The following is a 113,530-nucleotide window of genomic DNA, read 5'->3' on the forward strand; positions in this document are numbered from 1 at the left end:
TAGATGTGCTTGCCCGGTGCGTCGTAGCGCGGGGCGAAGCGTTCACGATGGCCCTGGCAGCGCTTGGCCCAGGCCTCCTGCGTGGCCGGTGCGGTGGCCGCGGCGGTCAGTGCGCGCAGCGCCGTACCGACATTGCCCGGCACCGCGATGTCGGCGGTGCGCAGCTTGGAGATCTCGTACGCATCGGCATCGATATGCACGACGCGGGCAAACGGGGCGAACTCGTTCAACTTGCCGGTCGCGCGGTCATCGAAGCGCGCGCCGACCACGACCAGCAGATCGCTTTCCTGCACGGCCATGTTGGCCGCGCGGGTGCCGTGCATGCCCAGCATGCCCAGGTAGTGGGGATGCTGCGGCGGCAGCGCACCCAGGCCGCGCAGGGTCAGCACGGTCGGAATACGGGTCGCCTCGACGAAGGCACGGAAGTCCTCCACCGCATCGCCCAGCGCCACGCCACCCCCGGCATAGATCACCGGCTTCTCGGCCCCGGCGATGGCGGCGATGGTCTGCGCGATGGCGTCGTCATTCGGGGCAGGCGGTGCGACCACCGTGGACGGCACGTGGTCCGGCAGGTGCGACGCATCGGCCACCTGCACGTCCTTGGGCAGATCGATCAGCACCGGCCCCGGGCGACCCTCGCGGGCGATACGGAACGCATCGGCGACCACCTGCGGCAGGTCATCGACCGAGCGCACCAGCCAGCTGTGCTTGACGATCGGCAGGGTCAGCCCGAACACGTCCAGTTCCTGGAACGCGTCGGTGCCGAGCAGCGGGGTGGCGACCTGGCCGGTGATGCAGACCATCGGCACCGAATCCAGCATCGCATCGGCGATGCCGGTAACCAGGTTGGAGGCGCCCGGGCCGGAGGTGGCGACGCACACGCCGACCCGGCCGCTGGCACGGGCGAAGCCGTTGGCGGCCAGGGCGGCGCCCTGCTCGTGGCGGACCAGGATGTGCTTCAGCCCGGAATCCACCAGGGCGTCATAGAACGGCATGATGGTGCCGCCCGGATAGCCGAACAGCGTATGCACGCCCTCGGCTTCCAGGGCCTGCGTCAACCAGCGTGCGCCGTTGCGGGGCGCGGTGCTGTGTGCGGAGGTATTCATGCGGTGACCTTTACGAAAGCGGGTGGGGGAGCCGCGCGTTTACGCGGCTTGACTTTGCAACCAGACCATCTTGGCGCGCAGTTCTTTGCCTACCTTTTCGATCGGGTGCTCCAGGTCGGCCTGCTTGAACTTGTTGTAGTTCGGCAGACCCGCTTCGTACTCGGCCACCCAGTTCTTGGTGAAGGTGCCGTTCTGGATATCGGTCAGTACGTCCTTCATACGCGCCTTGGTACCGGCATCGATCACGCGCGGGCCGCTGACGTAGTCGCCGTACTGCGCGGTCTCGGAGATGAATTCCAGCATGCGGGTGATGCCGCCTTCGTAGAACAGGTCCACGATCAGCTTCAGTTCGTGCAGTACTTCGTAGTAGGCGATTTCCGGCTGGTAGCCGGCTTCGACCAGGGTTTCGAAACCGGCCTGCACCAGTGCCGAAGCGCCACCGCACAGCACGGCCTGCTCGCCGAACAGATCGGTCTCGGTCTCTTCCTTGAAGGTGGTCTGGATCAGGTTGGCGCGCGCGCCGCCCAGCCCACCGGCGTAGGCCAGGGCGAACTCGGCGGCCTTGCCGCTCTTGTCCTGGTAGACCGCCCAGATGCACGGCACGCCGCGGCCGATTTCATACTCGCGGCGGACCAGCGCGCCCGGGCCCTTCGGTGCGACCAGCACCACGTCCAGATCCTCGCGCGGTTTGATCATGTCGAAATGCACGTTCAGACCATGCGCGAACAGCAGCACCGCGCCCTGTTTCATGTTCGGCGCGAGCACATCTTCGTAGAGCTTCTTCTGCACCATGTCCGGGGTCAGCACGGCGACCAGATCAGCATCCTTCACCGCCTCGGCCGGGGCTTTGACGGTGAAGCCGTCGGCCTGGGCCTTGACCTCGGTGGGACCGCCCGGGCGCAGCCCGACGACGACATCGAAACCGGATTCACGCAGATTCAGCGCGTGCGCGCGGCCCTGGCTGCCGTAGCCGACAACAGCGATCTTGATCTGGGGCAGGTCGTTGGTGCTCATGGGGGAGGTCCTTTGGAGGCAAGAAAAAAGAGGGCCGACGGTCAGCGACGCGTCGGCCCATCAGGGGAAGGGGTGGCGCCGGCCTGGCCGCGAGCACACGCGAACGCACCCGCCGTGGGGGCGGTGGGCATTGGCTGGCTCGAGGTGGGCTGGCGGGTCATGGTGGAAGGCAACTCGGCGGGGAGGATGGAAATCGACGGGTTCTGAAACGAAAAAACCCGCACCTGGTCGGGTGCGGGTTTTGATGGATACCTGGCAGTCTTGCTTACACGCCGGTCCGTCCCGCACCTGTTGGTTGGGTAATAAGTACGAGGACGAGAAGCGAATGGATGGAGGCCGCGCCGTGGTCGGCGTGCTCGATGGATTCGCGGGTGGCTGTGCGCTGCAACATGAGATCGAGAAAACCACATGGGTTTTGGCGGTGTCAACCCTGGAAAGACAATTTCCATCGGTTTCGCCTGCATCCACCGCAAGGCCCCGCCGTACAAGGATGGTTGCGGCTGAAAGCGTTCCGATGAACCCGAATTCAGCATTTTGCCGCGCGCGATTGCGCGGATTCGGGGCGGATTTGTGCGAGGTGCATGACCATAGTGGGATGTCCTCCGGCAGCATCTGCCGCCACCATCAGCTTGCTACCACCTCTCAGGAACCACCCCGTGTCCTCACGCCTTGCCCGCGGCCTGCTCGCCGCCGCCGTCCTGTCTACGCTGCCGGCCGCCGCCATCGCCGCCGACCGGATCACCGGCCACACCTTCGCCACCCGCTCGGAGGTGATCGCCCCGCACGCGATGGCCGCCACCTCCCAGCCCCTGGCTACCCAGATCGCCCTGGACGTGATGAAGTCCGGTGGCTCGGCGGTGGATGCCGCGATCGCGGCCAATGCCGCCCTCGGTTTGATGGAGCCCACCGGCAACGGCGTGGGCGGTGATCTGTTCGCGATCGTGTGGGACCCCAAAACCGAGAAGCTGTATGGCTACAACGGCTCGGGCCGCTCGCCGAAGTCGCTGACCCTGGCCGAGTTCCAACGCCGCGGCCTGAAGGAGATCCCGGCGACCGGCCCGCTGCCGGTCTCGGTGCCTGGCGCGGTGGATGGCTGGTTCGCCCTGCACGACCGCTTCGGCCGCAAGCCGATGGCCGACAACCTCGCGCCCGCCATCCGCTACGCCCGCGAGGGCCACCCGGTCGCCGAGGTCATCGCCTACTACTGGGACCGCTCGGTCCCGCGGCTGTCCAAGTACCCCGGTTTCACCGAGCAGTTCACGATCGACGGCCATGCCCCGCGCAAGGGCGAGATGTGGAAGAACCCGAACCTGGCCTACACGCTGGAGCAGATCGCCCAGGGCGGCCGCGATGCCTTCTACAAAGGCGAGATCGCCCGCACCATCGGCACCTACTTCAAGGCCAACGGTGGCTACCTGAGCTATGAGGACATGGCCAGCCATCACGGCGAATGGGTGGAGCCGGTCAGCAGCAACTACCGTGGCTATGACGTATGGGAACTGCCGCCGAACAGCCAGGGCATCGCCGCGCTGCAGATCCTCAACGTGCTGGAAGGCTACGATTTCTCCAAAATCCCCTTCGGCTCGCCCGAGCATGTGCACCTGTTCGTGGAAGCCAAGAAGCTGGCCTTCGCCGACCGCGCGCGCTTTTACACCGACCCGGCGTTCCACCCGGCCCCGGTCGATAAGCTGATCTCCAAAGGCTACGCCGCCGAGCGCCGCACGCTGATCTCGATGGACAAGGCGCTGAGTGAAGTGCAGCCCGGGACGCCGAAGCAACTGAAGGAAGGCGACACGATCTACCTGACCGTTGCCGACGCCGACGGCATGATGGTCTCGCTGATCCAGTCCAACTACCGCGGCATGGGCAGCGGCATGGCGCCTCCGGGCCTGGGCTTCATCCTGCAGGACCGCGGCGAGATGTTCGTGCTGCGCAAGGATCACCCGAACGGTTATGCGCCGGGCAAGCGCCCGTTCCAGACCATCATTCCGGGCTTCGTCACCAAGGACGGCAAGCCGTGGATGAGCTTCGGTGTGATGGGTGGTGCGATGCAGCCGCAGGGCCATGCGCAGATCGTGATGAACATGGTCGACTTCGGGATGAATCTGCAGGAAGCCGGCGATGCGCCGCGCATCCAGCATGAGGGCTCGACCGAGCCGACCGGGCAGGCGACGGCGATGAGCGATGGCGGCGAGGTGAATCTGGAAACCGGCTTCCCGTATGAGACGGTGCGCGCGTTGATGCGCAAGGGTCACCGGGTGGTGTTCGCGGATGGTCCGTACGGTGGGTATCAGGCGATCCTGCGGGATCCCGAGTCCGGTGTGTATTACGGGGCGTCGGAAAGCCGAAAGGATGGGCAGGCGGCGGGGTACTGATTCCCCAGTGCTTCGTAGCGCCGACCGCTGGTCGGCAGAAGCGCAGGGCAGGGCGTAAAGCAGGGCGTAAAGCAGGGCGCTTTGGGGGTGCGGGTAGTTGGCCGGCCTGGGTGGGTTTGCGGGACACGCCGTGAATCCGTCCATGGAGGCTCATGTCGCCGCATCCATGCGGCTCATGGTCCCGCCAACCCACCCAGGCCGACCCACCCACAGTGGGTCGGTGCGCATGGCAAAAGCGGTAGAGCCACGCCATGCGTGGCTCCTTTTACTCAACGATGATCCGATGCGTCGGGTGCACGCTGCTGTGCCGAGCGTTGCTCGGCTGCTCGCGTTGGAACCACCCTGAAACTGTGAGTGGGGCGCGCTGACCCAGGCTTTGCTCAGGGCTCTCCTCAGAACCACCGTGAAGCTGTGAGCGGGACGGGGCGGGTGGGTTGTCGGGACCATGAGCGCCATGGATGGCGCGACATGAGCCTCCATGGACGGATTCACGGCGTGTCCCGCCAACCCACCCGTCCCGGCCCGCCCACCGATAGCCCGGGAAGCGTGCCGCTCTAAGCGACCAACCCGACCACCCTAAGGCGCCCGAGCCGCCTCATCGCGCGTCTCTTCCTGCGCCGCGATCTCCCGCTCGATCCACTCGTCCATCAACCGCCGCGCGCGCTGCGCACGGCGCCGCTGCAGCGCATGCTCCATATCGAGTACCCGGTACAACGACCACATCACCGCCAGCATCAACAACGCAAACGGCAACGCGGCGATCGTGATCATCCCCTGCAGCGCATTGAGACCGCCGGCCAACAAGAGCACGCCCGCGATCAACGCAATCGCCACGCCCCACACCATCCGGCGCGCCAGGGGCGGATCACCGGATTCCTCCGTCGACATCGTCGCCAGCACCAGCACTGCCGAATCGGCCGAGGTCACGAAGAAGATCATCAACAGCACCAGCGCGATCACCGACAGCACCGTCGGCATCGGCAGGCTGTCGAACATCGTGAACAGCACCGTCTCGTAGCCATTGCCCAGCGCCTGCGCCAGATCCACGTGGCCGAAGATCTGCGACCACAGCGCCGTGCCACCGAATACCGAGAACCACAGGAAGCCCAGCACGCTCGGCGCGATCACCACGCCCAGCACGAACTCGCGGATGCTGCGCCCACGCGAGACGCGTGCGATGAACGAGCCCACGAACGGCGCCCACGCGATCCACCACGCCCAGTAGAAGATCGTCCAGTCCGCCACCCACGTGCTGCCCGAGAATGGGGACATGCGCAGGCTCATCGTCACCAGTGAATTGAGGTACGAGCCGATCGTGGTGGTGAACGTATCGAAGATGAAACCGGTCGGTCCCAGCACGAGGATCAGCGCGAGCAGCAACGCCGCCAGACCGAGATTGAAATTGGACAACCACTTGATGCCGCGGTGCACGCCGCTGGTGGTGGAGGCCATGTACAGCACGAACGCCACCGCGATGATGGTCAGCTGCACCGGCACCGAGGCCTGGATGCCGAACACGCGCTCGAGGCCGGCAGCGATCTGGATCGTGCCGAAGCCCAGCGTCGTGGCCACGCCGATCGCCGTGGCGACCACGGCGGCGACGTTGACGACGGTGCCCATCCAGCCGCGATGCCGGGCGCCGATGATCGGCTGCAGCAGATCGCTGATCAGCCCGCGGCCGTTGCGGTTGAACTGGAACCAGGCCATCGCCAGGCCGATCAGCGCATAGATGGCCCACGGATGCAGGCCCCAATGGAAGAAGGCATAACGCATTGACGCGCGTGCCGCCTCCATGCTCTGCGGCGCCAGTCCCTCGGGCGGCTTCACGAAGTGCGAGATCGGTTCGGCCGCGCCCCAGAACACCAGGCCGATGCCCATGCCGGCGGCGAACAGCATCGACATCCAGCTCGCATTGGAAAAATCAGGCTCGGCATCCTCGCCGCCGATGCGCAGCGAACCGAAGCGGCCGAAGGCCAGGTACATCAGGAACGACAGCGTGATGAACACCACCAGCAGATACAGCCAGCCGGTACTGCGGATGATGGTGGACAGGCCGCTCTGGACGACCTCGTTGAAAGGGCCCGGCGCGAGGCCGGCGATCAGCACCAGCAGTGCGACAAGTGCGATGGAAATGCGGAACACCATGCAGGCGTGTCTCCGATCAGTAGGGGCGAGCCGAGGCTTGCAATCTCCAGCGGCACAACGGCAACGACTGGGGCGGATCAAGCCGGTCGAGGCCGGTCAGTACGGACGTCAATGGCGTCGAGCAGAGCGAGGTGCGCGCACGATCGGAAGGCTACCCCTGACCGCACCGCATACCGCGCTGCAGCATGGTAGTGCATGGCGTGTGGGTGCTCCGTTCACATGCAAAGGCCGATCACGTCACTCCGGGGCCTGGCCGTGCGCCCGTGGGCGTCGCTTTGTGCTCTAATTCGCCCCGAAGCGGGGGTACCGCGGCCCAGTGGCCAAGGTTGAGACAGTCCCTTCGAACCTGATCCGGTTTATACCGGCGTAGGGAAGCTTCGCATCTGCAGATGCATTGCGCCGTAGGGCCACCGCGCCCGGAGACCGCCCGCAATCCGTCCGTCGAGCGCCGCCGTTTCGTCCCTCCCATGCGAATCCCTCGCATAGAACCGCACAGTCCCTGTGCGGGGATTGAACCTAGGACGATGCCTCGATGAACGCACAGCTCTCCGCCCTGCAGCAACAGGCCCAGCAACTCTCCGAATCGGTCACGCGACCGATTCCCGGCTCGCACAAGATCCACGTGCAGGGCTCTCGCAGCGACCTGCAGGTGCCGATGCGCGAGATCACGCTGACCCGCACGCCCACCTTGTTCGGCGGCGAAGAGAATGCGCCGGTCACCGTCTACGACACCTCTGGCCCGTACACCGACCCGGCTGTCGCTATCGATCTCTCCGCCGGCCTGCCTGCGCTGCGCGCCGCCTGGGTGGCCGAGCGCGACGATACCGAGGTACTGGATGGATTGAGCTCCGCATTCGGACGCTCGCGTGAAACCGATGCCCGCCTGGATGCGGTGCGCTTCCCCTCGCGGTTGCAGCCACGCCGTGCACGGGCAGGCGCCAACGTCACCCAGATGCACTACGCGCGCCGCGGCATCATCACGCCGGAGATGGAGTTCGTGGCGATCCGCGAGAACCAGCGCCTCGATGCGATCCGCGACGCCGCACTGCTGAAGCAGCATCCCGGCGAGTCCTTTGGTGCCTCGATCCCCGGGATCATCACTCCCGAGTTCGTCCGCGATGAGATCGCGCGTGGCCGCGCCGTGCTGCCCAACAACATCAACCACCCGGAAAGCGAGCCGATGATCATCGGTCGCAACTTCCTGACCAAGATCAACGCCAACATCGGCAACAGCGCGGTGTCCTCGGGCATTGCCGAAGAGGTGGAAAAGCTGGTCTGGGCGATCCGCTGGGGCGGCGATACCGTGATGGACCTGTCCACCGGCAAGCACATCCATGAAACGCGCGAGTGGATCCTGCGCAACTCGCCGGTGGCGATCGGCACCGTGCCGATCTACCAGGCCCTGGAGAAGGTCGATGGCCGTGCCGAGGAACTGAACTGGGCGATCTTCCGCGACACGCTGATCGAGCAGGCCGAGCAGGGCGTGGACTATTTCACCATCCACGCCGGCGTGCTGCTGCGCTACGTGCCGCTGACCGCCAAGCGCGTCACCGGCATCGTCTCGCGTGGTGGCTCGATCATGGCCAAGTGGTGCCTGGCCCATCACAAGGAGAACTTCCTCTACACGCACTTCGAGGACATCTGCGAGATCATGAAGGCCTACGACGTGACCTTCTCGCTGGGCGACGGCCTGCGCCCGGGCTGTATCGCCGATGCCAACGATGCCGCGCAGTTCGGCGAGCTCGAGACGCTGGGCGAGCTGACGAAGATCGCGTGGAAGCATGATGTGCAGACCATGATCGAAGGCCCCGGCCACGTGCCGATGCAGCTGATCAAGGAAAACATGGACAAGCAGCTGCGCGAGTGCGGTGAAGCACCGTTCTATACGTTGGGCCCGCTGACCACCGATATCGCGCCGGGCTACGACCACATCACCAGTGCGATCGGTGCGGCCATGATCGGCTGGTACGGCACGGCGATGCTCTGCTATGTCACCCCGAAGGAACACCTGGGCCTGCCCAACCGCCAGGACGTACGCGACGGCATCATGGCCTACCGCATTGCTGCGCACGCCTCGGACCTGGCCAAGGGCCACCCCGGCGCGCAGGTCCGCGACAACGCGTTGAGCAAGGCGCGTTTTGAATTCCGCTGGGAGGACCAGTTCCACCTTGGGCTGGATCCGGAGAAGGCCAAGGAATTCCATGACGAGACGCTGCCCAAGGATGCGCACAAGCTCGCCCACTTCTGCTCGATGTGCGGCCCGCACTTCTGTTCGATGAAGATCACCCAGGATGTGCGTGACTATGCGGCGGGGCAGGGCCTGGATGCGCAGCAGGCGTTGGAGGCCGGCATGGCCGAGAAGTCCGCGCAGTTCCGGGATCTCGGGGCGCAGGTGTATCGCCAGGAGTAAGGCACCGGCCGTGGCGGGGCGCGCCGCCACGGCCATCATCCGCCGGCGGCGTGATTCCCGCTAAGCTCGGCGCGACCAGGCAGGGGCGGGGACGACGATGGCGATAGCACGCAGCACCAAATGGCTGGCCATCGCGCGCCGGCATCCCTCTGCCTGGCTGTTGGCCGTGCAACTGCTCGGCGTGTTGTTGTACCCGGCGATGGATGAGGCCGGCGCCAGTCGCGCGCTGTTTGGTGCGTTCGGCATCGCCGTGCTCGGCCTGGCCTTGTGGGTGGTCCGACGCAGCCCGCTCGGGATGTGGGTGGCATTGCTGCTGGCGATCCCCTCGGTGGTGTTCTCCATCGCCGGCGCCCTGTTGGATCGCCCGGCGCTGGTCACCACCGCGCAGCTGCTCGAATGCCTGCTGTATCTGTATACGGCCGGTAGCCTGATCGCCTACATGCTCCAGGACCACAAGGTGACCCGTGACGAGCTGTTCGCCGCGGGCGCGACCTTCACGCTGCTGGCGTGGGCCTTCGCCTTCGCCTTCTCGGTGTGCCAACAGTGGTATCCCGGCAGTTTCATGGCCACCAGCGAGACAGAACTGCGTACCTGGATGGAGTTGCTTTATCTCAGCTTCAGCTTGCTGTCCGGGGTGGGACTCAGTGATGTGATTCCTGTCCATCCGCAGGCGCGGGCATTGGTCATGCTGGAGCAGTTTGCAGGCGTGATGTACGTCGCATTGGTGGTTTCGCGCCTGGTCGGATTGACCATGATCCGGCGCATACAAAACTGAATCGCACATAAAAAATTCGCGCCCGAAGGCGCGAATGCTGAATCAGTTTATGTAATTTCGTCGGCGAGAGAGAGCCTGATGTTGGCCGCACGCACAGCTGCGGTTAACCCACATAGGCTAGTATTCGCGGCCTTCAGTTGTTTTGCGCTTTGCGCTGATGGTTTGTGCGGAATCTGGCGGTTCGTTCGATCGGTGTCGATTGTGATGAATGCTGCGTTCCAGTAGTCCTGCATTCACTCGTGTCACCGGAATGATCAACAACGACAGTGAGCGCCCCGCCGCCGATGTAGTCCGAATCGGCGATTGCACCGTAGTACTTTCCTCCCGGGAAGTCATGGTGGTGGGCGTGCGTCGCCCGCGTCGTCTCACTCCGAAGGCACTGGGTGTCTTGAAGGCGCTGATGCGCTCGCCCGGTACCGTGGTGACGCGCGATGAACTGTTCGCCGAGGTGTGGCCCGATACGCTGCCGACCAATGACGTGCTGACCCAGGCCGTCACCCAGTTGCGCAAAGCCTTCGCCACTGACGAAGACGCCGGCACCACCTACATCGAGACCATCGCCAAGACCGGTTACCGCCTGCTGGTACCCGTGAGCGTGGTCGACGAGGCGCGCGGCCTGGCCGAGGCGGAAGAGACGGGCGCGGACGTCATCAGCGACGACGGTGCACCTCGCCCCGTCACCGGTGTTCCCGCCAAGCGCGTCGACAGCCCGATGCGCCGGCGCTGGCGCCGCATCCGCCGGTATGTGCTGCTGGCGATCGGCCTGACGATGATGATCGCGCTGCTGGTCATGGCCGCCCTGCTGGTGCAGCGCGAGCGGCCTGCAACGGCGGTGGAAGCGGCGGTGGAAGACGGCACGCGCGTGATCGGCAGCCCGGAACGGCCCTATCGCCTGATCACCGCCTCGGCCGGCTTTGAAACGTACCCCACCTTGTCTCCGGATGGTTCGCAGGTTGCCTACGAAGCCGGCATGCCGTCGCGCGAAGGCAACGTCATCAAGGTCCAGACCTCAGGCAATGCGCCGGCGCGGGTGCTGATGGATACCCCGGATACCTACTCGGACCGGTTCCCCAACTGGTCGCCCAATGGCCGTGATATCGCCTTCGCGCGGTTCGGTCCGGACGGCAGCTGTGAAGTCCTCATCGCCAGTGCCACCGGCGGCGCACTGCGCCACGTCACCCGTTGCGATGGTACCGAACTGCTCAGTTTCGATTGGACGCCGGACGGCCGCGGCCTGCTGTTCGGCTCACTGTCGGGCAAGTACGCGCACCGTGGCATCCGTACCTTCAACCTGGCCAGTGGCAGTTGGAGCGCCCTGGACTACGACATGGATCCGGACAGCTTCGAATACGCCCCGCGCTATTCGCCGGATGGGCGTTGGATCGTGTTCGTGCGCAATCCCCAGGTCGGCGATCTGTGGCGGATTCCGGCCGGGGGTGGGGTGCCGGAACAACTGACCAACGATTCGGCGGAGATCCGTGGCTGGGCCTGGCGCAGCGACAGCCGCCACATCGTGTTCGGCCGCCGCGTCGACAGCGAAGCGCGCTTGTATGAACTGGATACGCGCACCCATACGCTGCGTGACCTGGGGCTGGACGATGCGCAGTCACCGGCGTTGTCGCGCAGCAACAACATGTTGGCCTTCATGCACCGGCGTGCGCAGTTCGGCTTGTTCAAGGTGCCTATCGGCGCCGATGGCCCAGGCGTGCCCGAACGGCTGTTCGCCTCCGGTGGCCGCGATGCGCAGCCGATGATCGCGCCGGATGGTCGCCAATTGGTCTTCAGTTCCAATCGCTCCGGCAGCTACTCCTTGTGGTGGGCCGATCTGCAACGTCCCGAATCACTGCGCCCGATCGAGGGCCTGCGCCCGGAAACCCGCCAGATTCCGGACTGGTCGCGCGACAGCCGCCATCTGTTGGTGCTGGGGCGCGATGAACATGCCAATCCGGCCGTGTTCGAAGTCTCACCGCGTGACGATCAGATCGTGCGGCTGGCGGTGCCGGCAGCGCAGCCGCTGCAGGCGCTGTACGGGCAACTGCCCGGGCAGATGCTGGTGGTGGAGCGCGATGAGGATGAGCGGATGCGCCTGTCCCTGTTTGATCGGACCACCACGCCGTGGCGCCTGTTGGGCAGCATCGATGGTGTCTCCCAGGCACGCTACGACGTGGCCGGGGAGCGCGTGCTGTTTACCCGCCTGTCGGCCAGTGGTCTGTGGTCGGCCGATGCGGCACTCACCCCGCAGAGTATCCGCCAGGTGCGTGACGACCAGCCGTCGCGGTGGCGTTATCGGGCGTGGGCCGTGTCGGGTAGCGGTCAGATCGATTACCTGTCCAATCGTGCCGACTGTGCCACGGCGTTCGCGCGACTCAGTGCGGCCACCACCGACACCGGTGCCTGCCTGGACGCCGAGCGGCTCGGCACGGGCAACGGATTCAGCGCCAGCCCGGACGGCAGTGCCGTGTATGTGGCCCTGGCGGTGGCCGACGGCTCCGACATCGGCATCATGAACCTGCCCGAGCCGACCTCCTCGTTCTTCCCTGCATTCTCCAACCTCATGTTTATGAAGGGAAAAGATCCTTCGTAAGTTCTTCGTGAGGTTGTCGTGGCGAATTCGGATCAATCTCGCCAAGACGTCCTGAGAGAAGTGGCCTGACTTGGCAAAACTGCACGCCAGCAAAGGCAAACACACGGTGCAGTCATGCGTCAGCTCTCCTTGGCCGATCGCGGTCAATCTCTCTCCCTGGACAAGATCGCCGACGACGGCGTGCTGCCGAGTTGTCTCGGGGTTGCCCGCCTGGGCAGCCTGCAGACGGCCGGCACGACGTTCACGGTGTGGATGCAGGTGCGTGGCAGCGCGTGGGTTGAATCCAAGGAGGGCAAGTTCCGCCTGCGCCAGCGCGAGTGGATCGCCTTCGAGAAAGACTCCAAGCCGATGGTGCAGGCCGGACGTGACGGGCTGTGCATCGGCCTGAGCCTGTCGCCCGATGCCCTGCGTGCGCTGGGTGAACTGGTCGACTGCAACCTCTATGCCGGGCGCGGGACCATGACGCGCGGTGAGATGCGGGTGGCGATGCGCCTGTGGCGCGATGCGCTGGACAGCGACCGCCCGATGCAGGCCCTGCGTCCGGCCCTGCTGCACCTGGCCGCCCTGCAGCAGGGCATGGCCACCGGCGTGCAGCGCTGCCCGGGCCGTTCGCGCAGCCGCAAGCGTCAGGTCTTCGGTCGCATGCAGCGTGCGCGCCTCTATCTGGAAGGCAACAGCCACCGCGTGGTGCGCATCGGTGAACTGGCCGAACTCACCAACTTCTCCAGCTGGTACCTTTCCAAGACGTTCCAGAGCCTGTATGCAGAGAGTCCGCAATCGCTCTCCGCACGGCTGCGACTGGAGCGTGCGGCCGATCTGCTGCGTGACACCGACATGATGGTGGGTGAGGTTGCCGCGGCCAGTGGATTTGACAACTGCTGCAGCTTCGCACGGGCGTTTCGAGCACGTTTTGGGCTGTCCGCGTCACGCTACCGTGAGGCAGGTGCGAACCTGTCGCCAGATTCGGCAAAGCCATTGGTTGCATCACGCAAATAATTAACTGCAACGCAATCGTAACTTTCCGAGGCGGTTTAACACGCTACTAACGTACCTCGGAGAGATAAATGAATTTTCGTACTCCCGCAGTGCGGCTGGGCCTTCTGCCCGCCGGCATTGCGCTTGCGCTGACGCCGACCTTCGCTTCCGCACAGGAAGCCAAGGGCGCGACCGACCTGGATCGCATTGAAGTCACTGGTTCGCGCATTCGTGGCGCCAACATGGAGACGCAGCAGCCGATCCTGACCATGACCCGTGAAGCCTTGGAAAAGCAGGGTTACACCTCCGTCGCCGACGTGCTGCAGAACATGACCTCGGCCGGTTCCCCGGCCATCTCGCGTTCGGAATCGCTGGCATCGGGCGAGGACGTGGGCGGTTACTACGTCGACATCCGCAACCTCGGCGCGCAGCGTACGCTGGTGCTGATGAACGGCAAGCGCCTCGGCGCGTCCACCTCGGGTCTGCAGGACCTGAGCCAGATCCCGATGGCCGCCATCGAGCGCATCGAGATCCTGAAGGACGGTGCATCGTCCATCTACGGCTCCGACGCCATCGCCGGCGTGGTCAACGTGATCACCCGCAAGCGTGTGGACGGCGGCGAAGCCAGCGTCTACTTCGGCCAGTACGGCCAGGGCGACGGTTCGACCAATCAGTACTCCTTCACCCTGGGTTCGCAGGGCGAGCGCGGCGGCGTCACCATGGCCGCCGAGTACTACAAGGCTGATCCGGTCTGGGCGAAGGATCGTTTCTTCAGCCGTGACGGCAATGCCGGCCCGAACTACCCGGGCTCGGGCAACAGCCCGATCAACCAGAACGGCGCGTTCTGCGATCCCTGCCTGACCCCGGACCTGGAAGAAGGTCAGCCGGGTTACGTCGGTTCGGCCGACCAGCGCTGGTTCACCCTGCGCGAAGGTGGCGATCCGACCAACCGTGCTGATTACCGCGCCGAAACGTCGGCCGACCGCGTCAATGCCAACCAGCAGATGATGGTCCAGACCGGTATCGAGCGTAAGTCCGTGTACGTCAACGGCAACTACGATCTGACCGATTCGATCACCTTCAACGCCGACGTGCTCTACAACGAGCGCACCACGGACCAGCAGATCGCCGGTTACCCGTACCAGTCGCAGGCCTTCGGCACCCCGCTGTCGGCTGACAGCGCCTTCAACCCGACCGGTGCAGACGTCGATTTCCGTCGTCGCCTGTGGGAAATGCCGCGTACCACCGAGAGCCAGCTGAAGACCCTGCGCTTCGCGCCGACCGTCAGCGGCTACTTCGAATTCGCCGGCAAGACCTGGGATTGGGACGTCGGTGCGCTGTGGAACCGTAACGAATCGACCAAGACCGGTCATGGCGACATGAGCCTGATCGCGTCGCGCCAGGCCCTGGGTGCTTCGTACATCGACGCCAACGGCGTTGCGCAGTGCGGTTCGCCGGGTGATGCCGTCGGCAGCTGCCGTCCGTGGAACCCGCTGCTGCCGTACGGCGTCGCAGGCCCGGGCTCGCTGGCCGATGCGGCCACGCAGGCCTTCCTGTTCCCGTACTTCACCGACACCGGTTACACCAAGACCACCAGCTACACCGCCAACCTGTCCGGCTCGCTGTTCGAGCTGCCGGCCGGCGAAGTGGGTATCGCGATGGGCGTGGAGCACCGTAAGGAAGAAGGCCGCTTCTCGCCGGACGCGTTCGCGCAGTCGGGTGAGTCGACCGGTCTGGGCGCTCAGACCACCCAGGGCAACTACGAGCTGGACGAGTTCTACCTCGAACTGAACGTGCCGATCCTGGCGGACGTGCCGTTCGCCAAGGAACTGACCCTGAACGCTGCCAGCCGCTACTCGGACTACAGCAACTTCGGCGACACCATCAACTCCAAGTTCGGCTTCACCTGGCGTCCGATCGACGAACTGCTGGTCCGCGGCACCTACGCCGAAGGCTTCCGCGCGCCGTCGATCAACGATCTGTACGGCGGCCTGAACAGCAGCTTCGAGTCGTACACCGATCCGTGCGGCATCACCGCGCCGGGCAGCGTCAACGGCAATGCTTCGTGCTCCGCCGCTGGCGTGCCGGTCGGCTACACGCAGGTGGGCCAGGGTCTGACCCCGTGCACCGCGACGCCGTGCGCCACCCCGGATCAGTTCATCTCGGGCTCCAACGAGAACCTGAAGCCGGAAACCTCGAAGAGCACCACCTTCGGTATGGTCTGGAGCCCGCGTTGGGTGCAGGGCCTGGACATCTCGCTGGATTGGTACAAGTACGAAATCAGCGACATGATCATCGCTGACAGCGTCGACCGCATCCTGCGTGAGTGCTACGTCGCCGGTGATGCATCGCGTTGCGCCAGCCACACCCGCGCAGCCGATGGCCACATCAACTCGATGACCTACGGCCTGGCCAATCTGGGCCGCATGGAAACCGAAGGCTACGACCTGGGTATCAAGTACCGCCTGCCGGAACTGTCCATCGGTCAGTTCGCCATCGATTGGCAGACCAGCTACCTGTCCAAGTACGACGAAGAAACCCAGAACGGTGAAGGCAACACGGTCATGCAGGGTCGCGTTGGCGATGCCGGCCTGTTCCGCGTCCGCTCGAACGTTGGTGTCACCTGGTCGCGCGGCGATTTCGGCGTGTCCTACATGGCCCGTTACTACTCGGGCATGAAGGAAGACTGCGTGGCTGCACGTCCGTGCACCCTGCCGGACCGTTACGTCGACGGCGATGCAATGCCGGTCCGCAAGACGGGTTCGAACACGTTCCACGACCTGCAGGTCAGCTACAACGCGCCGTGGGATGCCACGATCGCGGTGGGCGCGAACAATCTGTTCGACAAGCAGGGTCCGATCATGTTCACGCAGCCGAACTCGAGCTTCGCCTACTACGGTGGCTTCGACATCGGTCGCTTCCTGTACATGAAGTACACCCAGCGCTTCTGATCCATCGAAGCATTGGTGCAGACAAAGGAGGGCGGACCGCAAGGTCCGCCCTCTTTTCGTTGTGGATCCACCAACAGGTGTGGATCAGCGAACCGCTGAAACGACGATGGCGCGCCACCTGGGCGCGCCATCGTCGTCACATCCCGTTGAATGTTCAGGCGTCGCTGGCGACCAGCCCCATCAGTGCATTGGCATGCTCCCGCCACAGTGGCAGCTTGTTGAGCACGCCTGCGCGCTGCAGGTACTCCTCATCGACCGGGTCGCCGTTGATCAGCGCCAGCGCCACGTGCACCGCACCGGTGACCCAGAAGCTGCGGGTGTTGGACTTCTGCGGCTGCAGGTGGAACGCCACCGCCTCGATGATCGGCATCGGCAGGCCCCACAGGCCGAGCAGGTAGGCACCGGCCTCGGCGTGACCGGGACGGTCGTCAGCGGCATCGGCCGGCTCGCCACGCTCGTTGCGTACGCCCGGCAGCAGCAGGCCGATGTCGGCCAGCAGGGCCGCGGTGGCACCCAGTTCCGCGCTGGACTCCGGCAGCAGCTTGGCTGCCAGACGGGACGCCAGCAGTGCCCGCTGCTGCAGCGAGTTGCGTTCGGCGCCGGACAGCGGCGGTGCAGAGAACACCTCGCTGGCCAGGACCAGGTCGCGCAGGGTCGACAACCCAAGGCGGGTCACTGCGGTGCGCAGGTCGGAAATGATCCGGCCATTGTTGAAGAACGCCGAATTGGACAGCTGCAGTACCTTGGCGGCGATCGCCGGGTCGGCTGCGACCAGCTTGGCCACGTCCGCGGTGTTGGTGTCGTCGTCGTGTTCCAGCGCCTGGGTCAGCGACAGGTAAAGGTGGGGCGGGGAGGGCAGCTTCTCGATCCGGCCGATGGCGCTGCGCAGTCGCGCGCTGTCGAGCAGTTCGCGCAGCTCTTCCAGGCTGGTCAGTGCTTCCAGCAGGACTTCCGGGGCCAGCGGCATCGGCAGGAAGCGATGGGCCACGCCGATCAGGCGTGCCGGTGGCGGGCGGTTGCCGTGTTCGGCGTCCACCAGGGCGATGCGGATGGTCTCAGGGCGCAGCGTACGGATCTGGCCGAGCAGCGTGGTGGCGTTGAGATCCGGCAGCTGCGGGCACACGATCACCGCATCGACCGGCAGGCCGGCCACGATGCCCATGGCGCTATGGCCATCGACGGCAGTCAGCGGTTGCCACTCTTCCCCAAGATCGGCAATGAATTCCAACAGCTCAGCCGACAGGCTGGCTTCGTCCCCAACAAGCAGAATGCGCACGACACGGTCCCCTGGCTGACCACGGTGAAACCCACCGTGGACGGTGTGAAGAGACGCAATGTACCCAATCCGGCACGAATAGTGATGTGCCGCATTGAAAAAACGTGATGCGCATCGCTCCGGCAGCGGTGTGCCGGAGCGATGTGGTTCAGTCTCAGGCGATGTTGCCGAGGTAGCGCTGGTGCGCTTCAACCAGGATTTTCTTGGCTTCGGCGGCGCCGCCCCAACCATCCAGCTTGACCCACTTGCCCTTTTCCAGGTCCTTGTAGTGCTCGAAGAAGTGGCCGATGCGCTCCAGCCAATGGCTGGACACCTGCTCGATGTCTTCGACGTGGGCATAGCCACTGAACACCTTGGAGATCGGCACGGCCAGGATCTTCTCGTCGCTGCCGGCCTCGTCGCTCATCTTGAGCACGCCGACCGGACGGCAACGCACCACCGAGCCCGGGACCAGCGGCAGCGGCAGCACCACCAGCACGTCGGCCGGATCACCGTCGCCGCACAGGGTGCTCGGCACGTAGCCGTAGTTGCAGGGGTAGCGCATCGGGGTGGAGAGGATGCGGTCGACGAAGATCGCGCCGGTTTCCTTGTCCACTTCGTACTTCACCGGCTCGGAATCCTTCGGGATTTCGATGATGACGTTGATTTCTTCCGGCGGGTTCTTGCCGGGCGAGACGAGTTCCAGACCCATGGGTTTACTCCGAGAGGGGGTAGGGGCGCAAAGTCCGACATTTTAGGCCCTTTGCCGGCCGCCGTGCAGCGGCCGGTGGCTCGAAGGGCGTTTCACCGACCCGGCCACAGGCAGGTGAGCACGGGCCGTTGCTGGAAATGCTCACACAGAGGCGGGGTTGGCGCCGATATCTGCCGTCAGCGGACCTGACGATCATGGCAGCCAACCCGTCTGGAGCCTGGTGATGAAGCTGATGACCCCGCTGGCCACCCTTTCCCTGGCCCTGCCATTGCTGGCGGCCGGCATCTTCAGCGCCGCCGGGCGCGAGGGGCCGTATGTCGATCTGGTCGACTTCCCGCACAAGGAGGCCAACTGGGATCGCTTCTATGATCTGGAGGATCACCTGATCCGGGAATTCCACGATCTCTGTGGTGATACCTACTGTGAGGGCGCGTACAGCAATCATGTCGCGCTGCAGTTCCGTTGCTCGGTCCATGCGGCCAGCGGCACCGTCCAGGCCTGCACGCTTGTGGTCGGCGCCGGCAACCTCGAGGTGGAGCCTGGCAGCGGCCGGGTGGTCCCGGACAGCCGTACCTGGGCCTGCGCTGCGCCACTCGGGGCCAATACCCCCGTGGAAACCCTGCACGTGGCCCTGGCACGCCGCGACGCGCTGCGCAGACCACTGCCTGGCTCGGACCGCTCGATGCATGACGCCCTGGTCGACTGCCTCAATTGACCTGCCACCCCTTTTCAATCTGCACTGGAGACTGCCGATGAAGACCCTCATTGCGGGCATGCTGCTGCTTGCCAGCTGCACGGCCATTGCCACCGGCCACGCTGCCGGTCCCTATGTCGATGCACGTGAGTACCCCAGCGAGGCCGAGGGCTGGGAGCGCTTCCGCGCAGTGGAGGCGCGGCTGGTGCGCGGCTTCGACGCGATCTGCGGGGACACATTCTGCGAAGGCGAGTTCCACAACCTGCAGCCGCTGCGTTTCCGGTGTTCGGTGCAGGCGGCCTCGGGCCGTGTGGGTGAATGCCTGTGGACATTCACCGGCAGCACGGCGCGCGTGGACACTGCGACGGGCCGTATCGCGGTGGACGCCCAGACGTGGGCCTGCCGCGCACCGCTGGCGGCCACCACGCTGCTGCCCGTCCTGCTGCAGACGCTGGAGCAGGACGACGCCTTGCATGCGGCGTTGCCCGCAACCCCGGACAGCATCTACGACGGACTGACGGCGTGCCTCTAAGGGCGCATCGTCACGTCGAGATCCTGCACGACTCAAACGTGACTCATTCTCATTTGCGGAGTAACATGCCGCGGCTCACGGATGGCCGTCTTCCTGCGGTCCCGCTACGTGCATCGGCCCATGTCCTCCAACGCCACCACTCTTACCGACCTGTTGATCCGCGAGCGCCCGGCGCTGCTGCGCCTGGTCCAGCGCATCCTGGGCAGTGACGGCGGTGCCGAAGATGTGATCCAGTCCATCTGGTTCAAGGCGCGTGGCGTGGATAGCGGCCAGCCGATCAGCAATCCCCGCGCCTACCTCTATCGTTTGGCGGCGAATCTGGCCACCGATCACGGCCGTGAGCGCACGCGGCGCACGCGCCTGCTTGCCGAGCATTACCTGTGGGGGCCGGACGAAGTGCTCTCCACCGAAGAGCAGGTCATGGCGCAGGACGAACTGCAGCGCGTGCTGGAGGCGGTCGAGCATCTGCCCGAGCCGACCCGCACCCTGTTCCGGCTCAACCGCCTGCAGGGCATGACCCAGGTGGACGTCGCCAAGCGCCAGGGGGTGTCGGTAACGACCGTGGAGAATCATGTGCGCAGCGCACTGCAGCGACTGGCCTGGGCACGCAGGGGGCGCTGAGCGCGCTGATATCCCGCTTGGGGATACACGTCTGCCGACCGTCTTGATCATAATGACGTGTTGACTGCGTCCTTCCCTTGCCCGCGCGTGACTGCGCCACCCATCGCCAGCCATGAGCCCGCACCCACCTTCTTCCTCTCCCTGCCCGTCACCGTCCGACGCTGTCGCTGTCCAGGCGCGGGCCTGGATTGCCTGGCTGGCCTCCGGCGCGACCGATGCGGGGCAGATGCAGGCCTTCGAGCAGTGGCTGGGAGAGCCCGGGCACCGGCATGCCTTTGAACACGAACGTCAGCTCTGGCGCAGTCTGGGGCCACGCCCCCCCGCGGCGGCAGCGGCCGTGCCGCGTCGACGGCGGGTCCGTTGGTCCGCGTGGAGCGTGGCGACGGCCGCAGTGCTGGCCTTGGCGTGGGTCGCGCCCGACGCGTGGCTGCGGCTGCAGGCCGATCACCGCAGCACGCGTGCGATCGAGACGGTATCGCTGCCCGATGGCAGCCGTGCGGTACTGGATGCCGACAGCGCCATCGCCGTCCACTACGACGCTCATACGCGCCGTATCGCGCTGCTGCGTGGCCAGGCCTGGTTCGAGGTGGCGCACGAGGCGTCCCGTCCGTTCCAGGTGGAAGCGCAGGGCGGCGTGGTTGAAGATATTTCCACTGCATTCGCGGTGTCCCGCTGGAACGACCAGGTCGAGGCGGTGGTCGAGCAGGGGCGCGTGCGGGTTGCGGCCACTGAACAAGGCGGCTGGACCTATCTCGATGCGGGCCAGCGTGCACGCTTTGCGCCAGCCGGCCGGGTCACGCGGCTGGATGATGTCACCCTGGACCGCATTGCGGCCTGGCGCGACGGCGAGCTGCTGCTGGAGACGGCCAGCGTGGATGAGGCGGTGCAACGCATTGCGCGCTACCGCTCGGGTGCCACCTTTGTGCGTGGCGATCTGTCGGCCTTGCCGGCGGTCAACGCGGCGTTCCGCATTGATCGCCCGGAGCAGGCGCTCGATGCACTGGCCGTCAGCGCCGGGCTGAGCGTCACCCGCCTGCCGATGGGCGTGGCGATCGTGGCACCGGCGCAGTAGCGCAACCGGCCTTGGGGATGTGCCCGGTTCGTTCGTCTTACTCGGCATAACGTACCCGCCGCCGCCACGTACGTCCGCTGCATCCGCACCCGTGTGCGGGTGACCCGCCTCTGCGGCACTGATCTTCTGACAGGTTTTTCCATGCGTATTTCTCCTCGCGCGGGCCATCGTCCGCGCCCGTCACGTCTCTGCATCGCTCTGCTCACTGCTGGCCTGGCGGCCGCGCCCAGCCTGCCGGCATTCGCCCAATCCAGCCAGGTACCGGCTGCGGTGACGCTGCGCTTCGACATTCCCGCCCAGCCGCTGTCCGATGCGCTGCGCACTTACATGCGTCAGTCCGGGGTGCAGGTTGCCTATCCGGCGGCGCTGGCCGAGGGCGTGACGTCCGCCGCCGTCGTCGGGCAGATGGATGCGCAGGCGGCCTTGCTGCGCCTGCTGCAGGGCAGCGGGCTGAGCCTGCGCCAGGTCGGTCCGGACGCGGTGACGCTGGAGGGCGCTGCAGTGGCATCCAGCGACGATGGCCTGATCGTTACTGACGCGCTGAGCGTGGCCGGTGACCGCATCGAGGGCGGCAGCGACGCCGAACGTGCGCTGGAGGTGTACCGCACGGCGGGGTCCAGCGCCTACATCGCGCGCGCCACCATCGAGCGCTTCCGCGGCACCTCCACCGCGGACATCGTCAAGGGTGTGGCTGGCGTCACCGCGGGTGATCCGCGTACCGCCAACGCGCTGGACGTGAACATCCGTGGCCTCCAGGGCCAGAGCCGCATCCCGGTGATCATCGACGGTGGGCAGTCCACCATGGATACCTACCGTGGCTACGCGGGCCAGTCGCAGCGCACCTATCTCGATCCGGACCTGATCTCCAACATCACCATCACCAAGGGGCCGAGCCTGGGCGTCAATGCTTCCGGTGGCATCGGCGGCGTGGTCGAGATGGAAACGCTGAAGATCGAGGACGTGCTGCGTGATGGTCGCGACGCCGGGCTGCGCGTGCGCACCGGCATGGCCAATGCCAGCGCCAACAACGTGCCCGCCTATGACGCCGCACCGCGTACCGACCGCAGCGCGCTGGGCAGCCAGTTCTTCAACATCGCCACCGCCAAGCATTGGGATCGCGTCGACCTGGTCGCGGCGTACGCATGGCGCGAGAACGGCAACTACTTCTCGGGCAAGCACGGCTACGACGATTTCCCGCAGACCCGGCGTACCTTGGCGCCGTTGAATCCGCCCGATACCGAGGTGTTCAACACGTCCTCGCGCTCGGAGTCGTTCCTGCTCAAGGGCACCTGGCGCATCGACGACAACCAGACGCTGGAAGCCGGCTACCGCCGCTATGAAGGCACCGCCGGCGAAATCATGGCCTCGCAGATCATCCGCGTGGACCGCGACCGCGTGCCGCAGTGGGATCCGGGCCATGTCGACATGGACGCCTACAACCTGCGCTACCGCTTCAACCCGGACAACGCGCTGATCGATCTGAAGGCCAACCTCTGGTACACCGACGCCGACAGCCTCATGTACAACGGCCTGACCGGCATCACCCCGTGGTACTTCGACCGCCGCACCGAGTGGTATGACGGCCCGTCGTTCAACACCGATCCGGGCTACAAGGACGCCTACCGCAATGAGCTGACCCAGACCCGGCTCGGCTTCGATGTGGGCAACACCACGCATCTGGATACCGGCGCCGGGCTGTTCACGCTGGACTACGGTCTGTCCTTCAGCGATGAGGACGTCGGCCCCGGCCCGCACTCGCCGGTCATGCACGACGACCTGGTGAACAACCGTTTCCTGCGCAACGCCGAGCGCAAGGAATACAGCGCCGTGGCCTCGGTCAAATGGCAGCCGGACGAGCATTGGGAAGTGGTGGTCGGTGGCCGCTACAACCGCGTCAACGTGCACGACCGCAACCGCCTGGCCACGCCGGACACCTACGGCGTGATCGGTCAGTACCGCTACACCCAGCTGCTCAATGGCAACCCGAACCTGCCGGCGTGGCGCGCCAAGCGCATCGCGATGCTGAACTGGTATCCCGATGCCAATGGCCAGTTCACCGAGGCCTCGTTGCTGGCCTCCCCGTATGAGAAGGGCACGGTTGCCGACATCACCGGCTGGAACTTCCACGATGTCACCCGAACGCAGGACCTGAGCGTGCCGGTCAGCTGGACCTGGTCGCAGCCGATCCGTCGCCGCGACAGTGCCTTCATGCCGAGCGCCAGCGTCGCCTACCGCTTCGACGAAGACACCATGGTGTACGTGAAGTACGCCGAAGGCGTGAAACTGCCCAGCCTGTTCGAGACCACGCTGGGCCTGTTCACCGCGGCCAAGCCCACCGGCGAGCTCAAGCCGGAGCGGGCAGGGACCTGGGAAATCGGCGCGAGCACGGTGCGCCACAGCCTGTTCACCGAGGGCGACCAGGCCGGCTTCAAGCTGGCTTACTTCAACACACGCATCGATGACCTGATCACCCGCGACTACCGCACCCTGTCGGCCGGCCTGATCCGCAACGTGGACCGTTTCAAGGTCTCCGGCGTGGAGTTCCAGTCCAGCTATGACAGCGGCACGGTGTTCGCCGATCTGTCCGCGCATTACTACATCCAGGCCAAGACCTGCGCGCCGGACATCGCCGCCGAGCGCCGCGCCTACGGGATCCAGCGGAAGATCGAGGAACTGAAGAACACTCCGGACTGCGTGGATGGTGGCTTTGAAGGGTCCTACAGCAACACCCAGAACCCGCCGCGCTACAACGTCAACCTGACCCTGGGCTCGCGCCTGTTCGACCAGCGTTTCAGCGTCGGCACCCGGGTGATCCACAACGCCGGCCCGATCAGTACGCTGGACAAGGAATGGAATGTCGGCCTGTCGGCGATCCAGCAGCTGTACCGCCCGGCGACCATCGTGGATCTGTTCGCCAGCTGGCAGGCCAGCGAGCAGTTCGCGGTGGACCTCAATGTGGACAACCTGACCGATCGTTACTACCTCGATCCGCTGGCGCTGGGCGTGATGCCCGCACCGGGCCGGACCGTGCGGCTGGCGCTGACCTACCGCTACTGATGCCCGGACACGACAGGGGCCGGCATTGCCGGCCCCTGCGTGCATCCGGCCGGCGCATCAGGCGGCCGGACGGCATTTCGTTCAACCCAGCGCTCAGCTGGCGTTGGCCTGTACGGTCGCATCGGCGTGCAGCGCTTCACTGAGCTCATCGACCACGATCGCCCACTCCGCATCCGAGCGCAGCTGCTCGGTCAGGAACTGGCGCTGCCCGTCGTTCCAGTACGGCGCTTCGATCAGGCGGATCTCGTTGGACAGCTGGTGATCGCGGATGAAGGCGGCAATCGCCTCCTCGCTGGCGTCCAGGCCGAGCTGCAGGAACAGATTGGTCATGCGCGGTTCGGTGGTGATCATCGTGTCATTCCAGTGGCAGGGCGTGGTCCGTATTATCAGGGCAAGGCCGTGACGGTGGCATGTGACGTTCGCACCCGCTGATCACGCGACACTGGGCTTGGGGTTACCCCCGTGCCAGACGTCTTCAACAGAGAACCGTGCCCCACTTCCCCATCCAAGCAGTGCCATGATCGTCATCGATACTCCCGAAGCCACCCGCAGCCAACGCCTCAAGGCAGCCACCCGTGACAGCCACGGCGCGCTGGACAAACGCATCATGGCCGGCGACATTTTCGCCAGCCGCGACCTGTTCGCCAGATTCCTGCGCGTGCAGTACCGCTTCCATCGTGACATCGATGCGCTCTACGGCAGTCCCGCGCTGGACGCGCTGCTGCCCGATCTGGACGAGCGCCGACGGCTGCCGCTGATCGCCCGTGATCTTTCCGACCTGGAACAGACCCTGCCGCCACCTGCGTCCATCCGGTTGGATGGTGATCTGCCGCTGCCCGCGGCGCTGGGCTGGCTGTACGTGGCCGAAGGCTCCAATCTCGGTGGCACCGTGCTGTACAAGATGGCGGCACGTCTCGGCCTGGACAGCAATTTCGGCGCCCGCCACCTGGCCGCCCATCCCGATGGTGCCGCCCGCCACTGGCGTGAGTTCACCGCCGCGCTGGATGGCGTCGCGCTGACCGAGGCGCAGGAGCAGCAGATGATCGATGCGGCCGATGCGGCGTTCCGCAGCGTGCACGGGCATGTCGAGGAAGAATTCGCATGACCGCTGCGCCTCCCAGGCATGTCGCGCCGGGCCGCAACCACCGCCCATGATGCGCTGGCTCTGGTTCGGCCTGGGCTGGATCATGGTGGCGCTGGGCGTCATCGGCGCATTGCTGCCGGTGATGCCGACCACGATCTTCCTGATCCTGGCGGTCGGCTGCTTCGCGCGCAGCTCGCCGACGTTCGAACGCCGCCTGCTCGAGCACCCCCGTTACGGTCCATCGCTGCGGCTGTGGCGCGAACAGGGCGCGATCAGCCGCAAGGGCAAAGCCTTCGCGGGCGCCGGCATGGCGTTCGGCTTCGTCATGTTCTGCTGGGGCGCGCATCCGTCCTGGCCGCTGCTGCTCGGCGTCGGCCTGTTCTTCGTGGCCAGCGCGGCGTATGTCCTGTCACGGCCTGGGCCGCAGCCGTCGGCCACGGCCGATCGCCCGCCGCAGCGCTGAACGTGCTGTCCGCCCGGTACTGATTCCCACCGCCTCACCCCCGATACTTTCCGCCCCTTTCCCGCTTCCGGCCCTGCTCCGTGCCGAGATGCCCCTGACCGACGACTCCGCCCATGACCTTGCCCATCGCTCTTCCTGCCGCCGTGGCGGCACTGCCGCACGACCTGACCCCGTGGGGCATGTACCAGGCCGCCGATGGCGTGGTGCAGACCGTGATGATCGGGCTGGCGCTCGCCTCCATCGCCACCTGGACAGTGCTGGTGGCCAAGACCTGGGAGCTGGGCCGGCAACGCACGCGGCTGCGCCAGGCACGCGCGCTGCTGCTGCAGGCCGCGCACCTGCCGGTGGCGCAGACCCATGCGTTGCTCGACGACGGCGCGGCACACGACCTGATCGACGCCGCCCGCACCGAGCTGCACCTCTCGCAGGATGCGCAGGATCCGGTCGGGATCAAGGAGCGCGTCGCTTCGCGCCTGGAACGCATCGAACTGGCGCATGCGCGGCAGCTGCGTACCGGGGTGGGCCTGCTCGCCAGCATCGGCGCGATCGCGCCGTTCGTCGGCCTGTTCGGCACGGTGTGGGGGATCATGAACAGTTTCATCGGCATCGCCCACGCCAACACTACCAATCTGGCCGTGGTCGCGCCGGGTATCGCAGAGGCGTTGCTGGCCACCGCGCTCGGCCTGGTCGCGGCGATCCCCGCCGTGGTGATCTACAACCACTTCACCCGTGTGCTGGCCGGCATCCGCGGCTTGCTCGGTGATCTGTCCGCCGGCGTGCAGCAGCTGGTCTCGCGTGATCTGGACCGGCTCGGCAATGCGCCGGCCGTGCGCGACGCGCGCTGAGGACCGGCCATGGCCATCAAGACCGCCCGCCACGACGACGACGCACTGGAAGAAAGCCACGAAATCAACGTCACCCCCTTCATCGACGTCATGCTGGTGCTGCTGATCATCTTCATGGTGGCCGCGCCGCTGGCCACGGTGGATACGCCGGTGGATCTGCCGGCCAGCACCGCGCAGCCGCAGCCACGCGATGCCGAACCGGTGTTCCTCTCGGTGCAGGCCGATCTGTCGCTGAACGTCAACGATGTGCCGGTCGGCACTGACGGGCTGAATGCCACGCTGGAGCGGCTGACCGCTGGCGACCGCGAACAGCGCATCTACCTGCGTGCCGATCAGACCGTGCCCTATGGCGACCTGATGCAGACCATGAACGCGCTGCGCGCGGCCGGGTATCGCCGGATCGCGCTGGTGGGCGTGGAGCAGCGCAGCGAATGAGCCGCGACACCGCCGCAATGCTGCGCTGGGTAGGCAGTCTGGCGCTGGTCCTTGCCGCGCATGCCGTGCTGATCGGCGGCGCGCTGTGGTGGGAGCAGCGAGCGCCGGTGCGGGTCAGTGATACGCCGGTGGAAGCGGTGATGGTGGAGTTGGCGCCGGTACCGGAGGCGCCGTCCGCACCGCCGAAAGAGATCCCACCCGGGCCGTTGCAGCAGGAACAGCATCTGCCCGAACCGACGCCGGTGCCAAAGATCGATCTCCCGCCGGACGACACCCCGGACGCGCAGGACGTCCTGCGCCGCGAGACACCGCGCGACGCAGCGCCGACGGACCAGCACAACGTGGACCAGACGCTGGCCCCGCCGGAGGTGTCCGCACGGCCATCCGAGCGCTATGCCGCCACGCAGACGGTGGCCGGCCGCCAGGGCAGCGCGGCCGTGACCTGGCAGGGCCTGCTGCTGGGCCATCTGGAACAGTATCGCCGCTACCCGCGCCAGGCCGAACGTCTGCGCCAGCAGGGTGTGGCCTATGTGCGCTTCTCGGTGGACCGGCAGGGCAACGCCTCCAACATCCGGCTGGGCCAGAGCAGCGGCCATCCGCTGCTGGATGAGGAAACGTTGGCTACGGTGCGGCGCGGCAGCCCGTTGCCGCCGCCGCCAGCAGAGATCACCGGCGACCCGGTGGAGGTGATGGTGCCGGTGACATTCTTCCTCCGGCGGCGTTGAGGCGCGTGTCACGTCGGCAATGACTTTCGACCCGCGTGCCGTTGGTGATTGCGTTGCCAAACTCGAGCAACACTGGCACGCCCGGATCAATAGCAAGGAGCACGTCGTATGGCATGGAGGCACACCGTCACATCAGTCATTTTTGCTGCCGCACTCATGAGCGGCGTGGCTCATGCAAAAAGCACTGACGGCCGTCCGATTGCGGACTACCTGCTGATCGGTAGCTATCACATGAGCAATCCGGGCCGTGATCTGGAGAACATGACGGCCGACGACGTATTGGGCGAAAAGCGCCAACAGGAAATAGCCGACGTCGCTCGGCTGTTGGAACGCTATCGACCCACCAAGATCATGGTCGAGGTCGATTCAGCGCGCCAAGCTGAGCTTCAGCACAACTTCGCCGCTTCCTGTAAGGGCAAGCGCACGCTATCACGCAGCGAATCCGAGCAGCTGGGCTTCCGTATCGCCTGCGCACGCGACTTGGGCAAGGTGTATGCCGTGGACTGGAACGGCCAAGGGCCGATTACCGACAAGGCGCGCATCGACTACGCCGCCGCGGCAGACACGTATGGCCAACAGGAGGAGTACGCTGCCTTCAAGGCGATGGTGAAGGCACAGGTCGAAAAGGATCAACGCCTGCTCGGCAACGTAACCGTGGCGGAGGCGTTGCGCCACTTCAATGGCGCGCCGTGGCTGGATTGGAACGCCGCCACTTATTACCGTCTCGGCCTGCTGGGCACGCCGGAAGATCCGGTCGGCGCCAACTGGGTGCAGTCGTGGTACGGGCGCAATCTGATGATCTTCAATGCGATCGCGCGTGCCACCAACGCTGGTGATCGCGTGTTGGTGATCTATGGAGCGGGGCACGGCAACTTGCTTCGTCAGTTGGCGGAGGATTCGGGCCTTTACCGTATCCACGACCCCGCCGGTTGGCTTTCGGACACGAAGCCGGCTGAATCGCCCTGACTGGAGCGGCACGCACGCGCTGCACGGACGCGCTGGCATAAGGCCAGCGCGCCCGACTCGACTCACAGCAGTGGCACCAGCAGCAATGCCACGATGTTGATGATCTTGATCAGCGGGTTGATCGCCGGGCCGGCGGTGTCCTTGTAGGGATCACCGACCGTATCGCCGGTCACCGCGGCCTTGTGCGCCTCGCTGCCCTTGCCGCCGAAGTGGCCATCCTCGATGTACTTCTTGGCGTTGTCCCACGCGCCGCCGCCGGTGGTCATCGAAATCGCGACGAACAGGCCGGTGACGATGGTGCCGATCAGCAGGCCGCCGAGCGCGCGTGGCCCGAGCAGCAGGCCGACCACCACCGGTACCGCGACGGGCAACAGCGAGGGGATGATCATTTCGCGGATGGCCGAGCGGGTCAGTAGATCCACCGCGCGGTCGTACTGCGGCTTGCCGGTGCCGTCCATGATCCCGGGGATCTCGCGGAACTGACGGCGCACTTCCTCCACCACCGCCCCCGCCGCGCGACCCACCGCTTCCATCGCCATCGCACCGAACAGGTAGGGGATCAGGCCGCCGATCAGCAGGCCGATGATCACCTCATGGTTGGACAGGTCGAAGGCGAAGACCTCGCCGGGATTGGCTGCCTGCAGGTTGTGGGTGTAGTCGGCGAACAGCACCAGCGCGGCCAGCGCCGCCGAGCCGATCGCGTAGCCCTTGGTCACCGCCTTGGTGGTGTTGCCGACGGCATCGAGGGGGTCGGTGATGTCGCGGATTTCCGGCGGCAGTTCGGCCATCTCGGCGATGCCGCCGGCGTTGTCGGTGATCGGGCCGTAGGCGTCCAGCGCCACGATCATGCCGGCCATCGAGAGCATCGCGGTCGCGGCGATGGCGATGCCATACAGGCCGCCGAAGTAGTGCGCCAGCCAGATCGCCACGCACACCGCGATCACCGGCAGGGCCGTGGACTTCATCGAGACACCGAGGCCGGCGATGATGTTGGTGCCGTGCCCGGTGGTGGAGGCCTGCGCCACGTGCTGCACCGGTTTGTACTGGGTGCCGGTGTAGTACTCGGTGATCCACACGATCAGGCCGGTCAGCACCAACCCGATCAAGGCGCAGAAATACAGGTTCAGCGCACCGTATGCGTTGTCCGGCATCAGCTGGGTGGTGATGGGATAGAACGCGATGGCGGCCAGTACAGCGGACACGATCACGCCTTTGTACAGCGCGCCCATGATCGAACCGCCGGGCTTCACCTTGACGAACAGCGCGCCAATGATCGAGGCGATGATCGAGACGCCGCCCAGCACCAGCGGATACAACACCGCATTCGCCCCGGCCTCGGCGATCATCAGGTTGCCGAGCAGCATCGTGGCGATCACGGTGACGGCGTAGGTTTCAAACAGGTCGGCGGCCATGCCGGCGCAGTCGCCGACGTTGTCGCCCACGTTGTCGGCGATCACCGCCGGGTTGCGCGGGTCATCCTCGGGGATGCCGGCTTCGACCTTGCCGACCAGGTCCGCGCCGACATCGGCGCCCTTGGTGAAGATGCCACCGCCCAGCCGCGCGAAGATCGAGATCAGCGACGAGCCGAACGCCAGCCCGACCAGTGCGTGCAGCGTCTGCGCCACATCCAGCCCGAGGCGCAGCAGCAGCGCGTAGTAGCCGGCCACGCCCAGCAGGCCCAGCCCGACCACCAGCATGCCGGTGATCGCACCGCCGCGGAAGGCGACGTCCATGGCCGCACTCAGGCCGTTGCGGGCCGCCTCTGCGGTACGCACGTTGGCACGCACCGAGACGTTCATGCCGATGTAGCCGGCCGCGCCGGACAGCACGGCGCCGATCGCGAAGCCGATCGCGGTGTACCAGCTGAGGAAGAGGCCGACCAGCACGAACAGCACGGCACCGGCGATGGCGATGGTCAGGTATTGACGGTTGAGATAGGCGCGCGCGCCTTCCTGGATGGCGGCGGCGATTTCCTGCATGCGGGCATTGCCAGCCGGTTGCCGGAGGATCCAGCGTGCCGACACGATGCCGTAGAGAATCGCGAGGATGGCGCACAACAGCGCCAGAGAAAGCCCGTAACGTTCCAGCATGTCCCCTCCCGGGTGATGGAATGACATCCAGTGAACGGATGAACGTCTCCACGCGGGGGGCACAACAGGCTGCAACCATGAACCAACCCGTTCAGACCGTGCCGGTCTTCAAGCGTGTGGCGGTGTTCAGCAATCCCTGGTGGCCCGAGTATGCGGGTAAATCCTCGATGCATGCCAGCAAGGATTTCAAACTGCGCGTGCGTGCCCGGATCGCCAACGACGGAGGTAGTGCCGGCCGCTGGCCGGCAACCACGCAGATCCGGACGAAGGACCGCCTTTGCCACGCCGTTCAGCCATTTACTGGCAGCCTCGGCCCATCCCCCGCCGTTGGAGTCCTGCCATGTCCCCCCGTCATCTGTTGTGGCTGGCCCTGTTGCCCGCCGTGTCCGCCTTCGCCGCCGAAACCCCCGAGCTGCAGCGCGCCGCCGGCACACCGCAGGCGGTAGGCGCGGCGCATACCCTGCGCCAGATTCCCGAAGCCTGTGCACGGCTGGAAGGCGTGTTCACCGGCGAAGCGGCACAGCCGTACAAGTTCGCCGTGGTCCGCACCAGCGAGCAGTGCCAGCCGCGTGCCCGCTTTGTCGATTACGACAAGGCGCAGCCCACGGAAGCCACGGGCTGGAAGCTCAATGATGTGATCCGCGTGCCGAATGCCTCCTGCCCGGCGCAGCAGGCGGTGGTGCGCGTGTGGCGGATGCCGGTCACCACCAAGCCCGAGCTCGATGGGCAGGGCCAGTCGCGCATCTATCTGGAGGACGCGAAAAAGCAGGCGGCCGCCGGCAAGATCGCCCAGGTGCCGATGTTTGCCGCGCAGATGAAGGTCGAGGGCAAGGCCTGCAACTGAGCTGACCACACACCGGTAGTGCCGGCCGCTGGCCGGCTCCACGCGGACCGTCAGAGGCGCGATGAAACCGGCCGCTGGCCCGCGCCAGGACGCTGCCGGACAGCGCGGTGCCGGCCAGCGGCCGGCACTACCCGAGCGACGGACAGCCCGCGGTGCCGGCCAGCGGCCGGCACTACCGGGTCGATTACGCCTCGAAGGCAGGCAGCTTCTTCTTCACCGCCACGTTCTTCAGCGTCACGTACTTCGGCAGGCCATCGGGACCGTACGGCAACGGGGCTTCCCCCTTGATCAGCGGGGCGAGATAGGTGCGGGCCTTGTCGGTGATGCCGAAGCCATCGCGGCGGATGAAGCCGGCCGGCATCTTCTTCTCATGGTTGGCCACCTTGTGCAGCGGGGCCGCCTCGATCTTCCAGCGGTAGGGCGTGTCGCTGGTGCGCACGATCACCGGCATCACCGCGTTCTGGCCCTTCAGCGCGAACTGCACCGCCGCCTTGCCCACCGCCTGCGCCTGCTCCCAATCGGTCTTGGAGGCCAGGTGGCGCGCCGAACGCTGCAGGTAGTCGGGCAGGGTCCAGTGGACCTTGTAGCCCAGCCCATCCTTGACCCGCGCGGCCAGCTGCGAGGCCACGCCACCGAGCTGGGTATGCCCGAACGAATCGGTGCCGCCGCCGGCATCGGCGACGAAGCGGCCATCGGCGGTCTGGATGCCTTCGGAGGCAACCACCACGCAGTAGCCCACCCGCTCGACCACCTGTTTGACCTTGGCCAGGAACGCGGCCTCGTCATACGCGCGCTCGGGCAGCAGGATGATGTGCGGGGCGTCATCGGCGCCCTGGCCGGCCAGGCCCGCAGCGGCGGCCAGCCAGCCGGCGTGGCGGCCCATCGCCTCGTAGACGAATACCTTGGTCGAGGTCTCGGCCATCGCGGCCACATCCAGCGCGGCTTCGCGCACGGAGACGGCGGTGTACTTGGCGGCCGAGCCGAAGCCCGGGCAGGTATCGGTCACCGCCAGATCGTTGTCGATGGTCTTGGGCACGCCGATGCAGGTCAGGTCGTAGTCGAAGGCCTTGGCCAGCTGGGAGACCTTCCACGCGGTATCGGCCGAATCGTTGCCGCCGTTGTAGAGGAACCAGCGCACGTCATGGGCGCGCAGCACCTCGAGCAGGCGCTCGTACTTGCCGCGGTCGGCCTCCAGCGATTTGAGCTTGTAACGGCATGAGCCGAACGCGCCGCCGGGAGTATGGGCGAGGGCAGCGATGGCGGCTGCGGTCTCCTTGGAGGTGTCGATCAGGTCTTCGCGGAGCGCGCCGAGGATGCCGTTGCGCGCGGCCAAGACCTTGATTCCTTTGGCCCTGGCCGTGCTGATGACCGCCGAGGCGGTGGCATTGATGACGGCGGTGACGCCACCTGACTGAGCGTAGAGGAGGGTACCTTTGGACATGGTGCGACCTTGGTCTGGGGGGACGGACATTGCAGAGACATTACCCGGATGGGGTAAAGTGCGCGTATTGCGGTGCAGCGTGATTGTGGACATTCCCGGGGCGCGCGCCCTCCGTTTTCTTACCAAGTTGGAGTCAGGTTGATGCGATTGGTTCTGTTGGGACCGCCCGGTTCGGGCAAGGGGACACAGGCGACGCGCCTGAAGGAACACCTCGCCATTGCGCACATTTCCACCGGTGATCTGCTGCGGGCCGAAGTGGCCGCCGGCACCGAGCTGGGCAAGCAGGCCAAGGCCGTGATGGATGCCGGCAATCTGGTGTCCGACGACATCCTGCTGGGCATGCTCGAGTCGCGTCTGGGCCAGGACGATGTGGCCAATGGCTTCATCCTCGACGGTTACCCGCGCAACGTGGCCCAGGCCAATGCGCTGGATACCCTGTTGGCCAAGATCGGCCAGCCGCTGGATGCCGTGGTGCAGCTGGACGTGCCGACCGAACTGCTGGTCGAGCGCATCGCCGGCCGTGCGGCCGAACAGGGCCGTGCCGATGACAATCCCGAATCCGTGCGCCAGCGCCTGCAGGTCTACAACGACCAGACCGCACCGGTGGTGGATTTCTATGCCGGCCGCGGCACGCTTGCACGCGTCGATGGCGTGGGCGAACTGAACGATGTGGAAGCGCGCATCCGCGCCGCGATCCAGGCCTGAGCCGGTCGGTGCCGCTACGGCGGCACCGCACCCGCACCGCGTGTGCAGGGCTGAAAACACACACGCCCGGCCCCCGAAGGGACCAGGCGTGTGGTTTGAAGGTGCCAGCGAGCGGGCTTGCTCAGAGCCCCGCAGCATGAGCCCCCCTGGGGATGGCCTCTTGGGGAGTAGGACCAATGGGGTACTGCGGCTGGCCGAGACAATTGTGTCCGTCTTCACAATACGGCGCTATCGGGAATTCCCCGACATCCCGCTGGACTTTTCTTATAGTCGACCAGGAGTTGTCTGACAGCGATCTCCATCGGCGATGGTGATCGGCGACAATCGCACGCATGAGCACGATCCACATTCTTGGCATTGCAGGCACTTTCATGGGCGGCGTGGCCGCACTGGCGCGCGAGAAGGGCCATACGGTCCGCGGCAGCGACCAGGCGATCTACCCGCCGATGTCCACCCAGCTCGAACGCCTGGGCATCGCCCTGGATCCGGGCTACCGCGCCGACAGCGTGGCGCCGGACTGCGACGAGGTGGTGATCGGCAATGCGCTGTCGCGTGGCAATCCCGCCGTGGAAGCGGTGCTGGATGCAGGCCAACGCTACATCTCCGGCGCCCAGTGGCTGTCCGAGCAGGTGCTGCCAGGCCGCGACACCCTGGCCGTCGCCGGCACCCACGGCAAGACCACCACCACCACCATCCTGACCTGGCTGCTGCACAGCGCCGGGCGTGACCCCGGCTTCCTGATCGGCGGCGTGGCCGAGGATTTCGGCGTCTCCGCCCGCGTCGGCAGCGGCCGTGAGTTCGTGGTCGAGGCGGACGAGTACGACACCGCGTTCTTCGACAAGCGCAGCAAGTTCGTGCACTACCGGCCGCTGGTGGCCATCCTCAACAACCTTGAATACGACCACGCCGATATCTTTCCGGACGTGGCCGCGATTCAGCGCCAGTTCCACCATCTGATCCGCACCGTGCCCGCGCGCGGGCGACTGATCGTCAATGGTGAAGACGGCTATCTCGCCGAGGTGCTGGCGATGGGCTGCTGGACCCCGGTGGAGCGGTTCGGCTTCGATCCCACGCTGGAGTGGCACGCCGAGCTGGTGGAGGCCGACGGCAGTGTGTTCGTCGTGCACCATCGCGGCGAGCGCGTCGGTGAAGTGCGCTGGTCGTTGCTGGGCCGCCACAACGTCCTCAATGGGTTGGCCGCCCTGGCTGCCGCGCATGCGGTCGGCGTCGAGCTGGCCACGGTGATCCCGGCGCTGGCCGCGTTCCGCAGCGTCAAGCGCCGGCTGGAAGTGATCGGCCAGGCGCGCGACATCACCATTTACGACGATTTCGCGCATCACCCCACCGCGATCCGCACGACCCTCGATGGCCTGCGTGCCAAGGTGGGCGATGCCCGCATCGTGGTGGCCATGGAGCCGCGCAGCAACTCGATGCGGCTGGGGGCGCACGCGCAGGCGCTGGCGCCTTCGCTGGACGGTGCCGACGCGGTGGTGTTCCTGCATCGCCCCGAGCTGGCCTGGGATGCGGCCAGCGTGATCGCCGCCGTGCGTGGCCAGGCCTATGCCGTGCCGGACACCGATGCGTTGCTGGCTCAGCTGGGCGCGATCGCAGCGCCGGGTGACCATGTGGTGTTCATGTCCAACGGCGGTTTCGATGGGGCGCCGCGCCGCTTCCTGGCGCAGCTGCGGCAGCCCTGAGGGACGCGGGCCATGACCGACACCGCTTCACTGCCCCTGTTCCCGCTGCACACCGTGCTGCTGCCCGGCGCGGCGCTCGGCCTGCGGGTGTTCGAACGCCGCTACCTGGACATGCTGCGCGAATGCAGCCGTGCGGGGACGGCCTTCGGTGTGTGCCTGATCCTGGACGGTGAGGAGGTCGGTGCGCCGGCGTTGCCTGCCGCCTATGGGGTCGAGGCGCGGATCGAGGATTTCGACGTGGGCGCCGATGGCGTGCTGGTGCTGCGCCTGCGTGGCCAGCGCCGCTTCCATGTGGATCGGACCCGCGTGCGCGACAACGGGCTGATCATTGCCGAAGTGACCTGGTGCGCGGCCGACAGCGACGACGAGCTGCAGCCCGAGCACGCGCTGATGGCGACCGTGCTGGAGCACATCATCGAGCAGGCCGGTGCGGCCTTCGCACCGGTCAGCCCGGCGCAGATGGAGCAGGCCAGCTGGGTCGGCTGGCGCCTGGCCGAACTGCTGCCGCTGCAGGACGCGCAACGCCTGCAACTGCTGCAACACGATGACCCGCACCAGCGCCTGCAGGCGCTGCTGGACTGGATGCCGTAACGCACGGTTCCGCCCCGCGTTACGCCCCATTGGCCGGGTAGCTCCGGCGCTGCATCACTCGGCCGGTGGCATGCGCACGCGCAGCACCGGCATCTCGGTGTCTGGATGGGTATCGACCTGCTGCGGCAGGCCGTCCAGTGCCTGGCGGACCGCATTGAGCGACGGGTCGATGCCACGCATCGGCCGCCACATCCCGATCAGCTTGAAGTGCTGCTGGTAATGCAGCGTCTGCGCACTGCCCAGCCACAGCGGTTCATTGTCCGGCGCCGCCAGGCGTGCCGGTGCCGGCCACAGGCGCAGCGCGAAGATCTCATTGGGCGCATTGCCGGCGCGAAGCATCAGCAGCGATTCGACCTGCGTATCCAGCGTGGCCGGCAGCACCGGTACCTTGTCCTTGTCGGAGGACTTGTCGAGCATCAACAGCGCCTGTTCCCAGCCGGCCTGCGGCTGCACGCGCCAGCCCTGGCTTTCCAGCCGACGCTGCAACGGGGCCAGTGGACCGGCCACCTGCACGTCCAGCGGCCAGCGCTGATCGTCATCGAACTCATTGCGGCGCGACGGCAGGTGCTGCCAGCCGGTCGTCCACCAGGCCTGGGCATCCAGTGGTGCCGGCGTCGGCTGGGCTGGCTCGAAGCGCGCCAGTTTCACCGGAATGTTGCGCGGGGCGTACCAGAGCGCGGCGATGGCGAACGTGCCGTAGAACAGCCATGCCACCGGCTTGACCCAGAACGAGCGGTTGAAGCGGCGGCGGTAGGCGATGCCCAGCACCAGCAGCCAGAACAGGCCGAACAGCATGCCGCCGATCACATCGCTCAGCCAATGCGCGCCGAGGTAGATGCGCGCGAAGCCGATCAGGCTGACGATGATGCCCGACAGCAGGTAGGGCCATACGCGGGTGCGCCCCGGCAGTTCACGGGCGATCAGCACGGCGAAGAAGCCGAAGGTGATCGTAGCCATCGTCACCGACACCGACGGGAAGCCGAAGCCGCTGCTCGCATCCGGCGGGCGGACCACGTCCACCGTCGCACCGAGCAGCTTGCATAGCGCCAGCCCGAAGGCGAGGGCGGCCAGCCAGTGCGCGGCCGCCATCCAGCGGCGACGCCAGAGCAGATAGCCCATGCCGGCGGCGGTGGCGGGCAGCAGGACCTGCCAGGCGCCCAGCGAGGCCAGCGCGGCCATAGGGTAATCGGCCAGCGGATTGCGCAGGGCCAGCATCGCGTGATGCACGGCCAGATCGACCATCAGCGGTTCGCCGTGGGCGACCACCGCCATCAGCAGGGCGAACCAGCCCCAGCCGAGCAACAGCAGCATCACCGCCAGCATCGCCAGCGGCACCGACTCACGGCGCTGCGGGTCGAACACGGCGACGGAGTAACGACCCAGGGTCGGGTGACGCTGCGACCAGGCCAGCAGGCTGGCCAGCCAGCTGTCCATGCGCGAGGCCGACCAGCGGTAGCCATACAGCACGATCGCCCAGACCAGGCCCATGATCACGCCGAGCAGGGCCAGTACCATCACCAGCCGGCCGGCGACCGCCGCGACCGCGTCATACGCCTCGCCGAGCACCCAGCCGGGCGCGAGGAACAGCACCGCCCAGGACAGACTGGCGATGCCGCTGGCCTGGATGTAGCGCGACAGCGGCATCTTCATCATGCCGGCGATGGCTGGCACGAACGGGCGGATCGCGCCGACATAACGCGCCACCAGGATGCTCTTGAAGGCGTTGCGGCGGAACATCGTCTCGCCACGGTCGAGCAGCTGCGGGTACTTGCTGAAGGGCCAGAAGCCACGCAGGCGATCCCCCCAGCGCCGGCCGATCCAGTAGCTGATGCCGTCACCGGCAAACGCGCCCAACGCGGCGCACGCCACCGCGTAAGGCCCGGAGATCTGGCCCAGGCCGATGAACACACCGACGGCGAACAGCAGCGGCAACGCGGGCACGATCGCGCCCAGCACGATGACCGCATCGCAGAAGGCGATGAGGAAAATGACCGCACCGGCAAGCACGGGGTGAGCTGAGATCCACGCAAGCGTGGCATCGATCCATGACGAGTCCATCGGGGGATTATAGAGGGGGCAAAGTGACTGACTGCCCGCCAGACGCCGGGAATGTGCGGCATCTGCAGTGAATGAACGCGATCACCCGCCTAGAATGGCGGCATGACACGCCCTCCCGATCCCGCGCCGACCGCCCTCAAAGCCGACAGTTTCGGCCGCATCCTGCTGATGGAGGAGGACGGCCACCGGTTCGTACGCCGTGATCTGGAGGCCACGCCCTGGTGGCTGCGGCTGCCGGCGTGGTGGTTGGCCCGGCGCGAGGCACGCGCGCTGGCGCATCTGGATGGCATGCCCGCCACGCCGCGGTTGCTGGGCTGGAACGGGCGCTGGCTGGACCGCAGCTTCATGGCCGGTGATGCCATGTACCAGCGTCCGCCGCATGGCGACCTGGCCTACTTCCGCGCGGCCCGACGGCTGCTGCAGCAGGTGCATCGCCATGGCATCGCTCACAACGACCTGGCCAAGGAGGCCAACTGGCTGGTACGCGAAGACGGCTCGCCGGCCCTGATCGATTTCCAGCTGGCGGTGATCGGCGATCCGCGCTCACGCTGGATGCGCCTTCTGGCCCGCGAAGACCTGCGCCATCTGCTCAAGCACAAGCGCATGTACTGCCGGCAGTCGCTGACCCCGGTGGAAAAGCGGCTGCTCAAACGCACCTCATGGGTGCGCGATCTCTGGTTCCGTACCGGCAAGCCGGTCTACCGCTTTGTCACGCGGAAAATCCTGCACTGGGAAGACAACGAAGGGCAGGGCCCCAAGCCGTAGGCGTTGGGATGCTCAGCGCAGATCGAGAATCTGCTTCCCGCTGAAGCGGCGCTGCGCATCGAAATCGTAGGCGACGCGCAGCACCCCATCGTTGGCGCAGGCATGGCAGGTGCGCATCGGTGTGCTGTAGATCAAGCGCACGCCTCCGTCGGGCAGCGCTTCGCTGCCGCTGGCCTGCGCCGGTGCGAAAGGCGTGGCGTCCGGGTGTGCATCCAGGAACGGCTTGACCGTGGCGTCGGCGCGCGACATTTCCGGCAGCACGTCGGCGTCCACATCCTGCGTGTGGCCCGCACTGTCGACCAGCAGCGTGCCCTCGTTGGTATTGGCGCGGAACGGATACTCGATGGTGGCGATGCCGACGCCGTCCTGGTTGCGCCATGCACTCACATAGCCGGGATTGCCCTGCGCACCGAGCTGATGGGCGGCCGCGATCGCCTGCGGGCTCGCCTTGGCGGCCTGCATGACCTTGGCCAGGCAATCATCGGCAACCGGTGCCTGGCCGCGGCAGGCATCCACCTCGCCGTCCCAGATCGCCGCGTCGCTGAAGGGCGAGACGCCACCGGCGGTGCCCGGCACCGTGGCGGCCGCCGACGTGGCGGACGTGGCCGGATCGCCGGCGGGCTGGCAGGCCGCACTACTCAACACCAGGGCCAACGCGGTCAGGGGAAGGCGGATCGCCGTCATGTCGCTCATTCCATGCAGAACGGGAGCGGCCAGTATCGACGTGGCGGATGAATCCGGCGTGTGCGCCGGGGCGGCATAATGCGGGTCCATTGCAATCGCACCGAAGGAACCTGCGCATGGCCAGTCTGCAAGGCAAGACCCTGTTCATCACCGGCGCCTCGCGCGGGATCGGCCTGGCCATCGCGCTGCGTGCGGCACGCGACGGCGCCAACGTCGCGATCGCGGCCAAGTCGTCCGTGCCCAACCCCAAGCTGCCGGGCACCATCCACAGCGCCGCAGAGGCGGTAACCGCCGCAGGTGGGCAAGGGCTGGCGCTGAAGTGCGACATCCGCGAGGAGGACCAGGTGCGCGCGGCCGTCGCCGCCACCGTCGATACCTTCGGCGGCATCGACATCCTGATCAACAACGCCAGTGCGATCTGGCTGCGCGGCACGCTGGATACGCCGATGAAGCGCTTCGACCTGATGCAGCAGGTCAATTCGCGCGGCAGCTTCCTGTGCGCGCAGGCCTGCCTGCCGCATCTGCTGCAGGCGCCCAATCCGCACATCCTCACGCTGGCGCCGCCGCCGACGCTGGACCCGAAGTGGTGGGGCCCGCACACCGGCTACACGCTTGCCAAGATGGGCATGAGCTTCGTTACCCTTGGCCTGGCAGCCGAGTTCGGCCCGCAGGGGGTGGCGGTCAACGCGCTGTGGCCGCGCACGGTGATCGCCACCGATGCGATCAACATGATCCCCGGGGTGGATATCGGTGGCTGCCGCACGCCGGCGATTCTGGCCGACGCCGCACACGCGGTGCTGTGCCGTGAGGCCGCCGGTTTCAGCGGGCAGTTCCTGCTCGATGACGAGGTGTTGGCGCAGGCCGGCATCACCGATCTGAGCGGCTACGCCGTCGATCCATCGCGCCCGCTGATGCCGGATCTGTTCCTGGAGTGACGCGCGTTCGTGGCGCGCGATGACAACAGCTGCACACACTGGGCTGCTATGGTGCGTCCCCCCATTGGTATGGACACTCGCATGTCATCTCGCACACGGACCGCGCCGCTCGCCGCCGCCATCGCATTGATCAGCCTGCTCGGCGCCTGCAGCAAGGGCCCGGGCAGCGTCGCTGATACCCAGGGCGTGGAGAAGGTGAACGCCTACATCGCCTGCTTCAATGCCGTCGAACAGCCGATCCACGAAGGCTTCCAGCAGTACACCGGCTGGATGCAGGACCCGGAGGCCGGCCCGACCGGTAACGAGAAGAAGGTACGTGGCCCGGGCACGGTGCTGTCGCATCGTGTGGACGCGTGCAACGCGCCCATGGTCGCTGCGCTCGCAATGACGCCGGCCGAGCCCGCACTGGATCCGGCAGCCCGCAACTACCAGAAGACCTTCGTCGACCTGTACGCCCTGATCGAGCAGGCCGACCGTTACTACAGCCGCGAGGACTACCTGCGCGATGATCATGCCGGGATGCGCAGCCAGCATGCGCCGTTGATGAAGGCCTATATGGCGTTCTTCGATGCAGGCACCGCGCTGGATGCCGCGCTGGAAAAGCGCGAAGACGAACGCCGTGCGGAACAGCTCAAGGAGATTGAAGCTTCCGAAGGCCGCTCGATGGCGTACTACCAGATCAAGATCCTCGGCGATGGCAAGCAGCTGACCCAACTGCTCAACACCGAGGCGCCGGACCTGACCGTGGCCCGCACTCAGCTCTCCGCATTCCAGGCGTTGCTGCAGCAGGCGCAGGATGACAAGGTCGGCAAGGGCGATGCGATGTGGGGGCACCTGGAGCGTGCGGCCGATACGCTGGCCCGTGATGCCGGTCGCCGTATCGAGCGCGTCGAGTCAAAGAAGCCGTACACCCGCAGCGAGCAGATGCTGATCGAGAGCGGCGGCCGGATCAACAACCCGCAGGGCTCGGCCGAAGCGTTGCTGGTCAGCTACAACGACCTGGTCGACATGAGCAACCGCCTGGCGCAGTCCAGCGGCGCACGCTGAGCGGGCGCGGGGCGGGCTGCGAGGCGGCCCGCCCCGCGTTGATCAGACGTTGAAGACCGGGGGCAGTTTCTCGCCGCAGTGGCGGCAGTGCAGCGCATCCGGTTCGTGGCCTTCCAGCCCGCAGTGCGGGCAGCCGCGCGCATCCCGGCGCGCGGCGTGCTCGGCATCACGCATGGTATTGGCCAGTTCGGCGGTGTAGATGCCGGTCGGCACCGCGATGATGCTGTAGCCGATCAGGATCAGCACCGAGGTGACGAACCGGCCCAGCACGGTCTGCGGCACGATGTCGCCGAAGCCCACCGTGGCCATGGTCACCACCGCCCAGTACATGCTGCTGGGGATGCTGGTGAAGCCGTGGTTGGGGCCTTCGATCACGTACATCATGGTGCCGGCGATGATGGTGATGGTGATCACCGTGAACAGGAACAGCAGCACCTTGCGGCGGCTGCGCCACAACGACTCCATCAACACGCCGCTCTCTTCGATGTAGCGGGTCAGCTTGAGGATCCGGAACACCCGCAGGATGCGCAGCGCGCGCACCACCAGCAGGCTCTGCGCGCCGGGGATGAACAGCGACAGATAGGTCGGCAGGATCGAGGCCAGATCGATGATGCCCCAGATGCTGAATGCGTAGCGCAGCGGGCGCTTGACCACCACCAGCCGGAGCAGGTATTCGGCGGTGAACAGGATGGTGAAGCCCCATTCCAGCACGTAGAGCCCGTCGGCATAGGCCGCATGGAAGCGCTGCACGCTGTCGAACATGACCACCACCACGCTGGCGATGATCGCGTAGACCAGCAGCAGGTCGAAATTGCGCGAGGGCCGGGTGTCGTGGCGGTAGATGATGTCGAACCACTGGCGGCGCCAGCCGGATTCGGTGGCGGGGTTGAGCTGGGGGGCGGTGAACGGTCGCATGGGGCGCATTGTGCCCCACCGGCCCAAAGCGCGAGAATGGGATCTTTCCTGAGCCGTTGACTGCCATGACTGCCGCTGCCACCGATCCGCTGTTGTCCCTGTCGCATTACTACCTGCCGGTCTACAAACCGCGCCAGGTAGTGCTCGAACGTGGCCAGGGCGCGCGCGTCTGGGACAACCAGGGCCGCGAATTCATCGATCTGGCCGCCGGCATTGCGGTGTGTGGCCTGGGCCACAACGATCCGGACCTCACCGCGGCGCTGATCGAGCAGGCCGGCAAGCTCTGGCACACCAGCAACGTGTTCTACAGCGAGCCGCCGCTGCGCCTGGCCGAAGAACTGGTCACCGCCTCGCGTTTCGCCGAGCGCGTGTTCCTGTGCAACTCCGGCGCAGAAGCCAATGAAGTGGCGATCAAGCTGGTCCGCAAGTGGGCCTCCTCGCTGGGGCGCCCGGCACATCAGCGCGTGATCGTCACCTTCCGCGGCAGCTTCCACGGCCGCACCCTGGCGGCGGTGACCGCCACCGCCCAGCCGAAGTACCAGGAAGGTTACGAGCCGCTGCCCGGTGGCTTCCGCTATGTCGATTTCAATGACGAGGTGCAGCTGGAGACCGCGATGGCCGCCGGCGATGTCGCGGCGGTGATGCTGGAGCCGATCCAGGGCGAGGGCGGCGTGATGCCGGCCAAGCCGGGCTTCCTGCAGCGCGTGCGCGAACTGTGCGACCAGCACAACACGCTGGTGGTGCTGGATGAGATCCAGGCCGGCATGGGTCGCACCGGCACGCTGTTCGCGCACTGGCAGGACAACATCAAACCGGACATCGTCACCCTGGCCAAGGCACTGGGCGGCGGTTTCCCGATCGGCGCGATGCTGGCCGGCCCGAAGGTGGCCGAGGTGATGCAGTTCGGCGCACACGGCACCACCTTCGGTGGCAATCCGCTGGCCGCCGCCGTGGCCCGCGTGGCGCTACGCAAGCTGTCCTCGCCGGAGATCGCGCACAACGTGAGCCGTCAGTCGCAGGCGCTGCGCGATGGCCTGGGCAAGATCAACGACGAGTTCAAGGTGTTCAGCCAGGTCCGCGGCCGCGGCCTGATGCTGGGCGCGGTGCTGGACAAGGATTTTGCCGGCCAGGCCGGTCCCATCCTGGATCACGCCGCCGAGCACGGCCTGCTGACCCTGCAGGCTGGCCCGGACGTGCTGCGCTTCGTGCCGTCGCTGAACATCACCGATGAAGAAATCGCCGAAGGCCTGGAGCGTCTTCGCGCGGCCGTGCAGTCGTTCATCGCGACGCGCTAGCCAATGGCGGTAGAGCCGACCGTTGGTCGGCTCTACGTCAGGGCGTATCGCTTCATGACCTTGCCGAACGCGCGGCTGTCCGTCGCGGTCTCGGCCTGCAGGCCGGCCAGCCGAGCCCCGCGCACGTTGACGAACAGGTCATCGATGAACAGCGTGCGCTCGGCGCGCGCCCCCAGCAGCGTCACCGCCTTGGCGAATATCGCTGGATCCGGCTTGCGCCCGCCCAGCGCACCGCTGCACAGGATGCGGCCGTGCAGGGCATCGGCCAGGGGTGGAACGAGCTGTGGAATCGTCTGCGCCATCAGCGCGCCGTTGTTGGTCAGGATGCCGATCGGCAGTGCCTGCGCGATCCGCGCCACGCGTTCGATCACACCTGTTTGCGGTGCGCACGCGGCGATGCGCGCGGCCTGCCACTGCGCGATGTTGATGGTGGTGTGCAGCGCATCGCCCAGTTGCCGCAGGTAGGCGTCGGTCGCCATGCCGTTGTCGTAGGCACGTTCCAGCCCACTGTCGAACAGCGCCGCCTGCACCTGCGCCGCGCTGCAGCCCACGCTCGCGGCCAGATGGCGCACACGCAGGTGCCGCGCATATCGCACCAGTACGCCATCGAAATCCAGCAGCAGGCACTCGATCACACGCGGCATGGGGCCATCTCGTCCAGATCCAGCGCTGACCGTAACCCAGCCAGTGCCTGCGCTGCGACATCGCGTCGCACGTCGCCTGCACGGGCGGTCACTAGAATCGCGGAGACTGCCTGATGGAGATCGCCTTGAAACTGCTTGCCCCCGTGTTGCTTGCCGGCCTGATGCTGGCCCCGGCCGCCCATGCGCGCGTCTGCGCGATCGCCATCGACAGTACCGACCAGATGAGCTTCAGCCAGAAGGAGCTCAAGGTTGCCGCCGATTGCACCCAGGTCAAACTGACCCTGCGCCACACCGGCAAGCTCGCCGCGACCGCGATGGGCCACAACTGGGTACTGACCCGCACCGCCGATTACCAGCCGGTGGCGATGGCCGGCATGCGCACGACGTTGGCCGACAGCTACCTGCCCAAGGGCGATGCGCGCGTGCTGGCGCATACCCCGGTGATCGGCGGCGGCCAGACCACCAGCGTCACCTTCTCCACCGCCAAGCTGACCAAGGGCGGCGACTACACCTTCTTCTGCTCGTTCCCCGGTCACTTCGCGATGATGAAGGGCCGCTTCGTGTTTGGCTGATTATCCGATTAACGGGGACGGAGGTAGTTATTAACTACCCCCGTCCCTGTTGTTTGATCAGCCTTTGACGACCTTGAACGCTTCGCGGGCGGCTTCGATCGTCGCATCGATGATGCTGTCGTCATGTGCGCTGGACAGGAAGCCGGCTTCATACGCGGAAGGGGCCAGGAACACGCCGCGCTCCAGCATCGCGTGGAAGAAGGTGTTGAACGCGGTGATGTCGCACGCAACGGCCTGCGCGTAGGTTTCCACCTTCTGGTCAGTGAAGAACAGGCCGAACATCGCGCCGACCTGGGTGGTGGTCACTGCCACGCCTGCATCCGCTGCCGCCGCTTCCAGCCCCGCGCACAGACGCGCGGCCGACGCACTCAGGCGATCATGGAAGCCCGGCTCCTGCACCAGTTCCAGCATCGCCAGGCCGGCCGCCATCGCCACCGGATTGCCACTGAGCGTGCCCGCCTGGTAGATCGGGCCGGCCGGGGAAATCTGCGACATCAGTTCGCGACGACCACCGTAGGCGCCCACCGGCATGCCGCCGCCGATGATCTTGCCGAAGGTGGTCAGGTCCGGGGTGACGCCGTAATGCGCCTGCGCGCCACCGAGCGCCACGCGGAAGCCGGTCATCACTTCATCGAAGATCAGCACCGTGCCGTACTGCGTGCACAGTGCGCGCAGGTGCTGCAGGTAGCCCTCGCGGGGCGGGATGCAGTTGGCGTTGCCGACCACCGGCTCGATGATCAGCCCGGCGATGTGCTCGCCCTGTTCGGCGAACAGCGCGGTGGCCGCCTCGACATCGTTGTACGGCAGGGTCAGGGTGAGCTCGCTCAGGCCGGCGGGAACGCCCGGTGAGGTCGGCACGCCCAGGGTCAGCATGCCGCTGCCGGCCTTGACCAGGAACGAGTCGCCGTGGCCGTGGTAGCAGCCCTCGAACTTGACGATGCGGCTGCGGCCGGTGGCACCGCGTGCCAGCCGGATCGCCGACAGGGTGGCCTCGGTGCCCGAGTTGACCATGCGCACCATCTCGCAGGACGGCACCAGCCGGGTCAGCGTTTCGGCCATGGTGACTTCGGCTTCGCACGGCGCGCCGAACGACAGGCCGTTGCCGATCGCCTGCTTGACCGCCTGGCGCACGGCGGTGTGGTTGTGGCCGACGATCATCGGGCCCCAGGAGCCGACGTAATCGATGTAGCGGTTGCCATCGACGTCGTACAGGTACGGGCCATCGGCGCGCTGCACGAAGAACGGCTCGCCGCCGACCGATTTGAACGCGCGCACCGGCGAGTTGACGCCGCCCGGCAGCAGCTTCTGGGCGCGGGTGAACAGGGCGTGGGACTGGTCGTGGTTCATGCGGTCGTATCCTGGAAGCAAGCGAGGTAGGCGTGCAGCGTGGCGACCGGGTCGGGCGCGGCGTACACGCTGCTGATGACGGCAACCAGATCGGCGCCGGCAGCGATGAGCGGTGCCACATTGTCCGGGCTCAGCCCGCCGATGGCCACCCGCGGCACCCCGAGTGCGGCGCTTTGCCGCAGCAGGTCCGGCGGGGCGCGGCGGGTGGTGGCCTTGCTGGTGCTGGGGAAGAAGGCCCCGAAGGCGACGTAGCTGGCACCGGCGGCGACCGCGCGCTCGGCCAGCGCCAGGGTGTCATAGCAGGAGGCGCCGATGATGGCCTGCGGGCCGAGCAGGGCCCGGGCGGCGGCGATATCGCCATCGTCCTCGCCCAGGTGCACACCGGCCGCGCCGACCGCCTGGGCCAGGGCCACGTCGTCATTGATGAGCAGCGGCACCGCGTACGGCTGGCACAGGCCCTGCAGCGCAGCGGCCTGGGCGTGGCGCAGGGCTACGTCAGCGGTCTTGTTGCGGTACTGCAGCCAGGTGGCGCCAGCCGCCAGCAGCGGCGCGGTGCGCGCCAGCAGCCGTGCGGTATCGGGCTCGTCGGGAGTGATGAGGTAGACGCCGCGGGGCGGCGTGGGGGCTGAAGCGTGATTCATCAATGGCTACCGGTAGCGCAACGGGAGTGGGACAATGAGCGCTGTCAGCTCTTGTCCTGCCGTGATTATCCGATGACCGACGCAACCGCCACCACCTTCCGCACCTGGATGTGCGTTGTCTGCGGCTTCCTGTACAGGGAAGAGGACGGGCTGCCGGAAGAGGGCATCGCCCCGGGCACGCGCTGGGAAGACATTCCCGATACCTGGACGTGCCCGGACTGCGGCGTGACCAAGGATGATTTCGAGATGGTCGAAGTCGACTGAGGCGCCGTCAAGCGCCGTGTCACGGCACCGTCAGTGCAGGCGCGGCACCACGCCACCGAGGCCGACCAGCTTCTCACGCACGAACTGCGCATCGCTGGCCTTGGCATTGCGCTTGAGGTACAGCCCCAGGTCGCTGCGCGCGCCGGCCTCGTAATCCAGCTGCAGGTAGGCCATGCCGCGATCGCGCAGGGCATCGTCCTGCTCGGGGGCGAGTTTCAGCAGGCGATCGGCACTGCGTGCGGCACGGTCCCATTCCCCCCGTTCGACGTACACGCCATGCAGGTTGCGCAGCATCCGCATCAGGATCGCGCGCGCCGGGGCCGGGTCCAGGATCTGCGCGAGCACATCGTCGTCGGGAACTTCACCGCCCAGGTGTGAGCGTGCGCGTTCGCGCAGTTCCTCCACGCCCAGCGGGCGGCCGCCGTTGAACGGGTCCATCACCAGCACGCCGTCGTTGAGCGGCAGGCGCACCAGGAAATGCCCGGGGAAGGACACCCCGTCCAGCGGGATGCCGAGCCGGCGCGAGACTTCCATCTGCACCAGCGCCAGCGAGATCGGGTTGCCCAGGCGGCGTTCGAAGACCTGGTTCAGATAGCTGTTGCGCGGGTCGTAGTACTCGCCGTGGTCGCCGCTGTAGCCCAGCTCGTCGAACAGGTGGCGGTTGACCGCGGCAATCTTCAGCGGCCACATGTCGATCGTGGCGATCTCGGTGCGCAGGTGGTCGGCGTGGCTCTGCAGGACCGCGTCGTAGACGGCGGGGTCCAGATCCGGGTATTCGTCCCGGGCGATCAGCAACGCGGTCGGCAACAGCGGCAGCGCCTCGTCATCCAGCTCGGCCAGTGAGTCCCACGTCGGCAATGTGATCTGCCCCTGCATGGGACAAGACTGGCGACAAACGCGCCGCGATTCAAGGGCGCGGCGCGTTTATCAGGACAGTTTTATTTGCCGTCGGCGATGCCGGGGCCGAACGTGAGTTCGGTGCCGTCCTTGAGCGCCATCTTTTCGGCCTGCCCGGCGTTGAGTTCCAGCACGTAGCGGGCCGGTTCGCTGCTGGGGTAGGGCGGGCAACGATCGCCGGCCGAACACGGCGGCACATCGCGCTGCTGGCTGACCAGGCGGCGCTGCGCATCGAAGTAGAGGATGTCCAGCGCGATCTTGGTGTTCTTCATCCAGTACGCCTGCAGCTCTTCGCGTTCGTGGATGAACAACATGCCGTGATCCTCGGGCATCTGGTCGCGGAACATCAGCCCGCGGGCGCGGGTGTCGTCGTTGGTGGCCAGTTCAACGTGGTAACGGTTGCCGTCCAGCTCCACCCAGTGACGGGCGTTGGTGCTGGCGCAGCCGGTCAGGGTGAACAGCAGGAGCAGGGGCAGCAGGCGCAACAGGGACATGGGCGTACCTCGTTGGGGTGGTCGGCGCACAGGCCGGCCACGGGGTCAGATCACGATCGGCGGTTCACCGCCGATGATCACCACATCGGCCGGGCGGCGCGCGAACAGGCCGACGGCGACCACGCCCGGCAGCTGGTTGAGCTCGCGTTCCAGCTTCACCGGATCGGTGATCTCCAGGTGGTGGATGTCCAGGATCACGTTGCCGTTGTCGGTGACCACGCCCTCGCGCCACGCCGGCTGGCCGCCGGTCATGTCCATGATGCGGCGGGCGACCAGGCTGCGCGCCATCGGGATCACTTCCACCGGCAGCGGGAACCTGCCCAGCACCTTCACCTGCTTGCTCGGGTCGATGATGCACACGAAGCGCTCGCTGGCCTCGGCGATGATCTTCTCGCGGGTCAGCGCGGCGCCGCCGCCCTTGATCAGGTTCTTGTTGCCGTCGCACTCATCGGCCCCGTCCACATACAGCGACAGATTGCCGGTGTGGTTGAGCTCGAGTACCTCGATGCCATGCTGCTTCAGGCGCGCGGTACTCTGGTCCGAGCTGGACACGGCGCCCTTGATGCGGTGCTGGATCTTGGCCAGGGCGTCGATGAAGTAGGCCACCGTGGACCCGGTGCCGACCCCGACGATCATGCCGTCTTCAACGTATTCAATGGCTTTTTCAGCGGCCAGGCGCTTGGCTTCGGACATGGCGGGCAACTCTTGGAGGAAAGGGGGTCAGTGCTTTTCCAGCGACAGCAGCAGCTTCCACTGCGCGGCCGTCACCGGGAGGATCGAAAGGCGGTTGCCGCGCGCGGTCAGCGGAAAACCCTCGCCCAGCGCATCGGCGTGCAGCTTGATCTCGTCCAGCGAAATGGTGTCGCGCAGTTTGCGCTCGAAGGCGACGTCCACCAGCATCCAGCGCGGTTCTTCGCGGGTCGCCTTGGCGTCGTAATAGTCCGATCCGGGATCGAACTGGGTGTCGTCCGGATAGGCCTCGCTGGCCACCGTGGCCAGCCCGACGATGCCCGGCACCTTGGTATTGGAGTGGTAGAACAACACCCCGTCGCCGACCTTCATGCCATCGCGCATGAAGTTGCGCGCCTGGTAGTTGCGGACGCCGTTCCAGGGCTCTCGGCCCACGCGCTGCAGATCATCGATGGAAAAGGCGTCCGGTTCGGACTTCATCAGCCAGTAGCGCTTGCGTGCGGTCATGCGGAGTCTTTGATTACGGTAGGTGCCGACCGTTGGTCGGTACGCAGACAAGGGTGGAGACGTCGGTGCAGATCGCATCCACCGCGACGTCCCACGGTTGTACCGGCAGATCATCGACCTGCTGGACCGAGAAGCCGACCCCGACCAGCCACGGCGGCGCCGGGCGCTGGTGGCGGAATGCGAAGCTGCGATCATACCAGCCGCCTCCCATGCCCAGCCGCCGGCCCTGTGCGTCGAAACCGACCAGTGGCGCGACCACCAGCGCCATCTGCTCCGGTGCGAGGGTGTCGTCCAGCGCGAGATCGGGCTCGGGGATGCCGAAGCGGTTGGTGGTCAGTGCCTGCCCCGGGCGCCAGGGTGCGAAGCGCAGCGTCTTCTCGTGCAGGACCGGCAGGCAGTAGGTCAGGCCGGCGGGCAACTGCATCTGCCAGCGGTGCAGCGCGATTTCCCCATCCATCGCCCAGTAGCCGGCGACATGGCCCTGCGTGGGCGCGAAAGGAAGGCAGAGCAGGCCATCGGCCAGATGTTCGGCGGCGGCCAGGCGCACGGCGGCGGGGAGATCACGGCGGCGTTGGCGCAGCTGCTGGCGCAGTGCGGAGCGCGGGTCGGTCATGCCTGGGTCCGGAGCGTGCGGGGGAAGCGGATAAAACAAGAGCGACGTCCCAAGGGAACGCCGCTCTTGCTGGAATATTGCATTCTCCGCCGTGACGATGCATGCGAAACGACCTTGAACCCGGGGTTCAAGTGGGTACGCTGGGGTTCCATCGGGCTTCCCGCTACAAGGCGGACTTGCACTCCCGGCGCCGTCGCGCACCCGTGGTCGTAATTAAGGGACAAGGCGAATGTTTGCACACGCCGTCGTTCACAGCAGAGAACGCGACGAGGATTATAGCCCTCTTGTGCGATTCGACCAGTCCGTTCGTCGGTCCAATTGCATGTCAATTCAGATCGATGAAGACCGCGCGATGCACTTGTGCAATCAAACACCGCGTGGAACCGATGCGTGGATCAACCTGCGCCGTCAAACGCCCGATCCAGGCGCCGGTTCAGATCGCTCAGGGTCTGCTGCAGCGCGATCGCCTGGCGTGCGTGCTCGTCGCGCAGCTGCTGCAGCTCGTGCGCCAGGTTCAGCGCGGCCAGCACCGCGACGCGGTCGACCGCGGCCATCCGGTTGCTGCCCCGGATCTCGCGCATCTTGGCGTCCAACAGGCGGGCGGCGGCGGTCAGGCTTTCGCGCTCCTCGGCGCCCACGCCCACCGTATATTCACGATCCAGGATGCGGACACTGACCGGTTCGGTCTGGCTCATGTGTGCTGCTCCAGGGATTTGAGGCGGGTGATCATCGCTTCCACCCGGGAGCGGGCCTGCTCGTTCTTGGCCAGCAGCTGGGAGCGCTCGGCCACCAGCTGCTCCTGCTGGTGGCGCAGGCTGCGGTTCTCCTCGGCCAGGCGCTGGTTGCGCTCAAGCAACGCCTCCACCCGGGCGGCGAAGGCCTGCAATTGGGCGATGGCGTCGGCGGGTTCCATGTCCGGCACGATAGGCAAGGGCGGATGGGGCGGTCAAGCGAATAATGACGGGGCCTGCCGGCAGCTGGCCCGGCGGTGCCGGGGCGGGCTCGGGGGCGGGCCATGGCAACCCGGTGGACACAGGTGGATTGCTACACTGTGGCGCTCACAAACCGTAGCCCCAAGATGACCGAACTCCCGAGTGTCGACGACGTAAACCAGGCCAGCCAGGCCCTGGGCCTGGGCGCCAGCGCCGCTGAACTGCACGGCGGCCTGTGCGGCTGGCTGTCCGCCGGCGGTGCGCCGGTGCGTGAATGGCCGGCCCGCGTGCTGGCCGATGACAACCTGCCGACCCCGGCCGAAGGTGACGCCTTGTCGCGCCTGCTCGATGCCAGCGTGGCGCAGATGGAAGACCGCGATTTCGCCTTCGAGCTGCTGCTGAGTGATGCCACCGAGACCGCCGCGCAGGCCGATGCGCTGTTCACCTGGGCGCGCGCGTTCCTGGGCGGCTTCGGGCTGGGCTCCGGCCAGAACCGGCCGGCCTTGTCCGAAGAGGGCGATGAAGCCCTGACCGATCTGGCCAAGCTGGCCCAGGCCTCCAGCGAAGACTTCGAAAGCGGCAACGACGATGACGAAGACGCGCTGGCCGAGATCGAGGAGTTCATCCGCGTGGCGGTGCTGCTGCTGCACGGCGACTGTGTCATGGCCGCGCGCCATCGGCAGCGCCTGAACTGAGATGGATATCCGGCAGCTGACCGGCATCTCCGCCGCCGAATACACCCGCCGCCGCCAGCAGTTGATGGAGATGGCCGGCGACGACGCGATCCTGGTGCTGCCGGCCGCGTCCGAGCGGGTGCGCAGCCTGGATACGCATTATCCGTTCCGCCAGGACTCGGACTTCTGGTACCTGAGCGGCTTCCCGGAACCGGAGGCCGTGCTGGTGCTGATCCCGGGCCGCCGCCATGGCGAGGTGATCCTGTTCTGCCGTGAACGCGACGCGGACCGTGAAGCCTGGGATGGCGCGCGCGCCGGCCAGGAAGGCGCGGTCTCGCAGTACGGCATGGACGATGCGTACCCGATCGACGATCTGGACGACATCCTGCCCGGCCTGCTGGAAGGGCGCTCGCGGGTGTACTACCACTTCGGCCGCGATGCCGAGTTCGATCTCAAACTGATCGGCTGGGTCAACCGGGTGCGCTCGCAGGTGCGGCATGGCGCGCAGCCACCGCATGAGTTCCTGGAACTGGGCCACCTGCTGCACGAGCAGCGGCTGTTCAAATCGACCGCGGAAATCGCCGTGATGCAGCGCGCTGCCGATATCAGCGTGCAGGCACATCTGGCCGCGATGCACGTGGCGCGGCCGGGCATCCACGAGTACGAACTGCAGGCCGATCTGGAACGTGTGTTCCGTGCCAATGATGCCTGTGCGGCTTACAGCAGCATTGTCGGTGCCGGTGCCAACGGCTGCATCCTGCATTACCGCGACAACAATGCGCGCTCGCACGATGGCGATCTGGTCCTGATCGATGCCGGTGCCGAGTACCGTGGCTACGCCAGCGACATCACCCGGACCTTCCCGGTCAACGGCCGTTTCACCGCCGAACAGCGCGCGCTGCATGATCTGGTCGGTGCGGCGCAGGCTGCGGCGCTGGCCCAGGCGCGTCCGGGCAATGCGTACGAAGCCGGCCATCTGGCCGCGGTGGAAACCCTGACCGACGGCCTGCTGCGGCTCGGCCTGCTCAAAGGCACGCTGGAAGAGAACATCGCCGAAGCGCATTACCAGCGCTTCTACCGGCACAAGACCGGGCACTGGCTGGGCCTGGACGTGCATGACGTGGGCGATTACCGCTTGGCAGGTGACTCGCGGATGCTAGAACCGGGCATGGTGTTCACCATCGAGCCCGGCCTGTATGTCTCACCGGACGACCGCAGCGTGGAAGCGCGCTGGCGCGGTATCGGCATTCGTACCGAAGATGACGTGCTGATCACCGAGGACGGCCACCAGGTGCTGACGGCTGCGTTGGCGCGCAGTGCCGATGAGATCGAAGAAGCGATGGCCAAGCGCTGATCCGCGTCCGGGTAGCGCCACCCCATGGGGGGCGGCGCTCCGTGCCGAGGTGGTCTTCAGCCACCCATGGGGTGGCTCTACGCGGATACCGGGGCGGCAATCAGCGGCCAGCGGCGGGCACACGATGCCGTGCAGGTACCGACCGTGGGTCGGCACCCGCATCGCCGCTCAGCTGGCGGCCGCAAACACCGGGCGGGTCAGGTTGTCCGCATCGCCCTCGGTGCACAGCACCTCGTCCTCGATGCGCACACCGCCATACGGGCGGAAGAAATCCACGCGGTCCCAGTTGATGCTGGCGCCATTGCCGGCCTGCTTCACTTCGTCCAGCAGCATGTCGATGAAGTACACGCCCGGTTCGATCGTGACCACCATGCCAGGCTCCAGCACGCGGGTCATGCGCAGGTACGGGTGACCCTGCGGGCGCTCGATGCGGCCACCGCGATCGCTGGCCGCAAAGCCGGCCACGTCATGCACCTGCAGCCCGATCAGATGGCCCAGGCCGTGCGGGAAGAAGGCGGCGCTCACGCCGGTGGCCAGCGCCGCTTCCGGCGAGACATTGAGCACGCCGACGTCCTTGAGGATGCCCATCAGCGACAGGTGCGCGTCGATGTGCAGCTGCGTGTAATCCACGCCGGCACGCACAGCGGCGCCCATCTGCTGCTGGGCCGCGTCCACCGCATCGATCAGCGCCTGAAATTCGTCATGGCCGCTGGCCGCATAGGTACGGGTGATATCACTGGCATAGCCGTACGCGCTGGCGCCGGCGTCGATCAGGAAGCTGCGCAGCGGGGTCGGCGCGCTGCGGCCAAGATCGGTGTAGTGCAGTACGGCGGCATGTTCATTGAGGCCGATGATGTTGCCGTACGGCAGTTCGTTGGCGTCCTGCCCGACCGCACGGCAATACGCCATGTGGATCTCGAACTCGCTGGCACCGCTGCGGAAGGCCGCTTCGGCAGCACGGTGGCCGCGCACGCCCAGCCGCTGCGCTTCGCGCATCAGTTCGATTTCATACGGGGTCTTGTAGCCGCGCTGCCAGTCCAGGTAATCGAGGACCGGTGCGGGATTGTTCGGCACGAATGCCCCAAGCGCGCTCTGCGGCTCGCCCAGGATCGCGCAACGCGCCGCGTCCTTGGGCAGCAGCGCCAGCGCCTCGTCGGGCGTGCGGATGATCTGGATGTCGACATGCTCGACCCACCAGCCGTTCGGCGCATCCGGCACCACGTGCCAGTAATCGAAGGGCTGATGGAAGATCAGCGTCGGGCGCTTGCCCGGGGTGTACACCAGCCAGCTGTTGGGCAGCTTGGTCAGCGGCAGCCAGGCCTTGAAGTTCGGGTTCACCGCATAGGGGTAATCGCGATCGTCGAAGGCCTGGTAATGCTGGGTGCCGCTGGGAATCACCAGATGGTCGAAGCCGCCACGGGCCAGCGCTTCATCGGCGCGCTGGCGCATCACGCTGGCATGGTGGGAATACAGGGCGCCGAGGTCTGGCTGGTTCATGGCATGAAGCTCGCTGACAGTGCGGAATGCAGCCCTAGATTCTGCCGTAATCGGGCCACCGGCGCTGTGCCGGAACCGGCGCTCAGACTGCCGAAGTTTCCTCGGCGATCCACTGCCGCAGCTGCTCGCGTGATTCGCGCGCCAGGGTCAGGAAGCGGAAGCCCACCCAGGCCTGGCCCGGTGCATGGGTCTGCTCGCTCCACAGCAGGTGCACGCCGACGTCGATCAGCAGTGGCTGTCCCTGCGGCCCGGTGATGGTGAACTGCAACTGGTGCAACGCATCGTCCTGCATCGGCACCGAGGCCAGCATCAGCATGCCGGTCTCGGAGACATTGCCGAGCCGACCGATCACGGTCTCGGCCATCAGGTCGGTGACGGGCACCAGCTCGGTCACCTGGCGGCGCGGCGCGCGGCGGGTATCGGGTGTGGTCATTCGGCATTCTCCGCGGGACTGCCGGCCAGCGAGCGCAGGGTGCGCAGCGTGGCCTGCCAGGCACGATCAATCAGCCTGCCCTTGTCTTCGGTGACGATCCGCACCTGGCCGTGTGCCATCAGCCGTGCCAGTGCGTCCAGCGAATGCTCGCCGACCTTCTGCCCGCGTTGATTGACGAACAGGGCGTTGTCGGTGATCAGGCTGTACCAGGACAGTCGCTGCCGGCGGACGTCGCCCTGCTGGTTGGTGGTGAACTCGAACCAGGTGCCGAAGGGCAGGGTGCGCAGCTGGCGATAGCAGTCGTCCTCGTCGGTGCTGCGCGCGAGCGGGGCGACCTTGCGCGGGTCGCTGGCGTCTGCCTGCTCGCCCAGCCGGGTGCGCGCGCGAAGGCGTGCGGTGAGTTCGGTCCGCGAGCTGCTGTCGTCCTCGCCCCCCGGCGTGGACAGGCGCCGCGCGATCGCGGCCGCTTCGTCCTGGTGGTAGCCGACCTGCAGCAGAGCGGATTCGACTTCGTTGCCCAGCACGTCATCGCGCTCGGCTGCGCCGGGCGTGAGGCAGGTCACTTCGGCGATCCGGGCGGTTTCCTGCTGGCGCTGCTGCCACTGTGGCGAGGTCTCGCCGTTGCGCAGCAGGGTGAGCGTGAGCACGTCCGACCATGCCTGTTTCAGCAGCGCCTGCACGAAGCGTGGAGGCGCGGCCTGCGCGCACAACTGTTCGATGCTGGTGCTGGCCTGTTGCTTGGCCGCCTCCAGCCGCTCCTTGCCGCGGGCGGCTTCGACATGACGACGCTCGGCCAGTTCGGCCTTGTGCGCCAGCGCCCGGAAGTGCTGCTGGATCTCCTCGTTGGCGGTGTCGAAGACCGCCACATCGCCGTCGTACTCGTTGACCACCTGATCGACCGCCTGCCCCAGCTTCTGCACCAGCTGCGGATCGACGTCTTCGTCGCCCAGCCAGTTGGCGCCGGCCTCGGCCACCGCATTGAGCAGTTCGCGCGCCGGGTGCTGGTCGCGGACGAAGAACGCCGGGTCGGACAGGGCCGCGCGGGCGACCGGCACCTGCAGCCGGGTGAGCAGATCGGTGGCCACCGCCTCGGGCCGCACCTCGCGCTGGATCTGCCCGTACAGCATGTCGAGCAGATCGAAGGTGTCGCTGTCCTTGACCGTCAATGACGCCTGCGCGCCATGGTCCGCACGGACCTGGGCGAGCAGCGCGTTGTGCAGATCGGCCATGCTGCGGCGCGCACCGCCCGGGGCCACCGCCTGGCTCTGCAGCCTGGCCAGGGTGGCATGCACGGCCTCGGCGGGCACGGCCAGTGCCGCCGGTGTTTCGGGGGCGAGGAAGGCGGTGTCGGTGGGATGCGCAGGCAGCTCACCCGGTGCCGCAACCGCCTGCGCGGCCGTCGCACCGCCGCCCGGCACCGTGCCGGCGGCATGCGCCTGGCGGGCGGCGCCCAGCAACTGGTGCAGGGCTGACATCGCCGGTGCGCCAAGGTCGGCGGCCGCAGGCGGAGTAGTGGTGGCCGCCGCCGATGCAGGTGCGGACGCCGCGGCACCGGTACTGTCATCGGTGGCCGTGCGGTAGGCCGGCGAGGCGGCCGACGGCGTCATCGCCATGGCTTCCTCGGTCATGGCCGCCCAGCCGGCGCTCGGTGCGCTGCCGTTCCAGCCGGTCAATGGGCGTGCCGCGGCGCCGCCGCGTGCGCCGGGCAGGCCGCGCTCGGGGCCGGTGATGATCCGGCGCGTCGTGGCCGAGCGTGCCAGATACGGGGTGTAGACCAGCCCGGGCAGGACGCCTTCGTGCCCAAGCAGGATGTTGGCGCGTTCCAGCAGCTCACCCAGCCGCTCCAGCAGTTGGCGGTCGAACACGCGGTACAGCGCCAGCTGTGTTTCCAGGCCCAGACCGAAGTCTTCACCCAGTTCGCGCACGATCCGGCACAGCGCCTGCGGCCCGAACGGCAGGTCATCGACATCGAAGGCCGGCCCGGCGGCGAGCACGCCGAAGCGTTGGCCAAGCAACTGCAGGGCGCTGGCCGAGCGCTGGGCTTCGCGGCGGATGATATCGACCAGGACGATGTCGCGATCCACGTCGGTGTCGTTGACCAGGGTCAGCGCAGTGGCGGTGACGGCTACCTCGGTCGACACGGTGCGCTGGGTGTGCCGGGGCCCGCGCAGGGTGGCCAGGCTGTCGCTCAGTGCGTCCAGAAAGCGGGGGCCGAACTGCGCGTTGACCTCATGCAGCTGCCGCGCCTGCGCGAAGATGTCCGCCTGGATCTGGCTGTTGCGGGCGCGCTCGGCATCGCGGAACAGCTCGCGCTCCAGCTCCACGACGGTCAATCTGAGCGGGGTGGTGAGGGTCTGGACCGCCAGCCCGTGCAGCGCTGCCAGCAGGCGGCGCACACGCGGGGGCGCCGCCACGCCCACAAAGCGGGTCATGTCGGGCTGGGACGACGAAGGTGCGGGCGCAGACATCCGATGTTCTTCCAGCTCCCCTGAGAACACGGAATCTAACGGTTTCGCCCGGTCCCTGCCAGACGCGACAACGCTCGAGGTTCCCGGCGCCGGCCAGCGGCCGGCGTTACCGTCCGGGCGGGCGCCGCCTGCTCAGGGCAGGAACAGCTCGACCACATCGTTGGTGAAGCGCCGGCCCAGCTCGGTAGGTATGACCTCATCGCCGGTCACGGTCATCCAGCCCTTGGCCACGGCAATGCGCAGCGGCGCGTCGATCCGGCCCCGGTCCAACCCGGTACGCGATTCGAAATCCTTCAGCGCAAAGCCTTCGTGCAGCCGAAGCAGGTTGAGCATGTACTCGAACGGCAGCCGCTCGGCGCTGATCACATCGTCGCCGCCGATCGAGGCTGCGGTCCCGGCCGTGTCCATGAAGGTCTGCGGATGCTTGTGCTTCCAGCGGCGCAGCACGTGTTCTTCAGCACCGCTGCTGATCTTGCCGTGTGCACCGGCGCCGATCCCCAGGTAATCGCCGAAGCGCCAGTAATTGAGGTTGTGCTGGCTCTGCCGGCCCGGTTTTGCGTAGGCGCTGACCTCGTACTGCGCGTAGCCGGCCTCGGCCAGCATCTGCTGGCAGTGCTCCTGGATGTCCCACGCCGAATCTTCGTCCGGGATGCCCTGCGGCGGCCGCGCGAAGAACACGGTGTTGGGCTCCAGGGTGAGCTGGTAATGCGACATATGCGTGGGCTGCAGCGCGAAGGCACGCTCCAGATCATGCTCGGCCTGGGCCAGCGTCTGCTGCGGCAGCGCGTACATCAGGTCGATGTTGAAGTTGTCGTAGCCGGCGTCCTGCGCCAGCTTCACCGCCCGCTCGGCCTCGCCACTGTCGTGGATGCGGCCCAGGCGCTTGAGCGCCTCGTCGTTGAAGGTCTGGATGCCGAAGCTGATCCGGTTCACACCGGCGGCGCGGTAACGGTCGAAACGGCCGTGCTCGGCGGTGCCCGGGTTGGTCTCCAGGGTCACCTCCAGGTTTGGTGCGAAGCGCAGCCGGGCCGACGCCGCCTGCAGGAAGCGGTCGATCGCCTCCGGCGGGAACAGGCTTGGCGTGCCGCCACCGAAGAACACGCTGCTCACCACCCGGCCCCACACGAGCGGCAGGTCCTGATCGAGATCGCGGATCAACGCGTCGATGTAAGCCTCGAACGGCAGCTCGCCCTTGGCCGCATGCGAGTTGAAATCGCAGTACGGGCATTTGCGCACGCACCACGGCAGATGCACATACAGCGCCAGCGGCGGCGTAACCAACCGCGGGGCGTGGTCGTGATCGCCCGTGCAGGCTTCGCCGGGCAGGTGGGAGCAGTGGTCGTGTGCCATCAGATCAGGGCGGGCAGCTTCTGCTTGAGCAGCTGCAGGGCTTTGGCGCGGTGGCTCATCGCGTTCTTCAGGTCCGGTGCCATTTCAGCTGCGGTCTGCGCCAGCACCGGGTCGAGGAACAGCGGGTTGTAGCCGAAGCCGTGGCTGCCACGCAGCTCATCGAGGATCACGCCCTCCCAGCTGCCTTCGCAGATCAGCGGCTGCGGGTCGTTGGCATGGCGCAGCAGCACGATCACCGCATAGAAGCGGGCCGTGCGGCGATCGGCCGGTACGTCGCGCATCGCCTCGAGCAGCTTGGCGTTGTTGGCGGCATCGTTGGTCGGGCTGCCGGCATAGCGCGCGCTGTACAGGCCGGGGGCGCCGTCGAGGGCATCCACGATCAGGCCCGAGTCGTCGGCCAGCGCGGGCAGGCCGGTGCTTTCGCAGGCGTGGCGCGCTTTGATCAGGGCATTCTCGACGAAGGTCAGGCCGGTTTCCGGGACGTCGCTGACGCCCAGTTCGCCCTGCGCCACGATCTCCAGCGGCAGGCCGCCGAGCATGGCCTGCAGTTCCTTCAGTTTGCCGGCGTTGCCGCTGGCCAGGACCAGTTTCATTGCTTGGGCTCCAGCAGATCCCACGTGTTGCCGTACAGATCGCGGAATACCGCGACCGTCGCGTAGACCTCCTCGCGTGGGGTTTCGAGGAAGACCACGCCACGCGCGGTCATCGCCGCGTGGTCGCGCCAGAAATCATCGGTGTTCAGGAAGAAGCCGACCCGGCCACCGGTCTGGTTGCCGATCCGCGCGCGCTGCTCGTCGTTGCTGGCGCGTGCCAGCAGCAGGGCCGCCGCGCTGCCATCGCCCGGCCCGACCACCACCCAGCGCTTGTCGCCCTGGTCGATGTCATTGATCAGGCTGAAGCCCAGCGCGCCGGTGTACCAGGCGATCGCCTCGTCGTAGTCGGCTACCACCAGGGTGGTCAGGGCGATGCGACGGTTCATGCCTTGGCCAGGGCCGCCTGCTGCGCAGCGAACAGATCCTTGATGCCCTTTTCGGCCAGCACCAGCAGCGCATCCAGTTCATCGCGGCGGAAGGCATGGCCTTCGGCGGTGCCCTGCAGTTCGATGAAACCGCCACCGTCGTTCATCACAACGTTCATGTCGGTATCGCAGTCGCTGTCTTCGGCGTAATCCAGATCCAGCACCGGGGTGCCGCGGTACACGCCGACCGACACCGCCGCGACGGCGCCGAAGATCGGGTTGCGCTTGATGTCGCCGCGCTTGATCAGGAAGTTCACCGCATCCACCAGGGCCACGTAGGCGCCGGTGATGGCCGCGGTACGGGTGCCGCCATCGGCCTGCAGCACATCGCAGTCCAGGGTGATGGTGCGCTCGCCGAGTGCGCCGCGGTCGATGCAGGCGCGCAGCGTGCGGCCGATCAGGCGCTGGATTTCCAGAGTGCGGCCACCCTGCTTGCCGCGGGCGGCTTCGCGGTCGTTACGGGTGTGGGTCGAACGCGGCAGCATGCCGTACTCGGCGGTCACCCAGCCTTCGCCCTTGCCACGCAGGAAGCCCGGCACGCGGTTTTCCACGCTGGCCGTGCACAGCACGCGGGTCTCGCCGAAGCTGACCAGGACCGAGCCCTCGGCGTGACGGGTGAAGGCGCGCTCGATGCGCACTTCGCGCAGCTGGTCGGCCTGGCGGCCACTGGGACGGGAATCAGTCATGCTCAAGTTCCGGTAAGACGGGGGATGCGGGGCCACGCCCGGGCCGGGGACCGGCGGGCGAGGAGGCTCTAAGGAGACCGCTAGGGTACCATTTGCACTTTGAGAGCACCGGAAACCCGCATGATTCGAAGCATGACCGCCTATGCCAACGGCGAGCGCGCCACCCGCTGGGGCACGCTGGCCTGTGAGCTGCGCTCGGTCAACCACCGGTTCCTGGAGGTCGGCGTCCGCCTGCCTGAAGAACTGCGTGCGTTGGAGCCGCACCTGCGCGAGCGCGTCGCTTCCCGCTGCAGCCGCGGCAAGATCGATCTGGTCATGCGCCTGCGTGCGCCGGAGGTCACCGGTGCGCTGGTGGTCAACGATGCGCTGCTGGGCCAGCTCGGTGAGCTGGCGACCCGGCTGTCCTCGGGCTTCCCGAGCCTGCAGGTGAGCTTCACCGAACTGCTGCAGATGCCGGGTGTGATGCAGGGCGAGGCGGTCGATGCCGCCGCGCTGCATGCCGAAGCCCTGGCGCTGCTGGATACGGCGCTGGACGGCTTCGTCGCCGCGCGTGAGCGTGAAGGCGACAAGCTGGCCACCGCGATCCAGGAGCGCGTGGACAGCATCGAGCGCATCGCTGCCGAGGTCACCACCCTGATCCCGCTGATCCGCGAAGGCCAGCGCACCAAGCTGGCGGCCCGCCTGGCCGACCTGCCGCACCCGGTCGATCCCGGCCGTGCCGAGCAGGAGCTGGTGATGTGGCTGCAGAAGCTGGACGTGGATGAGGAGCTGGACCGCCTGGGCAGCCACATCGCCGAGATCCGCCGCGTCTTCAAGCAGCGTGAGCCGGTCGGCCGCCGCCTGGACTTCCTGCTGCAGGAGTTCAACCGCGAGGCCAACACGCTGGGCTCCAAATCGGTGGACAGCCGCACCTCCAATGCCGCCGTCGAGCTGAAGGTGCTGATCGACCAGATCCGCGAACAGGTGCAGAACATCGAATGAGCAGCTCGATCCCGCCCGTCGGCGCGCCTGCGCGCGGCACGCTGTACATCGTGGCCGCGCCTTCCGGGGCCGGCAAAAGCAGCATCGTCAACGCCACCCTGGCCCGCGACCCGCAGATCGCCCTGTCGATCTCGTTCACCTCGCGCGCCACGCGCCCGGGTGAGATCAATGGCGAGCACTACCACTTCGTCAGCGCCGAGGAATTCGAGCGGATGATCGCCGCCGGTGACTTCTTCGAACATGCCTGGGTGCATGGCGACTGGAAGGGCACCGCGCGGCAGTCGGTCGAGCCGCAGCTGTCGGCCGGCCAGGACGTGCTGCTGGAAATCGATTGGCAGGGCGCCCAGCAGGTCCGCCAGCTGGTGCCGGGCACGGTCACCGTGTTCATCCTGCCGCCGTCCAAACAGGCGCTGCAGGACCGGATGCGCAAGCGCGGGCAGGACAGCGAGGCGGTGATCGCCCAGCGCTTGTCCGCCGCGCGTGAAGAAATGCTGCACTTCAACGACTTCGACTACGTGATCGTCAACGAGGTTTTCGAGACCGCGGTGGACGAACTGTGTGCCATCTTCACGGCCAGCCGCCTGCGCCGGGAAGCCCAGAAGGTCCGCCACGCGGGCCTCATCCAGGCCCTGCTGACCCAGGATCCGGCCACAAGCGACTGATTCTCAACGGGGTGCTAGCCGGTTGGCTTGATTTTGTCCAGCCCTGGCCGGTACAATCCGTCCCCTTTCCCTCATTCGATTGAGCAGCCCTCACCGGCTGCCGGGAGCCCGCATGGCCCGCATCACCGTAGAAGATTGTCTGGAAGTCGTGAACAACCGTTTCGAACTGGTCATGATGGCGTCCAAGCGCGCCCGTCAGCTGGCCAATGGCGTCCAGGCCACCCTGGACAACAGCGAAACCGAAGACAAGCCGACCGTGCTGGCGCTGCGCGAAATTGCCGCCCGCAAGATCGACAACGCCCTGATCGACGAAGTCGAGAAGGCCGAGCGCGAGCGTGCCGAGCGTGAAGCACTGGAATGGGCCGCTGCTGAAGTCGTCGCCGACGAAGACATGTCCAAGAACGACGACTGATCGCCGCGCGCGTCCGTTGTTGTTGCTGCGAACAGCCCGCCTTTTGGCGGGCTGTTTCGTTTGTGCCGCCAGTGGCTGCGGTGAGGGCATGTTGTTGCAGGTGAAACTCCCTGTTCAGGATTTGCCGATATCACGCCGCTGGCATAGTCTTTGAGCATGAACCCAGGCCCCACTGCCAAGGTCGCCACGCCCGCCGGCGCGGCCGTACCCGACTATGTCCTCCAGCTTGAGCGCGCAGCGCACTATCTGCCGCCCGACCAACTGCCACTGCTGCGCCGCGCCTGGGAAGTAGGCGCCGCCGCGCATGCCGGCCAGACCCGCAAGTCGGGCGAGCCCTACATCACCCATCCGGTCGCCGTTGCCCAGGTGCTGGCCGAGCTCGGCCTGGACGTGGAGGCGCTGATCGCCGCGATCCTGCACGACACCATCGAAGACACGCCGCTGACCCGCGAGGAGCTGGCCGCCGAGTTCGGCGAAGCCGTGGCCGAACTGGTCGATGGCGTCACCAAGCTGGACAAGCTGAAGTTCCGCGACCGCCAGGAGGCGGCCGCCGAGAGCTTCCGCAAGATGCTGCTGGCGATGTCGCGCGACCTGCGCGTGATCATGATCAAGCTGGCTGACCGCCTGCACAACATGCGTACGCTGGGCGCGCAGAGCCGCGAAGCACGCGGCCGCATCGCCCGCGAAACGCTGGAAATCTACGCCCCGATCGCGCAGCGGCTGGGCATGAGCCTGGTCAAGAGCGAGTTGCAGAACCTCGGCTTCAAGGCGCTGTACCCGTGGCGCCACGCGATCCTGGAAAAACACATCCGCAGCCAGCCGGTGGTGCGCCGCGAGGCCATGGCGCAGGTGGAGGTGCAGTTGAGCCAGCGCCTGGCCAAGGAAGGGCTGGAGCATCGCCTGGTCAGCCGCATCAAGACCCCGTGGAGCATCTACAACAAGATGCACGACGAGAACAAATCCTTCGACCAGGTCATGGACGTGTTCGGCTTCCGCCTGGTCGTGCGCAACGTGCCCAGTGCCTACCACGCGCTCGGCGCGGTGCATGCCACCTTCAAGCCGCTGGACGGGCGCTTCCGCGATTTCATCGCGATCCCCAAGGCCAACGGCTACCAGTCGCTGCACACGGTGCTGTTCGGGCCGTACGGCTCGCCGATCGAGGTGCAGATCCGTACCGAGGAAATGGACCTGATCGCCGAGCGAGGCGTGGCCGCGCACTGGACCTACAAGTTCGGTGGCGACTCACCCAACAGCGCACAGAGCCGTGCGCATGCGTGGATCGTGGAGTTGATCGATTCGCAGCGTGCCGCCGGCTCGTCGCTGGAGTTCCTGGACAACGTCAAGGTGGATCTGTTCCCGGACGAGGTCTATCTGTTTACGCCGAAGGGCAAGATCCTGGCGCTGCCGCGCAATTCCACGGCGCTGGATTTCGCGTATGCGGTGCATACCGATGTGGGCAACATGGCGGTGGCCTCGCGCGTGGACAAGAAGCTGGTTCCGCTGCGCACCAAGCTGGTCAGTGGGCAGACGGTGGAAGTGATCACCGCGCGTTCGGCCACGCCCAAGCCGCAGTGGCTGGAGTTCGTGGTCAGTTCCAAGGCGCGCACGGCGATCCGTCACCAGCTCAAGCAGCTGGAGCACGAGGACGCGGTGCAGCTGGGTCATCGGATGCTGGACCGCGCGCTGGAGGCGATGGACAGCTCGCTGGAGCGGCTGCCGAAGGGGCGCCTGGATGCGTTCCTGGCCGAGCACCGGTATCCGCGCCTGGAGGCCCTGCTGGCCGAAGTGGCGCTGGGCAACTGGATGCCGAACCAGGCCGCGCAGGCGCTGATGGCGTATGCAGAGCTGCGCGGTGGGGCGCATTCGAAGCATTCGCAGGAAAAGATCCTGATCAATGGCAGCGAGCGCGGAGTAGTGAGCTTCGCGAACTGTTGCCAGCCGATTCCGGGCGACGACATCATGGGCTACCACACGGCCGGCAAGGGCATCGTGGTGCACCGTCTGGACTGCCCGAACCTGGCCGAGCTGCGCAAGTCGCCGGAGCGCTGGGTGCCGATCGGGTGGGATACGACGGTGTCGGGGGATTACGACACGTCGTTGATCGTCGAGGTGGAGAACGGGACCGGTGTGCTGGCGCAGTTGGCGGCGGCGATCGCGCAGAGCCATTCGAACATCGAGCGCGTGGATTATCTGGACCGCGATTTCAATGCGGCGGTGCTGGCGTTCAATATCCAGGTGCGCGATCGCAACCATCTGGCGGAAGTGATGCGGCGTCTGCGGCGGTTGTCGGTGGTGCAGTCGGTGCGGCGCCAGTAACCCATCCGCCTGCCGAGGGTGGCTGAGCGCTTGCATGGGTAGAGCCGACCGTTGGTCGGCTGGCTTCGCGTGGCGCGGCGCGGCGATGATCCTGATTAGGCACTGCGAACCGCGGCTCACGTGCGCCTGCTTCCTGCGTGGGGGAGGTGACGGGCAGGCCGGGGCGGGACCCGCTGCAAGTACGTCCCTGTAAGCTCGTGTGTTGCCATCCATGGCAACACACGGTCCCGCCCCGGCCCACCCGTCACCTCCCTTCCAAGGCAGGCGGGGGTGCGGAGAGCGGTGGCGTGGCTACCGCGAACGGATGGGTCATTGGCGCTGCGCGGTTGGGGGGCGTCCACGCATGGCGTGGCGCTACCCGCGGGGGCGCTACAATTGCGTTCCCCCTTTTGAATCGTGGAGCTTCCATGTCCCGTCAGATCATTACCAGTGCCAAGGCCCCGGCGGCCATCGGTCCGTATTCGCAGGCCGTGCGTGCGGGCAATACCGTGTATTTCTCGGGCCAGATTCCGCTGGATCCGGCCACCGGTGACATCGTGGGTGTGGGCGATATCGAGGCGCAGGCGCGTCGTGCGTTCGACAACCTGAAGGCCGTGGCCGAAGAGGCCGGTGGTTCGCTGGATCAGATCGTGCGTCTGGGCCTGTACCTGACCGATCTGGGCGAGTTCGCCAAGGTCAATGCGGTCATGCAGGATTACTTCAAGGCGCCGTTCCCGGCACGTTCGACCATCGAAGTGGCGGGTCTGCCGAAGGCCGCCAACTTCGAAGTCGATGCGGTGATGGTGCTCGACCAGGCCTGACGTGGCGCGGTCACGGGCTCCTGCACCGGCGCTGGCCGCAGCCGGGGAGGCATCGTTGTCGATGCTCTCCGGTATCGGGCCGGCGGTGGCGATCAAGCTGGCCGCCCGTGGCCTGTCGTCGCTGCAGGATCTGTGGCTGCATCTGCCGCTGCGCTATGAAGACCGTACCCGGCTGACCACCATTGCCCAGTTGCAGCCGGGTGTGGCGGCGCAGGTGGAGGGGCGGGTGAGTGCGGTCGAGCGCGGGTTCCGCTATCGGCCGGTGCTCAAGGTCGCGATCGAGGATGATTCGTACGGCACGCTGGTGCTGCGTTTCTTCCACTTCCGCGCCCAGCAGGTCGCGCAGTTTGCCGTGGGCACGCGCATCCGCTGCTACGGCACCGCCAAGCCCGGCCATCACGGGCTGGAGATCGTCCACCCCAGTTACCGGGTGATGGGCGGCAATGAAGAGGATGCGCTGGGCGACAGCCTCGATCCGGTCTATCCGGCGGTCGAGGGAGTCGGGCCGGCGACGATGCGTAAATTCATCGGGCTGGCGCTGGACAAGTTGCCGGAAGAATCCACGCTGGAACTGCTGCCAGCCGGTTGGTTGTCGGGGCTGGGGTTGCCCTCGCTGCGCAGTGCGCTGCTGACCGTGCACCGCCCACCGCCGGACGCCGATCTGGTGGCGCTGGCCGCGGGCCGGCATCCGGCTCAACGCCGGTTGGCCATCGAAGAATTGCTGGCACACCACCTGAGTCTGCGCCGGCAGCGCATGGCGTTGCAGGCGCACCACGCGCCATCGCTGCGCGGGCAGGGTGCGTTGGTCGCACAGCTGCGCGACAGCCTGCCGTTCCAGCTGACCGGTGCGCAGCAGCGCGTGTTCGAGCAGATCCGCAAGGACCTCGCCAAGGCGCATCCGATGCTGCGGCTGGTGCAGGGTGACGTCGGCTCGGGCAAGACCGTGGTGGCCGCGTTGGCGGCGATGCTGGCGGTAGAGCGGGGCAAGCAGGTCGCATTGGCCGCACCCACCGAGCTGCTCGCCGAGCAGCATATGAACAATCTGCGCGCCTGGCTGGAGCCGTTGGGCGTGCGGACCGCATGGCTGGCCGGCAAGGTCACCGGCAAGGCGCGCACCAAGGTATTGGCCGAGGTCGCCTCGGGCGAGGCGCAGGTGGTGGTCGGTACGCACGCGCTGATGCAGGACAGTGTGGTGTTCAAGGATCTCGCGCTGGCGATCGTCGATGAGCAGCACCGTTTCGGCGTACACCAGCGGCTGGCGCTGCGCGACAAGGGCGCGGACGGGCGCAGCGTGCCGCACCAACTGGTGATGACCGCGACACCGATTCCGCGCACCCTGGCGATGTCCGAGTACGCCGATCTGGATATCTCGGCGATCGATGAGCTGCCGCCGGGGCGTACGCCGGTGCAGACCGTGGCGCTCAACAATGATCGCCGGCCGGAGCTGATCGAACGCATCGCGGTGGCCTGCCGCGAAGGCCAGCAGGTGTACTGGGTCTGCACGCTGATCGAGGAAAGCGAAGAGCTCGATGCGACACCCGCCCAGGCCACGTTCGAATCGTTGCAGGCGCTGCTGCCGGGCGTGCGCGTGGGGCTGGTGCACGGGCGGCTGAAGGCGAGTGAGAAACTCGCCACGATGGTTGCCTTCAAGGCCGGTGAGATCGATCTGCTGGTGGCCACCACGGTGATCGAAGTGGGCGTGGACGTGCCCAACGCGTCGTTGATGATCATCGAGAACGCCGAGCGTCTCGGCCTGGCGCAGCTGCACCAGCTGCGCGGCCGGGTAGGGCGCGGCTCGGCCGTGTCGCGGTGCGTGCTGTTGTACCAAGCGCCGCTGTCGAACATGGCGCGCGAGCGGCTGGAAACGATGCGGCAGACCAACGATGGCTTCCTGATCGCCGAGAAGGATCTGGAGCTGCGCGGCCCGGGCGAACTGCTGGGCACACGACAGACCGGCCTGGCCGGCTTCAGGATGGCCGATCTGGCCCGCGACGCGGATCTGCTGCCGGGCGTGCATGACCTTGCCGAGCGGCTGCTGGCCGAGGCACCTGACGTGGCCGATCAGGTGGTGCGGCGCTGGATCGGCACGGCCGTGCGGTACGCGTCGGCATAAACCGCGGGCGGTCGGCAGGGGGGGGGGCGAAGGCCGGCACACGTCCCTCCACGATCAGAGCCGCGAAGTGGCCCATCCGATTGCGGTCGAGTAATCGAAGCAGGAGCCACGCACATTCAAGGCCCGTCGGCTTTGTGGCCAACGTGAGGCGTCGGCGGGCGCCGCCTTGTATTTGTCATGACAGGGTGCGAAAGTCCCTTGCCGATTATCAAGACGGCAACGATGAGCAAGAAGATTCCGCTGTTGATCGACACCGACCCCGGTGTCGATGATGCCCTGGCCCTGTTGATGGCCTTCGCCGATGAGCGCCACGATATCGTTGGCCTGACCATCGCCGCCGGCAACGTAGGCCTGGACCACACAGTCCGCAATGCCCTGAAACTGTGCGAAGTGGCTGGCCGCGACGACGTGCCGGTCTACGCCGGTACCGCCGACCCGCTGCTGCACCCCTCCGTCGATGCCGCCCATGTGCACGGCGCCGATGGCTTTGGCGATGTGAACCTGCCGGCCGCCAAGCGCCAGGCCGAGGCCGAGCACGCCGCGCTGGCGATCCTGCGCCTGTCGCACGAATACGCCGGTGAGCTGTTCCTGGTCGCACTCGGCCCGCTGACCAACCTGGCGCTGGCCCTGAAGCTCGACCCGACCCTGCCGCAGCGCGTGAAGCGCTTCCTGGTCATGGGTGGGGCGGTGACCTGCCACGGCAACATCACCCCGGCCGCCGAGTTCAACATCGCCTTCGATCCGGAGGCGGCGCACATCGTGTTCACCGGCTTCCCGCACATCGAAGTGGCCGACTGGGAGGCCACCGTGGCCCACGGCCTGCTGCACGCGGACGTCGAGCAGTGGCTGGCGGCCGACAGCGACAAGGCCCGTTTCTACGAGCTGATCTCGCGCCAGACCCGCCTGTGGTCCGAAGACAGCCGTGGCGAGCGCTGGTACGCCGCCGATGCGCTGGCGATGGCCTGGGCGCTGCAGCCGGAAGGCGCGCTGCGGGTCGAATCGCGTCCGCTGAACGTGGAACTGGCCGGCGTGCACAGCCGGGGTGCTACCATTGTCGACTGGAACCGCCAGACCGGGCAGCCTGACAACACTCAGCTGCTGATGGCCTACGACCAGGGTCGCTTCGAGGCCCAGGTGAGGGCGGCACTCGGCGTCTGATGACGCCGCTGCGGCGGACCTTTCGCACGGTTGATGGACCCGGCTTGCCCTTTGCGGCGGCCGGGACTATAATGCCGCTCTTGACCACCAGCCCTTATTACGGTGCGCGCCCATGAAGGCCGATATTCATCCTGCTTACCGCGACGTGGTTTTCCACGACGTTACCTCTGATTTCAAGATCCTGACCCGTTCGACCATGTCCACCAAGGACACGATCAAGTGGGAAGACGGCAACGAGTATCCGCTCGTCAAGGTTGAAATCTCCTCGGCTTCGCATCCGTTCTACACGGGCAAGCACAAGGTGATCGACACCAGCGGCCGTATCGACAAGTTCCAGAAGCGTTTCGGCAAGCCGGCGCCGACCGCGGCCTGATCTGTCGACGCAGCTGCTTGAAAACAACGGTCGCCTTGGCGGCCGTTGTTTTTTGTTGTTCCCGGTTTACTGAACGCCAGGTGAGGCCTGCATGCCCCGCCGACGGAACGCTGTGTCCGTGCGTTGGCGCGAGCCCTTGCGCGCGCTGGGATGGCGCCTGCGGCGCGGTCTGGAACCTGCGTCTACGACTTCCGTCCTAGGGCGTCGAAAATGTTGCTGTGCGATAATGGCGGGATCCACGATAACGATCGTGGACTTCCTTCACGTGCCTGACCCATGCGCTTGGGCGGGCGCCTTCCCTCGAGGAGCGCACACAGTGTCCGATCTTGATCAGGTCACGCTCAACGCCGGCGAAAAGTCGGTTGTTCTGCCCGTCATCAAACCTACGCTCGGCAACGATTGCGTCGATATCTCGAAGCTGACCAAGGAAACCGGTCTCTTCACGTACGACTCCGGCTTCACCGCCACCGCCAGCTGCAAGTCCGCCATCACCTATATCGACGGTGACAAGGGCGTGCTGCTGTATCGCGGCTATCCCATCGAGCAGCTCTCGGAAAAGTCGAGCTACGTCGAAGTGGCCTACCTGCTGATCAACGGCGAGCGTCCGAGCGCCGAGCAGCTGAAGGCCTTCACCGACGAGCTGGCCGCCGAAGCCGATGTGGATCCGTCGATCAACACGCTGATCGGCAGCTTCGCCAAGGATGCCCATCCGATGGCCATCCTGACCGCCGCCATCGCGCAGCTGTCGGGCATCTACCACGCCTCGCTGGACCTGTCCGACGCCGAACAGCGTCGCCACGCCGCGGTGCGCCTGATCGCCAAGGTGCCGACCCTGTCGGCGCTGATCTACCGCCACGGCAAGGGTCTGCCGGCCAACAAGCCGGACACCTCGCTGGATTACGTCAGCCGCTTCCTGAAGCAGACCTTCGAGTCGGCCGACGGCCAGTACGAGCTGAACCAGGACGTGGTCAAGGCGCTGGACCTGCTGTTCATCCTGCACGCCGACCACGAGCAGAACGCCTCGACCTCGACCGTGCGTCTGGTCGGTTCGACCGGTGCCAACCCGTACGCGTCGGTCGCCGCTGGCGTCACCGCGCTGTGGGGTCCGGCCCACGGCGGTGCCAACGAAGCCGTGCTGAAGATGCTCGAAGAGATCGGTTCGGCCGACAACGTCGAGTCCGCCGTGCTCAAGGCCAAGGACAAGACCTCCGGCTTCCGCCTGATGGGCTTCGGCCACCGCGTGTACAAGAACTTCGACCCGCGCGCCAAGGTCATCGGCGAGATGACCGGCAAGGTGCTCAAGCAGCTGGGCGTGCAGGATCCGCTGCTGGACGTGGCCGTCAAGCTGGAACAGGCCGCGCTGCAGGACGACTACTTCGTCGCCCGCAAGCTCTACCCGAACGTCGATTTCTACAGTGGCATCATCTACAAGGCGCTGCAGATCCCGACCGAAATGTTCACCGTCATGTTCGCCCTGGGCCGTACCTCCGGCTGGGTGGCGCATTGGCTGGAACAGCAGGTCGATCCGGAAATGAAGATCGGCCGTCCGCGCCAGGTCTACACCGGTAGCGACGTGCGCGACTACCAGGGCTGATCGCTCCGGCAGGTTGTGTTGAAAGCGCCCCGCACTGCGGGGCGTTTTTTTGCCTGTGCGGCTGTGGCTACGTCGTCCGGCGCGTTTCCACATACCGGCTGGGTGCTTCGCCGAGCACGCGGCGGAATGCCGAGGTGAACGCGCTTGGGCTGGCGTATCCCAGATCCAGTGCGATCCGGGTGACCGGCTGCCCGGCACCCAGGCGTTCGATCGCGGCGAGCAGACAGATCTGCTGGCGCCATTCGGCAAACCCCACCCCGGTGTCCGCGCGGAACTGGCGGGTAAAAGTGCGTCGGCTCATACCCGCTTCGGCGGCAACCTCATCGAGCGAGGCGGCGATCGAGGGCGCATCCAACAGCGGCTGGCAGGCGCGCGCCAGGCGCGGGTCGCGGGGCAGCGGTGCATGCAGTGACAGGCGTGGCATCGCGGCGATCTCCGCGACCAGCAACTGCATCAGCCGGCCGGCTCGCCCCTCAAGGTCGTACAGTGCCGGCAGATCGACCGCATCGTCCATCAGGTGCCGCAGCAGCGCCGATACGGCGTACACGCCGCAGCGCGCAGGCAACTGGACCGCCGCCACTTCTTCGGCCGCCACGAACACATTGAGCATCGTGACCGGGCCACGCATCGCCATGGCGTGTGCGACGCCTGCGGGCACCCAGCAGGCACGCCGTGGTGGCACCAGCCAGTGTCCTTCGGGTGTGGTGAGGCTGATGGTGCCGCGCGAGGCGAACGCGAACTGACCGCGCCGATGCGCGTGGTCGGGGAAGACGGATCCGGCGGCGTAGTCATTGGCGGTGACCACCACGGCGCGCGGTAGATCTTCAAAGGGATCGAGCAGGGTATTGCGCATGGCCCGGATTCTATCGCCATCGGCCTGATATCGACGGCGGGCCACGCGCCGACGCCCTACGATCATCGCCCAGCCTTTCTTCCTGACGATGCCGCCATGTCCCCCACCTTTCATCGCGCCGGCACTGGCGCCCATCCTGTCCTGGTCCTGCACGGCTGGTTTGGCGACGCGCATGCGTTCGACCCCATCGAACCGTGGCTGTCCGGTGAGGAGTTCACCTATGTGTTCATGGACTGCCGCGGCTACGGCGGGATGCGCGATGTGCGTGGCAACTACACCATCGACGAGATCGCCAACGACGCGCTGACCTTGGCCGACACGCTGGGCATCGAGACCTTCAGCCTGATCGGGCATTCGATGGGCGGCATGGCCATCGAGCGGATCGCGGTGCTCGCCCCGGATCGCGTGCGCGCGCTGGTCGCCGTTGCGCCCGTGCCGTGCGGTGGCATCGCCTACGATTCACCGACGCGGCAGTTGCTTGAAGCGGCCGCGGGCAGCGTGAGCATCCGCCGTGGCATCATCGATCGCAGCACCGGTGGGCGGTTGCCCGCCGCGTGGCTGGACTGGAAGGCGCAGTACTCGATGGCGCACGCGTCGCCGGAGGCATTCGCCGGTTACTTCCCGGCCTGGGCTGATACCGACTTCAGCGCGGAGATCGTCGGCCGGCATCCGGTGAAAGTGCTTATCGGCGAGCACGATCCGGTGTTCAACGCGGCCTTCATGGAAAGGACCTACCTGAGCCGCTATCGGCAGGCGACCCTGGAGGTGCTGGAAAGTGCGGGTCACTACCCGATGAACGAAACGCCGTTGGCCTTGGTTGCGGCGATCGAGCGCTTTCTGGTCCCGTTCGCCGAGGCCTGAAGGAGGCCGCGCGTAGTCTCATCCACGGCCCAGGTAACCCTCGATCTCGCTGTCAGCCAGCAGCTCACGCAACTGCGTGGCCGACGCGCGCCGCATCGGCTTTTCATCGATGGCCGATAGCGGCGGTTGGCGCAGGCCATCGTAAGGCAGCACGGCGATGTCGAAGGTCAGGTCCTCGGCACTGAATACCCAGACCGGCGCATCCAGGCTGCGTTCGCGGTCCAGCCGCAGCCGGCGTGTGCGCGATTCGGCCGGGATGCCATGTTCATCGAGGTAGCGCTGCACGGCATCGGCATCGTCGCTGTGCACCTGCAGCTGCACGGGGCTGTTGGCATCGGCGGTGCCGTCCAGCACCGGGCCGCACAGGCGCGGTGAGAAGGCGCGCAGGAAGTCCATCGCGCGCAGGGCGGCCTCACGGCGTTGACGCAGCTGTGCGCCATGGTCGGCACCGGCGAACAGACGCTGATACTCGCGCAGGGCGTCTTCGATCTCGGTGTTGCGGGGCAGGGAGGCATCGTCATGGATGCCGAGCCGGGTGGCGGCCTTGAGCTTGGCCTGGTGATAGTCGCGGATGCCGCCCTCGGCCATCAGACGGGCGGCTTCATGCGCCAGCTGGTGGCGACGCTCACGGGTCTGGGTGGCTGCATGCTGACGGGCTCGATGCATGACCGGTACTCCTTGGCGACCTGCACGGCAATGTACACCGGCGATGTGACAGGCAGGTAGAGCCAGCCCATGGCTGGCTGTGCCTGCGTTCAAGGGTTACGTGCAGCCACCCATGGGGTGGCTCTACCGTGGCGATGGGGCGGACGATACGCGGCGGCGCCGGGCGAACCCGGCGCATGCGGTCAGAAGATATCGAACGCGGCGTCGTCGGCCTGCGGGGTCTGGCTGTTGAAGTCGTACTCCTCCAGCTTCTCCATATCCTCCACCTTGACCCACTCGGTGGCGCCGTTGAGCGTGGCCTGGACCATGCCCGAAGGCGGCTCGTTCTGCGCGATCGGGGTGTCCTTCAGCGCGACGCGCATGTACTCGATCCAGATCGGCAGCGCGGCGCGGCCGCCGTACTCGCGGTAGCCCAGCGAGCGGAAGTCGTCGCGGCCCACCCACACGGTGGTCGCGTAGGGGCCACCGAAACCGGAGAACCAGGCGTCGCGGTGATCGTTGGTCGAGCCGGTCTTGCCGCCCACGTCTTCGCGGCCGAGCACCTTGGCCGCGGTGCCGGTGCCGCGCTGGACCACGTCGCGCATCATCGAGTTGAGCTGGTACGCGGTACGGGCATCGATCGCACGCGGGGCGACCTTGGCATCCGGGTTGACCGGTACCGGTGCTTCGACGGCGGCCGCCTGCTGCGGCTTGGCTGGTGCGGCGTTCGCCGCGGGCGCGGAGCCGAAGTTGAAGCCGTCCACGACCTGGCTGACCGGCACGCCGCTGCTGCCGGCGCAGTCGCGGCAGGCGATGGCCGGGTTTTCCTTGAACACTTCCACGCCGTCACGGTCGGTGACCCGGTCGATCAGCCAGGTGTCCACGCGCGAGCCGCCGTTGGCGAACACCGCATAGCCGCGCGCCACCGAGAGCGGGGTCAGCGACGCGGTGCCCAGCGACATCGACAGGTTCGGCGGCAGCTCGGCCTCGGCGAAGCCGAACTCGCTGATGTACTTGCGCGCGTAATCCACGCCCATGCCATCGAGCAGGCGCACCGAGACCAGGTTGCGCGACTGCACCAGCGCTTCACGCAGCCGCATCGGGCCGCGGAAGCCGCCGCCGTCGTTCTGCGGCGACCAGGTCTTGCCGCGGCGGTCGCGGAACACGACGGGGGCGTCGAGCACGATCGAGGCCGGATTGAAGCCCTTGTCGAAGGCGGCCGCGTAGATGAAGGGCTTGAAGCTCGAACCCGGCTGACGGCGCGCCTGGGTGGCACGGTTGAACTTGTTGCCGGAGAAGCTGAAGCCGCCGACCAGTGCCTTCAAGGCCCCGTTTTCGGCGTCCAGCGAGACCAGGGCGGCCTGGCCGCGCGGGATCTGGTCGAGCAGCCACTCGCCTTCTTTCTCGCCGGCCCGCACCCGCACGATGTCGCCGCGGGTGACCAGCTTGGCCGGGGTCTTGTTGGTCCAGCGGGCGGCGCTGGCAGGCAGTACCACTTCGCTGCGGTTGCCCAGTACCACGGTGGCGCTGCCATCGGCGGCGGTCGCCGCCACGATCGCCGGCAGCAGGCCGGTCTGGGCCGGGATGCCGGCCAGCTTGAGCGCCAACGCGGCGGCATCGGCGTCAGCCGGCACTTCCACGTGCTGCTCCACCCCGTGCCAGCCGTGGCGGTGGTCGTAGGCCAGCAGGCCATCGCGCACCGACAGGTTGGCCGCGGTCTGCAGTTCGGCATTGATCGTGGTGGTCACGTGGTAACCCTTGTTGACCACGTCGCCGCCGAAGCGGGCAATCATTTCCTGGCGGACCAGCTCGGCCACGTAGGGCGCCTCGACCTGCACCGGCGGCTCATGCGCGGTGGCGTGCATCGGCACGGCCTTGGCCGCGTCGGCCTCGGCCTGGGAGATGAAGCCCAGGCTGGCCATGCGCTGCAGTACATAGAAGTCGCGGCGCTCACGGGCGCGCTCGGGGTTGCTGATCGGGTTGCCGGAGGAGGGGAACTTGGGGATGCCGGCCAGCGAGGCCATTTCGTCCAGGTCCAGCTCGCCCAGCTTCTTGCCGTAGTAGAACTCGGCCGCGGCGGCCACGCCGTAGGCGCGGTTGCCGAAGAAACTCTTGTTCAGGTAGAGCTCGAAGATCTCGTCCTTGCTCAGCTCGCTCTCGATCTTCCGGGCCAGCAGGATCTCGGCCAGCTTTCGGGTGTAGCTGTACTCCGAGCTCAGGAAGAACTGGCGGGCGACCTGCTGGGTGATGGTCGAGCCACCCGGCACGCGCTTGTCGCTGGTGGTGGCCAGCAGCCAGACGGCGCGGCCGATGCCCTTGTAGTCCACCCCGCCGTGCTCGTAGAAGCGGGCATCCTCGGTGGCCAGGAAGGCCTGCTTGAGGCGCTCCGGGACGTCCTTCATGGTGATGGGAGTGCGCCGGGTCTCGCCGAACACCGCCATGAGCTTGCCATCGCTGGCATAGACATACATGGGCTCCTGCATCTCCACGTCGCGCAGGGTCTGCACGTCGGGGAGCTTGGAGGAAATGGCGTAGTAGAGGCCGCCGGCCACCGCAGCGCCGATCAATGCCAGGACCAGGAACGCGACCAGCATCCAGCGCAGCCAACGGCGAAGACGTGTCATCAGTGACAGATTCCGATTGCGAATTTCGTGGTCGCAGAGTATAGATTACGCAAGGGAACGGCTGGGGGTGTTCCCGGGGAGAGCAGTCGATCGCCGTCTGGGGACGCGTGAAACGAGCAGTGATGCCCGTTTTACAGCTTGACGGTTGCGATTTGCAAAAAAAACGTTATTAATGCGCGGTCGCAGCTTCTGCGTCCAAGTGCCCATCGGCAGGGGAGAAACCGTGGGGCTTATCCCAAAAAGCCAGTCGCCTCTTATCGGCGTCGATATCAGCTCGACTGCAGTAAAGCTGTTGCAGCTATCCCGCAGCGGCAATCGTTTCCGCGTGGAACATTACGCTGTGGAACCACTTCCGCCGAATGCGGTGGTGGAAAAGAACATCGTGGAGGTCGAAGCGGTCGGGGAGGCCATTCGACGTGCCGTGAACCGCTCCGGGACCAAGGCTCGGCATGCTGCCGCGGCCGTGGCCGGTTCGGCCGTGATCACCAAGCTGATCCCGATGCCGGCCGATCTGGACGAGAACGAGATGGAAGCCCAGGTCGAGCTCGAGGCGGTCAACTACATCCCGTACCCGATCGAGGAAGTGAACCTCGATTTCGAAGTGCTGGGTGCGATTCCGAACAACCCGGAAATGGTCCAGGTGCTGCTGGCGGCCTCGCGTTCGGAGAACGTCGAGCTGCGCCAATCGGCGCTGGAACTGGGCGGACTGGTCGCGCGGGTCATGGACGTGGAGGCCTTCGCGGTCGAGAACGCCTTTGCCCTGGTCGCCAGCGAGCTGCCGGTGGCCAGTGATGGCGTGGTGGCGCTGGTGGACATCGGTGCCACCATGACCACCCTGAACGTCCTGCGCGGCGGGCGCAGCCTGTACAGCCGCGAACAGGTGTTCGGCGGCAAGCAGCTGACCGACGAAGTGATGCGCCGCTACGGGCTGACCTATGAAGAGGCCGGCCTGGCCAAGCGTCAGGGTGGGTTGCCGGAAAGCTACGAGATGGAAGTGCTCGAGCCGTTCAAGGAAGCCACCGTCCAGCAGATCAGCCGTCTGCTGCAGTTCTTCTATGCGGGCAGCGAGTTCAACCGGGTCGATCACATCGTGCTCGCCGGCGGTTGCGCGGCCCTGACCGGCTTGCCGGACATGGTGGAAGAGCAGCTGGGCGTGGCCACCGTGGTGGCCAACCCGCTGGCACAGATGACGCTGGGTCCGAAGGTGCAGGCGCACGCGCTGGCCCAGGACGCCCCGGCGCTGATGATTGCGACCGGTCTGGCGCTGAGGAGCTTTGACTGATGGCGCGCATCAACCTATTGCCCTGGCGCGCCGAGCGGCGCAAGCAACGCCAGCGCGACTTCTACGCCATGCTGGGTGGGGCCGCCATCGGTGGCCTGCTGCTGTCGTTGTTGATCTGGTTCTACTACGACCGTCAGGTCAGCGGGCAGGCCGATCGCAATACCTTCCTGCAGGCCGAGATCGACAAGGTCAAGGAGCAGAACAAGGAGATCGAGCGTCTGGACCGCCAGAAGGATCGACTGCTGGCCCGCAAGGCCGTGATCGAGGAACTGCAGGCCAAGCGTTCGCAGATGGTGCACCTGTTCGATGCGCTGGTCCGGACCATCCCCGACGGGGTGGTGCTGACCACGCTCAAGCAGGAGGGCGACGTGCTGACCCTGGAAGGGCGCACGCAGTCCAACGCACGCGTCAGCGCCTACATGCGCAACCTGGAAAGCTCGGGCTGGATGACCAATCCGGAGCTGTCGATCATCGAAGCCAAGGCCCCGGACAAGGAAAAGACGTCCACGGCGCCCGGCCCGGTGATGGACATCAAGTCCTTGCCGTACATGTTCGTGGTCAAGGTGAACCTGCCCGCACAGAGCGACACGGCCCTGGCCGATGATGGCACCGTGGTCGACACGGCCGCCGAGGCCGCGCCGGTTCCACCGGTAGCGCCGCTGTCCGCTGCGCCGGCCGCCGCGACCCAGGAACCGGCCGCCGCACCCGCTGCACCGGACGCGACCGCACCGGCCAAGCCGGCCGGCAGCCGGATTGTTCCGACCACGCCGCCCGCACCACCGCCGGCGCCTGCCAACGCGCAGGAGGGGAGCCAGCAATGAGCCAGAAAATCAATCTCAAAGAGCTGGACTTCAACAACATCGGCAACTGGCCGCAGCAGGCCAAGGTCGTGTTCTGCGTGGTGCTCGCGCTGTTCATCGTGGTCATGGGCTGGTTCCTGCTGATCAGTGGCAAGCGCGACGAGCTTGCCTCGCTGGTGAACAAGGAAACCGAGCTGCGCACCGAGTTTGAAAAGGAGCAGGGCCGGGCGGTGAACCTGGAGCCGCTCAAGCAGCAGCTGACCCAGATGGAGCAGGTGCTGCAGCAGATGCTGCGCCAGCTGCCCAGCAAGACCGAAATGCCGGACCTGATCATCGACATCTCGCAGACGGCGCTCTCCAGCGGCCTGGCCAACGAGCTGTTCCAGCCCGGTGCCGAGCAGCCCAAGGAGTTCTACGCCGAAAAGCCGATCGCCCTGCGCATGGTGGGCAGCTACCACCAGTTCGGTGCATTCGTCAGCGGTGTGGCCTCGCTGCCGCGCGTGGTCATCCTGACCATGCACGACATCAACCTGAAGCCGAAGGATCCCAAGACCGGCATCACCGCCCGCAGCGGTGCGCTGGAGTTGTCCGGAACGGTCAAGACTTACCGTTACCTGGATGACGTGGAGATGGAAGCGCAGGAAAAAGCGGCTGCCGAACGGGAAAAGGCAGAGAAGAAAGGGGGCAGGAAATGAGCCGCCTCACCTCGACCGCACGGGTATGCGGCCTGCTGGGCGTGGTACTGCTGGCCGGCTGCGCACGCGGCGTGACCAGTACCCCCGGTGATGCCCCGAATCTGGAAAAGTGGGTGGCCGACGTGCGCGCACGTCCGGCACCGCCGCTTGAGCCGCTGCCGGTGATGCAGCAGTTCGAGACGTTTGAATATTCCGCGCAGGGGATGCGCGACCCGTTCACCGACGCCTGGACCAATCCGCAAGGGGGATCGGGGCTGCGTCCGGATCCGAACCGCCGCAAGGAGCCGATGGAGGACTTCCCTCTGGATGCCTTGGACATGGTCGGTTCGATCGGTCGCGGGGGCGGGCTCGTCGCACTGGTGATGGCACCGGACAAGGTCACCTATCGGGTGCGTCCGGGCGTCTATCTGGGGCAGAGCGACGGGCGGGTAACCGGGGTCTTCGAGGACCGGATTGAGCTGATTGAACTGGTGCCGGATGGCGCGGGTGGCTGGCTGGAACGGCCTGCAACGCTCGCGCTTGAAGATCAATGAATGATTATGGGGATAGCACGATGACCTTTTCCAACGCCCTGCGGCTGCGTCCGGTCCGGCGGCAGAAGCTGATCCACCTGTGCGCGCTGGGAGTCGCGCTCATGGTGGCCAACGGCACAGTGATGGCGGCCACGCCCAGTGCGGCTGCGCCCAAGCCGGCAGGCACGCCGGCGGCGGCCACCGCACCGGCGTCGCTGTCGGTATCCAAGATCGATTTCAAGCGCGGCGACGATGGCGCCGGCCGGCTGATCCTGCAGTTCGACGGGCAGGGCGCCAGCCCGGACCTGCGCAGCCAGGGCAACAGCGTGGTGATCGATGTCGGCAACGCGCGTCTGCCTGAAGCGCTGCAGAAGCCGATCAACGTGACCGATTTCGCGACCCCGGTGCAGCGCATCGACGCCAAGCCGTACGGCGGCGGTACCCAGCTGGTGCTCAACACCAACACCGCATTCGAATCGCTCGCGTATCAGAGCGGCAATGAGTATGTGGTCGAGATCAGCCCGCGCCAGGCGGCGCCGGCAACCGGTGCGGTCAACGCCACCACGGTGAGCCAGGCGGCAGCGTCGGTTGCCCAGCGTGGCTACAGCGGCAAGCCGGTGACCTTCAACTTCCAGGACGTGCCGGTGCGCACCGTGCTGCAGCTGGTCGCCGAGGAATCCAACCTCAACGTGGTCGCCTCCGACAGCGTGCAGGGCAACGTGACCCTGCGCCTGATCAACGTGCCGTGGGACCAGGCGCTGGACATCGTGCTGCGGGCCAAGGGCCTGGACAAGCGTCGCGATGGTGGCGTGATCTGGGTCGCCCCGCAGCCGGAACTGGCCAAGTTCGAGCAGGACAAGGAAGACGCGCGCATCGCGATCGAGAATCGCGAGGACCTGGTTACCGACTATATCCAGATCAACTATCACAACGCGGCCGTGATCTTCAAAGCGCTGACCGAAGCCAAGGGCATCGGCGGCGGCAACAGTGGCAGCGGTGGTGGTGGCAGTGGCAGCAATTCACAGGAAGAAAGCGGCTTCCTGTCCTCGCGCGGCCGCATCGTGGCTGACGAGCGCACCAATACGCTGATGATCAGCGACATCCCGAAGAAGATCGCGCGGATGCGTGAACTGATCAACGTGATCGACCGCCCGGTCGACCAGGTCCTGATCGAAAGCCGCATCGTGATCGCCACCGATACGTTCGCCCGCGAGCTCGGCGCAAAGTTCGGCATCAGCGGCAGCCGCGACAACGTCTATTTCAGTGGTGACCTAGGGCAGAACGGCAAGAACATCAACGACCGTTCGGCCAAGGATTTCGAGTACCAGAAAGCAATCAACGACTGGGTGGCCGGTGGCCGCACCGGCTCGATTCCGGTCCGCGCCCCGTCCACGATCAACAGTGGCCTGAACTGGAACCTGCCGGTCGATGCGCTCAAGAGCCCCGGTTCGCTGGCGCTGTCGATCCTCAACGCGGGCTACCTGCTGGACGTCGAACTCTCGGCGATGCAGGAAGAATCCCGCGGCGAAGTGATCTCCAACCCGCGTGTGGTTACCACCAACCAGCGTGAAGCGGTGATCAAACAGGGTAAGGAAATCGGCTACGTCACCATCAGTGGCGGCGGTGCCGGCGGTGTGGCCCAGGCCAACGTGCAGTTCAAGGAGGTGGTGCTGGAGCTGAAGGTCACCCCGACCATCACCAACGACAACCGCGTGTTCCTGAACATGGCGGTCAAGAAGGACGAAGTGGACAGCTACATCGTGCTGGATGGCTACGGCACCGTGCCGACCATCAACCGCCGTGAAGTGAATACTGCCGTACTGGTCGACGACGGTCAGACCGTCGTGATCGGTGGCGTGTACGAGTTCACCGACCGCAACAGTGTCAACAAGGTGCCGTTCCTTGGGGACGTGCCGTTCCTGGGCAATCTGTTCAAGAAGCGCAGCCGCAACAAGGACAAGGCCGAACTGCTGGTGTTCGTGACCCCCAAGGTGCTGCGCGTGTCCCGGAATACCCCGGCCGTCAACTGACGCGCGTCTGAGTGCAGCAAGGAAAGGGCCGCCCGGTGCGGCCCTTTCCCGTTTGCGGGGCGGGCGGGCATCACCGGGTGGGCGGGGATCCGCGCTATGCTGCCTCTTGATGTTTCGCAGAAGCGTGTGATTTTCCATGGCAAGAGCCAACTGTTCCAGCTGCGGCGCGCAGTGTTGTCGCCTGACCGTTGTGCTTGAGGCATCGGACTGCATTCCGGCGGATCTGACCACGGAACGGCCGGGCGGGCTGCGCGTGATGGCCCAGGGTGCGGACGGATGGTGCGTGGCGCTGGACCGCCAGCGCATGAACTGCAGCATCTATGACGACCGGCCTCAGGCGTGCCGGCGCTTCGTGATGTCCGGCCCGTACTGCAGCGCGATCTATTCCACTGAGGGCCGTGTCGTCGGTTCGAACGCGGCCTAGTGTGGGATCCGCCGGTGACCCGTTTCGTGTTCAGCCAATCTTGATGCCGTAACCGCCGCTGTCCTGCCATCATGGGAATGGAACCTCTGCCCGCCGTGGAGGTCACATGGATGCCATGAATCTGCCGCCCCCCATGCCTGATACCGCTTCATCCGCTCCGGTGGAGCACGACCGCCTGCACGACGCGTTCCGCGCACTGCGCGACGCCTTGTCCGCCGAGATCGTCGGCCAGAGCGCGCTCGTGGAGCGCCTGCTGACCGCGCTGCTGGCCGATGGCCACCTGCTGGTCGAAGGCGCGCCCGGCCTGGCCAAGACCACCGCGATCCGCGCGCTGGCCGCCCGGCTCGATGCGGATTTCTCCCGCGTGCAGTTCACGCCCGATCTGCTGCCGGCCGATCTGACCGGCACCGAGATCTGGCGCCCGCAGGAAGGCCGCTTCGAATTCGTGCCCGGCCCGATCTTCCATCCGATCCTGCTGGCCGACGAAATCAATCGCGCGCCGGCCAAGGTGCAGTCCGCGCTGCTTGAAGCGATGGGCGAGCGCCAGGTCACCGTGGGCCGCCATACCTATCCGCTGCCGTCGCTGTTCCTGGTGATGGCCACGCAGAACCCGATCGAGCAGGAAGGCACCTTCCCGCTTCCCGAAGCCCAGCTGGACCGCTTCCTGATGCACGTCCGGATCGGTTACCCGGATTCGGACGCCGAGGCCGAGATCCTGCGCCTGGCGCGTGAGCGGGCCCGGGAGGCGCTGTCCACCCCGATCGCCGCGCCCGCCCGCATGCCGTTGAGCGATGTATTCGCTGCACGCAAGGCGGTGCTGTCGCTGCACATGGCGCCGGCGCTGGAGCGCTATCTCATCGAAATCGTGCTGGCCTCGCGCGATGCCGCCCGCTATGACCCGGCGCTTGCCCGGCGTATCGCCTGGGGCGCCAGCCCGCGTGGCTCGATCGCCCTGGAGCGCTGCGCACGTGCGCGCGCCTGGCTGGCGGGCCGCGACTTCGTGACCCCGGAAGATGTGCGCAACGTGGCTCCGGACGTGCTGCGCCACCGCGTGCTGCCCAGCTATGAAGCCACCGCCGAGGGCTGGGATGGCGATCGCCTGGTGGCCGAGCTGCTGGCCCGCGTGCCGGCGCCCTGAGCGTCATGGACGTGCCCGCGCATCCCGCCACGCCGCTTGACGGCGATGGCCTGCAGCCGCGCCTGGCCGAACTGGTCGCGCTGCGGCGCAGTGCGCATCGAGCTCCGCCGGCGAGGCGAGGCCGGCTCGGACATGCCGGCAGTGCACCGTCGCCCGCGCGCGGGCGCGGCATGGAATACGCCGAGTCGCGCGAGTACGTGCCGGGCGATGACGCGCGGCATATCGACTGGCGCGTCACCGCGCGCACCGGGCGCGCACATACCAAACTCTTCCAGGCCGAGCGCGAGCGCTTGACGCTGCTGGTCGCCGATACCGACCCGGTGCTGTATTTCGGCACCCGGGTCCGCTTCAAATCCGTGCAGGCCGCGCGCGTCGGCGCGGTCGCGGCGTGGCTGGCGCAGCGCCAAGGCGATCGCCTGGCTGCCGTGCGCGGCAGCACCCAGGAGCCGCCGATCGCACCGGCCGGCGGCACCCGGGGTGTGCTGCGCGTGCTCGATGCCTTGACCCGTTGGTATGCCGAACCGCCCGCCGACGATGCCGGCCTGGATCGTGCCCTGGAGCAGGCGGCGCGGCTGCTTCGCCCCGGCGCACGCGTGGTGGTGCTGGCCGATCCGGCGCGCGCCGCGACGATCAGCAGTGCACGCTGGGCCGCACTGGCCATGCACCACGAAGTGGTGGTGATGCTGCTGGTCGATCCGCTGGAGCTGGCGCCGCCGGCCGAGGCATTGCCATTTCTTTCGCAGGGCCGCCGGGTGCTGCTCGATCTGGGCAGCGCAGCGGTGCGCGAACACTGGCGCGATCGCTTCGTGGCACCGCTGGAAGCCCTGCAGAGCGGCCTGGCTGCGCGCCGCATCCAGGTGCATGTGGTGGCCACCGATGACGCCAGCGACAGCTGGTTGAGCCCGCTGCCGACCGCGGTGGTGGCATGAGCGCCGCGGCCTCGTTGCCGTTGCGCGATGTGCAACTGCCACCCTCCCCGTCGTGGTGGCCGCCCGCACCGGGCTGGTGGCTGGTATTTGCCGCGATCATGCTGGTGGTGGCGGCGATCTGGGCGTGGCAATGGCGCCGGCGACGTGCACGCCAGCGCTGGCTCGATCTGTTCGATGCCCAGGTATCCCAGGCCGGTTCGCCGGTGCTGGAAGTGGCGGCCATCGCCGAGTTGCTGCGCCGCGCCGCACGTCAATACCAGCCCGGGGCGGAACGTCTGCAGGGCGACGCATGGCTGGCGTTCCTGGACGAGAAGAACAGCCGGGCCTTTTCCGAGGGCGACGGCGCGCTGCTGCTCGATGGCGGCTATCGGCCGAGTGTCGACGCCGAAGCGGTGCAGCGGTTGCGCGTCCTCGCACGCCGCCGCTATCTGTCGCTGCTGACGGAGCGGCGCCGATGATCGCGGTCACATTGCCGGCATGGTTGAGCTGGCTCGACGGCTTGGCCTGGCCGTGGATGCTGGTGGCGTTGCCGCTACCGATCCTGATGCGCTGGTGGCCCTCGCGCCCCGGTGCAGGTGCCGCGTTGCGGGTGCCGTATGCCGCCGATCAGCTGCAATCGCTCGGGGCTGCTTCGGGCGGTGCCGGGCCACGACTGGGTCGCGCGCTGCTATGGCTGGCGTGGGCCTGCCTGTGCGTGGCCGCCGCGCGACCGCAGCAGTTGGGTGAGGCGGTGACGCCACCGCAGCAGGGCCGGCAGATGATGCTCGCGGTGGACGTGTCCGGCAGCATGAGCGAAGCGGACATGATGCTTGGCAACCAGGTGGTCGAGCGGCTGACGGCGGCCAAGGCCGTGCTGGCCGACTTCCTCGACCGCCGAGTGGGCGATCGGGTTGGCCTGCTGATCTTCGGTGAACGTGCCTATACGCTGACCCCATTGACCGCCGACCTCACCAGTGTGCGCGATCAGCTGCGCGACAGCGTGGTCGGCCTGGCCGGGCGTGAGACCGCCATTGGCGATGCGATCGCGCTGGCGGTCAAACGCCTGCGCGAACAACCCGAAGGCCAACGCGTGCTGATCCTGCTTACCGACGGTGTGAGCAACGCCGGCGTACTTGAGCCGCTGCGCGCGGCCGAGCTGGCCCAGACCGAAGGCGTGCGCGTCTATACCGTGGCCTTCGGCGGTGACGGCGGCATCAGTCTGTTTGGCGTGCAGATCGCCCCGGGCGAGGATCCGGTCGACGAGGCCACCTTGAACAAGATTGCCGAGCTCACCGGCGGCCGCTCGTTCCGGGCGCGCAATACCAATGAGCTGGCCGGCATCTATGCCGAACTGGAACGCCTGGAGCCGGTGAAATCGGCCGGACCCGCGGTGCGGCCGCGGATCGAGCGCTATGCGATGCCGCTGGCGTTGGCACTGCTGCTGGCCGGCCTGGCCTGGCTGCTGCCGAGGCGCTGGCGATGAACACAAGCTGGAATGCCCTGCATTTCGTGCGGCCGGATGCGCTGTGGGCGCTGCTGGCGCTGCCGCTGCTGGTGGCGATCTGGTGGCTGCGCCGGCGGCGCAGCAATGTGTGGCGGCAGACGGTCGATGCCCATCTGCTGCGTCATCTGCTGGTTGGCCGCGACCGCCGCGCCTGGGGTGGGTTGATCCTGCTGCTGCTCGGCACAGCGATCGCCATCGTGGCGCTGGCCGGGCCGTCGTGGCGGCAGGTCGCCCAGCCGTTGTGGCAGACGCCGTCGCCGCTGGTGGTTGCACTGGACCTCTCCTCGCGCGTTACCGCGACCGATCTGCCGCCGTCGCGGCTGCTGCAGGCGCGCGCCAAGCTGGCCACCTTGCTGCGCGAGCGCCAGGGCGGCGAAATTGCCTTGCTGGTGTACGCCGATGATGCCTACACCGTAGCGCCACTGACCGACGACATGGCCAATGTCGCGCTGTATCTGGATGCGCTTGCACCGGATGTCATGCCACGCGATGGCCAGCGTGCCGATCGGGCGCTGGAAACGGCAGTCAAGCTGCTGCAGCAATCCGGCGCGCGCAGCGGCGACATCCTGCTGCTGACTGACCGCGCCGACGCCGATGCCGAACAGGCCGCGGCCTCGGCACGTGCGCAGGGCTTCGTGGTCTCCGTGCTCGGTCTGGGCACGCCGCAGGGCGCGGCCTACCGCAACGGCGAGGGCCAGATCGTGCCGGCGCGGCTGGAGGAGGGCACGCTGCGGGGTGTCGCCAGCCGTGGCGGCGGCCGCTATGCGCGTATCGCCTCCGATGACAAGGATCTCGCGGCGCTGCACGTGTTGACCCCGCGGGTCAGTGCCGATGACAGCCGGGAAGGGCAGGGCCGCACGTGGCGCGATGAAGGCTTCTGGCTGCTGCCGCCGCTGATGCTGCTGGCACTGTTCGCGTTCCGCCGCCGCGGTCTGCTCGTGGCGCTGGTGATGATGGCGGCGCTGCCGATGGCGATGCCGACGACGGCACACGCCGCCGAGCGGACGTGGTGGCAGCGCGCCGATCAGGTCGACCAGCAGCGCCTGTCCACGGGGGTGGATGCGTACCGCAAGGGCGACTTCAAGGCGGCGCAGCAGCAGTTCGAGGGCATCGATACGGACGCAGGCTGGTACAACCTGGGCAATGCGTTGGCGCGACAGGGCCAGTACGACGCCGCCATCGATGCCTACGACCGTGCGCTGAAAGCGCACCCGGGCATGGCGGATGCGGTCGCCAATCGCGCTGCGGTCGATGCCGCACGCAAGCGCAAGCCACCGCAGAACAACGACCAGAACAGCGATCAGAAGGACGGAAAGAAGCCGCCCGACAAGCCCGACGCCGGCAAGAACCAGGGGCAGGGTAAAGACGGTCAGTCCTCGCCGCCGCAGGACAAGGGCGAACAGGGGCAGTCACCGCCGCCCTCGTCCGCTGATCCGAAGGATGGCCGCTCCCAGGGCGAGAAGTCGCCGCAAGCTGCCGACAGCCAGGCGCAGGCCGAGGCCGACGCGGCCCAGCGCGAGCGCATGCAGCAGGCGATGCAGCGCCAAGGGAAGAACGACGGCACCGACAAGGCGCAGGGCCAAGTCAGCGGCACCCCGCAGCAGCGCGAGCAGCAGCAGGCGGTAGAGGCCTGGATGCGGCGGGTACCGGACGACCCGGGCAGCCTGCTGCGGGCCAAGTTCCAGCTGGAAAACGAACGCAGGAAACGGGAAGGGCGATGACACATTCCACAATACAGCGCGGGTTGCGCGCCGGGCTTGCCCTGCTGCTGTGCGCAAGCATGGCCGCGCACGCGCAGACCCGCGCCTGGCTCGACCGCGAACAGATCACCGACAGCGATACCGTCGCCCTGAACATCGAATCCGATGCGGGCGGCGGCGCGCCGGATTATGGCCCGCTGCGGACCGACTTCGATCTCAGCAGCCAGACCAGCAGCCGCCAGGTGCAGTGGAGCAACGGCGCGACGACCTCGCGCGCGCTGTATGCCGTGCTGCTCACTCCCAGGCGCAGTGGCACGCTGCAGATTCCCGCCCTGCAGGTGGGCAGCAGCCGGACCCAGCCGCTGACCCTGCAGGTCGCTGCCAGCAGCGCCGCAGCCCCGGCGGCGGCCGGCAGCAATGCCGCCGTTTTCCTGGAAACCGAGGTCGACGATTCCACACCCTATGTGCAGCAGAGCGTGGGCGTGGTGGTGCGGCTGTTCTACGCCGCGCAACTGCTCAGCGGTGAGCTGGTGCTCGATACGCCGGCCGGTGCATCGCTGCAGCGGGTGGGCGATGACCGCAGCCAGGTACGCGAGGTCAACGGCCGCCGCTACAACGTGGTGGAGCGGCGCTTTCTGCTGATCCCCGAGCGCAGTGGGCCGCTGGTGCTGCCGGCCGCGCAGTTCAATGGGCGCAGTGCGGGCGGCTTCTTCAATGACATGTTCGGCGGCGACGGTCGGCTGCGCGCGGCCTCGGCCCAGCGCACCCTGCAGGTCCAGGCGCAGCCAGCCTCGGCACCCCAACCGTGGCTGCCACTGCATGGGCTGCGCCTGCGCTACACCGCCGCGCCGACCACCGGTCGTGCCGGTGAAGCGGCCACCGTGGTGGTGGAGGCCGTGGCCGAGGGCGCGACCAAGGCGCAGTTCCCGGAGCTGCCGGTGCCCGATGTGGGTCCGGGCGCGCAGGTGTTCGCCGAGCCGCCGCAGTTCGATGAAACCTTCAATGGCAACACCCCGCAGCTCACGCTGACCCGGCGCTTTGCGATCGTGCCGCGCCAGGCTGGGCCGCTGACGGTTCCGGGCCTGCGCATGGCGTGGTGGGACGTGGCCGCCGGTCAACCGCGCAGCGCCACCCTGCCGGACCTGCAACTGGACATCGCCGCCGGGGGCGCCGGCAGTGCCGCACCCACCCTGCCGGTGGACACCACCTCGGCGCTGCCGGGCGAACCGGCGGCGGCCTCTACCGATCTGCAGCTGGCGCCGGCGCAGGGCGCGCCACGGCCCTGGGGCTGGATCGCGCTGTCCGCGGGCCTGGCCGTGCTGTGGCTGTTGACCCTGGTCTGGGGCTGGCAACGTCGCGGTCGTCCTGTTGCCGTGCGCAGTGCCGAAGGGGTCGTTCCCGTCGCTGCGGCAGGGAGCGCGTACACCCGCGCCGACCTGCGCCGGGCCATGGAAGCGGGCGGGTTGGACGAGATCATCGCGGTGCTGGCGGGCATGGGCGGTGTGCACACCCTGGAGCAGGTGCTGGCGCGCCTCGACGATGCGCAGCAGCGCGAGGCGTTGGTCCAGATGCAGCAGGTCCGTTGGGGCGGGCAGGGCGGCGATGTCGGCCAGGCCCGGCAGGACCTGCGGCGCGCCTTCCATGACGGACCACACTGGCGGGCGCATGCGGCCGCCCAGAACAATGGCCTTGCGCCGTTGTACCCATCCGCGCATTCATAAAAAGGCGTGTCGGTCAGGGTGGCTGGCTTTGCTAAGCTGATTTCATTTTTTCGAGGAACGCCGCTCCATGACTGAGGCCGCAACGACCCGGCAGAAACTGCCTTTGCACTGGAAAATGGGCATTGGCTTCATCATCGGCCTGGTCCTCGGGCTGACCGTGCATGCCCTCGGCGGCACCGTTGACGGCCTGAGCGGCGTGGCCAAGTGGGTGATGGACTACATCACCAGCCCGGCGTCGGGCCTGTTCCTCAATCTGATCTTCATGCTCATCGTGCCGCTGATCTTCTCGGCGCTGATCATGGGCGTGTCGGAGATGGGCGACATCCGCGCCCTCGGCCGCATCGGCTGGAAGACGCTGGCCTACACCATCGTGCTGTCGGGCATCGCCGTGGGCATCGGTCTGGTGCTGGTCAATGTGCTCAAGCCCGGCGTGGGCGTGGACCCGGTCGTGGCCGCGCAGATGCTGGCCGAGAATGCAGAGCGCAGCAAGGAGATCGTCGCCGGTATCCATGGCACGCCGAAGGGCATGGACATGCTGCTGTCGATCGTGCCGGGCAACGTGGTCGAGGCGGCCTCCAGCAACAGCGCGATCCTGTCGCTGATGTTCTTCGCACTGATGTTCGGCATCGGCATGGTGCTCTCGCCCGAAGAGAAGGTGGCCCCGCTGCGTCGTGCCATCGAAGGCATCTTCGAAGTCTCGATGACCCTGATCAACCTGGTCATCCGCCTGGCCCCGTACGCGGTGGCCTGCTTCATGTTCAACCTGGCCGCGTTGTTCGGCTTCGAGCTGATCATCCGCCTGGGCGCGTACGTGGGCGTGGTGGTGCTGGCGCTGGGCCTGCACATGGTGGTGACCTACGGCGTGGCCGTGTGGCTGTCCGGCCGCTCGCCGCTGGCGTTCTTCCGCGATACCCAGGAGGCCACCGTGATGGCCTTCTCCACTGCCTCCAGCAACGCCACCCTGCCGACCGCGCTGCGCGTGGCCGACCAGATGGGCCTGCCGCAGAAAGTCTCGCGCTTCGTGCTGACCGTGGGCGCCACCGCCAACCAGAACGGCACGGCGCTGTTCGAGGGCGTGACGGTGATCTTCCTGGCGCAGTTCTTCGGGGTGGACCTGAGCATCGGCCAGCAGATCATGGTGATGGCGGTCTGCATCCTGGGCGGCATCGGCACCGCCGGCGTGCCCTCCGGCTCGCTGCCGGTGGTGGCGATGATCTGCGCCATGGTCGGCGTGAACCCGCTGGGCATCGGCCTGATCCTGGGCGTGAACCACTTCCTGGACATGTGCCGTACCGCGCTGAACGTCACCGGGGATCTGGCCCTCACCACCCTGGTAGCCAAGGGCGAGGTGGACGACGGCCCGGTCGTGGCCGCGGTGGCCCCGGCACCCGCGCCGGCTCCGCGCGACTGAGCCTGCGCAGGTCTGGTGGTTCCCGACGCCCCGCCTTGTGCGGGGCGTCGTCGTTAAGGGCCGGGCCTGTCTTTGGCCTGACCCGGCCGATCAGCTGTGGGACAATGGGCCGCCCGCACGTTCGCGGCCGCCTCCCGATTCCGACAGAACCATGACGCAGCCTACCCGCCGCCAGTTGGCCAATGCCATCCGCTTCCTTGCCGCTGATGCGGTCGAAACCGCCAAGTCCGGTCATCCCGGCATGCCGATGGGCATGGCCGACATCGCCGAAGTGCTCTGGAACGACTACCTCCGTCACAACCCCAAGAATCCCAAGTGGTTCAACCGCGACCGCTTCGTGCTGTCCAACGGCCACGGCTCGATGCTGCAGTACGCGCTGCTGCACCTGAGCGGCTACGACCTGCCGATCGAGCAGCTCAAGCAGTTCCGCCAGCTGGGCAGCAAGACCGCCGGCCACCCGGAACACCATGAAACCCCCGGCGTGGAAACCACCACCGGTCCGCTCGGTCAGGGTCTGGCCAACGCCGTGGGCTTCGCCCTGGCCGAGAAGCTGCTGGCACAGCGCTACAACCGCCCGGAACACGAGATCGTCGACCACCGCACCTGGGTGTTCCTGGGCGATGGCTGCCTGATGGAAGGCATCTCGCATGAAGCCGCCTCGCTGGCCGGCACCTGGGGCCTGTCCAAGCTGGTCTGCTTCTGGGACGACAACCACATCTCCATCGACGGCAACACCGATGGCTGGTTCACCGACAACACCCCCGAGCGTTTCGAAGCCTATGGCTGGAACGTGGTGCGCGGCGTCGATGGCCACGATCCGGACAGCATCAAGTCCGCCATCGACAGCGCGTTGTCGCAGTTCGACAAGCCGACCCTGATCTGCTGCCGCACCACCATCGGCTTCGGTTCGCCGAACAAGGCCGGCAAGGAATCCAGCCACGGCGCCCCGCTGGGCAAGGATGAGCTGGAAGCGACCCGCAAGCAGCTGGGCTGGCCGTATGGCCCGTTCGAGATTCCCGAAGAGATCTACGCCGGCTGGCGTGCCGGCGGCACCGGCACCCTGCGCCAGGCCGAGTGGGAACAGCAGTTCGACAAGTACGCCGCGCAGTTCCCGGCCGAGGCCGATGAGCTGATCCGTCGTTCGCACGGCGAGCTGCCGGCCGATTTCATCGCCAAGGCCGATGCCTACATCGCCCAGGTCCAGGCCGATGGCCAGACCATCGCCTCGCGCAAGGCCTCGCAGCTGGCGATCGAAGCGTTCGCGCCGCTGCTGCCGGAACTGGTGGGCGGTTCGGCCGATCTGGCGCACTCCAACCTGACCCTGTGGAAGGCCAGCAAGTCGGTCGCGACCGATGACCCGAACGCCAACTACGTGTACTACGGCGTGCGCGAGTTCGGCATGACCGCCATCGCCAACGGCCTGGCCCTGCATGGCGGGTTCATTCCGTTCGACGCCACCTTCCTGGTGTTCAGCGATTACGCCCGCAACGGCGTGCGCATGAGCGCGCTGATCCCGGCCCACGCGATCCACGTGTACACGCACGATTCGATCGGCCTGGGCGAAGACGGCCCGACCCACCAGCCGGTGGAGCATCTGGCCTCGCTGCGCTACATCCCGAACAACGATGTGTGGCGCCCGTGCGATGCGGTCGAATCGGCGGTCAGCTGGAAGGCCGCGATCACCCGCAAGGATGGCCCGAGCTGCCTGGTCTTCAGCCGTCAGAACCTGCCGCACCAGCCGCGCAGCACCGAGCAGGTCGCCCAGATCGCGCGCGGTGGGTATGTGCTGGCCGATGCGGAAGGCGGCGTGCCGGACGTGATCCTGATCGGCACCGGTTCGGAAGTCGGCCTGGCCGTGACCGCCAAGGCGGAACTGGATGCCGCCGGCATCAAGACCCGCGTGGTGTCGATGCCGTCGACCGACGTCTTCGAGCGTCAGGACGCGGCGTACCGTGAGTCCGTGCTGCCCAACGCCGTGCGCAACCGCGTGGCCGTGGAAGCCGGCGTCACCGGTTTCTGGCGCCAGTACGTGGGCCTGGACGGTGCGGTGGTGGGTATCGACACCTTCGGTGCGTCGGCCCCGGCGGAGGCGCTGTACAAGCACTTCGGCATCACTGCCGAGCACGTCGTGGCTGCGGCCAAGGCGCAGCTGGCGAACTGATGGTGGCGCCGGGCGCTGCCCGGTAGCTGCAACGCGAAAGGCCGGGGAGATTCCCCGGCCTTTTCGTTTGTACGAAGGGCAAACACCACGCCATCCTTGATCGAGGGTAGATCCACGCATGGCGTGGATCTACATCACCCGGCTGCGGTGCGCGCCAACCCCAGCCGCAGCAACCGCGCCTCGATGCGTTCGCCCATCGTCTTCGGCGCCTCCAGCCCCATCCGCTGCAGATAGGCCTGATCGCCATCACCGGCGGGTTGGGCGACGGCGGACAGCACCGTGCGCAGCTTGGCCATCGGCGTCTGGGTGTTCTGTTTGAGCCAGCCCAATGCTTTGACGAGATGCTGCTCGACCTCGGTGAAATCACTGCCCAGTGGGTAGTCCGGCAGCAGTCCAGACTGGCGGAACGGTGCCAGTGCGGCACTGACGGCGGCGGCCGTGTTGCGCTGCCCATCACCGGCCGCAGTGAAACCAGTCGCCAGTTTCTTCGACGCCTTCGCCTTGTCCAGCAACGCGGCCTGGAACTGCGCGTCGGTGATCGCAGCCATGGCGATCACGCAGTCCTCGTCGGTCATGTTGCGCAGGTCGGCGATGCCGTACTCGTTGATGTAGAGGTCGCGCAGATGCCGCGGAATCGTGGTGTGTCCGTAGTTCCAGCGCACGTTGGAGTGCAGTACGCCCTTGTCCTCGCGGGTGGCGCGGAAGATCAGCGCACTGCGGGCGCCCGGCAGGGCATGCGCCATCGCCACGAAGTTGTACTGGCCGCCCACGCCGGAGACCACGCGGCCGTCTTCCAGCGCATCGGAAACGGCCGCGCCGAGCGCGGTGGCCATCATGCAGGAGTTGAAAAAGCGTGCATCGCGGCGCTGCATCCGCTCCAGCGTTTCATCGCCGCCGTAGAGCTGGTTGATCTCACTGATGCGGCGCATGCCGATCGCGCTGCGTTCCTCATCAGGCAGATCGCGCAGCCACTGGTAGAACTCCGGCGAGCCCAGATAGAACGCGCCGTGCAGGTATTCGCCCTCGGCCTCGAGCGTGGCGTAGTCGGTGGTCCAGGCGGTGCCGTTCTCGATCCGCTGCAACAACGCCAGATCGTCATGCACCTTGCGCCGGATCACCCCGGTCTGGACCAGCCGGCGGAAGCCTTCGTTGAGCATTTCGCTGCAGCCGTACAGACCGATCTCGAATGGCTCCAGGCCACCGCATTCCAGCACGGTGGGGTGGCTGGCCAGGCCGGGATCCAGCGCCTGCAGAATCTGGCGGTAACGCGCATTGTCGGTATGCCGCAGCACCAGCGCATGGCTGAGCGCATCGGCCAGCGTGCCGATGCCGATCTGCAGCGTGCCGCCATCGCGCACCAGCGTGCTGGCGTACAGGCCGATCGCGTAATCGGCATCGCTGACTGGCTGGCGGGGCAGTCCGAACAGCGCCGGGTAGGGCCCCGGCGGGGTGATCACCAGATCGAAGAACGACACATCCACCGTGGCCGAGCCGGCCAGATACGGCAGCTGCGGATCGATCTCGGCGATCATCAACGGCCGGGGCAGCCCGCGGGCGACCATCGCATCCAGCGTGTCCTGGGTGATGTCGTTGTTGCACGACAGCGACAGGCGCCGATCATTCGCGCGCATCGCCACTTTCTGCACGATCGCATGCGGCGCGCGCTGGGCCACCGCATCGGCGGCGTGCGTGTAGTTGAGGCTGGTGTAGCTGCGCTGGGCCTGCGAGGAATTCAACAATGCGCCGGACTGCATGTAGAACTCTTCCACCTGCACATGCGCCGGCAGCTGGTCGCGCACCATCGCATCGGCGTAGGCCAGGCGCGGGAACTCCTCACCGAAATGACGTTCGGCGAACGGCTTCATGAAGCGCGCTTCCAGCCCGGCACCGCCGCGCGGCGGGTTCAGCGACAGTGCGGTGTACACCTGCAGCGGTCGCGAGGCGTCGTTTTCCACACGGGCGTACAGCGCGTTGAGCAGCCGGTGCGGCTTGCCCAGGGCGAGCGGGGCGCCAATGCGCAGGGGGCCATCGACCCGCTGCAGCAGCCAGTCGACGGCGGCGTCCAGGTCGGTCAGGTGTTCGGTCATGCGGCGCTATCCTGCGAAATCATGCGGGCCATTACAGCATTTCGGGTTTGAACAGACGGCGACGCGGGCACGGCGCGCGGCAGTCCCGGCGTCGCGCGACCGTTCGGCCGTGCCTCATCGAGCGTGTCGTGGAGCATGGACCGATGCTGGCAGCGGCTGCATGAACCGGCTGTCGAAGGGTTGACACACACGCTGATTACGGGCGTAATCGAGTTGTCGATTACGGGTGTAAATGATGAGTCAGATCAGTGAAGCCGAAGCCGTGGTGATGGAGGTGCTGTGGCGCAGCCATCCACTGGGTGCCGACGAGGTGGTCGCCGCGCTGGCCAGCCGGGACTGGGCCGAGCCCACCATCAAGACGCTGCTCAACCGGCTGCTGACCAAGGGCGCGATCAGCGCCAGCCGGGACGGGCGGCGCTATCTGTATTCGCCGGAGCTGCAGCGCCAGGCCTGGGTGGCCGAGCAGAGCGAAGGCTTCCTGGGCCGGGTCTTCGATGGTCGCGTGGCGCCGCTGGTGGCGCATTTCAGCCAGCGCGGCGAGCTCAGCGCGCGGGACATCGCCGAACTGAAGCAACTCATCCAGGCGCTGGACCATGACTGACCTGCTCGATGGACTGCTGCAGGCCAGCGTGTGGCTGGCGGTCGCGGCGCTCGTGGTGGCCGCCGCACGGCCTGTGCTGCTGCATTTGGGGGGCGCCGCCCTGGCGTATCGCAGCTGGTGGCTGTTGCCGCTGATGCTGATCGCCCCGTGCCTGCCACTGCCGCAGCTGCCGATCAGCGAAACGGCGCCGGTGATGGTCATGGCCTCGGCCCTGCGCACGCCTGCCGTGCCCACCGATGCCTCGCAGTGGGCGCTGCTGCTGTTGGCGGTGTGGTTGCTGGGCGCGGTGGCGATGGCCTGCGTCAGCTGGCGCGCGCAGCGCCGCTTCGCGCAGGCCCTGGGCACGCTGCAGCCGCGCACGGACGGCAGCTGGCAAGCCAGTGGCGACCCGGGCCTGCCGGCGCTGGTTGGCCTGTGGCGGCCGCGGATCGTGGTCGGCCCCGACTTCGAGCAGCGGTTCAGCCCCGCCGAGCAGGACCTGATCCTGCGCCATGAACACAGCCACCGCCGTCATGGCGATCCCTGGGCAAACGCCGCGCTGGCCGCGCTGCGCTGCGTGTTCTGGTTCCACCCGTTGCTGCCGTGGGCGGCGCGCCGGTTCGTGCGGGATCAGGAACTGGCCTGCGACGCGCGCACGGTCGACCCGCATCCGGCGCTGCGCCGGCTTTACGCCAACGCGCTGCTCAAGGCGCAGTTGGTCCACCCGGTTGCCCCGATGGCCTGCCACTGGCGCAGCCAACCGATGTTGAAGGAGCGGATTGCCATGTTGAAGGAACACAAGCCGAAGGCGTTGCCGTGGTTGACCGGGCAGGTGCTGGTGGTCGGGCTGTGCGTGGGGCTGTGCACGGTGGCGTGGGCGAGTCAGGGCAGCGGCGGCGTCCCCGCCAGCGGGATCGGCCAGGGCGCAGAGCTGGCCGATCGCAATGCCATCGCCCACAAGATGCCGCCGCCGTCATACCCGAAGATCGCCTTCGAGCAGAGCATCGTCGGCAAGGTCGTGGTGCGGGTGGACATCGATGCCGAAGGCAAGGCGACCAACGTACGCGTGCTGGAGGCGACTCCGGCGGGTGTGTTCGATGAGGCGACGGTCGCTGCGGCGAAGCAATGGACCTTCGAGCCGGCGATCAGGAATGGCAAGGCCGTGGCATCGGCGTTGAAGGTTCCGGTCACCTTTGCCATGGATGACGAGGTGCCAGCGCCATGAGGCAGCCTTGCGTCCCCGCACTGGCAGCGCTGTTGATGGCTGGCTGTGCCACCCATGAGACGCTTACGTCAGTGGACACGCGGGCAGAGAATGTCGGGCATCAGCGCCTGGATCCGGCCAGCGGCACGGGTACTGCGCAGACGGCGAGCTACCAGCTGAAGGCCGCCGAAGGCTACCGGATGCCGCAGCTCAATGCCGGCCCGGACCCGGTGCTTGGCGATCGCGATCCGCGCAGTGAGCTTGCGCCCACGACGGTGTGTCTGCAGTTGGTCATCGATGCCCAGGGCCGCGTGGAGCGAAGTCTGGCGGTGCAGGACCGTGACGAATGCGCCGCTGGCAATGCCCCTGAGAATGCGCCGTTGCTGCAGTCAGCGCAGGATGCGGTGGCGGTCTGGCAGTACGTACCCGCAGCGGTGTGTCACTTCGCGGAGGGTAAGGTTCCAGCGAACCGGGGCGATTGCAAGGATGCCGCGCGCATCGAACCTGTCCCGGTCAGCCTGCTGTATGCCTTCACCTTCGAAATCGTGAAAGGCAAGGCGACCGTGCGCAGCGGGACGCGGGCGAAGTAGCCGGACGCGATGCCTCACCACGCGGCGGGATCCCTATCCGCCGCGAAGCGCGCCGCCCTGGATGTTCGCCTTCACCGAAGCGTCCATCAGCTTTGGTTCGGCCAGCGTGGCATCACGTGCCTGCCGGGTAGCAACGAACTCGGCTTCGCTGACGCCGTCATGCAGGTGGATGTTGTGCGCGCGTTGCTCGCCGATGGTGGACTGATTGGCGACCTCGCGACCGCCCGGACCGTAGTCATGGCAGATGAACACACGGGTCGCATCGGGTAATGCCAGCATCCGTTGGATCGAGCGGTACAGTTGTCCCGCATCACCGCCCGGAAAGTCGCAGCGGGCGGTGCCGCCGTCGGGCATGAACAACGAATCGCCGGTGAACAGCGCATCGCCGATGCGATAGGCGACGCTGTCGCTGGTGTGCCCCGGCACTGCGATCACTTCGGCGTCGATATCACCGAGGGTGAAGCGCTCGCCATCGGTGAACAGATGGTCGAACTGCGAGCCATCGGTCGGTACATCCAGCGCATAGCGTGGCGCGAAGGTGCGCTGCACCTGCACGATGCCCTGGCCCATCGCCAGCGTCGCGTCCGACCACTGGGATTTCAGCCAGCGCCCGGCGCTGATGTGATCGGCGTGGGCGTGGGTGTCCAGCAGCCAGCGCACCTGCAGCCCGTGCTCGCGCACATGGGCAAGCAGCGGCTGCAGTGGCCCGGCACCGAGTGCATCGGTGTCCGGGTCGTAATCCAGCACGGGGTCGATCACCGCCGCCTGCAACGTCGCCGGGTCATGCACCACGTAGCTGAAGGTGTGGCTGTCCGGGTGGAAGAAACTGGCGACGTGCAGTGACATGGTGCTGACCTCAGCGTTTGCCCAGGGTGTCGTTGAGCAGCACGGCCAAGCGTTCACCGGCCACGCGCAGCTCGCGCTCGGCGACCGGGCGGTAGGTCGCCGCATAGCTGGGGCCCAGCGTACGCTTGTCTGGGTAAACGCCAGGTGCAATGGCGATCCGGCAGCTCGCTTCGGCCCACTGCACGGCGTCGACAGTGATGTTGGAGCGCTTGCCGAATGCGGGCTTGGGCAGGGCGAGCAGGCGCTTGAGGTACTGGTCGTCGTCCAGCGTCTGCTCGTTCAGCATGCCGCTGTCCCACAGCGAGTGCAGGTTGGTACCGCGGTTGTTGAACTGCACCTGGAAATCGTTGCCGCCCTTGTCGTGGCCGTAGCCGGCATGCATCGGCTGGTGGATGTCACCGGCGAAATGCACGACGAACTTCAGCGCCTGCGCGCGCTCTGCATCGGACTTGCTGCGGTCGCCCAGAATCGCGGTCTGCACCTTCAGCGCCTCGACCACGCAGTTGCCGTTTTTGCAGTGCTTGCGCACTTCATAGTGGCAATCGTCCTCGCCGATGTTGACGTAGTGCCAGCCGGCCGAGCGCTTGCCCAGGTCCGGATCCTTGGCGCGCAGCTGATCGGCCCAAGGGGCGATGGCGTGCAGTGTCGGGTCCGGCTCGGCAGCGAGCAGACGGTCAACCTCGGCTTGGGTCTGCGGGGTCAGCCGGGTTTCGGCGATCCGCGCCACCAGGCGGTGACCCTGTGCGCCCCAGGCCAGGGCATCGGTGGAAACGAAGGTGAGGGCCAGCGCGAGGGCGGTGGCCGGGAGCAGGGAAGGCATTTTCATCCGCGGCATTCTAGCGGGCCGGCCGCGCGCGGGCTTGCCGGGATCTGGCCGGCTGCGGCGCCAGTCAGCTTGGGCTAGGCTCGTCGGGTGCCCATTGCCGGGCGAATGGAGGCATCACCCCATGGCCCACATCGTTGGCCTGATCGGCGGCATGAGCTGGGAAAGCTCGGCCCACTATTACCGCCTGATCAACGCGCAGGTGCGCGACACCTTGGGCGGCCTGCACTCGGGCCGGATCCTGCTGTGGTCGTTCGATTTCGCCGAGATCGAGGCACTTCAGCATGCAGGCGACTGGGACACCGCCACCCAGCGGATGATCGATGCGGCCCAGCGCCTGCAGGGCGCGGGTGCGACGGCCATCGTGATCTGCACCAACACGATGCACCGCATGGCCGACGCGGTGCAGGCGGGTATCGCGATTCCGCTGCTGCACATCGCCGATCCCACGGCCGAGGCGATCAAGGCCGCCGGGCTGCAACGGGTGGGGTTGCTGGGCACCGCGTTCACCATGGAGCAGGATTTCTACACGGGGCGGCTCGCGCAGGCGCACGGCCTGGAGGTGCTGGTTCCCGAGGCCGATGACCGCGCGGCGGTGCACCGGATCATCTATGACGAGCTGGTGCAGGGGCAGGTGCTGCCGGCATCGCGCGAGACCTACCGGGCGGTGATGCAGCGACTGGTGGACCGCGGTGCACAGGGCATCATCCTGGGGTGCACGGAGATCATGCTGCTGGTCGGCGCGCAGGATGCAACGGTCCCGGTGTTCGATACGACCACGCTGCATGCGCAGGCGGCGGGGCGGCATCTGCTCTCTGCAGGGTAACCGCGAACGTCACGCCCCGCAGCTGGAAGAAGAACGAAAAAAACCCCGGCCGAAGCCGGGGAAACTGTCTTGCTGCGAGGGTGTTGCCTTGTTGGGTTCTGATCCGCCGATCAGAACTTGAACACGTACGACACGCCGTAAGCGAGCGGGTCGATGTTGACGGTGCCGATCTTCTCGCCGTCGAGCTTGACCTTGCTGTCGATGTCCATCCAGCGTACATCCACGCGCAGCGAGCCCTTGTCGTTGATCGCGACATCCAGACCAGCATGGGCGGCCAGGCCCCAGGAGTCTTCCATCTTCAGCTTGCTGCCAGCCAACGCGCCGCCGGTCTTCTCGCTGAAGAACGTGGTGTAGTTGATGCCGGCGCCCAGGAACGGGGAGACCTTGCCCTTGCTGTTGAAGTGATACTGCAGCGACACCACCGGCGGCAGATGCTTGGTGCTGCCCACGTTGCCCAGGCCGGCGATGTTGATGTCGTGCTTGAACGGCAGCGCGGCCAGGAGCTCGATGCCCAGGTTGTCGGCAATGAAGTACTCACCGGTGATGGTCGGCTTGATGTCGTTGTCGACGTCGACCTTCAGCGTGCCGCCGGCCAGCGAGCCGTTGTTGGACTTCGGGGCAACCTGGTGCACGCCGGCACCGATCGTCCAGTCACCCTTGGACTGGGCCATGGCGGGGGCGGCGGCCAGCGCCAGGGCGGCGGCCAGGCTGGAGAGCAGGAGGGGGGAGGTCTTGCGCATGAGACGGTCTCGTGGCGGGTTGGAATGGCGCCAGTTTTCCTGTCCATGCGCCTGCGCGCCTTGATCCGGATCAATCCGGGTATTTACCGTTGTAACCGGTTCCCATTCGTCTGCCTCGGGCCGGGCCGGTTCCGGCCCTGCTAGAATGAACGCCCCTTTCCATCGGCGCCGCACCGTCGCGGCTGCAGGAGCTTGTGAACATGGCAATCAAGGTTGGCATCAACGGTTTCGGTCGCATCGGGCGCAACGTGCTGCGCTCGGCCGTGCTGAACTTCGGCAATGACATCGAAATCGTCGCCATCAACGATCTGCTGGAGCCGGACTACCTGGCGTACATGCTGAAGTACGACTCCGTGCATGGCCGCTTCAAGGCCGACGTGGAGGTCTCCGGCAACGACCTGCTGGTCAACGGCAAGAAGATCCGCCTGACCCAGGAACGCGATCCGGCCAACCTGAAGTGGGACGAAGTCGGCGTGGACGTCGTGATCGAATCCACCGGCCTGTTCCTGACCAAGGAAACCGCGCAGAAGCACATCGATGCGGGCGCCAAGAAGGTGATCCTGTCGGCGCCGTCGAAGGACGACACCCCGATGTTCGTGTTCGGCGTGAACGACAAGACCTACGCCGGCCAGGCGATCGTCTCCAACGCGTCGTGCACCACCAACTGCCTGGCCCCGCTGGCCAAGGTCATCAACGACAAGTGGGGCATCAAGCGTGGCCTGATGACCACCGTGCACGCCGCGACCGCCACCCAGAAGACCGTCGATGGCCCGTCCAACAAGGACTGGCGTGGTGGCCGTGGCATCCTGGAAAACATCATTCCGTCGTCCACCGGTGCGGCCAAGGCCGTCGGCGTGGTGATCCCGGAATTGAACAAGAAGCTGACCGGCATGAGCTTCCGCGTGCCGACCTCGGACGTGTCGGTGGTCGATCTGACCGTCGAGCTGGAGAAGGAAGCCACCTACGCCGAGATCTGCGCTGAAGTGAAGGCACAGAGCGAAGGCGCGCTGAAGGGCATCCTGGGCTACACCGAAGACAAGGTCGTGGCGACCGACTTCCGCGGCGAAACCCACACCTCGGTGTTCGACGCCGATGCCGGCATCGCGCTGGATGGCACCTTCGTCAAGCTGGTGTCGTGGTACGACAACGAATGGGGCTATTCCAACAAGTGCTTGGAAATGGTCAAGGTCGTCGCTGCGTAAGCCAGCGCTGCCCTTGCGTCATTCCACAGACCCCGGCCCCGTGCCGGGGTCTGTCGTTTCAGGGGGGGGCGCCAGGCCTTGATCCCGCGTGTGCCGCCGATCCATTAGCATGGCTCGCGTGCCCCGGCACTGCGCCTGCCGGGTGCAGCCGGGGCGACCTCTTGAGGATGACCTGGAATGGAAGCTCTGATTGTCCTGCTGGTGCTGGTACTGCTGGCGATCCCGCTGCTGCTGATCGTGGCGCTGGTGATGATCGCGGGCCTGCGCCGTCGCGTGGCCGCGCTGGAACACCGCGCGGCCGGGTCTGCCTGGGACGCCGCGCCGGCGCCAAGCGAACCGGAAAGGCCGCTGCGGTGGACGGATATTGAATCCGTGGACACCGTGGCCGCGCCGCTGGACTTCGCCATGCGGCCAGCGGTCGAGACGCCCGTCCAGACCCCGGACGCGGTCGCTGCCCCCGCAGCGGCAGCCATGATGCCGCCCCCGCTGCCGCCCCGGCCCGCGCCGCCGGTGGCGCCGGTTGAACCACCAGGCCCCGGCATCGGCGAGCGCATTATCGGCACCCTCAAACAGTGGTTCACCGAGGGCAACGTGCCGGTCAAGATCGGCATGCTGGTGCTGCTGGCCGGCGTCGCCGCGCTGCTCAAGTACGCCAGCGACCAGGGCTGGTTGAACGCACCGATCGAGCTGCGCCTGGCCGCCATCGCGCTGGCGGCGCTGGCCGGGCTGGTGTTCGGCTGGGTGCAGCGCGATACCCGGCGCCTGTTCGCGCTGGCGCTGCAGGGCGGTGCGATCGGCATCCTGCTGCTGACCATCTTCGCCGCGTTCAAACGCTACGACCTGATTCCCGCCGCACCGGCGTTCGCGCTCAGCGTGCTGCTGGTCGCTGGCATGGGTGTGCTGGCGGTGGTGCAGAACTCGCGCACGCTGGCCGTGCTCGGCATTCTGGCCGGCTTCATGGCGCCGATCTGGCTGTCCACCGGCAGCGGCAACCATGTCGCGCTGTTCTCGTATTACGCGGTGCTCAATGCGGCGATCCTGGCGATTGCCTGGTGGCGCCCGTGGCGCGCACTGAACCTGCTCGGTTTCGCGTTCACCTTCGGCATTGGTACGGCCTGGGGCGTGCTCCAGTACAGCGCGGACAAGTTCGCCAGTACCGAGCCGTTCCTGCTGCTGTTCTTCGCCTTCTACCTGCTGATTCCCATCCTCTATGCGCGTCGGCAAAGCGCGGAGAAGCGCGACCTGATCGATGGCAGCCTGGTGTTCGGCACGCCGCTGATCGCGTTCTCGCTGCAGGCAGGCCTGCTGCATGACGACCGCCTGCTGCTGGCGTTGTGCTCGCTGGCATTAGCCGCGTTGTATGCGGGGTTGGCGTGGGCGCTGATCAAGCGCGAGCGCTATGCCGCGCTGGGGCAGTCGCATGCGGTACTCGCGGTGGGCTTTGCGACGCTGGCGGTGCCGCTGGCGCTGTCTGCACGGGCCACCGCCAGCGTGTTCGCGCTGGAAGGGGCTGCCTTGGCCTGGCTCGGGCTGCGCCTGCAGCGCTGGCTGCCGCAGATCACCGGTGCGTTGCTGACGCTGGGGGCCGCGTTCGGCTTCGTGGTCGGCGCGGACTACTGGCATCTGGACGCCACGGCCATTGCCAACCCGACCTTCATGAGCGGCCTGCTGCTGGCGCTGGCCGGTTTTGCCGCGGCCTTCAGCTATCGCCGTGCGCAGCGCGATGCGCCGGCCATCGTCTATTACCTGTGGGGCCTGCTGTGGTGGCTGGGCAGTGTCACCCACGAGATTCTGCGGTTCGTCGCGCACCGCAGCGAACCCGATGCGCTGCTGATCGCTGCGGCCGTCACCGGGTGGCTGGCCGCCGAGATGCATCGGCGCTGGCCGGCACGCGCACTGGTGCTCACCACGCTGGCGATGGTGCTGGCCGCGTTCCCGCTGGCGCTGTGGCAGGCGGACGTGCATGACCAGCCGTTCGCCGGTTATGGCGCACTGGCCTGGGCAGTGTTCGCGCTGCTGGGCGTGCGCAGCCTGTGGTGTCTGCGCGCTGGCGACGACCGTACGTCGCTGGCGGCGCAGTTCCTGTGGTGGTTGCTGTGGCCGTCCGTGGTGTCGCTGGCCTGCCTGTGGCTGGCCGACCGTTTCGCGCTGGCACAGGGCTGGGGCCTGGCCCTGATGCTGCTGCCGTGGCTGCTCGTCACCGCAGTGGCGCTGCTGCGCTGGCGCTGGCTGACCGTGCCGCTTGGCGAGCGTTTCGATCCGATGCGCACGCCGCTGCAGGGCACGTTGTTCGCGGTGCTTGGCGTGAGCTGGGCGGGCCTGTTGCTGGTCCCGGCCGGCGCTGCACCGCTGCCGTGGCTGCCGCTGCTCAACCCGGTGGAACTGGCGCAGCTCGCCGTACTGGTGCTCGCCGCGCGCTGGCTGTGGTCCGCGCAGGCGCCGGATGGCCTGCGTGCGGTGCGCATACCGCTGCTGGCGATTGCCGGCTTCGTCGCCCTGACCAGCATCACCCTGCACGCCGTGCATCACTGGGGTGGGGTGCCGTGGAACGAGCGCTTGTGGTCCTCGACTCTGGCCCAGACCAGCTTGACCGTGGTGTGGAGCGTGCTCGGCGTGATCAGCTGGGTGTGGGGCTCGCGCCGCGGGCAACGCGCGCTGTGGCTGGTCGGTGCGGTGCTGATGGGCGTGGTGCTGGCCAAGCTGGTGCTGATCGACCGCCAGCACCTGGGCAACCTGCTGGGCATTTCTTCTTTCATCGCTTACGGCCTGCTGTGCACGGTCGTGGGCTATCTGGCACCGGCGCCGCCGCGCGCGCCGGACCCCGCCGTGGAGCCGCAGACTTGATGACCTTTCGCCCCCTGATCCTCCTCACCGCGCTGGCGCTTCCGGCGCTGGCGCAAGCCCAGGCCCAGGCCCAGGTCACCGATGACCGCCAGGCCTATCGCCAGCAGTGGCCGCTGCAGCTCGCGCAGCCGCAGGCCGGTGCCTACCGGCTGACGCTCGACGAGGGCGTCTACCGCACCGCGGTGTCGCCACGCCTGGCCGACGTGCAGGTGTTCAACGCACAAGGCCAGGCACTGCCCTCGTCGCTGCTGGCCGCCGACCAGCCACTGGCCCAGGCCCCGCAATGGCAGACGCTGTCCTGGTTCCCATTGCCACCGATGGCCGGCACCTCCGGCGATGATCTGCAGCTGCTGACAGAGCGCAATACCGACGGCAGCGTGCGCCGGGTGGAAGCGCGGCTGGGGCGCGGTGGCGCGGCCGGGCAACCGGCCGGCTGGTTGATTGATGCCAGCGCGCTGAAGACCGGCGTGCAGGCGCTGCGCCTGGACTGGCAGACACAGTCGCCGCTGCAGGCGCGCGTTCGCGTGGAGATGAGCAACGATCTGCGCGATTGGCTGCGCATCGCCGACGACGTGCCGCTGGTGGACCTGCAGTACGAAGGTCGCCGTCTGCAGCAGCGCCGCATCGAGATCGCGCGCCAGGCCAAGTACTTCCGCATCCTGCCGATCGGCGCCGATGCCTTGCCGGCGCTGTCCACGGTGCAGGCCGAGCTGGCGCCGGCCGCGCAGGCGATCGCGTGGCGCTGGCAGTCGCTGACCGGTACCGCCGGCAAGCCCGGCGAATTCGAGTATCAGCTGGACGGGCGCTTCCCGATCGCGCAGGCCGATATCGCCACCGCCGACAACAGCGTGGTGCAGTGGACGCTGTTGAGCCGCGATGATGCCGATCAACCGTGGCAGGTGCGCGCCGGCCCGTGGGTGGCCTATCAGCTGCAGGACGCCGCCGACCGTCGCCAATCGCAGACCCAGCCGCTGGCACGCAGCACGCGTGACCGTTACTGGAAGCTGGTGGCCAGCCAGCCGCAGTCGATGCCGGCGCCAACACTCAAGCTTGGCTATCAGCCCGAAGCGCTGGTCTTCCTCAGCCAGGGCGAGCCGCCGTTTGCGGTGGCCGCCGGCAGCCTCCGTGCCGAACGCCAGGAGGCGCCAGTGGCGACGGTGATCGCGCAGTTGCGCGAGCAGCATGGCGCGCAGTGGCAACCGGCGCAGGCCACCGTGCAGGGCGCACCGGAACTCCTCGCCGGCGATGCCGCAGTGGCCCCGCAGCGCGACTGGAAACAGTGGCTGCTGTGGGCGCTGCTGGTGATCGGCGTACTGATCGTCGGCGGCTTTGCGGTGAGCCTGCTGCGCCAGCCGCCCAGGGACGGAGGTAGTTAAGCGCGCTTAACTACCTCCGTCCCTGTTAAGTAGCACCCGCTTAACTACCTCCGTCCCTGTTATGGATTTGCGATGCACCCGCGCAGCCGGGACAATGATCGTCTGCGCCGCAGGGCGCCCTTCCTTCTTCAGAGCCAAAGAGTTGCTTATGTCCATCGTTCGCATGACCGACCTCGATCTCTCCGGCAAGCGCGTGCTGATCCGCCAGGATCTGAACGTGCCGATCGACAACGGCCAGATCACCTCCGAGCAGCGCATCACCGCGTCGCTGCCGACGCTGAAGCTGGCGCTGGAGAAGGGCGCCGCCGTGATGGTGACCTCGCACCTGGGGCGTCCGAAGGAAGGCGTGTGGAGCGAGGCCGAATCGCTGGCCCCGGTGGCGCTGCGCCTGTCGCAGCTGCTGGGTGTCGAGGTGCCGCTGGTGCGTGATTGGGTCGATGGCGTGGACGTCGCACCGGGTTCCATCGTGCTGCTGGAAAACTGCCGCATGAATGTCGGCGAAGGCAAGGACGATGAAGCGCTGGCGAAGAAGTACGCCGCGCTGTGCGATGTGTTCGTCATGGATGCCTTCGGCACCGCGCACCGCGCGCAGGCCTCCACCCACGGCGTGATCCGCTTCGCTCCGGTCGCCGCTGGCGGTCCGCTGCTGATGGCCGAACTGGACGCGCTGGCCAAGGCGCTGCTCGCCCCGGCCCAGCCGCTGCTGGCGATCGTGGCCGGCAGCAAGGTCAGCACCAAGCTCGAACTGCTCTCCAGCCTGGTCGGCAAGGTCGACCAACTGATCGTCGGCGGTGGCATCGCCAACACCTTCATCGCGGCCGCCGGTTACTCGGTCGGCAAGTCGCTGTATGAGCCGGACCTGCTGGACACCGCGAAAAAGATCGTGGCCGATGCCAAGGCGCGTGGCGCCGACATCCCGCTGCCGACCGACGTGGTCGTGGCCAAGCAGTTCCTGCCGGACGCCGATGCCACGGTGAAGGCCGTCGCCGACGTGGCCGAGGATGACCTGATCCTGGATATCGGCCCGGATACGGCCCAGCACTACGCTGGCCTGATCGCCAAGGCCGGCACCGTGGTCTGGAACGGCCCGGTCGGCGTGTTCGAGTTCGAGGCCTTCAGCCATGGCACCGAGGCGCTGGCCCGTGCCATCGCGGCCTCACCGGCGTTCTCGATCGCCGGTGGTGGCGACACCCTGGCCGCGGTCGACAAGTACGACATCGCGGGCGAGGTGAGCTACATCTCCACCGGTGGCGGTGCGTTCCTGGAGTTCCTGGAAGGCAAGACCCTGCCGGCCGTCGCCGCGCTGGAGGCCCGCGGCTCGTGAGCCGCGATGTGCTTTTCTTCGATCTCGACGGCACGCTGATCGATTCGGCCGTCGGGATCACCGGGTGCGTGGCGCATGCGCTCACCCAGATGGGCCTGCCGGTTCCGCCGCAGGCGGACCTGCGGCGCTGGATCGGGCCGTCGCTGCGCACCAGCTTCGCGCCGTTGTTCAACGATCCGGCCCAGGTCGAACAGGCGGTGACGTATTACCGCGAGCGCTTCGACGTGGTCGGCTGGCGCGAGCACGAGGTCTACCCGCGGATCGGCCAGGTCGTGCAGGCCTTGAAGGAACGCGGCCATCGGCTGGCGATCGTCACTGCCAAGAACGAGCCGCACGCGCGTCGCATCGTCGAGCACCTGCCGTTCGGCGACTGCTTCGAGGACGTGATCGGGGCCACCCCGGATGGCAGCCGCAGCGAGAAGCCGCAGCTGGTCGCCGAGGCCCTGCACCGGCTGTCGCTGACCCCGGCGCAGTGCTGGATGATCGGCGACCGGCGCATGGATATCGAAGGCGCCCGCCATCATGGTCTGCGCAATATCGGCGTGCTGTGGGGCTTCGGCGGTGCCGAAGAGCTCACGGCCGCCGGGGCGGCGCATCTCGCGCAGGCACCGGACGACCTGCTCACCCTGATCGATTGAGGGTCGCGGCGGCGATCCGTACGCCGCCGCATGTCCTGCGCAAAGCCCCGCCGCGATTGGCGCTGGCCGCCGGGCGGTCAAACGACTGTCCGCCCGGTCGTCTCGGGCTGTCTGCAGGACAACAGCGAAACCCAAGCGTGCCAGCGGTGTAATCGTATTCATGGGACGTGACGGGTGTGCTAATTTCACTCCTTTAACGGGAGCCCATTAACCATGATTGAGCGTCAGCGTCGCACCAAGATCCTTGCCACCCTCGGACCGGCAACCGACCCGCCGGGCGTGCTGGAGGATCTCTTCCGCGCCGGCGTGAACGTGGTTCGCCTCAACTTCAGCCACGGTGACCCGTCCGGGCAGGCCAAGCGCGCCGCCGATGTACGTGCCGCCGCCGCCCGCGTGGGCGTGGAAGTGGGCATCCTGGCCGATCTGCCGGGCCCGAAGATCCGTATCGAGCGTTTCGCCGAAGGCAAGATCAAGCTCAAGGCGGGCGACCGCTTCGACCTGGTTGCCTCGGCCACCCCGCCGCCGGGCGACACCACCCAGGTCGGCGTGAGCTACCTTGGCCTGCCGCAGGACGTGGTCGCCGGTGACGTGCTGCTGCTCGACGATGGCCTGATGCAACTGCAGGTGATCGAAGTGCAGGGCGAACGCATCATCAACACGGTGCTCAACGATGGCGTGCTGTCCGACCGCAAGGGCCTGAACAAGCAGGGCGGTGGCCTGTCGCTGGGCGCGCTGACCGAGCGCGACAAAGAACTGATCGGCATCGTGGCCAAGATCGGCGTGGATTTCATCGCCGTTTCGTTCTGCCGCAACGCGCAGGACATGAACGACGCGCGCGAGATCGCCGAGTCGCACGGCTGCTACGCCGCGCTGGTCTCCAAGATCGAGCGCACCGAAGCGATCGAGAACCTCGAAGAGATCGTCGACGCCAGTGACGTGGTCATGGTCGCGCGTGGCGATCTGGGCGTGGAAATCGGCGATGCCGAACTGCCGGGCCTGCAGAAGAAGATCATCAAGGCCTCGCTGGCGCAGAACAAGGTGGTGATCACCGCTACCCAGATGCTGCAGTCGATGGTCGAAAGCCCGATCCCGACCCGCGCCGAAGTACTGGACGTGGCCAACTCGGTCATCGACGGTACCGATGCGGTGATGCTGTCGGCCGAAACCGCCGCGGGCATGTACCCGGTCAAGGCGGTCGAAGCGATGGCGCGCATCTGCCTCGGTGCCGAACGCCAGTTCCAGACCGAGACCGATTTCGGCGCCTCGCCGCGCAACCTGGAACGTGCCGATCAGGCGATCGCCATGGCCACCATGTTCCTGTCCCAGCACGTGGGCGTGCGCGCGATCGTGGCGATGACCGAATCCGGTGGCACCGCGCGTTACCTGTCGCGCTTCCGTGCCTCGGCACCGGTGTTCGCGGTGACCCGCCATGACGGCGCCCGCCGCCAGATGGCGCTGATGCGCGATGTGTTCCCGATCAACTTCGACAGCCGCGGCCTGACCCCGCGCGAAGCCGCGCGCGGCAGCATCCGCCTGCTGTTCGAAGCGAACCAGCTGCAGAGCGGCGACCGCGTCGTCTTCACCAGCGGTGAGCACATGGAAACCCATGGTGCCACCAACACGCTGCGCCTGCTGGAAGTGGGCGAAGACGGCCGTGCGAGCGGTCTCGGCGAACTCTAACCGACCCACCTCGAAAGACCCGGACCCGCGTGGCCTCACGGCCGCGCGGGTTCGTCGTTTCAGATGGAATCGTTTCCAGATTTCGTGGACGGCCAGTTCACGGGAGGCGGGGTCTATAATTGGCGTTTTCCCGCACCCGCCACAGGAAGTACATGAGCATCGAACAGCTGGCTGAAACCGCACAGGCCATGGTCGCCCCGGGCAAGGGCATCATCGCGATCGACGAATCCACCGGCACCATCGGCAAGCGCTTCGCCAGCGTCGGCCTGGAGAACACCGAGGAGAACCGTCGCGCCTACCGCGAACTGCTGCTCACCACGCCCAAGCTGAACGAGCACATCTCCGGCGCGATCCTGTATGACGAGACCATCCGTCAGTCCACCAAGGATGGCGTCCCGTTCGCCAAGTACATGGCGGCCCAGGGCATCATTCCGGGCATCAAGGTCGACAAGGGTGCCCATGCCCTGGCCGGCTGCCCGGGCGAGCTGGTCACCGAAGGCCTGGATGGCCTGCGCGAGCGCCTGCAGGAGTACTACAAGCTGGGTGCGCGCTTCGCCAAGTGGCGTGCGGTCATCAACATCGGTGAAAGCATCCCGTCGGGCACCTGCATCGAGTCCAACGCCCACGCGCTGGCCCGTTATGCGGCGCTGTGCCAGGAATGCGGCCTGGTGCCGATGGTCGAGCCGGAAGTGATCATGGACGGCGACCACGACATCGAGACCTGCTACGAAGTCACCGAAGCCACCCTGCGTTCGCTGTTCGACGCGCTGTACCAGCAGAACGTGCTGCTGGAAGGCACCATCCTGAAGGCCTCGATGGTCATCTCCGGCAAGGGCTGCGAAGAGCAGGCCGACGTCGAGGAAGTGGCCGAGTCGACCGTGATGTGCCTCAAGAGCACCGTGCCGGCGATCCTGCCGGGCGTGGTGTTCCTGTCCGGTGGCCAGAGCGATGAGCAGTCCACCGCGCATCTGAACGCCATGAACCAGATGGGCAACCTGCCGTGGCCGCTGAGCTTCTCCTACGGCCGCGCCATGCAGCAGGCTGCGCTGAAGCTGTGGGCCAAGGACACCAAGGCCAACATCGCCAAGGCACAGCAGACCGTGTTTGATCGCGCCAAGGAAAACGGCCAGGCCGCCCTGGGCAAGTGGAACGGCTGATTCACGCCTGACCACCGTCAACGAAAACGCCGGCCTTGTGCCGGCGTTTTTGTTTGCGCGGTGGTTTGCTCAGTGCGCCGCCGCCGGCGGTAATCCCATCGCCAGCGGCGCGAAGATCGCCGAGGTTGACGGCTCGACCGGCTGACCCAGCGCGGCCAGCGCCGACTGGTAGGCCTTGTACGTGGCCGCGTTGTACGCCACCAGGATGATCCGGCGTGGCTGGTGGTGCGAGCGCTGCCAGGTCAGGGTTTCGGTGGCGGCGATATGGGCGGCCTGGTGCAGCGGGTACCCGAACACCCCGCAGCTGATCGCCGGGAAGGCGATGGATTCCAGTTCCAGCTTTTCAGCCAGCTGCAGCGACTTCCAATAGCAGTTGGCCAGCAGCGCCGGCTCGTCGCGCAGACCGTCCTGCCAGACCGGGCCGACCGTATGGAACACGTGCTTTGCCGGCAGATCGAACGCCGGAGTTTCGCGTACTTCCCCGGTCGGGCAGCGCATGCCGGGGCGGATCTCCGGCAGGGCGCGGCAGGCGTCGAGCAGCTGCGGGCCGGCCGCGCGATGGATCGCGCCGTCCACGCCACCGCCGCCCAGCAGGGATTCGTTGGCCGCATTGACGATCGCATCCACCGCCAGGGTCGTGATGTCGCCCTGCCACACTTCGATCTTCATGCGTACCGCTCCTTACGTGCTGATACCGGGTCCATACAACGAAATGACGTGCCTGCGCTGCACCGTAACCTGCGCGACATCTAGGCTGCGTCATCGTCGTCTCAGGCAGTGCGACCCGGCGGGCACTGGCTGACGTTCACACGATGCCGCCGGATCGCTTCACGGAAGATGAAGCGCGTCACCACGCAGAACGCCCGCCGATCAAGGCGGGCGTTTCGTTCATACGGACCAACGCCGGGATCAGGGCAGACCGGCCAGCCAGTCGTCGTCGGAGCCTTCGTTGATGTCGGCGAACAGCGGGGTGGAGAAGTAGCGCTCGCCCGTGTCGGGCAGCATCGCCAGGATCACCGAGCCGGGTGCGGCCTTGGCGGCGATGTCCAGCGCGCTGGCGACCGTGGCACCGGCCGAGATGCCGACGAAGATGCCTTCCTCGGCCGCCAGCCGGCGCGAGGTCTCGATCGCGCGGGCGTCGTCGATGGTCAGCAGTTCATCGTAGACGCCGCGGTTGAGCACCTCCGGCACGAAGTCCGGGGTCCAGCCCTGGATCTTGTGCGGCTTCCACTCGTCGCCTTTGAGCAGGGCGGCGCCTTCCGGCTCCGTGGCGACGATCCGGGTCTCCGGTCGCGCCACCTTGAGCACCTCGCCGACGCCGGTCAGGGTGCCGCCGGTGCCCCAGCCGGTCACGAAGTAGTCCAGTCGCTTGCCGGCGAAATCGCGCAGGATTTCCGGGGCGGTGGTGTTGCGGTGATAGGCCGGGTTGGCCGGGTTGGCGAACTGACTGGCCAGGAACCAGCCGTGTTCCTCGGCCAGTTCCTTCGCCCGGCGCACCATGCCCGAGCCGCGCTCGGCGGCCGGGGTCAGGATCACCTTGGCGCCATAAGCGCGCATCAGCTTGCGGCGCTCGATGGAGAAGGTCTCCACCATCGTGGCCACGAACTTGTAGCCGCGCGCGGCGGCCACCATCGCCAGCGCCACGCCGGTGTTGCCCGAGGTCGCTTCCACGATGGTATCGCCGGGCTTGAGCAGGCCCTTGGCCTCGGCGTCGAGAATGATCGCCAGCGCCAGGCGGTCCTTGACCGAGCCGCCGGGGTTGAACGACTCGACCTTGGCGTACAGGGTGACGTGCTCGGGGGCGAGACGGTGCAGGCGCACCACCGGGGTGTTGCCGATGGTGTCCAGGATGGAGTCGTACAGGGCCATGGGGATGCTCCGGAGAAGTCGGTGCCGCCCGGGGGCCGTGCGGCAGGGAAGGGTCGGGCCGGTGGCGGCGCAAGGCGCCCGCGCGCGGCCGGGCCGGGGTCGGTCAGACCGTACCGCTGGCATATGACCGCGCGAAATGACCTGATTACCTTCTTAAACAACGTTTGGTTATAAGCTGGTGACGGCATTTGCCCTACAGTCGGATGGCCCCTCTCCATGCGCCGTATCGCCCGCCCATGACGCTGACTCAACTTCGCTACCTGGTCGCCATCGCCGACGCCGAGCTGAACATCACGCTGGCGGCGTCCCGTGTGCACGCCACCCAGCCCGGCCTGTCCAAACAGCTCAAGCAACTGGAAGATGAACTCGGCTTTCTGCTGTTCGTGCGCAAGGGCCGCAGCCTGGAAGCGGTGACCCCGGCGGGCGTGGAAGTGATCGGCCGTGCCCGCGCCGTCCTGGGCGAGGCCAACAATATCCGCACCTATGCGGCCAACCAGCGCCGTGAAAGCCAGGGCCAACTGGTGCTCACCACCACCCATACCCAGGCGCGCTTCGTGCTGCCTCCGGCAGTGGCGCGCATCAAGCAGGCCTACCCGCAGGTCAGCGTGCACCTGCAGCAGGCCGCTGAAAGCGACGCGCTGGACCTGCTCAGCCAGGGCGATGCGGACATCGCCATCATCAGCACCGCGGGCGGTGAGCCCACTGCCGGCCTGGCCATTCCGCTATACCGCTGGCGCCGGCTGGTGCTGGTGCCGCGTGGGCACGCGCTGGATCGCCCGGGCGCGGCGCCGGACCTGCAGGCGCTCGCCAGCCACCCGCTGATCAGCTACGAATCCTCCACCCGCGGCAGCTCCTCGCTGCAGCGCGCCTTCGCCAGCGCCGGGCTGACCCCGGACATCGCCTTGACCGCCCTCGATGCGGACCTGATCAAGACCTACGTGCGCACCGGCCTTGGCGTGGGCCTGCTCGCGGAAATGGCGGTCAACGCCAGCGATGAAGACCTTCGGTCCTGGCCGGCCCCGGCGCCGATCGACGAGTGCATCGCCTGGGCGGTGCTGCCGCGCGACCGCGTGCTGCGCGATTACGCGCTGGAACTGGTGCACGTGCTCGCCCCGCAGATCG

Annotated in this window: 102 protein-coding genes, 1 other RNA gene and 1 riboswitch (2 of these 104 only partly in view); of the genes, 65 read left to right on the plus strand and 38 right to left on the minus strand. The window is 67.0% G+C overall.

Annotated elements, in window-relative coordinates:
- A protein-coding gene (ilvG, locus tag EDF74_RS11575; RefSeq protein WP_121039602.1) for an acetolactate synthase 2 catalytic subunit crosses the window boundary here: on the minus strand, nt 1–1,106 show its 5' portion. 628 nt of this gene lie to the left of the window's left edge; 1,106 of the gene's 1,734 nt are visible here — the first part of the coding sequence; it begins with the start codon at nt 1,104–1,106; its stop codon lies off the left edge, out of view.
- 39 nt (nt 1,107–1,145) lie between these two features.
- Nucleotides 1,146–2,120: a ketol-acid reductoisomerase gene (gene ilvC, locus EDF74_RS11580; protein ID WP_070473592.1), complete on the minus strand. Its 975-nt coding sequence runs from the start codon at nt 2,118–2,120 to the stop codon at nt 1,146–1,148.
- Nucleotides 2,121–2,776: 656 nt separating this feature from the next.
- Between ilvC and ggt the strand changes: the two genes are divergently transcribed.
- Nucleotides 2,777–4,495: a gamma-glutamyltransferase gene (ggt, locus tag EDF74_RS11585; RefSeq protein ID WP_123730259.1), complete on the plus strand. Its 1,719-nt coding sequence runs from the start codon at nt 2,777–2,779 to the stop codon at nt 4,493–4,495.
- Between the two features lie 576 nt (nt 4,496–5,071).
- On the opposite strand, the gene EDF74_RS11590 is transcribed toward ggt, so the two are convergent.
- Nucleotides 5,072–6,640 (minus strand): BCCT family transporter, encoded by a 1,569-nt coding sequence (locus EDF74_RS11590; protein WP_123730260.1) that lies wholly within the window; start codon nt 6,638–6,640, stop codon nt 5,072–5,074.
- 289 nt (nt 6,641–6,929) lie between these two features.
- Nucleotides 6,930–7,031, plus strand: a riboswitch (TPP riboswitch).
- 141 nt (nt 7,032–7,172) lie between these two features.
- Between EDF74_RS11590 and thiC the strand changes: the two genes are divergently transcribed.
- The 5 genes from thiC (at nt 7,173) to EDF74_RS11615 (ending at nt 16,335) form a co-directional block, all read left to right on the plus strand.
- Nucleotides 7,173–9,050, plus strand: coding sequence for a phosphomethylpyrimidine synthase ThiC (thiC, locus tag EDF74_RS11595; protein ID WP_123730261.1), 1,878 nt, complete (start codon nt 7,173–7,175; stop codon nt 9,048–9,050).
- Between the two features lie 97 nt (nt 9,051–9,147).
- A complete protein-coding gene (locus tag EDF74_RS11600) occupies nt 9,148–9,825 on the plus strand; it encodes an ion channel (protein ID WP_123730262.1) in 678 nt (225 codons plus the stop codon).
- Between the two features lie 250 nt (nt 9,826–10,075).
- The gene (locus EDF74_RS11605; RefSeq protein ID WP_123730263.1) at nt 10,076–12,409 is read left to right on the plus strand and encodes a winged helix-turn-helix domain-containing protein; all 2,334 of its coding nucleotides are present in this window, start codon (nt 10,076–10,078) and stop codon (nt 12,407–12,409) included.
- 114 nt (nt 12,410–12,523) lie between these two features.
- Complete coding sequence (locus EDF74_RS11610) at nt 12,524–13,405, plus strand: helix-turn-helix transcriptional regulator (protein WP_123730264.1); 882 nt, start codon at nt 12,524–12,526, stop codon at nt 13,403–13,405.
- Between the two features lie 68 nt (nt 13,406–13,473).
- On the plus strand, nt 13,474–16,335 hold the full coding sequence (locus EDF74_RS11615; protein ID WP_123730265.1) for a TonB-dependent receptor plug domain-containing protein: 2,862 nt from the start codon (nt 13,474–13,476) through the stop codon (nt 16,333–16,335).
- Between the two features lie 154 nt (nt 16,336–16,489).
- Here the strand turns inward: EDF74_RS11615 and EDF74_RS11620 are convergent, their stop codons facing one another.
- A complete protein-coding gene (locus EDF74_RS11620) occupies nt 16,490–17,611 on the minus strand; it encodes an HDOD domain-containing protein (protein WP_123730266.1) in 1,122 nt (373 codons plus the stop codon).
- 154 nt (nt 17,612–17,765) lie between these two features.
- Nucleotides 17,766–18,302: an inorganic diphosphatase gene (gene ppa / locus EDF74_RS11625; protein WP_019183821.1), complete on the minus strand. Its 537-nt coding sequence runs from the start codon at nt 18,300–18,302 to the stop codon at nt 17,766–17,768.
- 223 nt (nt 18,303–18,525) lie between these two features.
- Here ppa and EDF74_RS11630 point away from each other — a divergent pair, with 223 nt between their 5' ends.
- The 5 genes from EDF74_RS11630 (at nt 18,526) to EDF74_RS11650 (ending at nt 24,278) form a co-directional block, all read left to right on the plus strand.
- A complete protein-coding gene (locus tag EDF74_RS11630; protein ID WP_260232250.1) occupies nt 18,526–19,017 on the plus strand; it encodes a hypothetical protein in 492 nt (163 codons plus the stop codon).
- Between the two features lie 37 nt (nt 19,018–19,054).
- Nucleotides 19,055–19,528: a hypothetical protein gene (locus EDF74_RS11635; RefSeq protein ID WP_123730267.1), complete on the plus strand. Its 474-nt coding sequence runs from the start codon at nt 19,055–19,057 to the stop codon at nt 19,526–19,528.
- Between the two features lie 120 nt (nt 19,529–19,648).
- On the plus strand, nt 19,649–20,149 hold the full coding sequence (locus EDF74_RS11640; protein WP_123730866.1) for an RNA polymerase sigma factor: 501 nt from the start codon (nt 19,649–19,651) through the stop codon (nt 20,147–20,149).
- Nucleotides 20,150–20,261: 112 nt separating this feature from the next.
- On the plus strand, nt 20,262–21,221 hold the full coding sequence (locus EDF74_RS11645; RefSeq protein WP_123730268.1) for a FecR family protein: 960 nt from the start codon (nt 20,262–20,264) through the stop codon (nt 21,219–21,221).
- Between the two features lie 141 nt (nt 21,222–21,362).
- Nucleotides 21,363–24,278 (plus strand): TonB-dependent receptor, encoded by a 2,916-nt coding sequence (locus tag EDF74_RS11650; RefSeq protein WP_123730269.1) that lies wholly within the window; start codon nt 21,363–21,365, stop codon nt 24,276–24,278.
- A 93-nt stretch (nt 24,279–24,371) separates the two neighbouring features.
- Here the strand turns inward: EDF74_RS11650 and EDF74_RS11655 are convergent, their stop codons facing one another.
- Nucleotides 24,372–24,629: a DUF2789 domain-containing protein gene (locus EDF74_RS11655; RefSeq protein ID WP_123730270.1), complete on the minus strand. Its 258-nt coding sequence runs from the start codon at nt 24,627–24,629 to the stop codon at nt 24,372–24,374.
- A gap of 166 nt (nt 24,630–24,795) precedes the next feature.
- Here EDF74_RS11655 and EDF74_RS11660 point away from each other — a divergent pair, with 166 nt between their 5' ends.
- The 6 genes from EDF74_RS11660 to EDF74_RS11685 all read left to right on the plus strand — a co-directional run bounded on the left by EDF74_RS11660 (nt 24,796) and on the right by EDF74_RS11685 (nt 28,796).
- Complete coding sequence (locus EDF74_RS11660; protein ID WP_123730271.1) at nt 24,796–25,383, plus strand: biliverdin-producing heme oxygenase; 588 nt, start codon at nt 24,796–24,798, stop codon at nt 25,381–25,383.
- 49 nt (nt 25,384–25,432) lie between these two features.
- A complete protein-coding gene (locus tag EDF74_RS11665) occupies nt 25,433–25,825 on the plus strand; it encodes a YbaN family protein (RefSeq protein WP_123730867.1) in 393 nt (130 codons plus the stop codon).
- A 113-nt stretch (nt 25,826–25,938) separates the two neighbouring features.
- The gene (exbB, locus tag EDF74_RS11670) at nt 25,939–26,670 is read left to right on the plus strand and encodes a tonB-system energizer ExbB (protein ID WP_123730272.1); all 732 of its coding nucleotides are present in this window, start codon (nt 25,939–25,941) and stop codon (nt 26,668–26,670) included.
- 9 nt (nt 26,671–26,679) lie between these two features.
- Nucleotides 26,680–27,105 carry a TonB system transport protein ExbD gene (gene exbD, locus EDF74_RS11675; RefSeq protein WP_123730273.1) on the plus strand — a complete coding sequence of 142 codons (426 nt, stop codon included), beginning with the start codon at nt 26,680–26,682 and terminating at the stop codon, nt 27,103–27,105.
- Nucleotides 27,102–27,830: an energy transducer TonB gene (locus EDF74_RS11680; protein ID WP_123730274.1), complete on the plus strand. Its 729-nt coding sequence runs from the start codon at nt 27,102–27,104 to the stop codon at nt 27,828–27,830. Before exbD ends, EDF74_RS11680 begins: the two co-directional genes overlap by 4 nt.
- A gap of 108 nt (nt 27,831–27,938) precedes the next feature.
- A complete protein-coding gene (locus EDF74_RS11685; RefSeq protein WP_148045950.1) occupies nt 27,939–28,796 on the plus strand; it encodes a DUF5694 domain-containing protein in 858 nt (285 codons plus the stop codon).
- Between the two features lie 62 nt (nt 28,797–28,858).
- Here EDF74_RS11685 and EDF74_RS11690 read toward each other — a convergent pair whose 3' ends face one another.
- On the minus strand, nt 28,859–30,886 hold the full coding sequence (locus EDF74_RS11690) for a sodium-translocating pyrophosphatase (RefSeq protein WP_123730276.1): 2,028 nt from the start codon (nt 30,884–30,886) through the stop codon (nt 28,859–28,861).
- 340 nt (nt 30,887–31,226) lie between these two features.
- On the opposite strand from EDF74_RS11690, the gene EDF74_RS11695 reads away from it, so the two are divergent.
- Entirely contained in the window at nt 31,227–31,730 is a 504-nt protein-coding gene (locus tag EDF74_RS11695) for a hypothetical protein (RefSeq protein WP_123730277.1), read from the plus strand.
- Nucleotides 31,731–31,914: 184 nt separating this feature from the next.
- Here the strand turns inward: EDF74_RS11695 and EDF74_RS11700 are convergent, their stop codons facing one another.
- A complete protein-coding gene (locus tag EDF74_RS11700; RefSeq protein WP_123730278.1) occupies nt 31,915–33,171 on the minus strand; it encodes a 6-phosphofructokinase in 1,257 nt (418 codons plus the stop codon).
- Nucleotides 33,172–33,312: 141 nt separating this feature from the next.
- On the opposite strand from EDF74_RS11700, the gene EDF74_RS11705 reads away from it, so the two are divergent.
- The 3 genes from EDF74_RS11705 (at nt 33,313) to EDF74_RS11715 (ending at nt 36,164) form a co-directional block, all read left to right on the plus strand.
- A complete protein-coding gene (locus EDF74_RS11705) occupies nt 33,313–33,876 on the plus strand; it encodes an adenylate kinase (protein ID WP_123730279.1) in 564 nt (187 codons plus the stop codon).
- 332 nt (nt 33,877–34,208) lie between these two features.
- Entirely contained in the window at nt 34,209–35,573 is a 1,365-nt protein-coding gene (gene mpl / locus EDF74_RS11710) for a UDP-N-acetylmuramate:L-alanyl-gamma-D-glutamyl-meso-diaminopimelate ligase (RefSeq protein ID WP_123730280.1), read from the plus strand.
- A gap of 12 nt (nt 35,574–35,585) precedes the next feature.
- Nucleotides 35,586–36,164 carry an LON peptidase substrate-binding domain-containing protein gene (locus EDF74_RS11715; protein ID WP_123730281.1) on the plus strand — a complete coding sequence of 193 codons (579 nt, stop codon included), beginning with the start codon at nt 35,586–35,588 and terminating at the stop codon, nt 36,162–36,164.
- 54 nt (nt 36,165–36,218) lie between these two features.
- Here EDF74_RS11715 and EDF74_RS11720 read toward each other — a convergent pair whose 3' ends face one another.
- Nucleotides 36,219–38,222, minus strand: a complete 2,004-nt coding sequence (locus EDF74_RS11720) for a bifunctional DedA family/phosphatase PAP2 family protein (RefSeq protein ID WP_123730282.1) — start codon at nt 38,220–38,222, stop codon at nt 36,219–36,221.
- Between the two features lie 102 nt (nt 38,223–38,324).
- Here EDF74_RS11720 and EDF74_RS11725 point away from each other — a divergent pair, with 102 nt between their 5' ends.
- The gene (locus EDF74_RS11725) at nt 38,325–38,987 is read left to right on the plus strand and encodes a serine/threonine-protein kinase (protein ID WP_123730283.1); all 663 of its coding nucleotides are present in this window, start codon (nt 38,325–38,327) and stop codon (nt 38,985–38,987) included.
- A gap of 12 nt (nt 38,988–38,999) precedes the next feature.
- On the opposite strand, the gene EDF74_RS11730 is transcribed toward EDF74_RS11725, so the two are convergent.
- Nucleotides 39,000–39,671, minus strand: a complete 672-nt coding sequence (locus EDF74_RS11730; RefSeq protein WP_123730284.1) for a hypothetical protein — start codon at nt 39,669–39,671, stop codon at nt 39,000–39,002.
- A gap of 116 nt (nt 39,672–39,787) precedes the next feature.
- Here EDF74_RS11730 and EDF74_RS11735 point away from each other — a divergent pair, with 116 nt between their 5' ends.
- Nucleotides 39,788–40,606: an SDR family oxidoreductase gene (locus EDF74_RS11735; protein WP_123730285.1), complete on the plus strand. Its 819-nt coding sequence runs from the start codon at nt 39,788–39,790 to the stop codon at nt 40,604–40,606.
- A gap of 81 nt (nt 40,607–40,687) precedes the next feature.
- Complete coding sequence (locus tag EDF74_RS11740; protein WP_123730286.1) at nt 40,688–41,653, plus strand: YiiG family protein; 966 nt, start codon at nt 40,688–40,690, stop codon at nt 41,651–41,653.
- 42 nt (nt 41,654–41,695) lie between these two features.
- On the opposite strand, the gene EDF74_RS11745 is transcribed toward EDF74_RS11740, so the two are convergent.
- The gene (locus EDF74_RS11745; RefSeq protein ID WP_123730287.1) at nt 41,696–42,568 is read right to left on the minus strand and encodes an ion transporter; all 873 of its coding nucleotides are present in this window, start codon (nt 42,566–42,568) and stop codon (nt 41,696–41,698) included.
- A gap of 65 nt (nt 42,569–42,633) precedes the next feature.
- Here EDF74_RS11745 and EDF74_RS11750 point away from each other — a divergent pair, with 65 nt between their 5' ends.
- Nucleotides 42,634–43,863 (plus strand): acetylornithine transaminase, encoded by a 1,230-nt coding sequence (locus EDF74_RS11750; RefSeq protein WP_123730288.1) that lies wholly within the window; start codon nt 42,634–42,636, stop codon nt 43,861–43,863.
- Between the two features lie 32 nt (nt 43,864–43,895).
- On the opposite strand, the gene EDF74_RS11755 is transcribed toward EDF74_RS11750, so the two are convergent.
- Entirely contained in the window at nt 43,896–44,507 is a 612-nt protein-coding gene (locus tag EDF74_RS11755; RefSeq protein ID WP_123730289.1) for an HAD-IA family hydrolase, read from the minus strand.
- 113 nt (nt 44,508–44,620) lie between these two features.
- Here EDF74_RS11755 and azu point away from each other — a divergent pair, with 113 nt between their 5' ends.
- Nucleotides 44,621–45,079 carry an azurin gene (gene azu, locus EDF74_RS11760; protein ID WP_123730290.1) on the plus strand — a complete coding sequence of 153 codons (459 nt, stop codon included), beginning with the start codon at nt 44,621–44,623 and terminating at the stop codon, nt 45,077–45,079.
- A gap of 57 nt (nt 45,080–45,136) precedes the next feature.
- Here azu and hemL read toward each other — a convergent pair whose 3' ends face one another.
- Both hemL and thiE read right to left on the minus strand, forming a co-directional pair.
- Nucleotides 45,137–46,426 (minus strand): glutamate-1-semialdehyde 2,1-aminomutase, encoded by a 1,290-nt coding sequence (gene hemL, locus EDF74_RS11765; RefSeq protein WP_123730291.1) that lies wholly within the window; start codon nt 46,424–46,426, stop codon nt 45,137–45,139.
- The gene (gene thiE, locus EDF74_RS11770; RefSeq protein ID WP_123730292.1) at nt 46,423–47,067 is read right to left on the minus strand and encodes a thiamine phosphate synthase; all 645 of its coding nucleotides are present in this window, start codon (nt 47,065–47,067) and stop codon (nt 46,423–46,425) included. The genes hemL and thiE overlap by 4 nt, the downstream gene beginning before the upstream one ends.
- A gap of 72 nt (nt 47,068–47,139) precedes the next feature.
- Between thiE and EDF74_RS11775 the strand changes: the two genes are divergently transcribed.
- The gene (locus EDF74_RS11775) at nt 47,140–47,331 is read left to right on the plus strand and encodes a rubredoxin (protein ID WP_037553342.1); all 192 of its coding nucleotides are present in this window, start codon (nt 47,140–47,142) and stop codon (nt 47,329–47,331) included.
- Nucleotides 47,332–47,361: 30 nt separating this feature from the next.
- Here EDF74_RS11775 and EDF74_RS11780 read toward each other — a convergent pair whose 3' ends face one another.
- From EDF74_RS11780 to EDF74_RS11815, 8 genes are all read right to left on the minus strand, one after another.
- The gene (locus EDF74_RS11780) at nt 47,362–48,207 is read right to left on the minus strand and encodes a SirB1 family protein (RefSeq protein WP_123730293.1); all 846 of its coding nucleotides are present in this window, start codon (nt 48,205–48,207) and stop codon (nt 47,362–47,364) included.
- Between the two features lie 62 nt (nt 48,208–48,269).
- A complete protein-coding gene (locus tag EDF74_RS11785) occupies nt 48,270–48,722 on the minus strand; it encodes a DUF192 domain-containing protein (RefSeq protein ID WP_123730294.1) in 453 nt (150 codons plus the stop codon).
- A 45-nt stretch (nt 48,723–48,767) separates the two neighbouring features.
- Nucleotides 48,768–49,415 (minus strand): ribose-5-phosphate isomerase RpiA, encoded by a 648-nt coding sequence (gene rpiA, locus EDF74_RS11790; protein ID WP_123730295.1) that lies wholly within the window; start codon nt 49,413–49,415, stop codon nt 48,768–48,770.
- Between the two features lie 27 nt (nt 49,416–49,442).
- Nucleotides 49,443–49,919, minus strand: coding sequence for an EVE domain-containing protein (locus tag EDF74_RS11795; RefSeq protein ID WP_123730296.1), 477 nt, complete (start codon nt 49,917–49,919; stop codon nt 49,443–49,445).
- 13 nt (nt 49,920–49,932) lie between these two features.
- Complete coding sequence (locus EDF74_RS11800) at nt 49,933–50,532, minus strand: 5-formyltetrahydrofolate cyclo-ligase (RefSeq protein WP_123730297.1); 600 nt, start codon at nt 50,530–50,532, stop codon at nt 49,933–49,935.
- A 79-nt stretch (nt 50,533–50,611) separates the two neighbouring features.
- A non-coding RNA gene (ssrS, locus tag EDF74_RS11805) (6S RNA) lies at nt 50,612–50,796 on the minus strand.
- A 131-nt stretch (nt 50,797–50,927) separates the two neighbouring features.
- Entirely contained in the window at nt 50,928–51,227 is a 300-nt protein-coding gene (locus EDF74_RS11810; protein ID WP_123730298.1) for a cell division protein ZapA, read from the minus strand.
- Nucleotides 51,224–51,445 (minus strand): TIGR02449 family protein, encoded by a 222-nt coding sequence (locus EDF74_RS11815; protein ID WP_017355837.1) that lies wholly within the window; start codon nt 51,443–51,445, stop codon nt 51,224–51,226. Before EDF74_RS11815 ends, EDF74_RS11810 begins: the two co-directional genes overlap by 4 nt.
- Before the next feature lie 165 nt (nt 51,446–51,610).
- Here EDF74_RS11815 and EDF74_RS11820 point away from each other — a divergent pair, with 165 nt between their 5' ends.
- A complete protein-coding gene (locus EDF74_RS11820; protein WP_123730299.1) occupies nt 51,611–52,159 on the plus strand; it encodes a UPF0149 family protein in 549 nt (182 codons plus the stop codon).
- A gap of 7 nt (nt 52,160–52,166) precedes the next feature.
- A complete protein-coding gene (locus EDF74_RS11825; protein ID WP_123730868.1) occupies nt 52,167–53,492 on the plus strand; it encodes an aminopeptidase P N-terminal domain-containing protein in 1,326 nt (441 codons plus the stop codon).
- Between the two features lie 168 nt (nt 53,493–53,660).
- On the opposite strand, the gene pepQ is transcribed toward EDF74_RS11825, so the two are convergent.
- The 7 genes from pepQ to rph all read right to left on the minus strand — a co-directional run bounded on the left by pepQ (nt 53,661) and on the right by rph (nt 60,944).
- Nucleotides 53,661–54,989 carry a Xaa-Pro dipeptidase gene (gene pepQ, locus EDF74_RS11830; protein ID WP_123730300.1) on the minus strand — a complete coding sequence of 443 codons (1,329 nt, stop codon included), beginning with the start codon at nt 54,987–54,989 and terminating at the stop codon, nt 53,661–53,663.
- Between the two features lie 82 nt (nt 54,990–55,071).
- Nucleotides 55,072–55,422, minus strand: coding sequence for a PilZ domain-containing protein (locus EDF74_RS11835; RefSeq protein WP_123730301.1), 351 nt, complete (start codon nt 55,420–55,422; stop codon nt 55,072–55,074).
- The gene (locus EDF74_RS11840) at nt 55,419–57,890 is read right to left on the minus strand and encodes a DUF1631 domain-containing protein (protein ID WP_123730302.1); all 2,472 of its coding nucleotides are present in this window, start codon (nt 57,888–57,890) and stop codon (nt 55,419–55,421) included. The genes EDF74_RS11835 and EDF74_RS11840 overlap by 4 nt, the downstream gene beginning before the upstream one ends.
- Before the next feature lie 132 nt (nt 57,891–58,022).
- Nucleotides 58,023–59,240, minus strand: a complete 1,218-nt coding sequence (gene hemW, locus EDF74_RS11845) for a radical SAM family heme chaperone HemW (protein WP_123730303.1) — start codon at nt 59,238–59,240, stop codon at nt 58,023–58,025.
- Nucleotides 59,240–59,833, minus strand: coding sequence for an RdgB/HAM1 family non-canonical purine NTP pyrophosphatase (gene rdgB / locus EDF74_RS11850; protein ID WP_184997218.1), 594 nt, complete (start codon nt 59,831–59,833; stop codon nt 59,240–59,242). Before rdgB ends, hemW begins: the two co-directional genes overlap by 1 nt.
- Nucleotides 59,830–60,219, minus strand: a complete 390-nt coding sequence (locus EDF74_RS11855; protein ID WP_123730305.1) for a VOC family protein — start codon at nt 60,217–60,219, stop codon at nt 59,830–59,832. The genes rdgB and EDF74_RS11855 overlap by 4 nt, the downstream gene beginning before the upstream one ends.
- Nucleotides 60,216–60,944, minus strand: a complete 729-nt coding sequence (gene rph, locus EDF74_RS11860) for a ribonuclease PH (protein WP_123730306.1) — start codon at nt 60,942–60,944, stop codon at nt 60,216–60,218. Before rph ends, EDF74_RS11855 begins: the two co-directional genes overlap by 4 nt.
- Before the next feature lie 120 nt (nt 60,945–61,064).
- Here rph and EDF74_RS11865 point away from each other — a divergent pair, with 120 nt between their 5' ends.
- From EDF74_RS11865 to EDF74_RS11905, 9 genes are all read left to right on the plus strand, one after another.
- A complete protein-coding gene (locus EDF74_RS11865; protein WP_121039457.1) occupies nt 61,065–61,925 on the plus strand; it encodes a YicC/YloC family endoribonuclease in 861 nt (286 codons plus the stop codon).
- On the plus strand, nt 61,922–62,587 hold the full coding sequence (gmk, locus tag EDF74_RS11870) for a guanylate kinase (RefSeq protein WP_123730307.1): 666 nt from the start codon (nt 61,922–61,924) through the stop codon (nt 62,585–62,587). Before EDF74_RS11865 ends, gmk begins: the two co-directional genes overlap by 4 nt.
- A 112-nt stretch (nt 62,588–62,699) precedes the next feature.
- On the plus strand, nt 62,700–62,999 hold the full coding sequence (rpoZ, locus tag EDF74_RS11875; protein WP_005410877.1) for a DNA-directed RNA polymerase subunit omega: 300 nt from the start codon (nt 62,700–62,702) through the stop codon (nt 62,997–62,999).
- A gap of 156 nt (nt 63,000–63,155) precedes the next feature.
- Nucleotides 63,156–65,315, plus strand: coding sequence for a RelA/SpoT family protein (locus EDF74_RS11880; protein WP_121039451.1), 2,160 nt, complete (start codon nt 63,156–63,158; stop codon nt 65,313–65,315).
- Nucleotides 65,316–65,722: 407 nt separating this feature from the next.
- A complete protein-coding gene (locus tag EDF74_RS11885; protein WP_121039448.1) occupies nt 65,723–66,115 on the plus strand; it encodes a RidA family protein in 393 nt (130 codons plus the stop codon).
- 1 nt (nt 66,116) lies between these two features.
- Nucleotides 66,117–68,228, plus strand: coding sequence for an ATP-dependent DNA helicase RecG (gene recG, locus EDF74_RS11890; protein WP_123730308.1), 2,112 nt, complete (start codon nt 66,117–66,119; stop codon nt 68,226–68,228).
- Nucleotides 68,229–68,450: 222 nt separating this feature from the next.
- Nucleotides 68,451–69,386 (plus strand): nucleoside hydrolase, encoded by a 936-nt coding sequence (locus EDF74_RS11895; RefSeq protein ID WP_088432679.1) that lies wholly within the window; start codon nt 68,451–68,453, stop codon nt 69,384–69,386.
- Nucleotides 69,387–69,498: 112 nt separating this feature from the next.
- A complete protein-coding gene (locus EDF74_RS11900) occupies nt 69,499–69,759 on the plus strand; it encodes a type B 50S ribosomal protein L31 (RefSeq protein WP_019183873.1) in 261 nt (86 codons plus the stop codon).
- Between the two features lie 226 nt (nt 69,760–69,985).
- On the plus strand, nt 69,986–71,353 hold the full coding sequence (locus EDF74_RS11905; RefSeq protein WP_428999155.1) for a citrate synthase: 1,368 nt from the start codon (nt 69,986–69,988) through the stop codon (nt 71,351–71,353).
- 67 nt (nt 71,354–71,420) lie between these two features.
- Here the strand turns inward: EDF74_RS11905 and EDF74_RS11910 are convergent, their stop codons facing one another.
- Nucleotides 71,421–72,206, minus strand: coding sequence for an AraC family transcriptional regulator (locus EDF74_RS11910; RefSeq protein ID WP_123730310.1), 786 nt, complete (start codon nt 72,204–72,206; stop codon nt 71,421–71,423).
- Between the two features lie 96 nt (nt 72,207–72,302).
- Here EDF74_RS11910 and EDF74_RS11915 point away from each other — a divergent pair, with 96 nt between their 5' ends.
- Entirely contained in the window at nt 72,303–73,067 is a 765-nt protein-coding gene (locus EDF74_RS11915; RefSeq protein WP_123730311.1) for an alpha/beta fold hydrolase, read from the plus strand.
- An 18-nt stretch (nt 73,068–73,085) separates the two neighbouring features.
- On the opposite strand, the gene EDF74_RS11920 is transcribed toward EDF74_RS11915, so the two are convergent.
- Together EDF74_RS11920 and EDF74_RS11925 are read right to left on the minus strand one after the other, a co-directional pair.
- The gene (locus EDF74_RS11920) at nt 73,086–73,733 is read right to left on the minus strand and encodes a hypothetical protein (RefSeq protein WP_123730312.1); all 648 of its coding nucleotides are present in this window, start codon (nt 73,731–73,733) and stop codon (nt 73,086–73,088) included.
- 182 nt (nt 73,734–73,915) lie between these two features.
- Nucleotides 73,916–76,336 (minus strand): penicillin-binding protein 1A, encoded by a 2,421-nt coding sequence (locus EDF74_RS11925; RefSeq protein WP_123730313.1) that lies wholly within the window; start codon nt 76,334–76,336, stop codon nt 73,916–73,918.
- 223 nt (nt 76,337–76,559) lie between these two features.
- Here EDF74_RS11925 and EDF74_RS11930 point away from each other — a divergent pair, with 223 nt between their 5' ends.
- From EDF74_RS11930 to tkt, 14 genes are all read left to right on the plus strand, one after another.
- Complete coding sequence (locus EDF74_RS11930; RefSeq protein ID WP_123730869.1) at nt 76,560–77,618, plus strand: pilus assembly protein PilM; 1,059 nt, start codon at nt 76,560–76,562, stop codon at nt 77,616–77,618.
- The gene (locus tag EDF74_RS11935; RefSeq protein ID WP_123730314.1) at nt 77,618–78,439 is read left to right on the plus strand and encodes a PilN domain-containing protein; all 822 of its coding nucleotides are present in this window, start codon (nt 77,618–77,620) and stop codon (nt 78,437–78,439) included. The genes EDF74_RS11930 and EDF74_RS11935 overlap by 1 nt, the downstream gene beginning before the upstream one ends.
- Nucleotides 78,436–79,113 carry a type 4a pilus biogenesis protein PilO gene (locus EDF74_RS11940; protein ID WP_123730315.1) on the plus strand — a complete coding sequence of 226 codons (678 nt, stop codon included), beginning with the start codon at nt 78,436–78,438 and terminating at the stop codon, nt 79,111–79,113. Before EDF74_RS11935 ends, EDF74_RS11940 begins: the two co-directional genes overlap by 4 nt.
- On the plus strand, nt 79,110–79,646 hold the full coding sequence (locus tag EDF74_RS11945) for a pilus assembly protein PilP (protein ID WP_123730316.1): 537 nt from the start codon (nt 79,110–79,112) through the stop codon (nt 79,644–79,646). Before EDF74_RS11940 ends, EDF74_RS11945 begins: the two co-directional genes overlap by 4 nt.
- 20 nt (nt 79,647–79,666) lie before the next feature.
- Nucleotides 79,667–81,655, plus strand: coding sequence for a type IV pilus secretin PilQ (locus tag EDF74_RS11950; protein WP_123730870.1), 1,989 nt, complete (start codon nt 79,667–79,669; stop codon nt 81,653–81,655).
- Between the two features lie 136 nt (nt 81,656–81,791).
- Nucleotides 81,792–82,079: a YkgJ family cysteine cluster protein gene (locus EDF74_RS11955; protein ID WP_123730317.1), complete on the plus strand. Its 288-nt coding sequence runs from the start codon at nt 81,792–81,794 to the stop codon at nt 82,077–82,079.
- A 115-nt stretch (nt 82,080–82,194) separates the two neighbouring features.
- Nucleotides 82,195–83,217: an AAA family ATPase gene (locus EDF74_RS11960; RefSeq protein WP_123730871.1), complete on the plus strand. Its 1,023-nt coding sequence runs from the start codon at nt 82,195–82,197 to the stop codon at nt 83,215–83,217.
- A gap of 5 nt (nt 83,218–83,222) precedes the next feature.
- Nucleotides 83,223–84,146 carry a DUF58 domain-containing protein gene (locus EDF74_RS11965; protein ID WP_123730318.1) on the plus strand — a complete coding sequence of 308 codons (924 nt, stop codon included), beginning with the start codon at nt 83,223–83,225 and terminating at the stop codon, nt 84,144–84,146.
- A complete protein-coding gene (locus EDF74_RS11970; protein WP_123730319.1) occupies nt 84,143–84,604 on the plus strand; it encodes a DUF4381 domain-containing protein in 462 nt (153 codons plus the stop codon). The genes EDF74_RS11965 and EDF74_RS11970 overlap by 4 nt, the downstream gene beginning before the upstream one ends.
- A complete protein-coding gene (locus EDF74_RS11975) occupies nt 84,601–85,608 on the plus strand; it encodes a vWA domain-containing protein (RefSeq protein ID WP_123730320.1) in 1,008 nt (335 codons plus the stop codon). Before EDF74_RS11970 ends, EDF74_RS11975 begins: the two co-directional genes overlap by 4 nt.
- Nucleotides 85,605–87,350, plus strand: a complete 1,746-nt coding sequence (locus EDF74_RS11980) for a VWA domain-containing protein (protein WP_123730321.1) — start codon at nt 85,605–85,607, stop codon at nt 87,348–87,350. The genes EDF74_RS11975 and EDF74_RS11980 overlap by 4 nt, the downstream gene beginning before the upstream one ends.
- The gene (locus EDF74_RS11985; protein WP_123730322.1) at nt 87,347–89,050 is read left to right on the plus strand and encodes a BatD family protein; all 1,704 of its coding nucleotides are present in this window, start codon (nt 87,347–87,349) and stop codon (nt 89,048–89,050) included. The genes EDF74_RS11980 and EDF74_RS11985 overlap by 4 nt, the downstream gene beginning before the upstream one ends.
- A 67-nt stretch (nt 89,051–89,117) precedes the next feature.
- The gene (locus EDF74_RS11990; protein ID WP_123730323.1) at nt 89,118–90,461 is read left to right on the plus strand and encodes a dicarboxylate/amino acid:cation symporter; all 1,344 of its coding nucleotides are present in this window, start codon (nt 89,118–89,120) and stop codon (nt 90,459–90,461) included.
- A 151-nt stretch (nt 90,462–90,612) separates the two neighbouring features.
- On the plus strand, nt 90,613–92,622 hold the full coding sequence (tkt, locus tag EDF74_RS11995) for a transketolase (RefSeq protein WP_123730324.1): 2,010 nt from the start codon (nt 90,613–90,615) through the stop codon (nt 92,620–92,622).
- A 134-nt stretch (nt 92,623–92,756) separates the two neighbouring features.
- Here tkt and EDF74_RS12000 read toward each other — a convergent pair whose 3' ends face one another.
- A complete protein-coding gene (locus EDF74_RS12000) occupies nt 92,757–94,709 on the minus strand; it encodes an acetyl-CoA hydrolase/transferase C-terminal domain-containing protein (RefSeq protein ID WP_123730325.1) in 1,953 nt (650 codons plus the stop codon).
- A 235-nt stretch (nt 94,710–94,944) separates the two neighbouring features.
- Here EDF74_RS12000 and EDF74_RS12005 point away from each other — a divergent pair, with 235 nt between their 5' ends.
- From EDF74_RS12005 to EDF74_RS12015, 3 genes are read left to right on the plus strand one after another with little or no spacing between them, the layout of a single operon-like run.
- Complete coding sequence (locus EDF74_RS12005) at nt 94,945–95,310, plus strand: BlaI/MecI/CopY family transcriptional regulator (RefSeq protein WP_123730326.1); 366 nt, start codon at nt 94,945–94,947, stop codon at nt 95,308–95,310.
- Nucleotides 95,303–96,514, plus strand: a complete 1,212-nt coding sequence (locus EDF74_RS12010) for a M56 family metallopeptidase (protein WP_123730327.1) — start codon at nt 95,303–95,305, stop codon at nt 96,512–96,514. Before EDF74_RS12005 ends, EDF74_RS12010 begins: the two co-directional genes overlap by 8 nt.
- On the plus strand, nt 96,511–97,083 hold the full coding sequence (locus tag EDF74_RS12015; RefSeq protein ID WP_123730328.1) for a hypothetical protein: 573 nt from the start codon (nt 96,511–96,513) through the stop codon (nt 97,081–97,083). The genes EDF74_RS12010 and EDF74_RS12015 overlap by 4 nt, the downstream gene beginning before the upstream one ends.
- Before the next feature lie 33 nt (nt 97,084–97,116).
- Here EDF74_RS12015 and EDF74_RS12020 read toward each other — a convergent pair whose 3' ends face one another.
- Both EDF74_RS12020 and EDF74_RS12025 read right to left on the minus strand, forming a co-directional pair.
- Nucleotides 97,117–97,929, minus strand: a complete 813-nt coding sequence (locus EDF74_RS12020; protein ID WP_123730329.1) for an MBL fold metallo-hydrolase — start codon at nt 97,927–97,929, stop codon at nt 97,117–97,119.
- Between the two features lie 10 nt (nt 97,930–97,939).
- The gene (locus EDF74_RS12025; RefSeq protein WP_123730330.1) at nt 97,940–98,755 is read right to left on the minus strand and encodes a S1/P1 nuclease; all 816 of its coding nucleotides are present in this window, start codon (nt 98,753–98,755) and stop codon (nt 97,940–97,942) included.
- A gap of 121 nt (nt 98,756–98,876) precedes the next feature.
- Between EDF74_RS12025 and EDF74_RS12030 the strand changes: the two genes are divergently transcribed.
- On the plus strand, nt 98,877–99,578 hold the full coding sequence (locus EDF74_RS12030) for an aspartate/glutamate racemase family protein (RefSeq protein ID WP_123730331.1): 702 nt from the start codon (nt 98,877–98,879) through the stop codon (nt 99,576–99,578).
- A 110-nt stretch (nt 99,579–99,688) separates the two neighbouring features.
- On the opposite strand, the gene EDF74_RS12035 is transcribed toward EDF74_RS12030, so the two are convergent.
- A complete protein-coding gene (locus EDF74_RS12035; RefSeq protein ID WP_123730332.1) occupies nt 99,689–100,318 on the minus strand; it encodes an OmpW/AlkL family protein in 630 nt (209 codons plus the stop codon).
- Between the two features lie 200 nt (nt 100,319–100,518).
- On the opposite strand from EDF74_RS12035, the gene gap reads away from it, so the two are divergent.
- From gap to EDF74_RS12070, 7 genes are all read left to right on the plus strand, one after another.
- The gene (gene gap, locus EDF74_RS12040) at nt 100,519–101,520 is read left to right on the plus strand and encodes a type I glyceraldehyde-3-phosphate dehydrogenase (protein ID WP_019183902.1); all 1,002 of its coding nucleotides are present in this window, start codon (nt 100,519–100,521) and stop codon (nt 101,518–101,520) included.
- A gap of 177 nt (nt 101,521–101,697) precedes the next feature.
- The gene (locus EDF74_RS12045; protein WP_123730333.1) at nt 101,698–104,364 is read left to right on the plus strand and encodes a DUF2339 domain-containing protein; all 2,667 of its coding nucleotides are present in this window, start codon (nt 101,698–101,700) and stop codon (nt 104,362–104,364) included.
- A complete protein-coding gene (locus EDF74_RS12050) occupies nt 104,364–105,740 on the plus strand; it encodes a DUF3999 domain-containing protein (protein WP_260232252.1) in 1,377 nt (458 codons plus the stop codon). The genes EDF74_RS12045 and EDF74_RS12050 overlap by 1 nt, the downstream gene beginning before the upstream one ends.
- Before the next feature lie 148 nt (nt 105,741–105,888).
- Nucleotides 105,889–107,064 carry a phosphoglycerate kinase gene (locus EDF74_RS12055; RefSeq protein ID WP_123730335.1) on the plus strand — a complete coding sequence of 392 codons (1,176 nt, stop codon included), beginning with the start codon at nt 105,889–105,891 and terminating at the stop codon, nt 107,062–107,064.
- Nucleotides 107,061–107,702 carry an HAD-IA family hydrolase gene (locus tag EDF74_RS12060; protein WP_123730336.1) on the plus strand — a complete coding sequence of 214 codons (642 nt, stop codon included), beginning with the start codon at nt 107,061–107,063 and terminating at the stop codon, nt 107,700–107,702. The genes EDF74_RS12055 and EDF74_RS12060 overlap by 4 nt, the downstream gene beginning before the upstream one ends.
- A 213-nt stretch (nt 107,703–107,915) precedes the next feature.
- On the plus strand, nt 107,916–109,382 hold the full coding sequence (gene pyk / locus EDF74_RS12065; RefSeq protein WP_123730337.1) for a pyruvate kinase: 1,467 nt from the start codon (nt 107,916–107,918) through the stop codon (nt 109,380–109,382).
- A gap of 152 nt (nt 109,383–109,534) precedes the next feature.
- A complete protein-coding gene (locus tag EDF74_RS12070) occupies nt 109,535–110,539 on the plus strand; it encodes a class I fructose-bisphosphate aldolase (RefSeq protein WP_123730338.1) in 1,005 nt (334 codons plus the stop codon).
- A gap of 69 nt (nt 110,540–110,608) precedes the next feature.
- Here EDF74_RS12070 and EDF74_RS12075 read toward each other — a convergent pair whose 3' ends face one another.
- Together EDF74_RS12075 and cysK are read right to left on the minus strand one after the other, a co-directional pair.
- Entirely contained in the window at nt 110,609–111,208 is a 600-nt protein-coding gene (locus EDF74_RS12075) for an O-acetyl-ADP-ribose deacetylase (protein WP_123730339.1), read from the minus strand.
- A gap of 240 nt (nt 111,209–111,448) precedes the next feature.
- Nucleotides 111,449–112,408: a cysteine synthase A gene (gene cysK / locus EDF74_RS12080; protein ID WP_019183911.1), complete on the minus strand. Its 960-nt coding sequence runs from the start codon at nt 112,406–112,408 to the stop codon at nt 111,449–111,451.
- Nucleotides 112,409–112,644: 236 nt separating this feature from the next.
- Between cysK and EDF74_RS12085 the strand changes: the two genes are divergently transcribed.
- On the plus strand, nt 112,645–113,530 hold the 5' portion of the coding sequence (locus EDF74_RS12085) for a LysR family transcriptional regulator (RefSeq protein WP_121039345.1). It continues 98 nt past the right edge of the window; only the first 886 of its 984 coding nucleotides appear in the window; it begins with the start codon at nt 112,645–112,647; its stop codon lies beyond the right edge, outside the window.

The organism is Stenotrophomonas rhizophila (assembly GCF_003751305.1).
Taxonomy (GTDB): Bacteria; Pseudomonadota; Gammaproteobacteria; order Xanthomonadales; family Xanthomonadaceae; genus Stenotrophomonas; species Stenotrophomonas rhizophila_B.

Bases quoted from the DNA above. Each gene is read 5' to 3' on its own strand.
- EDF74_RS11755 (WP_123730289.1), bottom strand. From the start codon at position 44,507: ATGCCGCGTGTGATCGAGTGCCTGCTGCTGGATTTCGATGGCGTACTG.
- EDF74_RS11720 (WP_123730282.1), bottom strand. From the start codon at position 38,222: ATGGACTCGTCATGGATCGATGCCACGCTTGCGTGGATCTCAGCTCAC.
- EDF74_RS11900 (WP_019183873.1), top strand. From the start codon at position 69,499: ATGAAGGCCGATATTCATCCTGCTTACCGCGACGTGGTTTTCCACGAC.
- EDF74_RS11655 (WP_123730270.1), bottom strand. From the start codon at position 24,629: ATGATCACCACCGAACCGCGCATGACCAATCTGTTCCTGCAGCTCGGC.
- cysK (WP_019183911.1), bottom strand. From the start codon at position 112,408: ATGGCCCTGTACGACTCCATCCTGGACACCATCGGCAACACCCCGGTG.
- EDF74_RS12010 (WP_123730327.1), top strand. From the start codon at position 95,303: ATGACTGACCTGCTCGATGGACTGCTGCAGGCCAGCGTGTGGCTGGCG.
- EDF74_RS11700 (WP_123730278.1), bottom strand. From the start codon at position 33,171: ATGTCCAAAGGTACCCTCCTCTACGCTCAGTCAGGTGGCGTCACCGCC.
- EDF74_RS11615 (WP_123730265.1), top strand. From the start codon at position 13,474: ATGAATTTTCGTACTCCCGCAGTGCGGCTGGGCCTTCTGCCCGCCGGC.
- EDF74_RS12045 (WP_123730333.1), top strand. From the start codon at position 101,698: ATGGAAGCTCTGATTGTCCTGCTGGTGCTGGTACTGCTGGCGATCCCG.
- EDF74_RS12005 (WP_123730326.1), top strand. From the start codon at position 94,945: ATGAGTCAGATCAGTGAAGCCGAAGCCGTGGTGATGGAGGTGCTGTGG.
- EDF74_RS12075 (WP_123730339.1), bottom strand. From the start codon at position 111,208: ATGAAGATCGAAGTGTGGCAGGGCGACATCACGACCCTGGCGGTGGAT.
- EDF74_RS11865 (WP_121039457.1), top strand. From the start codon at position 61,065: ATGATTCGAAGCATGACCGCCTATGCCAACGGCGAGCGCGCCACCCGC.
- gmk (WP_123730307.1), top strand. From the start codon at position 61,922: ATGAGCAGCTCGATCCCGCCCGTCGGCGCGCCTGCGCGCGGCACGCTG.
- hemW (WP_123730303.1), bottom strand. From the start codon at position 59,240: ATGGCACACGACCACTGCTCCCACCTGCCCGGCGAAGCCTGCACGGGC.
- exbD (WP_123730273.1), top strand. From the start codon at position 26,680: ATGGCCATCAAGACCGCCCGCCACGACGACGACGCACTGGAAGAAAGC.
- rpiA (WP_123730295.1), bottom strand. From the start codon at position 49,415: ATGTCCGAAGCCAAGCGCCTGGCCGCTGAAAAAGCCATTGAATACGTT.
- EDF74_RS11705 (WP_123730279.1), top strand. From the start codon at position 33,313: ATGCGATTGGTTCTGTTGGGACCGCCCGGTTCGGGCAAGGGGACACAG.
- exbB (WP_123730272.1), top strand. From the start codon at position 25,939: ATGACCTTGCCCATCGCTCTTCCTGCCGCCGTGGCGGCACTGCCGCAC.
- EDF74_RS11685 (WP_148045950.1), top strand. From the start codon at position 27,939: ATGGCATGGAGGCACACCGTCACATCAGTCATTTTTGCTGCCGCACTC.
- EDF74_RS11910 (WP_123730310.1), bottom strand. From the start codon at position 72,206: ATGCGCAATACCCTGCTCGATCCCTTTGAAGATCTACCGCGCGCCGTG.
- EDF74_RS11750 (WP_123730288.1), top strand. From the start codon at position 42,634: ATGACTGCCGCTGCCACCGATCCGCTGTTGTCCCTGTCGCATTACTAC.
- EDF74_RS11605 (WP_123730263.1), top strand. From the start codon at position 10,076: ATGATCAACAACGACAGTGAGCGCCCCGCCGCCGATGTAGTCCGAATC.
- EDF74_RS11940 (WP_123730315.1), top strand. From the start codon at position 78,436: ATGAGCCAGAAAATCAATCTCAAAGAGCTGGACTTCAACAACATCGGC.
- hemL (WP_123730291.1), bottom strand. From the start codon at position 46,426: ATGAACCACGACCAGTCCCACGCCCTGTTCACCCGCGCCCAGAAGCTG.
- gap (WP_019183902.1), top strand. From the start codon at position 100,519: ATGGCAATCAAGGTTGGCATCAACGGTTTCGGTCGCATCGGGCGCAAC.
- EDF74_RS11970 (WP_123730319.1), top strand. From the start codon at position 84,143: ATGAGCGCCGCGGCCTCGTTGCCGTTGCGCGATGTGCAACTGCCACCC.
- EDF74_RS11610 (WP_123730264.1), top strand. From the start codon at position 12,524: ATGCGTCAGCTCTCCTTGGCCGATCGCGGTCAATCTCTCTCCCTGGAC.
- thiE (WP_123730292.1), bottom strand. From the start codon at position 47,067: ATGAATCACGCTTCAGCCCCCACGCCGCCCCGCGGCGTCTACCTCATC.
- EDF74_RS11840 (WP_123730302.1), bottom strand. From the start codon at position 57,890: ATGTCTGCGCCCGCACCTTCGTCGTCCCAGCCCGACATGACCCGCTTT.
- mpl (WP_123730280.1), top strand. From the start codon at position 34,209: ATGAGCACGATCCACATTCTTGGCATTGCAGGCACTTTCATGGGCGGC.
- EDF74_RS11600 (WP_123730262.1), top strand. From the start codon at position 9,148: ATGGCGATAGCACGCAGCACCAAATGGCTGGCCATCGCGCGCCGGCAT.
- EDF74_RS11780 (WP_123730293.1), bottom strand. From the start codon at position 48,207: ATGCAGGGGCAGATCACATTGCCGACGTGGGACTCACTGGCCGAGCTG.
- EDF74_RS12070 (WP_123730338.1), top strand. From the start codon at position 109,535: ATGAGCATCGAACAGCTGGCTGAAACCGCACAGGCCATGGTCGCCCCG.
- EDF74_RS12055 (WP_123730335.1), top strand. From the start codon at position 105,889: ATGTCCATCGTTCGCATGACCGACCTCGATCTCTCCGGCAAGCGCGTG.
- EDF74_RS11640 (WP_123730866.1), top strand. From the start codon at position 19,649: ATGTCCTCCAACGCCACCACTCTTACCGACCTGTTGATCCGCGAGCGC.
- EDF74_RS11735 (WP_123730285.1), top strand. From the start codon at position 39,788: ATGGCCAGTCTGCAAGGCAAGACCCTGTTCATCACCGGCGCCTCGCGC.
- EDF74_RS11835 (WP_123730301.1), bottom strand. From the start codon at position 55,422: ATGACCACACCCGATACCCGCCGCGCGCCGCGCCGCCAGGTGACCGAG.
- EDF74_RS11820 (WP_123730299.1), top strand. From the start codon at position 51,611: ATGACCGAACTCCCGAGTGTCGACGACGTAAACCAGGCCAGCCAGGCC.
- EDF74_RS11665 (WP_123730867.1), top strand. From the start codon at position 25,433: ATGCGCTGGCTCTGGTTCGGCCTGGGCTGGATCATGGTGGCGCTGGGC.
- EDF74_RS11590 (WP_123730260.1), bottom strand. From the start codon at position 6,640: ATGGTGTTCCGCATTTCCATCGCACTTGTCGCACTGCTGGTGCTGATC.
- EDF74_RS11975 (WP_123730320.1), top strand. From the start codon at position 84,601: ATGATCGCGGTCACATTGCCGGCATGGTTGAGCTGGCTCGACGGCTTG.
- EDF74_RS11935 (WP_123730314.1), top strand. From the start codon at position 77,618: ATGGCGCGCATCAACCTATTGCCCTGGCGCGCCGAGCGGCGCAAGCAA.
- EDF74_RS12015 (WP_123730328.1), top strand. From the start codon at position 96,511: ATGAGGCAGCCTTGCGTCCCCGCACTGGCAGCGCTGTTGATGGCTGGC.
- rdgB (WP_184997218.1), bottom strand. From the start codon at position 59,833: ATGAAACTGGTCCTGGCCAGCGGCAACGCCGGCAAACTGAAGGAACTG.
- EDF74_RS12035 (WP_123730332.1), bottom strand. From the start codon at position 100,318: ATGCGCAAGACCTCCCCCCTCCTGCTCTCCAGCCTGGCCGCCGCCCTG.
- EDF74_RS11745 (WP_123730287.1), bottom strand. From the start codon at position 42,568: ATGCGACCGTTCACCGCCCCCCAGCTCAACCCCGCCACCGAATCCGGC.
- rph (WP_123730306.1), bottom strand. From the start codon at position 60,944: ATGACTGATTCCCGTCCCAGTGGCCGCCAGGCCGACCAGCTGCGCGAA.
- EDF74_RS12020 (WP_123730329.1), bottom strand. From the start codon at position 97,929: ATGTCACTGCACGTCGCCAGTTTCTTCCACCCGGACAGCCACACCTTC.
- EDF74_RS11785 (WP_123730294.1), bottom strand. From the start codon at position 48,722: ATGTCCCTGTTGCGCCTGCTGCCCCTGCTCCTGCTGTTCACCCTGACC.
- EDF74_RS12050 (WP_260232252.1), top strand. From the start codon at position 104,364: ATGACCTTTCGCCCCCTGATCCTCCTCACCGCGCTGGCGCTTCCGGCG.
- EDF74_RS11945 (WP_123730316.1), top strand. From the start codon at position 79,110: ATGAGCCGCCTCACCTCGACCGCACGGGTATGCGGCCTGCTGGGCGTG.
- EDF74_RS11905 (WP_428999155.1), top strand. From the start codon at position 69,986: ATGGCGGGATCCACGATAACGATCGTGGACTTCCTTCACGTGCCTGAC.
- EDF74_RS11775 (WP_037553342.1), top strand. From the start codon at position 47,140: ATGACCGACGCAACCGCCACCACCTTCCGCACCTGGATGTGCGTTGTC.
- tkt (WP_123730324.1), top strand. From the start codon at position 90,613: ATGACGCAGCCTACCCGCCGCCAGTTGGCCAATGCCATCCGCTTCCTT.
- EDF74_RS12025 (WP_123730330.1), bottom strand. From the start codon at position 98,755: ATGAAAATGCCTTCCCTGCTCCCGGCCACCGCCCTCGCGCTGGCCCTC.
- thiC (WP_123730261.1), top strand. From the start codon at position 7,173: ATGAACGCACAGCTCTCCGCCCTGCAGCAACAGGCCCAGCAACTCTCC.
- EDF74_RS11855 (WP_123730305.1), bottom strand. From the start codon at position 60,219: ATGAACCGTCGCATCGCCCTGACCACCCTGGTGGTAGCCGACTACGAC.
- EDF74_RS11985 (WP_123730322.1), top strand. From the start codon at position 87,347: ATGACACATTCCACAATACAGCGCGGGTTGCGCGCCGGGCTTGCCCTG.
- EDF74_RS11980 (WP_123730321.1), top strand. From the start codon at position 85,605: ATGAACACAAGCTGGAATGCCCTGCATTTCGTGCGGCCGGATGCGCTG.
- EDF74_RS11740 (WP_123730286.1), top strand. From the start codon at position 40,688: ATGTCATCTCGCACACGGACCGCGCCGCTCGCCGCCGCCATCGCATTG.
- EDF74_RS11695 (WP_123730277.1), top strand. From the start codon at position 31,227: ATGTCCCCCCGTCATCTGTTGTGGCTGGCCCTGTTGCCCGCCGTGTCC.
- EDF74_RS11650 (WP_123730269.1), top strand. From the start codon at position 21,363: ATGCGTATTTCTCCTCGCGCGGGCCATCGTCCGCGCCCGTCACGTCTC.
- EDF74_RS11645 (WP_123730268.1), top strand. From the start codon at position 20,262: ATGAGCCCGCACCCACCTTCTTCCTCTCCCTGCCCGTCACCGTCCGAC.
- EDF74_RS11810 (WP_123730298.1), bottom strand. From the start codon at position 51,227: ATGAGCCAGACCGAACCGGTCAGTGTCCGCATCCTGGATCGTGAATAT.
- pyk (WP_123730337.1), top strand. From the start codon at position 107,916: ATGATTGAGCGTCAGCGTCGCACCAAGATCCTTGCCACCCTCGGACCG.
- EDF74_RS11920 (WP_123730312.1), bottom strand. From the start codon at position 73,733: ATGCATCGAGCCCGTCAGCATGCAGCCACCCAGACCCGTGAGCGTCGC.
- EDF74_RS11730 (WP_123730284.1), bottom strand. From the start codon at position 39,671: ATGACGGCGATCCGCCTTCCCCTGACCGCGTTGGCCCTGGTGTTGAGT.
- EDF74_RS11715 (WP_123730281.1), top strand. From the start codon at position 35,586: ATGACCGACACCGCTTCACTGCCCCTGTTCCCGCTGCACACCGTGCTG.
- EDF74_RS11990 (WP_123730323.1), top strand. From the start codon at position 89,118: ATGACTGAGGCCGCAACGACCCGGCAGAAACTGCCTTTGCACTGGAAA.
- EDF74_RS11680 (WP_123730274.1), top strand. From the start codon at position 27,102: ATGAGCCGCGACACCGCCGCAATGCTGCGCTGGGTAGGCAGTCTGGCG.
- EDF74_RS11800 (WP_123730297.1), bottom strand. From the start codon at position 50,532: ATGACCGACCCGCGCTCCGCACTGCGCCAGCAGCTGCGCCAACGCCGC.
- EDF74_RS11895 (WP_088432679.1), top strand. From the start codon at position 68,451: ATGAGCAAGAAGATTCCGCTGTTGATCGACACCGACCCCGGTGTCGAT.
- EDF74_RS11915 (WP_123730311.1), top strand. From the start codon at position 72,303: ATGTCCCCCACCTTTCATCGCGCCGGCACTGGCGCCCATCCTGTCCTG.
- EDF74_RS12000 (WP_123730325.1), bottom strand. From the start codon at position 94,709: ATGACCGAACACCTGACCGACCTGGACGCCGCCGTCGACTGGCTGCTG.
- EDF74_RS11635 (WP_123730267.1), top strand. From the start codon at position 19,055: ATGAAGACCCTCATTGCGGGCATGCTGCTGCTTGCCAGCTGCACGGCC.
- EDF74_RS11630 (WP_260232250.1), top strand. From the start codon at position 18,526: ATGAAGCTGATGACCCCGCTGGCCACCCTTTCCCTGGCCCTGCCATTG.
- EDF74_RS11960 (WP_123730871.1), top strand. From the start codon at position 82,195: ATGAATCTGCCGCCCCCCATGCCTGATACCGCTTCATCCGCTCCGGTG.
- EDF74_RS11925 (WP_123730313.1), bottom strand. From the start codon at position 76,336: ATGACACGTCTTCGCCGTTGGCTGCGCTGGATGCTGGTCGCGTTCCTG.
- ppa (WP_019183821.1), bottom strand. From the start codon at position 18,302: ATGGGTCTGGAACTCGTCTCGCCCGGCAAGAACCCGCCGGAAGAAATC.
- EDF74_RS12030 (WP_123730331.1), top strand. From the start codon at position 98,877: ATGGCCCACATCGTTGGCCTGATCGGCGGCATGAGCTGGGAAAGCTCG.
- EDF74_RS11725 (WP_123730283.1), top strand. From the start codon at position 38,325: ATGACACGCCCTCCCGATCCCGCGCCGACCGCCCTCAAAGCCGACAGT.
- EDF74_RS11950 (WP_123730870.1), top strand. From the start codon at position 79,667: ATGACCTTTTCCAACGCCCTGCGGCTGCGTCCGGTCCGGCGGCAGAAG.
- EDF74_RS11795 (WP_123730296.1), bottom strand. From the start codon at position 49,919: ATGACCGCACGCAAGCGCTACTGGCTGATGAAGTCCGAACCGGACGCC.
- pepQ (WP_123730300.1), bottom strand. From the start codon at position 54,989: ATGAACCAGCCAGACCTCGGCGCCCTGTATTCCCACCATGCCAGCGTG.
- rpoZ (WP_005410877.1), top strand. From the start codon at position 62,700: ATGGCCCGCATCACCGTAGAAGATTGTCTGGAAGTCGTGAACAACCGT.
- EDF74_RS11690 (WP_123730276.1), bottom strand. From the start codon at position 30,886: ATGCTGGAACGTTACGGGCTTTCTCTGGCGCTGTTGTGCGCCATCCTC.
- EDF74_RS11660 (WP_123730271.1), top strand. From the start codon at position 24,796: ATGATCGTCATCGATACTCCCGAAGCCACCCGCAGCCAACGCCTCAAG.
- EDF74_RS11815 (WP_017355837.1), bottom strand. From the start codon at position 51,445: ATGGAACCCGCCGACGCCATCGCCCAATTGCAGGCCTTCGCCGCCCGG.
- EDF74_RS11880 (WP_121039451.1), top strand. From the start codon at position 63,156: ATGAACCCAGGCCCCACTGCCAAGGTCGCCACGCCCGCCGGCGCGGCC.
- azu (WP_123730290.1), top strand. From the start codon at position 44,621: ATGGAGATCGCCTTGAAACTGCTTGCCCCCGTGTTGCTTGCCGGCCTG.
- ilvC (WP_070473592.1), bottom strand. From the start codon at position 2,120: ATGAGCACCAACGACCTGCCCCAGATCAAGATCGCTGTTGTCGGCTAC.
- EDF74_RS11955 (WP_123730317.1), top strand. From the start codon at position 81,792: ATGGCAAGAGCCAACTGTTCCAGCTGCGGCGCGCAGTGTTGTCGCCTG.
- EDF74_RS11885 (WP_121039448.1), top strand. From the start codon at position 65,723: ATGTCCCGTCAGATCATTACCAGTGCCAAGGCCCCGGCGGCCATCGGT.
- EDF74_RS11965 (WP_123730318.1), top strand. From the start codon at position 83,223: ATGGACGTGCCCGCGCATCCCGCCACGCCGCTTGACGGCGATGGCCTG.